Raw genomic sequence first — 106,475 nt, 5'->3', positions numbered from 1 at the left:
GCCGGTCCCCGCCAGACCGCGCTCGATCGCCTGTCCAATGACGACGCCAATCCCAATTCGGTGTTCACGCGCACTTTCGCCAAGGAGCTGCTCAAGCCCGGCGAGAACCTCGTGCAGGTGGCGCAGCGCACCCGCCGCGCCGTCAGTGAGATGGCCGATACCGTGAAACACCGGCAGGTGCCCGTGTATTTCGACCAGATGGTCGACGATGTTTTCCTCAGCGGCATGGCGAAGGATGCCGCCGCGCGGCCGGACGATCCGCCGCCGCAGAAGCTTGCGGCGTTGCCGCCGGTGTCGGTGCCGAAGATGCCGAAGGAGGAGGCCACCAATGCGCCGATCGCGAGCTTCTCGCGGCACAATGGCGGCTGGAGCGTGGTGTTCTCGTTCGCCGACCCGACGCTCGGCATTTCCTGGCGCATGGCCGGCAAGGTCGATTTCCGCGAGACCGGATTCATCGACACGCTTGATCCGCGCACGCGCAAGCGGATGCCGAACCCGTCGATCGAGCTGCCGCCGGATGCGCAGGCCGGCACCATCGAGGTCCGCTACGTCGACCAGTCCGGCGACATGCAGGGACCGTTCCCCATCAGGTTCGATCCCGAGGCGGCGCTGATCCGCGACCAGCGCAAGATCCTCGACATGACCGCGACGAGCTGGCTGTCGTTCCGCGAGTTCAACGGGCTGCTGGTCTACTACACGCACCTCGTGTCCTATCGCTGCGCCATCCGCGAGGTGCGCATCGGCATCGACACCGCCGTGCCCAACCAGGTGCTGAAGATGCCGCCGTGCGACATGCGCGACCCCAGCGCGATCACCGACGGCATGCCGCTCTACATGAAGCTGGCCCCAGCTACGCAGTCGGTCTCGGTCGAGCTGACCTATCGCGACGGCAGCGTCTCGGAGATCAAGAGCTTCCGCAGCGCGAACCGGAGCAATAATTGAAGCTTGCTCGCTGACGGTTGCGTCGCGACGAGGTGGCTGATGCGCGGGCTCCGAAGGAGTGAATGCTCCCGCTGAACGAAGCCGCAATTCGGACAACGGTAGCCCATTTGGGTCAATCAAAGAGGCTTGACAACCTCCTATCTTTCCAACCCAGACTGCGATCATCTTCTCCAAGAGGTTCAGAGAGATCTGCATGGGTCGGACCGACGGCTATCGAAGACGTGCCATCCTTGCCCCGCTCGGCCTCGGCGTGCTGATGCTAACAATTCCAGTCACGGCTCTGGCTTGTCCTTGCACATACAAGCTCGAGGGATTCCCCGACATAAGCTCCGATAAACCGATCCCCGCGGCTCACGCCGTGTGCCTGCGCTCGGTCGAGGAGTTCGTCAAAGGGAAGCGCAAGTTCATTGCAAATTCGAATCGCGAAAAGGCGCGAGCCGCCCATGAAAAAAGCCTCCGCATCATTCTCGATACGGACTGGGGGGTGCCGTCGACTGAAACGGCGAACGCACTGATCGAACAAGGCAAGCGGGTGATCAGCGAAACACAGGAAACGCTCGCCACCGAACGGAGGAAACTGGGCGACCCCGGTCATATCCAGGAGATCGTTCGAGATAACATTTCACTGGACGAAAGCACTGTGCTGATGAGGACGAAATTTATCGAGTACGCCCGTTGCGTGCTCAAGAACGATCTTCCGCCGACCGCGAAGTGAGAGAGCCGCCTTAGGAGCAGAGCCGAGGGGAGCGGGCGGGTCATGGAACCGTTCTTCAAAGGGCATGCTAAATCCACCTTGGAGACACCATGCTGCCGCAACGATCCGGCATCCACGCCGGGGCTGTGGCGCTAGGAGACTCCATGGAAGAGTTCGCAATTGCTTTTGTCGCCGTCGCCATCCTTGCGCTTGCGGCGTTTGCCGTGGTCGTGCAGCCATCACTGAGCTTCTGGCAGAGCGACGAGAGCTGATCGCTTCGGCATTCCGCGACTGAGGCCGCAAGACATCCGGCCCAAGGAACAACTCCGCTGCCTCCTGGATTGTCCAGCAAACCAGGGAGTTGATCCATGATCCGCAAGTCCATTCTCATCGCCTTCACATGTGCTGCGCTTTCGACGGCGGCCTTTGCCCAAGGGGGCGGTGGAGGCGGCGGTGCGGGCGCGGGTGGCGGTGCCGGCGCAGGCGCCGCGGCGGGGACGGGCACCGGCGGTGCCGGATCTGCGGCGAGTTCAGGTGCCGGAATGGGCACGTCATCCAGCAGCGCCAATTCGGGGCCGTCGGCGCCTTCAGGAATGGGGACGCATGGCACCACCACCGGAGCCAACGTCAACACCAACAACAGCCTGAACAATCAGAATGCGCAGCCGCCGACCGCGAACGGCAAGACGCCGGCCGCGGCGCAAGCCGAACGGAACACGGGCGTCGGTCACGCGCCCAACGGGCTGCCGATCGGCAGTCCGGGAACCGGGACCAGCAATGAGGATCAGCGATAGTCTGGCTGTCGTCAAAGGCCCGCGCTGCGGGGGCCTTTCTCGCTGCACGTCAGGGAGCGATTGCCGTTCCGACCCGAACCGCCGACACGGCTCTTGCCGCAGGCAAAGCTAGGCCCGCGGCTCGCTCTCCTCCGCATCGCGGCTCCGGCGCGTGCGCAGATAGACGAGCGCGACGTTGATGGCCAGCCAGGCTGCCACGCCTGCAAGCAACCATGCCACGTTGAACGTTCCCTCTGATGCCCTTTTGGGTCGTATGTCCTGATAACAATTGGGGGCGCGGCTTATTCCCCGGGACGGCAGCGACGGCAGGGGAGCGGAGCTGCCGGCCGGCGTCGGACGTCGCGCATCCAGATTCAGGCGTCAATCGACCGGAATCGGCGCTACATTCTCCGCCCTATCTTGATCGAGACTTGCATCGCGGATCCCGGCTGCCATGACATCCGACCAACCATCGAACCGAACCAAACGGGTCCGCTGCTGCATCGTCGGCGGGGGACCAGCCGGCATGATGCTCGGCTATCTCCTGGGGCGGGCCGGCATCGAGGTCGTGGTGCTGGAGAAACACGCGGATTTCTTCCGCGACTTCCGGGGCGATACCGTGCATCCCTCGACGCTTCAAGTGATGGACGAGCTCGGCCTGATCGACGGCTTCCTGAAGCTGCCGCATCAGCGCCTGCAGAAGCTGGACGGCCTGTTCGGCGGTACGCCGGTGCGCATTGCCGATCTTTCCCGGCTCCACACCAAGTACCCCTTCATTGCCTTCATGCCGCAATGGGACTTCCTGAATTTCCTGCGCGAAGCCGGCGGGCGCTTTGCCTCGCTGGAAATGATGATGAATACCGAGGCGGTCGATCTGATCCGCCGCGGCGAGACCATCGCCGGCGTGCGGGCGACGACGCCCGACGGCATCGTCGACATCGAAGCCGATCTGACCATCGCCTGCGACGGCCGGCATTCGACGGTGCGCGAGCGCGCGGGCCTCGCGGTCGAGGAGATCGGCGCGCCGATGGACGTGCTGTGGTTTCGCGCCGGCCGCAAGGCCGACGAGACCGAGAACGTGTTCGCGCGCGTCGAGCCGGGCAAGATGATGATCACCTTCGACCGCGGCGATTACTGGCAATGCGCCTATGTCATCGCCAAGGGACAGTACGAGGCGGTGAAGGCGAGGGGACTGCAGGCTCTGCTCGACGACGTCGTCCGCATGGCGCCGATCCTCAAGGCCGGCATCGCCGACGTGAAGAGCTTCGACGACGTCAAGCTGCTGACGGTTGCGATCAATCGTCTGACGCGCTGGACGCGGCCGGGCCTGCTGTGCATCGGCGACGCCGCGCATGCGATGTCGCCGGTCGGCGGTGTCGGCGTCAATCTCGCCGTGCAGGACGCGGTCGCGACCGCCAATCTGCTGGCAGACAAGTTGCAGCAAGGCTGCCCGTCCGAGGACGAACTCGATGCCGTGCGCCGTCGCCGCGAGTTCCCGGTGAAAATGACGCAGTGGATGCAAAGGGTCGTGCAGAACAACATCATCAGCGGCGCTCTGTACGGCGGCGATCAGCCACTGAAGGTGCCGCTGATCGTACGGCTCATCACCGCGTTGCCGTGGCTCCAGGGCATTCCTGCGCGGCTGATTGGGCTCGGCGTGCGACCCGAGCACGTGCAGTCGAAAGTAGCTGCGAGATCGTAACGTCGCAATTTGGTAGGGATAACGCCGCGTTAAATCGCGCGTCCGGCGTTGCGCGTCGGCAACAGCGCCGACGCATCTGCACGTCGGTGCCGGCCGATGCGCCGCGTTAACTCTGTTGATTCCAATTTTAGTAACGTGCGTCTGTGACCGTGCGCCCATCAAAGGACACGGGGTGTACCATGCGTAACAAATTCATTGCCGCCTTCGCCTGCACGACCGCTCTGGTTTCGACGGGCGTGGCCTCCGCTGCCGATCTCGGCGCGCGTTACACGAAGGCGCCCGCTTATGTGGAGCCGCTGTTCAACTGGACCGGCTTCTATGTCGGTGGCCACATCGGCGGCGCATGGACCAACGAGCAGTTCATCAACAACGGGAATACGTCGACCTTCGGCGATCTCGGGCCGGGGCAGGGCTATCGTCAGCGCGGATCGGGCATCATGGGCGGTGCGCAGATCGGCTACAACTGGCAGGCCAACAACTACGTGTTCGGCATGGAGGGCACCATCTCCGGCCTCGACAACAAGGGCTCGTTCACGAACACCGCGTTCGGTGCCGGCGACGACGTGTTCTCCTGGCGCGCCAACGTGCTTGCGACCGTGGTCGGCCGCGCCGGCTTTGCCGTGCAGAACAACCTCTTCTACGTCAAGGGCGGCTATGCCGGCGTGAACAATCGTCTTTCGGTCAACGACACGGTCGGCCCGGCAACGGGATCGGGCGGACAGACGCACTGGGCCAACGGCTGGACCGTCGGCGCCGGCTGGGAATACGGCGTCACCCGCAACTGGATCGTCGGCCTCGAATACAACTACGCTGCCTTCGGCAGCCAGACCTATCAGCTCGGCGGCACCTCGGGTAACTACACCTTCGATGCCAAGCCGCGCGACATCCAGTGGGCCGTCGTGCGCGCGAGCTACAAGTTCGACGCACCGGTCATCGCCCGTTACTGAGCACGTCGACGACGCAACGCGACCAACGATCAAAAAAGCACTGCCAAACTTCGAGAGCCCCGGCTTCGTCCGGGGCTCTTTTTTGCGTCCGGGAAACGTCAGCCTGATGGACCTTTGCGTGATTCAAATGCCACTTTGTCCCAAATAGCGCACTAGAGCCCGCGAGGAGGGCAGATTGGGCCTCGCAACCCCAGAGGTGCGACGTATCATGCAGGCGGACAATTTCCATTTCTTGCAACTTTTTCTGGAGCAATACCGATGAAAAAGGCTTTGGTTTTCGCAGGAATGATGTCTCTTCTGGTCGGTGCGCCCGGCATCGCGGCGGCAGCCGACATGGCCGTCAAGGCCGCACCCATCGCGCCGCCGGTCGCGGTGTATAACTGGACCGGCTTCTACATCGGCGGGTTTGGCGGATATGGCTGGGGCAATCACGATCGCCTCAACGACGTCGGTTTTGCCAATAGCTATGACTCGCGCGGGCCCATCGCCGGCGGCCTCGCCGGCTATAACTGGCAGATCAGGAATTTCGTGCTCGGTGTCGAAGGCGATCTCGCCTGGGCGGACATCAAGGGCGACGACAATTTCGTGGGCGGCACTCGCGATGAGACCACGCTGCGCTGGGTCGGCACCATCCGCGGCCGCGCCGGCATTGCGTTCAACAAATGGTTGTTCTTTGCGACGGGCGGATGGGCCTATGGCGAGCAGCGTCACGTGAACACGAATCTCGGCGTCGGCGTCGATGCCTTCTCGTCGAACACCAGCGGTTGGACCGCAGGTGCCGGCGTGGAATACGCATTCGCTCCGAACTGGCTCGGCAAGGCCGAGTATCGCTACTACGATTTCGAGCGCTACTCCCGCGGCGGCGCGCCTCTGGCAACGCCCAACGGCAATATTCCCTACAGTGTCGCCAGCCAGTACCAGACTGTCACGGTCGGCATCAGCTACAAGTTCGGCGGCCCGGTGATGGCGAAGTACTGATCGCCTGCAAGAACAGCAAAAGCCCCGGCTGCGATGCCGGGGCTTTTTTACGTGCGCGTGCGCCTCAGGCCATCACCGAGAAACCGCCGTCGACGGGAATCGCGGTGCCCGTGACGAAGTTCGAGGCGGGCGATGCGAGGAATACCGCGATGCCGGCGAAGTCGTCGATGTCGCCCCAGCGTCCCGCAGGGGTGCGCGCCAGCACGCGCTCGTGCAGGCCGGAGACCTGCTTGCGCGCACCGCGGGTGAGGTCGGTGTCGATCCAGCCCGGCAGGATCGCGTTGACCTGGATGTTGTCGGGCGCCCAGGCGTTGGCGCAGGCGCGCGTATACTGCACGATGCCGCCCTTGCTCGCCGCGTAAGCGGTCGCGAAGCTCGCACCGAAGATCGACATCATCGAGCCGATGTTGATCACCTTGCCGTTGCCGGACGCCTTCAGCGCGGGATAGGCGAGCTTCGAGCACAGAAAGGCGCTGGTGAGATTGGTCTGGATCACCGTGTTCCACTCGTCGAGCTCGAGCTCGTGGGGCGGCTTGCGGATGCTCATGCCGGCATTGTTGATGAGGATGTCGATGCGGCCGAGATCCCTGACCACGCGGTCCACCATCGCGGCGATCGCCGCCTTGTCGGTGACGTCGGTGGTGATGGAGATCGCCTTCACGCCGCGCGCTTTGAGATCTTCGACGGCTGCCTTGGACTTCGCCTCGTTGCGTCCGACCACGGCGATGTCGGCGCCTGCGTCGGCGAGCCCGTGCGCCAGGCCGAGCCCGATGCCGCCATTGCCTCCTGTGACGATCGCGACCTTGCCGCGGAGATCGAACCGGTTGGATGTCATGTTTCTTCTTTCTGGTTTCTTCTATTGATTGCTTTGCCAGATCAGAACCAGCCCGAAGCCGGCCATGGCTGCGCCATAACCTGCCCATTGCAGCTGGTTGACCATGAAGCTCGACCGCGGCCAGGCGATGGTGCCCGTGCCCTGTCCGATCCAGAGCAGCCCGACGGCGAGGGCAAACAGGCCTGCCACAAGCAGAAATCTGCGCATGCGTTCCTCCCTGTCGGTCCGCTTCCGTCACGGTGCGGCGATGAAGGATCACCGCCGCCGCGAAAGCTTGGGCCCACACTAAAGCGTTTTCGAGCGATGTGGATACCGGTTCGCGTCAAGAAAGCGCGTCAAAACAAGAATCGAGGGGGAGCGATCAGGGATGCCGTTGGGCGATCGCAAAGGCAGCCTCGTCGAGGCAAGCGGCGCGTGACATTCACCGCCTTGCATCGACTGGCCCATAACGAAAAAGCCCCGGCGATGCCGGGGCTTTGACGTTTGATCGTGAGATCAGATCAGTACTTCGCGACGACCGGACCGGTCCAGTTGAAGCGGTAGACCAGCGAGGTCGAGATCGTCTGGTTCCAGCTGTTGGCGCGGATGTCGCGACCGACCAGCGCGTTGGTGCCGTCGACCAGCTCGTTCTGGGTCTTGGTGTTGTAGAAGGCCGAACGATACTCGGTCTTCATGAACCAGCCGGGCGAGGTGAGGCCGAAGATGTTCAGGCTGTTCTCGACGCCGCCACCGATGAACCAACCATTGCGGTTGTAGCTGTTCAGGTGGATGCCAGCCGGAGTGCCCACAACGTTCGTGAAGTTGGTCTGGCCGAAGTGAGCGCCGGTGTAGCCGCCGTTGACGTAGGAGAGAACGTTCGGGGCGACCAGCCAGCCGAGGCGCACGCCGGCGGCCCAGGAGGTTTCGAGCTTCTGGTTGCCGGTGAGGCCGCCGATCGGATCCTGAATGGTGGCGCGGATGCTGCCGAACTGACCGTCGGCGAACACGCCGGCGACCCAGGTGTTGTTGAACTGCCAGTCGTAGCCGGCGCCGACCGTGCCGAACCAACAGGAGCCACCCTGGCGCTGGTCGATGGTCAGCGCGGTATTGGTTCCCGTGGTCTGGACATGCTGGTCAGCGTTCGAGAGGCCACCGCCGCCACCGCCGAAGACGTAGAAACCGGTCCAGTTCGCGACGGGCGCCGCCATCGGGGCCTTCACGTAAGGACGGGCAGCGAGATCAGCCGCCGAGGCCGAACCGGTCATCGCGGCAACCGCGGTCAGAGCGAGCAAAACCTTTTTCATGTCAAAATCCCCAACCTTGGTCTGTCGTAACAGGCGCGAGCGCACTGAAGTTCGTGTCATCTGATGTCCCGGACTATAGACGTTTCCGTCCGAAATGCTGTTGCAGGGCAGGCACAGTCGCCGGAAAACGCGGCGCCGGGCGGATTTGGGGCGGTTTCCGGAAGAAGCAAAATTATCGTATAGATTCAATATATTAGGTGGAATTTCGACCCTGCGATTTTGGGTAACTTCTCGTTAGCAAATCCGGCTTTGTCCGAAACGGAGGCAGCGCTGCCTCCGCCTTGGCGCCCTGAGTCGTTGGCCGACTCGGCCCCCACGCGCCTGAGTCGGGACGGAAGGAGTCACCCGGCTGAACCCCCGCAGACGTAAAAAGGCCCCGGCGAACCACCGGGGCCTTGGCGTGACGCGTCAGAACGCTGTCTCAGACGTCCAGCAATTCCTCGCTGGCGAACTCGGCCTTGTCCGAGATGAAAGCAAAGCGCGCCTCCGCCTTCGTGCCCATCAGCCGTTCCACGGAATCGGCCGTGGTGTCGCGATCGTCGGGGAGCAGCACGACCTTGAGCAGCGTGCGCTTGGCTGGATCCATCGTGGTTTCCTTGAGCTGCGCCGGCATCATCTCGCCGAGGCCTTTGAAGCGGTTCACCTCGACCTTGGCGTTGGCATTGAACGCGCTTCGGATCAGCTCGTCCTTGTGCTTGTCGTCGCGCGCGTAGACCGACTTGGTGCCGTGGGTCAGCTTGTAGAGCGGAGGCACGGCGAGGAAGAGGTGGCCCTCGTCGATCAACCGCGGCATCTGCCGATAGAAGAAGGTGATCAGCAGCGAAGCGATGTGGGCGCCGTCGACGTCGGCGTCGGTCATGATGATGATGCGCTGATAGCGCAGATCCTCTTCACGATAGTGCAGCAGCTGGCCGCAGCCGATCGCCTGCACGAGGTCGGAGAGCTGGGCGTTGGCCGTCAGCTTGTCCTTGCCGGCGGAGGCGACGTTGAGAATCTTGCCGCGTAGCGGCAGCACCGCCTGCGTCTTGCGGTCGCGCGCCTGCTTGGCGCTGCCGCCTGCCGAGTCGCCCTCGACGATAAACAGCTCGGAGCCTTCGGTGCCGGCATCGGTGCAGTCGGCGAGCTTGCCGGGCAGGCGCAGCTTCTTGCCGGCAGTCTTGCGCGCCGTCTCTTTCTCCTGCCGCCGCCGCAGACGCTCCTCGGCGCGGTCGATCACGAAGTCGAGCAGCCGGTTGGCCATGTTCGGATTGCCCGACAGCCAATGGTCGAACGGATCCTTCATCGCCTGCTCGACGATGCGCTGCGCTTCGGCGGTGGCGAGGCGGTCCTTGGTCTGGCCCTGGAATTCGGGCTCGCGCACGAACACCGAGAGCATCACGGCTGCACCCACCATCACGTCTTCCGAGGTGATGGACGAGGCGCGCTTGCCCTGGCCGACGCGCTCGGCGTGATCCTTCAGGCCGCGGAGCAGCGCGCTGCGCAGGCCGGATTCGTGCGTGCCGCCATCGGGCGTCGGCACCGTGTTGGTGTAGGAGGACAGGAAGCCGTCGGCATCCGCGGTCCAGGCCACCGCCCATTCGCAGGCGCCATGCGCGCCGTTGCGGCCCGACTTGCCGGAGAAGATATCGGGATGCACCAGCGTGTCGGCGTGGATCGCCGCCGCCAGATAATCCTTGAGGCCGCCGGGGAAGTGGAAGGTCGCTTCCGCCGGGACATCCTCGACGCCCTTGAGCAGCTCGGGCGCGCAGTTCCAGCGGATCTCGACGCCGCCGAACAGATACGCCTTCGAGCGTGTCATCTTGAACAGGCGCTGCGGCTTGAACGCCGCCTTGGCGCCGAAGATGTCGGTGTCAGGCTTGAAGCGCACGCGCGTGCCGCGGCGGTTGTTGACCTTGCCGAGGTCCTCGAGCTTGCCCTTGGGATGGCCGCGCTCGAACGTCATGCGATGCAGCTTCTGGCCGCGCGCGACTTCGACTTCGAGACGTGAGGAGAGGGCATTCACCACGGAGATGCCGACGCCGTGCAGACCGCCCGAGGTCTCGTACACCTTGCTGTCGAACTTGCCGCCCGAGTGGAGCGTGCACATGATGACTTCGAGCGCCGACTTCTTCGGGAATTTCGGGTGCGGATCGATCGGAATGCCGCGTCCGTTGTCGGTGACGGTCAGGAACCCGTCCGTGCTCAGCTCGACACCGATGAAGGTCGCATGTCCCGCCAGCGCCTCGTCCATCGAGTTGTCGATGACTTCGGCGAACAGGTGATGCAGCGCCTTCTCGTCGGTGCCGCCGATATACATGCCCGGCCGGCGCCGTACCGGTTCCAGGCCCTCGAGGACCTCGATGTCGGCCGCGGTGTAATCGGCTTCTCCGCCACTGCCGCGCGGTGCTGCCTTGGCGGCGCGGGGCTTCGGCTCGTCGCCACCGAAAAAGTCGTCTTTTGCTTTGGGTTTCAACTGCTTGGACATATATCTTGATGCGTTTTGAGGGCCGCAGGAGCGGCGAATCGATTAGGCCGACTATGCCACTTCTGACCAGGAAAGGTTATCGCAGGGCGGTCCGGGCGGTGTGGTTGGGAGCCAATCCCGGCGATTTTACGCCGCAGGCCCAGTCATTCCCGGCAATTTGACGTCCTCGCCCGGCAGGTGCCGGGTTTTGTGACTTGATGTCACACAAGCCCTTGGCTTACCAGTCTTTTTCATCGAGCAGCACCTTGAGACGGGGCGGGAAGGCTATTTTTGATGGAGCAGTTTGCGCACGCCCTGGCCGATTTCGTGCGCGCTCACCAGGCCTGGGCCGCTCCGATCGTGTTCCTGCTCGCCTTCGGGGAGTCGCTCGCCTTCATCTCGCTGCTGGTCCCCGCCTGGGGCGCGCTGGTCGCGATCGGTGCGCTGATCGGGGTGAGCGGCATCAGCTTCTTTCCGGTCTGGATTGCCGGCGGCCTCGGCGCGGCGCTGGGGGACTGGGTCTCCTATTGGTTCGGCTATCGCTACAAGGAGAAGGTCGCCGAGATGTGGCCGCTCTCGCGCTATCCGGGACTCCTGCCCAGAGGCGAGGCTTTCGTTCGGAGCTGGGGCATCCCCAGCATCTTCATCGGCCGCTTCTTCGGTCCCTTGCGGGCCTCGGTGCCGCTCGCGGCCGGCATCTTCGAGATGCCCTATTGGAGCTTCCAGGCTGCCAATTTCATCTCGGCGCTGGTCTGGTCTGCCGTGCTCCTGCTGTTCGGAGACGTGCTCGCCAAGATCATGGAATGGATCTGGCGGGTGATCTGACGCTGCAAACCTTGACGAAAAACAGATCTGGCCTTATAGCCGCGCGCCATGATCAACGCCGCGACCATCCTGTTCGCCCGTCGCCGCCGCCGCTCTTTAGCGGTTTGGGCGGTCGATCGCGTTTGAGATCATCGTCTTTGCCGCTGGATCCGATCCGCGGCATTCTCTCTCCTGTCAGCGCGATCTGATCCGGCGGCCCCCCAAGGAGGCCCAGCAGGAGACCACGATGTACACGCCCCCATTTTTCAAGCAGGACCGCGCCGCGAGCCTGAAATTCGCGGACGAGCGCGGCTTCGGCACCATGTGTGCCTTTGACGGCAAGAAACCGGTCGCCTCGCCGCTGCCGTTCTATCTGACCTACGCGGCTGATGGCACGCCGCAGGCCGCCTTTCACGTCGCCCGTCACAATCCGCTGCTAAAGCTGGCGGGCAGCGATGCGTCCTGGCTGCTCACGGTCAACGGCCCCGATGCCTATGTGTCGCCGGACTGGTACGTCTCGCCGGATCAGGTTCCGACCTGGCTCTACCAGTCGGTGCATCTGAGCGGGCCGGTGCGGCTGTTGTCGGACGAGGAGCTGGCGGTGCAGATCGACACGCTTAGCGACAAGTTCGAGGGCTGGCTGCTGCCGAAGAAGCCGTGGACCTCGGGCAAGATGACCGCCGGCCGGCTCGAAGCCATGAAGAAGGGGATCGTGGGGCTGGTCATGACGGTTGAAGAGATCGAAGGCAGCTTCAAGCTCAACCAGCACAAATTCGACGCCGACTATATTGCGATCGCCAACGCGCTCGGTGCGCAGCCCGCGGCCGATGCCAAAGCGATTGCGCAGCTGATGCAGGACGTGAGGCCGGAAGCCTTCGCGGCCGAAACCAACAAGCTCGAAAGGAGCGTTCCATGAGCCTCGCTGACACCACCAAAGCCCCGACCACCAGCGCGGCCAGGAAGCCCGCCACCGTCTTCGTCGACGGCGGCTCCGGCACCACCGGGCTCGGCATCAACGAGCGGCTGAAGCTCCAGAACGACGTCGTCGTGAAGACGATTGCCGACGACAAGCGCAAGGATCCCGCCGCCAAGAAGGCGCTGATGGAGGAGGTGGATCTCGTCATCCTCTGCCTGCCCGACGATGCCGCCAAGGAGACGGTCGCGATGGTCGACAGCATGGGGGCATCGGGCCCGAAGGTGCTGGACGCTTCGACCGCGTACCGGGTCGCGCCCGACTGGGCTTACGGCTTTCCCGAGTTGACGGCTGACCAGGCCGGCAAGATCAAGGCCGCCAAGAAGGTTTCCAATCCCGGCTGCTATCCGACCGGCGCGATCGCGTTGCTGCGGCCGATCGTCGACGCCGGCCTGCTGCCATCAGATTATCCCGTCACCGTCAACGCGGTGAGCGGCTATTCCGGCGGCGGCAAGTCGATGATCGCAAGCTTTGAAGACGGCAGCGCGCCGTCCTTCGAGCTCTACGGCCTCGGCTTCGAGCACAAGCATCTGCCCGAGATGCAGCTCTATTCGAACCTGACGCGGCGGCCGATCTTCATTCCCTCTGTCGGCAACTACCGGCAGGGAATGCTGGTCTCGGTGCCCCTCCAGCTCGACACGCTGCCGGGCAAGCCTGGCGGTGCCGACCTTCAGGCCGCGCTGGCCAAGCGCTACGCCGGCTCGAAATACGTCAAGGCGATGCCGCTGCAGAACGAGGCCGCCAAAGCCGGCCGGCTCGAACCGGAGGCGCTCAACGAGACCAACATGCTCGAGCTCTACGTCTTCGCCAGCGACAAGCATCACCAGGCCGTGCTGGTCGCCCGGCTCGACAATCTCGGCAAGGGTGCCTCGGGCGCTGCCGTGCAGAACATGCGGTTGATGCTTGGGCTGGCAGAGACCTGACCGGTCCAGCGTTGAGGGGACGTATGATGACCAAGAAGAAGATCGGCATTCTCGGCGCCTCCGGCTACACCGGCGCCGACGCGGTGCGCCTGTTGGCGCGGCATCCGCATGCCGAGATCACCGCACTCACTGCCAATACCCACGCCGGTAAAGCCATGAGCGAGGTGTTTCCGCATTTCTTCATGCTGGACCTGCCCAAGCTCGTGGAATGGGAGAAGGTCGACTGGAGCACGCTCGATGCGGTGTTCTGCGGACTGCCGCACGGGACCACGCAGGACATCATCGCCGCGGTCCTCAAGGCAAATCCTGATATCAAGGTCCTCGACATGTCCGCCGATTTCAGGCTGCGGGACAAGAACACCTATGCGCAATGGTACGGCCATGAGCACCGGGCGCTCGAATTGCAGGGCGAGGCGGTCTATGGCCTCACCGAATTCTATCGCGAGAAGATCACCTCCGCGCGGCTGGTCGCCTGTCCCGGCTGCTATCCCACGGCGGCGCTGCTCGCGCTGGTCCCGCTTGCGAAGGCCAGACTGATCGACGTCGACGACATCGTCATCGACGCGAAATCGGGCCTCACCGGCGCCGGACGCGGGCTGAAACAGAACACGTTGTTCAGCGAGGCGGGCGAGGGGCTTTCGCCCTATTCGGTCGGTACCCACCGGCACGCGCCCGAGATCGAGCAGGAGATCGGCCTCGCCGCCGGCTCCGCGGTGACGGTGAACTTTACGCCGCACCTGATCCCGATGGCGCGCGGCGAACTCTGTACGTCCTACGTCAAACTCAATGGCGCGACGACGCCCGACGATTTGCGGGCCGCGCTCGAGAAGGCCTATGTCAACGAACCCTTCGTGCATGTTGCCAAGAAGGGCGTGCTGCCGCAGACGCAGAATGTCCGCGGGTCCAACTATGTGCAGATCGGCGTCGTCGCCGATCGCATCAAGAACCGGGCGATCGTCATTTCCACGCTCGACAATCTGGTGAAGGGCTCGGCCGGGCAGGCGATCCAGAACATGAACCTGATGTTCGGGCTGCCGGAGACGGCGGGGTTGGAGCAGATCGCGCTGTTCCCGTGAGGTGGGTGCGACAATGGACGAAGAGACGCTGCAATTCTACCGCGGCAACGCCGAGGCCTATGCCAGGCGCGAGATCACCTCGCGGCAGGCGCGGCTGACGGCGTTTCTTGACCGGCTCGCGCCAGGTGCTTCCATTCTCGAACTCGGATGCGGTGCCGGCGGCGATACCGCGGAAATACTTTCGCGCGGCTTTGCGGTTCGCCCGACCGACGGATCGCCTGAGATGGCCGAGGTCGCCTCGCGCCGTCTCGGCCGTCCGGTCGAGACCCTGCTGTTCGAGCAGCTCGACGCGACCGAGGCCTATGACGCCGTCTGGGCCAATGCGTGCCTGCTGCATGTGCCGAGACCCGAACTCGCCGGGGTTTTGGCGCGGATCTGGCGCGCGCTGAAGCCTGCCGGGCACTTCTACGCCAGCTACAAGGCCGGCGACGTCGATGGCCGCGACACGCTGAACCGCTATTACAATTATCCCTCGCCGGACTGGCTGCGGGCGACCTACTCCGAGGCGGGCCGCTGGAGCGGGGTGACGATCGATGCCGGCGAGGTCAAGGGCTTCGACGACAAGCAAGCATCGATGCTGTTCGTCGTCGCGCAGAAGAGCGGGTGAGCGCGGCGCGCGCTCACAGCACCTTGAAGATCGCCAGCGCCAGCACGGCCTGCGCTGCGAAGCCGACGCTGAAGGCGAGGGTTCGGAACACCGGGATGCCGAGCGCATAGACGATCAGATGCGCGACGCGCGACCAGAAATAGACGGCGCAGGCGAGCACGGTCCATTTCGTCGAATAGTCGATCGCATTCAGGATCAGCACCAGCGGCGCGAAGATGACGAGGTTCTCGACCGCGTTGTCGTGCGCGAACATCAGGCGGTTGGCCCATTCCGCCTGCGGCTTGTCGCCGCGCGAGGGATTGGCCATGGCGCCGGTCAGCCCGCGAATCTGGCAGCGGTTGATGACGTAGGGGATCCAGAGGATTCCGGTCAGGATCACCGTCAGTGTCAGCCAGAACAATTCGCGCGTCATAGTGCGGTCCCCTCTGTCGTCGCTGTGGTGAGCGGAAGTCTATACGAAAGCACGGACGATTCCGCTATGCGCGAACCCTGACATAGCTGCCGGGTGCATCCTCGATCGGGGGCAGGGCCTCGCTGCCGACGGTGCGCGCCGGGACCTGCTCCGGATCGAGCTCGCCCAGCCATTGCCGCCAGTCCGGCCACCACGAGCCCTTGTGCTCGACCGCGCCCTTCATCCATTGCGCGACGTTGACGTCCTTGATGTTGTCGTTGGTCCAGTACTGGTACTTGTTCGAGGCGGGCGGATTGACGACGCCGGCGATGTGGCCCGAGCCCGACAGCACATATTTCACCGGACCGCCGAAGAACTGCGAGCCGTAGAGCACCGATTCCGCCGGCGCGATGTGGTCCTCGCGGGTGGCGAGGTTGTAGACGGGCACCTTGACCTTGGAGAGGTCGAGCAGCGTGTTGTCGAGCACCATCGTGCCCGTCGACAGCCGGTTCTCCAGATAGCAATTGCGCAGATAATAGGAATGGTTCGACGCGGTCATGCGAGTCGCGTCGGAGTTCCAGTGCAGCAGGTCGAACGCGCTCGGCTGCTGGCCCTTCAGATAGTTGCTGACGACATAGGACCAGATCAGGTCGTTGGAGCGCAGCATGTTGAAGGCCATCGCCATCTTCGAGCCTTCGAGCACGCCGGCCGCCTTCATGTCCTGCTCGAGCGCTGCGATCTGGTCCTCGTCGACGAACACCAGCAGGTCACCCGCGTGGGTGAAGTCGACCTGCGCGGCGAAGAACGTCGCGGACGACACGCGCTGGCGGCGCTTCTCGGCGAGCCAGGCCAGCGTGGTCGCGAGCATGGTGCCGCCGACGCAATAGCCGGCGGTGTGCACCTTCATCTCGCCGGTGACCTTCTCGATCACGTCCATCGCCGTGAGCGGGCCTTCCTTCATGTAGTCTTCCCAGCTCTTGTTGCCGAGCCGCTTGTCGGGATTGACCCATGAGATCACGAACACGGTGATGCCCTGGTCGACGCACCACTTGATGTAGGATTTCTCCGGCTTGAGATCGAGGATGTAGAACTTGTTGATCCAGGGCGGCACGATCAGGAGCGGGGTGCGCAGCACCGTCTCCGTGGTCGGCGAATACTGGATCAGCTGCATCATCTCGTTCTGGTAGATCACCTTGCCCGGCGTCGTCGCCATGTTGACGCCGACGACGAGATTGTCCGGATTGGACTGGCGGATCTTCAGCATGCCCTTGCCGGCTGCGATGTCCTCGGCGAGCATCGTCAGGCCGCGCGCGAGGTTCTCCCCGCTGCTGGCCACGGTCTCGCGCAGCACCTCCGGATTGGTCAGCACGAAATTGGACGGCGACAGCGCGTTGGTGACCTGCTGCACGTAGAACTCGGCCTTGCGGCGGGTGTGCGGATCAAGCTCGGCGTCGCGCACCAAATCCTGCGCCCATTTGGTCGTGAGCAGATAGAGCTGCATCACGAAATCGAAGAACTGGTTGGACTTCCATTCCGGATCGGCAAAGCGCTTGTCGCGGGGCGAGGGCGCGATCGCGGGCGGAACATCCTGGCCGGCCATGCGGCGTGCCGCCGAGCCCCAGAGGTCGAGATAGTCCTTGGCAAGCTTGGTCTGGAGGTCGGAGGAGCGCGACGTGTCCGACAGCCAGTATTCGGCGACCGAGGTGAAGGTCTTGACCACTTCCGCAAGCTCGGCCGGCGGGCGATCCTGCACCTCGCCGCTCTCGCGCGGCTTGAGATAGGCGGCCAACGCCTTGCCTCCGCTCTCCATTGCCCGCGCGACATTCATCGCGAAGGCTTCCGCATCGAACTTGGTCTCGGGCTTGGGCGTGTCGGTCGTGGCCATACTCATGCGCAGAACAGTAACGACTCATTCCGTATTCGTCACCGCGAAGCTCGCATGTTTGGCGTTAAACCCGCTCCAAGATGTGCTGCACTGCGACAAAGCTTCTTGGTTTTGTCACAATCGCGGTGCAACCCTCATGCCGTGGGCCTTGGATGTTTTCTCGCTCGTACCATTTGTGGGCAGCAATGGTTTGAGCTTGGGCAGGTTGTCGGGTTAGTGTGCGACAGCTTGCATTGGGACGAGTAGGGGATTTCCCAAGTGTTGGCGTTTCGGGACCTGCAGAAGTCGCTGCTGATTTGTGGCGCGCTCTTGAGCGTGGCATTTGCGTTGGGCGGCTGTTCCAGTCAGCTCGCGGACATGACGCCCGCGGATGCGCAGGCCCATCCCAGGGAGCCCGGGAGCTATCTGCCGGTGCACGACCTGCCGCCGGATCGCGATCAAGCCGTCATCTCCCCGGAGCAGCGCGCCAAGATCGAGGCCGAGCTTGCCGCCGCGCGCGATCGTCAGGCCGTCGCCGCCAAAGAGGGCAAATGAGGCGGTGCAAGGTAATCGCTGGCGCCCCCGCCTTGCCGTGCTAAAAGACCTGGGTTCAGCCGAGAGTCAGGGCGAACGACTTCAGTCCTCGTTGTCGATGATTGCTCTAAGCATTTGATTTTGAGTAATTTTTGCGTCGAAACTGAGCCCCTTTCCGAACCGCCGTCCTGTCCCGTCGATTCTGTCCTGACCGGTTGCCCCGGAGCCCAGAGAGCCATGGAAGAATTTTACCGCATCCGCCGCCTTCCGCCTTACGTGTTCGAGCAGGTCAATCGGGCCAAGGCGGCCGCGCGGAATGCCGGCGCCGACATCATCGACCTCGGCATGGGCAACCCGGATCTGCCGGCGCCTGCGCATGTGCTGGAGAAGCTGAAGGAGACGCTGGGCAAGCCGCGCACGGACCGCTACTCGGCCTCCCGCGGTATTCCGGGCCTGCGCCGCGCCCAGGCCGCCTATTACGCCCGCCGCTTCGGCGTGAAGCTCAATCCGGACACCCAGGTCGTGGCGACGCTGGGGTCGAAGGAGGGCTTCGCCAACGTGGCGCAGGCGATCACGGCGCCCGGTGACGTCATCCTCTGTCCGAACCCGAGCTATCCGATTCACGCCTTCGGCTTTTTGATGGCGGGCGGCGTGATCCGTTCGGTGCCCTCGGAGCCGACGCCGCAGTTCTTCGAGGCGGTGGAGCGGGCGATCGTGCATTCGATCCCCAAGCCGCTCGCGCTCGTCGTCTGCTATCCCTCGAACCCGACCGCCTATGTCGCGAGCCTCGATTTCTACAAGGACCTCGTCGCGTTCGCGAAGAAGCACGAGATCCTGATCCTGTCCGATCTCGCCTATGCCGAGGTCTATTTCGACGAGAGCAACCCGCCGCCCTCGGTGCTGCAGGTGCCGGGTGCGATCGACGTCACGGTCGAGTTCACCTCGATGTCCAAGACCTATTCGATGGCCGGCTGGCGCATGGGCTTTGCGGTCGGCAATGAGCGCGTGATCGCCGCGCTCGCCCGCGTCAAATCATACCTCGATTACGGCGCCTTCACGCCGGTGCAGGTCGCGGCGACCGCCGCGCTGAACGGCCCGGACGATTGCATCAAGGAGATGCGCGACACCTACCGCAAGCGGCGCGACGCGCTGGTGGAATCGTTCGGCCGGGCGGGGTGGGAAATTCCGCCGCCGGAGGCCTCGATGTTCGCCTGGGTGCCGCTGCCGGAAGCCTTCCGCAGCGTCGGCAGCATGCAGTTCGCCACCCTGATGGTGGAGAAGTCAGGCGTTGCGGTCTCGCCCGGCGTCGGCTTCGGCGAGCATGGTGAAGGATATGTCCGCATCGCCATGGTGGAAAACGAGCAACGGATCAGGCAGGCCGCGCGCGGCGTGCGCCGCTTCCTTGAAAGCGGCATCGAAACGTTGCACAACGTCGTTCCGCTCGCCAATCGGCGTTAAGTTCTCTTCGGCAGGTTTTCTAAGACATCATGGTTGCACCCCTGAAAGTGGGCATAGCGGGGCTCGGCACCGTGGGCGCCGAAGTGATCCGTTTGATCGAAACGCAAGGCCGCGTGCTCGCGGCCCGCAGCGGCCGCGGCATTCGCGTCGTTGCCGTCACTGCGCGCTCGAAGGCCAAGAAGCGCGGCATCGATCTGCGCGGCGTCGAATGGGCCAAGGATCCGATGGCGCTGGCGACGCACCCCGGCATCGACTGCTTCGTCGAGCTGATGGGCGGCGCCGGTGATCCCGCGCTCTCGGCCGTCGAAGCCGCGCTCAACGCGGGTAAGTCGGTGGTCACCGCCAACAAGGCCTTGCTCGCCAAGCACGGCCTCAAGCTCGCCAAGGCGGCCGAAAACCACGGCGGGGCGCTGAATTTCGAGGCAGCCGTCGGCGCCGCGATCCCCGTCATCAAGACGTTGCGCGAGGGCCTTGCCGGCACCGGCATCAACCGCGTCTACGGCATCCTCAACGGCACCTGCAACTACATCCTGACCCGGATGGAGCAGGAGGGGCTGTCCTTTGCCGAATGCCTCAAGGACGCGCAGCGGCTCGGCTATGCCGAGGCCAACCCGTCCTTCGACGTCGACGGTCACGATACCGCGCAAAAGCTCGCGATCCTCGCCAGCCTCGCTTTCGGCACGAAAGTTGCTCAAAGCGCGGTGTATGTCGAAGGCATCTCATCCATCGCGCCGGAGGATCTGCGCGCCGCCGACGATCTCGGTTACCGGCTCAAGCTGCTCGGCGTTGCGGTTCGCACCGCCAAGGGCATCGAGCAGCGCGTGCATCCGACCATGGTGCCGAAATCCTCCTCGATTGCGCAGGTGATGGGTGTCACCAATGCGGTCACGATCGACGGCGAGGGCATTCCGCCGATCACGCTGGTCGGCCCAGGCGCGGGCGGCGCGGCCACCGCTTCCGCCGTGGTCGCCGACATCGCCGATGTCGCGCGCGGCATCCGTGCCAATCCCTTCGGCCGGCCGATTGCGCAACTGCGCGACACCAAGAAGGCGCCGATGGAGCGGCACGAAGGCGGCTACTACATCCGCCTCCTGGCCCGCGATTTCCCCGGCACTGCGGCCGCGATCGCGACCCGGCTGGCCGAGCAGAAGATTTCGATCGAGTCGATCGTGCAGCGCCATCCCAATGGCGGCGTTGCGCCCGCAAACGGCAAGGCGGTCCCCGTGCCCGTCATCCTGATCACCTACGCTACGCACGAAGACGCCGTGCGCCGTGCACTCGCCGCCGTGCAGAAGGACAAGGTGATCAGCGGACGGCCGCAGGTGATCCGGATCGAGAAGAACTGAGCGTGAAAGACACGAAGCGGTTCGAACGAACCGCCGATGTTGCGAGTTGATGCGGGCGGAGATTTCCGTCCAGAACCGTTTCGAAGGAGTTAGCCGATGTCGACCCATATTTCAGTCCCGCCGCAAGCCTTGCTCGAGCGCATCCTGACGCTGGAGATCGTGCGGGTGACGGAGCGGGCCGCGGTGTCGTCGGCGCGTCTGCGCGGCCACGGCAACGAGAAGGCGGCCGACCAGGCCGCCGTCGACGCCATGCGGCGCGAGCTCAACAAGCTGCCGATCCAGGGCACCATCGTGATCGGCGAGGGCGAGCGCGACGAGGCGCCGATGCTTTTCATCGGAGAGAAGGTCGGCGTGAACGCCGGCCCCGAAGTCGACATCGCCGTCGATCCGCTCGAAGGCACCACGCTGTGCGCCAAGAACATGCCGGGCTCGATCGCCACCATGGCGATGGCCGATGGCGGCACCTTGCTGCACGCCCCCGACGTCTACATGCAGAAGCTTGCGATCGGCCCCGGTTACGACAAAGGCGTCGTCGAGCTCGATGCGAGCCCAGCCGAAAACGTCCGCCGCCTCGCCAAGGCCAAGGGTGTCAAGCCCGATGGCATCACGGTTCTCGTGCTCGACCGTCCGCGCCACGCCGACATCATCTCGAGCGTGCGCTCGACCGGCGCCGCCGTGCGCCTGATCACCGACGGCGACGTCGCCGGCGTGATCCATTGCGCCGACCCCGATAACACCGGCGTCGACATGTATCTCGGCACCGGCGGCGCGCCGGAAGGCGTGCTCGCGGCCGTGGCGCTGCGCTGCATCGGCGGCCAGATGCAGTGCCGGCTGATCCTCGATTCCGGCGAGAAGATCGAGCGCGCCGCCAAGATGGGCGTCAACGATCCCAAGATGATCTACGGCATCGAGGACATGGCGCGCGGCGACTGCCTGTTCGCCGCCACCGGCGTCACCACGGGCTCGCTGCTCTCGGGTGTCAAATTCCGCAAGGACGGCGTCATCGAGACCGAGACGGTGGTGATGCGCTCGGTCACCGGCACCGTGCGCTACATCAAGGCCGAGCACCGCGAGCTCGCCAAGTTCCACCTGGACTGAGACTGCGGGCCCGCGCGCGATCGTTCGGCTACTCCGATCGGACGCGCGCCGCAGGCTTGATTTCGCGCTTGTCTGTTATGGGCTGCGGGGCGGCGCGGGCATGAACAGGAACACGTCGCAAAGGGTCAGGGCGAGCTTGACGGCCAGTTGAAGTTCGCCGACTTCAGCGGCCCAAGGTTGGAGAGCGGCCTTCGCGGACGCCATATCTCCATTCGCGAGCGCGCGGCGCGCGTTCGTCTCGGCCTCGGCATAGATGTCGGTTGCGATCATGCGGGACAGGGCCTGCGACACGCCTTCATCGAAACTCTCGAGGCGGACCTCGGATTGATAGTGATCCGGCCTCAGCCTGATCAGGTTCCGAACCTTTGCCGGATCGAAAAGCCCGACTTTGCCCAGCATGACCAGCAACGGATGATCGCGGGCGATGGTGGCGGGAATGATCGGGAAGGTTTTGACTCTCCCGGATCGATCATCAAAAGACGCGAACGAAATGACGGGCCCGATCTTGAAGCGGGAGTTGCGGTAAAACATCTCGACGCGATGATCAATTTCGAAGTCGGCTGCGAACACGGCGCCGCTCTTGGGCCAGTCGTCCAGGCCGTGGGCAATCAGGTTGGACGAAAGCTCGGCGACACGGGAGGTGACGGTGCGTTGATCGAGCCCATCCACCTCGAATTCGATCTCTCGTCCCGTGAACGCAGACAATCCGGTCGTGAAGGCTCCCAGGGTTTTGCCCGCAAGGTAGGGGACGATCTCCATCCACAATGCGAACGGTTGATCTGGATAGGGAGCGAAGGCGTTACGTGATTGGTCCAGCCACATCTCGGGCGAGCGGCTGACCTTCCCTCCCCAGACGACAGCTGCAACATCCGGCAATGCCGCGACTACGGCCCCGACAAACGCAGTCGTGAGCTGCGTATTCTCGGCATAATTCAGCGCCTTCGTTGCCTTATTGCTTTCGGCAGAGCCCATCGGCGCCACGATGAGGTGCGCACGATGCCGGCCAACGGCGTCGAAAGCTTCCGGCCAAAGCCAGGAAGCCCGCTGCCACAATTCCTGATCGTAAGGTATCGGCGCCGGCATCATGAGGATCGTCATGAGATGATCGCCGGCACGGATGAACATCGGATCGTCAGCACCGTTGCTGCGTGCGATCCCGCCGGGGCTCCACTGCAAGTGCGGATGACGAATGCGCAATGTCCGGATCAACGCATCCTCATCCGGGAGGCGGGCATGATCGAGCAGAACGTATGCGACAGCTAAGTCCGTCATGGCAGATGCATGCGCACGCTAGGCGAAAGTTTTGCCCGTCGCGACGAATGAGGTCTGGCGGACGAGCGCTATTGTTGCATGGAAAGGATCATGCTTTAAAGCCCTCGATCTCAGCCGGAGCCAACCGGGCGCAGGACAATCCGCGGAGCGAAACATGACGCCAGCATCCGATCTCTCCGCCGTCAAAGCCCTCGTCTTCGACGTGTTCGGCACCGTCGTGGACTGGCGCACCAGCCTCATCACCGACTTCATGTGGTGGAGCAGGCAGCGCGGCATCAGTGCCGACTGGACCGCTTTGGTCGACGGCTGGCGCGGCATGTACATGGCCTCGATGGACGACGTGCGCAAACATCCCGAGCGCGGCTATGTCATGCTCGACGATCTGCACCGCCGCTCGCTGGAGAAGCTGGTCGCGCAGTTCGCGATCAAAGGTCTCACTGACGCCGATCTCGATTATCTTACCAAGGGCTGGCACCGCCTCAACCCCTGGCCGGACAGCGTCGCCGGCCTGACGCGCCTCAAGACCAAATTCGTGATCTCGCCGCTCTCCAACGGCAATGTCGCGCTGCTCACCAACATGGCGAAGTTTGCAGGCTTGCCGTGGGATCTCATCATGTCGGCCGAGCTGTTCGAGCACTACAAGCCCGACCCCGAGACCTATCTCGGCGCGGCCAAGCTGCTTTGCCTCAAGCCGGAAGAGGTGATGATGGTCGCCGCCCACAACGGCGATCTCGCGGCTGCCCAGAAGAACGGGCTGAAGACCGCGTTCGTGGCGAGGCCGACCGAATACGGCCCGCTTCAGAAGGTCGACTTCGAGGCGACCGGCAAGTGGGACATCGTCGCCAAGGATTTTGGCGGGATCGCCGACAAGCTGGGGTGCTGACCTTCGCTCAGGCCGTACGCTGGGGCTCGCCTGCCTGATCGTCAGGCGCACAGAACGTCGCGATCGCCAGATCGATCCGCCGGTCGAGCACGCGGCGATTGAGCTTGAAGTCGGTGTCGGTCAGCAGCCTGAAATGGTCGTGGCCGAACACCATGCCAAACAGCATCTCGGCGATCAGGCGGAGCGGCACGCCTTCGAAACGAGGCTCCAGGCGAACGGCCTTGAGCAGCTCGATGATGTGATCGGTACCAGACTCCATGATGACCTCGGCGAACATGCGCCCGAGCGCAGGCGAGGCCTGGCGCTCTCCGATGATCAGGCGCTGCAGCGCGATCTCGCCCGGTGATAGCGCGACGTCGGCGGCCTCGCGCAGCATGGCGCGAAGCCGTGTTACCGGTGAACCTTCCAGGGGAGCGTCGGCGAAGTTCGCTTCGGGCAGGCTGCGCAGCAGCATGGCGCGGAAGAGCTCGGTCTTGCTCTCGAACAATTTGTAGAGCGTCTTCTTCGACATGCCGGCGGCACTGGCGATGTCGTCCATTGTGGTCGCGGCAAAGCCTTTGCTGGTGAAGGTGTCCTTTGCCGCCGCCAGCAATTGCGTCATGCGCTCGTCCGAGGCGGGAAGGCCGGCGGCCGGCTTGGTCCGCTCCGACGGTGGAGCAACGCGCCTTGGACTGCTGGATATTCTCGCCATGGAAACATCCGTCTCGAATTTGAGCTGCTTCACGACTGCTTGAACGCCGTTGCGCAGCCAGCCTAGCACTTGACTTCGAGGAAGGAAACTACCAAGTTTCCCAATGGAAACTGAATAGTTTCCAAATGTTTCCGTGCGCGGTTCCGCTTCAGGGATCGCAACCTGCCCATGGATCTCATCATGAATCCCCCGATCGTCCGCGCTGTCCCCCTGATTGCCCTGCTGCTTGCGGCATGCGGCGAGCAGAGCCCGCAAGCGGGACCGCCGCAGATGGTGCCGGAGGTCGGCATCATGACCCTGAAACCGCAGGAAGCGAAGATCTCGACGGTCCTGCCGGGCCGCGTCGTCGCCTATCAGGTTTCCGAGGTGCGGCCGCAGGTCACGGGCATTCTGCTCAAGCGCGATTTCGTCGAAGGCGCCGAAGTGAGGGAAGGTGATCTGCTCTACGAGATCGATCCGGTGCAGTACAAGGCGGGTCTGGCGAGCGCGGAGGCCGCGGTGCAGAGGTCGGAGGCAACACTCGTCAGCGTCAAGCTGAAGGCCGCGCGCAAGACCCAGCTCCTGCAAACCAACGCGGCCAGCCAGCAGGATGTCGACGACGCCGTTGCCGCCTACAAGCAGGGCGAGGCCGACCTGAAGGCCGCGGAGGCCAACCGCGACACCGCTGCGATATCGCTCGACCGGACCAAGGTCACCGCGTCGATCTCCGGGCGCATCGGCAAGTCGACCATCACGCCCGGCGCGCTGGTCACCGCGAGCCAGGCGACGGCGATGACGACGATCCAGCAGCTCGACCCCGTCTATGTCGATCTCGACCAGTCGACCTCGGAGATGGAGCGCCTGCGCAACCAGATCGCCAGTGGTCAGCTCAAGCGTCCGGCCGAAGGCGTGCAGGTCGAGCTCCTGATGGAGAGCGGCAAGACCTACGGCCACAAGGGCAAGTACGGCTTCACTGATGCCAGCGTCAACGAGAGCACCGGCTCGGTGTCCTCGCGCGCGGTCTTCGCCAATCCCGAGCGGGCGCTGCTGCCGGGCATGTATGTACGGGCCCGCGTCGTCGCCGGTGTCGATCCCGATGCGATCCTGGTGCCGCAGCGCGCCGTCTCGCGCAATCCGCTGGGACAGGCGGTGGCGATGTTCGTCGACAAGGACGGCAAGATCGAGCAGCGTACGCTGGAGCTCGGGGAGGATGTCGGCAGCAATTGGCTGGTTCGCGCCGGCGCCAAGGCCGGCGATCGCCTGGTTCTGGAGGGAACGCAGAAGGCGCGTCCTGGCGCGCCCGTCAAGACCGTCGAGGTCGCGGTCGATGCTGCAACCGGCCTCACCGTGAACCCGACACGGCAGGCCGATGCGCGGCCCGCGTCCACCACCACTGAACAATAAGTGCCATGTCCCACTTCTTCATCAAGCGGCCGATCTTTGCCTGGGTCATCGCCATCCTGATCATGCTGGGCGGCGTGCTCGCGATCATGCGGCTGCCGATCGCGCAATATCCGCAGATCGCCCCGACCGTGGTCACGATCACCGCGACCTATCCCGGCGCCAACGCCGAGACGGCCGAGAACTCGGTGACCAAGGTCATCGAGCAGAACATGACCGGGCTCGACTATCTCCAGTACATGTCGTCGTCGAGCACATCGACCGGCCAGGTGCAGATCTCGCTGACCTTCACCAACGAGGCCGACGCCGATATCGCCCAGGTGCAGGTGCAGAACAAGCTGCAGCTCGCGACCCCCTTGCTGCCGCAGGTCGTGCAGCAGCAGGGCATCAAGGTCGTGAAGTCCTCGGCGAGCTTCCTGATGGTGCTCGGCTTCGTCTCCGAGGACGGCAGGCTCGCCGCGAGCGACATCGCCGATTACGTGGCGTCGTCGGTCAACGACCCCATCAGCCGCGTCGCCGGCGTCGGCCAGGTGACGCTGTTCGGCGCCGAATACGCCATGCGGATCTGGCTCGATCCCGACAAGCTGGCGAAATACAATCTGATGCCCGGTGACGTGACCGCGGCGATCCAGACCCAGAATACCCAGGTCACGGCCGGTCAGCTCGGCGGCCTGCCGGCGGTCGGCGGCCAGCAGCTCAATGCCACCATCACCTCGCAGAGCCGCCTGCAGACGGTCGAGCAGTTCAAGGACATCATCCTGCGCACGGCGTCGTCGGGACAGGTGGTCCGCATCGGCGACGTCGCGCGCGTCGAGATCGGCTCGAAATCGTATGATTCCGCGGCGCGCTACAACGGCAAGCCCGCGGCGGGCATGGGCATCAGCCTTGCGACGGGCGCCAATGCGGTCGCGACCTCGGAAGCGGTGAAGGCGCGCGTGGCCCAGCTCAGTGCCACCATGCCGGAAGGGCTTCGCGTGGTGTACCCCTACGACACCACGCCCTTCGTCAAGCTGTCGATCGAGAAGGTGATCCACACCCTGTTCGAGGCGATCGCGCTCGTCTTCGTCGTGATGTTCGTGTTCCTGCAGAGCTGGCGCGCGACGCTGATTCCGACCATCGCGGTGCCTGTGGTGCTGCTCGGGACCTTCGGCGTGCTGTCGCTCGCGGGCTATTCCATCAACACGCTGACGATGTTCGCGATGGTGCTGGCGATCGGCCTGCTGGTCGACGACGCCATCGTCGTGGTCGAGAACGTCGAGCGCGTGATGGCCGAGGAAGACCTCGGCCCGCGCGAGGCGACCGAGAAGTCCATGCGCGAGATCACGGGCGCGCTGGTCGGAATCGGCGTCGTGCTCTCGGCCGTGTTCATTCCGATGGCCTTCTTCAACGGCTCGGTCGGCATCATCTATCGCCAGTTCGCGCTCACCATCGTCACGGCGATGCTGCTGTCCGTGCTGGTGGCGCTGGTGCTGACGCCGGCGCTGTGCGTGACGATCCTGAAGCCGGCGAAGCACCATGGCAGCCAGCGCGGCGTGTTCGGCCTGTTCAACCGCGGCTTCGACCGCATGGCGGACGGCTACCAGCGAAGCGCGGGCGGGGTGATCAAGCGCAGCGCCGGGATGTTGCTGGCCTTCGCGGCGATCGTCGCCGGCATGGTCTTCCTGTTCCAGCGGCTGCCCAGCTCGTTCCTGCCCGAGGAGGACCAGGGCACGATCATGACTTTGATCCAGCTTCCGGTCGGCGCGACCTCGACGCGCACGCTCGACGTCATCAAGCAGGTCGAGCACCAATATCTCGACAACGAGAAGGATGCGGTCGAAGGCGTGTTCGCGGTCAGCGGCTTCAGCTTCGCGGGGCAGGGGCAGAATGTCGGCCTTGCCTTCGTCAGCCTGAAGCCGTTCGACGAGCGCAAGAGTCCTGCGGCCTCCGCACAGGCTGTCGCCGGCCGCGCCATGGGTGCGTTCACAAAGATCCGCGACGCCATGGTGTTCGCCGTGCTGCCGCCCTCCATTCCAGGTTTTGGCAACGCCGGCGGCTTCGACCTCTACCTCCAGGACACCGGCGGCAACGGCCACGAGGCGCTGATCGAGGCCCGCAACCAGCTGCTCGGCCAGCTCGCGGCCGACAAGCGCGTCGCGCAGGCGCGGCCGAACGGCCAGGACGACACGCCGCAATTCAATCTCGACGTGGACCAGGCCAAGGCCACCGCGCTCGGGGTCAATCTCAGCGACCTCAACACCACGCTGTCGGCGGCGTGGGGCGGTGCCTATGTCAACGACTTCATCGATCGCGGCCGCGTCAAGCAGGTCTATGTGCAGAGCGATGCGCCGTTCCGCATGGATACCAGCGACATCGGCCGCTGGTATGTCCGCAACGCTTCGGGCTCGATGGTGCCGTTCTCGGCGGTTGCCACCGACCGCTGGAGTTTTGGCTCGCCGCGGCTGGAGCGCTACAACGGCGTGGCCGCGGTCGAGCTGCAGGGCCAGGCCGCGCCCGGCACCAGCTCGGGTGTCGCCATGCAGGCGGTGGAGCAGCAGATGGCCAGGCTTCCCAAGGGCTACGGCCACGAATGGACCGGCCTGTCGTTCCAGGAACGGCTGACCGGCAGCCAGACGCTGTACCTCTATTCGATCTCGCTGCTGATCGTCTTCCTCAGCCTCGCCGCGTTGTACGAGAGCTGGTCGGTGCCGTTCGCGGTGATGCTGACGGTGCCGATCGGCGTGCTCGGCGCGCTGCTCGCGGCGACCTTGTTCAGCCAGGCCAACGACGTCTATTTCCAGGTCGGTTTGCTCACGACGATCGGTCTCGCCTCGAAGAACGCGATCCTGATCGTTGAATTCGCGCTGGACCAGATCGCCTCCGGCCGCAGCCTCGTCGAGGCGACGCTGCATGCGGCGCGCCAGCGCCTGCGCCCGATCCTGATGACTTCGCTCGCCTTCATCCTCGGCGTGCTGCCGCTCGCGGTTGCGACGGGGGCTGGCTCGGCCAGCCAGAACGCGGTCGGCATCGGGGTTGCCGGCGGCATGATCGCGGCCACCGTGCTCGGCATCTTCTTCGTGCCCGCATTGTTCGTGCTGGTGAGGCGGATGTTTCCGGGCAGGCAGAGGGATGCAGCCGTGAGCAATTCGACTTCCGCCGCCGAGCCGGCGGAATAGGCCAGCTTGGTTTGACATCCCCAAGGCGAACGTCTTTCATATCGAAAAGATCGATATGAGGGGCGCCCCGTGGATACCGAGCTTGCGCGGACATTTCTGACGGTGGTGGCGACCGGCAATTTCATCTCGGCCGCCGAGCAGCTTCACGTCAGCCAGTCCACGGTCAGCACGCGGATCCACTCCCTCGAAGAGCTGCTCGGTTGCACCCTGTTCGTTCGCAACAAGGCGGGCGCGGCACTGACGGCGGCGGGGCGCCAGTTTCAACGGCACGCCGCGACGCTGGTGCGCACCGTCGAGCAGGCCCGGCACGACGTCGGTCTGCCCAAGGGTTTTAGCGGTGGGCTGGTGGTCGGCGGGCGCATCGGCCTCTGGGAGGAATTCTTGCTGCAGTGGGTCCCCCGCATGCAGGAGGCCAATCCGCAGATCTCGATCCGCGCCGAGAGCGCGCTCGAGCCGGAGTTGATGCAGGGGCTGGTCGAGGGACGCATCGACATCGGCGTGATGTACACGCCGCAAAGCCGACCGGGCCTCAAGGTCGAGCTGCTGTTCGAGGAGCAGCTCGTGCTGGTCTCGACCAATCCGAAGAGCGGGCCGGAGCCGCAGGACGGCTACGTCTATGTCGACTGGGGCCCGGAGTTCTACGCCCGCCACGGCGCCGTCTTCCCGAATTTCGCCGGCCCCGCGCTGACGGCGAATATCGGCTGGCTCGGGCTGCAACATGTCCTGGCGAACGGCGGTGCCGGCTATTTCGCGCAGCGGATCGTCGAGCCGCTGCTGAAAGCGCGCCGGCTGCATCTCGTCGGCGGCGCGCCGAAATTCTCCATGCCGGCCTATGTCGTCTACTCGGCCGATCAGCCCGAGGAGCACATCGAGAGCGCGATCGCGATCATGCGTGACCTCGCCGCCGAACAGGCCCGCCGCGTTCCGGAAGCGCCGGCACGCGGCGTGCGCAGGCGTCGCTGAAGGCCGGTTTATGCCCCGCAGGGATTGTTGCTCGCCGCGGTTGCGGCCGCGATGTCGCTGGCGCGATGCACCGGCGTGATCGTCGCCATCGTCACTGACAGCCGATAGGCGATCCAGCGGAGCAGCAGTTGGGAGAATGACTCGTCGCTCTGTGATGTCGTGGTCATGGTCGCTCCTGGTGTGCGTGAGGTGTCTGCCGGACACGGCCGTTTGCGACCAGCCGGCGCTACCACGCTGCTTACGCTACGCAGGAGAATGATTTTGACAAACGAATAATATCAACGGTTACTATCGACTTTATGGATATTAGGAAGAGCAGAAATATCGGTGCGCCGTGCGGAGATGATCCGGGCGCCATGCGCCGCCCGGACCATGCGCGAAAGACCTATAGCGTCATCTGCATCGGCTGGGGATAGTAGTGGAAGCCGTCGCCGGCCTTGGCGACGTGGCCGTAGCCCGGCCAGGCGAAGTGATACGACATCACGGGGATCTTGTTCGCCGCGAGCATCGTGAGCAATTTCACCCGCGACTCCGCCGCCTGCTTGGGATCGGTGTCGTAGGAGAACTCCATGCGCGGCCGCTCCAGCAGCAGCACCGAATGGTGCGAGAGGTCGCCGAGGAAGGCGAAGGACTTGCCGGCCGACGACACCATGAAAATCGTGTGGCCGACGGTGTGACCGGGCGCCGAGATCGCCTGCACGCCGGGCAGGAATTCCTCACCGTCCTTGAAGAACTTGATGCGGTCACGGACCGGCAGCAGGTTCTTGCGGGCGTGAACGACGAAGTCCTTGGCGGGGCTGCCGAGCTTGCCTTCGTCGGTCCAGAAATCGAAATCGGTCTGGGAGATGTAGATCTGCGCATTCGGGAACAGCGGCTTGTCGTTGGCATCCACGATGCCGCCGATGTGGTCGATATGGGCATGCGAGCAGACCACGGCGTCGATGTCCTCCGGCTTGATGCCGGCCTCCATCATGCTCTTCTGCTGCCGTCCGGTGCTGGCGCCGAACATCTTCGATGTGCCCATGCCGGTGTCGAACAGGATCAGCTTGTCGCCGGTGTTCACGATCGGCGAATTCTGCTCGAGCACGACGTTGTCCGGCGACAGGAAATTGTCCGCCAGCATCTTCTTCACCTCTTCCTTGGGAACGCCGGTGAAGGTCCCGGAGGGATCGCCGAGCGGCAGCGGCCCGTCGGACACGACGGTCACCTCGGCATCGCCGAGCACGAAGCGGTGCCAATACGGCGTCTGGGTGCCGAGCTTGGGTGCCCGTGCCAATGCGCTGCTGCCGAGCATCGCGCTGGCACCAAGGCCTGCTCCAAGGCTAACTCCAAGGCTTGCGCCAAGTGCGAGTAGGGATCGACGTGAGACATCGATTGTCATGCGTTTCCTCCGCTTTTGTCTTTTATCTTGCGCGATTGTTCGCGCGTTGGGGCCGGCCTGAACGGCCATGCGGCCGCAAGTCGGCAGAGAAGTATGCTGCGCCGGTCGCGACAAGCTAGCAAGTGGAATTAGTGCGCAGATTCACGCGGAGCGAGAACCTCTTGCGGAGCGGGAAGGCCACGTGTGGATGCGCTCCGCCCGAGGCAGGACGACACGAATTGCGTCTTACGCAATTCTCAGCGCGAGGTCGTTTGCTTCCGTCTCGGCAAAGCCCGCCTGCAACACCTCTTCGCGCTTGTGGCGCAGATGCGCGCGCAGAATGTGGGAGAGCCCGGCGCCGTCGCGCCTCTGGAGCGCATTGAGGATGGCTTCGTGCTCCTTCACGGCGAGCGCCCAGCGCTGCGGTGTCATCGGCGTGACATAACGCGCGCGGCGGATGCGCGCCGTCACGGATGTGTAAAGCCCTGTGAGCGCGGGGTTTCCGGCCGCGTTGACGATGGCTTCGTGGATGGCGCGGTTGCCGCGATAGTACTGGATCAGATCGCCCTCGCGATAATGCTGCACCATGGCCGCATGCGCCGCGGCGATCGCGGCGATCTCGGCGTCGGTGATGCGCTCGCAGGCGAGCTCGCCGGCGAGGGCCTCGAGACCCTGGCAGACCTCGAACAGGTCGCGCATGTCCTTGTCGGTCAGCTTCGCTGCGCGCGAGCCGCGATGCGGCAGCAGCTGCACGAGGCCTTCGGCGGCCAGCACCTTGAGGGCCTCGCGCAACGGCGTGCGCGAGATCTTGAGCCGCTCGCACAGCTCGCGCTCGGGAATCCGGGCGCCCGGCGGGATCTCGCCGTCGAGCAGGATGGTGCGGATACGTCCGACGACCTCCTCATGCAGCATGGGACCGGCACTCCAATTTGAATGCAAAACGTGGACATTGGTTTGAAATCTGGAAGTTCCAGCTTGCTAATCTCAAATTTTGCATTCAAAAATGTAAAAAACAAGAGGGCATGAGGAAATGGACCTGGCGGCGGAGGCGGACGACCTCGTTTTTGAATGCAATGACGGTATCGGGCGCGTCACCTTCAACCGCCCGCAGGCGCGTAACGCCTTCACCTTCGCCATGTACGAGCGGCTCGCCGCGATCTGCGAGGAAGCCAACCGCGACCATGCGATCAAGGTGCTGGTGCTGCGGGGGGCCGGCGACAAGGCCTTCGCCGCGGGCACCGACATCAATCAGTTCCGCGAATTCGGCACGCCCCAGGACGCGATCGACTACGAGAACCGCATCGATCGGGTCCTGACCACGCTCGAACAATGCCGGGTGCCGACGATCGCTGCGATCAACGGTTTCTGCACCGGCGGCGGGGCGGGAATTGCCGCAGCCTGCGACCTGCGCATCGGCACCAGAAGCGCGAAGATCGGTTTTCCCATCGCCCGAACGCTCGGCAATTGCCTGTCGATGTCCAATGTCAGCCGTCTCATCGCGCTCATTGGTGCCGCGCGCGTCAAGGACCTGATTTTTACAGCGCGTCTCGTTGACGCCGCGGAGGCCGCCAGCGTCGGATTGCTCGGGGAAGTTGTCGAGGATCTCGCCGCGCTGGACCAGCGGGCTGACGAGGTCGCCCGGCTCCTCGCCAGTCACGCGCCGCTGACGCTGAATGCGACCAAGCAGGCGGTCGCCCGCCTGCAGAAGCGGCTGACGAGGGACGAGGGCGAAGACCTCATCCTGATGTGCTACACGAGCCAGGACTTTCGCGAAGGGCTCGATGCTTTCCTCAACAAGCGCGCGCCGAAATGGCGCGGCCAATAGGACGCCCCCGATGCAAAGCTCGCAAATCAGCTCTCGCCGTTCGGGACCGCTCGCCGGCCTCAAGGTCGTCGACCTCACCCATGTCATGGCCGGGCCGACCTGCACCCTGATGCTCGCCGACATGGGGGCCGACGTCATCAAGATCGAGAAATCGCCGAACGGCGACGACACCCGTCATTCGGTACCCCCCAAGATCGGCGATGAGGCGGCGTCCTTCCTGATGATGAACCGCAACAAGCGCGGCATCGTGCTGGACCTCAAGACCGCGGGCGGCAAGCAGGTGCTGCGGCGCCTGATCGCGGACGCGGACGTGCTGGTCGAGAACTTCGCGCCGGGTGCGATGGAGCGCCTGGGCTTCGGTTACGAGGAGCTGCACAAGCAGTTCCCGAGTTTGATCTATTGCTCGCTATCGGGCTTCGGCCGCACCGGCCCCTACAAGCATCGCCGCGGCTTCGACCTCGTCGCGCAGGCAATGAGCGGCATCATGAGCTTCACCGGCGAACGCCCGGACGGCCCGCCCGTGAAATGCGGCCCGCCGCTGTCGGACATCACCGCCGGCCTGCTCGCGAGCATGGGCATTCTCGCGGCCTACACGCACCGCCTCAAGACCGGGGAAGGGCAGTGGGTCGAGACCTCGCTCTACGAGGCTGCGCTGGTGCAGACCTATTGGCAGTCGACCATCGCGCTTGCCGCGGGCACCGCGCCGCGCGCGATGGGCTCGGCCCATCCGCTCAACGCGCCGTACCAGGCCTTCGAGGCCTCGGACGGCTGGCTCGTGGTCGGCGGCGCCAACAAGAAACACTGGCTCTTGATGCTCGAGGCGCTCGGGGCGAGCGAGCTCGCCACTGACCCGCGCTTCGTCAACGGCTCCGACCGCATGGCGAACCTGAAGGAGCTGGAAGCCGTCCTGAGCGAGCGCTTCCGCACCAAGTCGCGGGCGCATTGGCTGGCGGCGCTGGACGAGAAGGGTGTGCCCTGCGGTCCCGTGCACGACATGCTGGAGGCCCTGAGCGATCCTCAGACGCTGGCGCGCGAGATGGTCGTCGAGGTCGAGCACTCCACGCTCGGTCCGGTGAAGACGATCGGGCTGCCCGTCAAGTTTTCGGAGACCCCAGGCAAAGTGGCGTCGGGGGCGCCGGTCTACGGTCAGCACACCAGGGAGGTGCTGGCGGAGTACGGGTTCGATCAGACGCAGATCGAAGCACTCGAAAAGGAAGGTGCAATCGTTTCGGCTCTGGAAAGACGCGAGGAACGCGTCGCCTGAGCGGACGTCGATACGACAAGAACAACGACAAAATACAGAAATCAGCTGGAGGAAATCATGGGTCGGACGTCGATATTCTCACTCTCCGCAGCCGTAACCGTGCTCGCCGGCACCATGCCGGCGCTCGCCGCCTGGCAACCGCAAAAGCCGATCGAGTTCGTGGCGACGGCAGGGCCGGGCGGTGGCACCGACAATCTCGCGCGCGCGGTGCAGAACATCATCACCAAGCACAAGCTGACGGAGCAGCCGATCGTCGTCGTCAACAAGGGCGGCGGCAGCGGCGCGGAAGGCTACGTCTACGGCAAGGCGTCCGCCGGTGATCCCTACAAGGTGATCTTCGGCACCTCGAACGCCTGGCAGCAGCCGCTGGTCTCCAAGGTCGCCTTCAACTACACCGATCTCACGCCCGTAGCGGCGATGGCCCAGGACGAGTTCCTGCTCTGGGTCAAGCAGGATGCGCCCTACAAGAATGCGGGCGACTATCTGAAGGCGGCCGCATCGGGCGAATTCAAGATGGGCGGCGCGCAGTCCAAGGACACCGACGAGGTCCTGACCCGCATGATCGAGAAGGTCGGCAAGGTCAAGCTGACCTACATCCCCTTCAAGAGCGGCGCCGAGACCGCCGTGCAGCTCGCCGGCGGGCATCTCGACTCCCACGTCAACAATCCCAGCGAAAGCCTCGGCCAATGGCGCGGCGGCACGCAGCGCCCGCTCTGCGTGTTCAGTCCCAAGCGGTTGCCGCAAGGGGCCAAGGTCACGGCGAGCGAAGGTTGGGGCGACGTCCCGACCTGCGTCGAGCAGGGCCTCGACATCAAGCAATATGAGCAGCCGCGTACGGTGTGGCTGCCCGGCAAGGTCACCCCGGACCAGGCCGCGTTCTATGTCGACCTCATGAAGAAGGTGCAGGCAACGCCCGAGTGGAAGGACTACATCGAGAAGACCTCGCAGGTGGACACCTTCCTGACCGGCGCCGAGTTCGACAAGTTCATCAAGGAGGACCTCGAACACGTCAAGCAGGTCGCCGGCGAGCAGGGCTGGCTGGTCAAGTGAGGCGGGTTGTTGCAACAGCTTTGATGGGAGCATGGTGTACCCGCTCACTCAACTGTCGTCCCTGCGTTCGCAGGGACGACACCGAGTGACCGGGAAGGATGCGTGGCCACAGCCGGCAATTGTCCGATGTCCGACGCCAAAGCGGAACCCCCGATGATCTCACGCCGCACGCTTGAACTTGCGACCGCAATCCTCACCGGCGGCTTTGGTGTCGCCGTGGTGGTCCAGAGCCTCGACAACGGCATCGGCTGGTCGAGTGCGGGCGTCGACGCCGGGACGTTTCCGTTCCTGACTGGCATCATCATCGTAGTCGGAAGCCTGTACAATCTCGTGCGCGGCGTGCTGCCGGTTGCGACACTGGCAAACGTCCCCATCGCGATCACGCCGATCGAGCTGCGCCGGCTCGCCGGTCTGTTCGTTCCCGCCGCAATCTTCGTCGCCGCGATCCCACTCGCCGGGATGTACGTCGCCTCGGCGCTCTACGTCTTTGCGGTGCTGGCGATTCCGCGGCACCAATCCGTGCCGCGCGCGCTGACCATGGCGGGGGCAACGGCATTTGCGCTGTATGTCGTGTTCGAGCGCGCGTTCCAGGTCAGCCTGCCGCATGGCGCGCTCGCTGCGGCCCTTGGCTTTTGACGGAGAGGCCGATGGACAACCTCGCAGAGCTCCTGCACGGCTTCACCATCGCTGTCACCGTGCCGCATCTCGCCCTGATGGTCGTCGGCGTGCTGCTCGGCATTCTCGTCGGCGTGCTGCCGGGGCTGGGCGCCCCAAACGGGGTGTCGCTGCTGCTGCCGCTGACCTTCGGCATGCAGCCGGTGTCGGCGATCATCCTGCTCTCCAGCATGTATTGGGGCGCGCTGTTCGGCGGTTCCGTCACCTCCATCCTGTTCAACATCCCCGGCGAGCCCTCGTCCGTCGCAACCACCTTCGACGGCTATCCCATGGCGCGAGACGGCCGGCCGACCACGGCGCTGGCCACTGCCTTCGGCTCGGCGGCGATCGGCGCGCTGGTCGGCGTCATCCTGATCACCTTCCTTGCGTCCTGGGTGGCAGAGGTCGCGCTCGCCTTTGGGCCGGCGGAGTATTTCGCGGTTTATTTCCTGGCCTTCGCCAGCTTCGTCGGCATGGGCGGCGCGGCCCCGATCAAGACCGTCGTGGCGCTCGCGATCGGCTTCGCCATTGCCGCGATCGGCATCGACACGGTCTCCGGCAGCGTTCGTCTCACCATGGGCGTCGACGAGCTCGTCAAGGGCGTCAGCTTCGTCGTCGCCGTGATGGGCCTGTTCGGCATCGGCGAACTATTGGTCGCCGTCGAGGAAGAATTTCATGCCCGCGCGGTCTCCTCCAAGATCGATTGGGCCGAGGTCTTCCGCGCCGTCGGCCGCCTGCCGCGGCATGGCGTGGCGCTGCTGCGGAGCGCTGCCATCGGCTGCTGGATGGGGATCACGCCGGGCGGGCCGACCGCGGCCTCCTTCATGAGCTACGGCATCGCGCGTCGCTTCTCGCGCCGCGGCCGCTATTTCGGCACCGGCGAGGTCGAAGGCATCATCTCGCCGGAGACCGCCGATCATGCCGCCGGCACCAGCGCGCTGCTGCCGATGCTCTCGCTCGGGATTCCCGGCTCGGCGACCGCAGCCGTCATGATGGGCGGGTTGATGATTTGGGGCCTCAATCCCGGGCCGATGCTGTTCGTGGACCAGAAGGATTTCGTCTGGGGCCTGATTGCCTCGATGTATGTCGGCAACATCGTCGCCGTCGCCCTGGTGCTGCTGACCGTCCCGGTCTTTGCCGCGTTGATGCGGATTCCCTTCGTGGTGATCGCGCCGCTGATCGTGATCATCTGCGTCGTCGGCGCCTATTCCGTCTCGAACTCCTATCTCGACGTGGTCATGATGCTCGGCTTCGGCGTCGTCGGCTATCTCTTCAAGAAGCTGTTCTATCCGCTGGCGCCGCTCGTGCTCGCCATCGTCATCGGCGACAAGGCCGAGGACGCGTTCCGGCAGTCGATGCTGATGTCCAGGGGATCCCTCGGCATCTTCTTCGCCAACAAGCTGGTGACCTGCCTGATCGTGGCCGGCATCGCGCTCTTGCTGCTGCCGCTCGTGTTGCAGCTCGCGCGCCTCTGGCGCAAGCCCGCATCCGCCGCGGCCGAGACGACGGCCCAGGAGAAGGTGATCATATGACCGCAAAGCCGCTCATTGCGTTGGCGATGGGAGATCCCGCCGGCATCAGCCCGGAGCTGACGGCGAAGCTCGTGGTGCAGGATGATATCCGTGCGAGCTGCCGGCTCGTCGTCATCGGCGACCGCCGCGTCTTCGACGAAGGCGCGCGTATTGCCGGCGTCAAGCCGGAGCTGACCACGATGGAGCAGGGGGCCGACCATCGCGCGGCACAGGGCGATACGTTGTTTGTCGATCTCCGCCACCTCGATCCCGGAGAGGTCGAGCCGAAGACCGCCACCCTTGCCGGCGGGAAGTTTGCCCTGGCCAATTACAGGCACGCGCTCGAGCTTGGCCGCGACGGACGGGCCGATGCGGTGTGCTTCACCCCCTTCAACAAGCAGGCCATGCGGCTCGCCCGCGCCGAGTACGACGACGAGATCGCATTCTCCGCGGAGGTGGTCGGCCTCAAGACTCCGGCGAGCGAATTCAATGTGCTGGACCGGCTCTGGAATGCACGCGTCACTTCGCACATCCCGCTCAGGGATGTGGCCGAACGACTGTCCGGCGAACGCATCCGGCGTGCACTTGAGCTGACCGATGTCTGCATGCGCAAGGCCGGCTTCGCGCGGCCGCGTATTGCCGTTGCCGGTCTCAATCCGCATGCCGGCGACGGCGGCAATTTCGGCCGCGAGGAGATCGACGTCATCGCGCCGGTGGTCGCGGCCGGTCAGCGAAAAGGCATCGCCGCGGAGGGACCGTTCCCCGCCGATACCGTATTTCTGCGCGCAAAGAGCGGCGCCTTCGATGCGGTGCTGACGATGTATCACGACCAGGGGCAGATCGCGATGAAGCTGATGGGCTTCGATCGCGGCGTGACGTTGCTCGGCGGCTTCCCGTTCCCGATCTGCACGCCCGCGCACGGCACCGCCTACGACATCGCAGGCCAAGGCATCGCCTCGATCGGCGCAAGCCGGGCCGCGGTATTGCTGGCGGCAGAGATGGCCGCGGCCGGAAAGCGACTTCGGTGAACGCTACTTCGCGATCGGCGTCGTCAGCTCCTTGTCCGTCGTGTCCACCACGAAGACGGCAAGCAGCTTTGCAGGCTCGGTATCGCTGGCATTGGCACTGACGGCGTGGCGGTCACCGGGCCTTTCAGAGAAGTTCTCTCCCTTGTGAAAGACTTTTGCCGGACCGTCATTGACCTGACTGCGGATCGCACCTTCCAGGACCGTGGCATAGATGAAGGCGGACGGCGCGTGAATGTGGGCCGGGGAGGAGCCCCCTGGAGCGTATTCGACCAGCACGCCCTTCATGCTCTTGCCGGGGACGTTGGGCAGCACCTGGTCGAACACGACCGTGACCTTTGCTGATGGAGCTGCTGGCTCGGCTGCGTGGGCCGTCAGCAATGAGGCGGCATAAACCGCCGTAGCAATCACTGATCTGTGCATGGGAATTCCTTCACTGCGGTGGTTCGTGATGGCCGGTCTCAAAGGCTCGCGAGCCATGTCGCGAGCGGCGTTGGTCCGAGGCGCGCCTCGCCGAGCGGGTTCAACGATTTGTCGTCAATGAGACCGCCGTAGTACGCCGCCTTCGGGTCTCCGACCACGGGCCGGGCGTCGCCGGATGCCTTCAGGCGGCGTGCGATGAATTCATTGAAGGGAGCCTTCTCGGGACCTGCGATGTCGATCGTGCCGTTGAGTGGCTTGGCCGTTGCGACCTCAGCGAGGCGTGCGGCGACGTCGTCGGCGGCGATCGGTTGAAACATTGCCGAGGGAACGACGATCTTGCCGGCAGTCGCGCCCATTTCGGCGATGGCGCCGAGGAATTCGAAGAACTGGGTGGCGCGCACGATCGAGTAGGGGACCGAGGCGGCCTTGATGATTGTCTCCTGGGCGAGCTTGGCACGGAAATAGGCGTTGTCGGGTGACCGTTCGGTTCCGACAATCGACAGGGCCACGTGATGCCTAACGGCCGCCGCAGCTTCCGCTGCGACGAGATTTTTGCTCGAACGCTCGAAGAATTCGAGCACGGCGGCGGGCTCCCAGGACGGCGCGTTGGCGACATCGACGACAACATCCGCGCCCGCCAATGCCGCAGCGAGGCCTTCTCCGGTCACGGCATTCACGCCTGATTTCGGCGAGGCGGCTACGGCCTCGTGGCCTTGCTGCCTGAGCTTCGCCACGAGCTTGGATCCGATCAGTCCGGTTCCGCCGATCACGACGATCTTCATGAAAAATCTCCTCGGCATGGGGCGAACGTGAGCTTGGTGACAATCAAGCGGTCACTCACGATCCGTCGATGAGCGTGATGCGAACCGCAATCTACCCGAGCAATGCGGCGAGCTCTTGCCTGAAATCGGCCTGCCTTGTCGGAAAATGCTCTAACGCGCGCGTTGGGACGCGAGGCGATCGGTAAGGGATCATTCCCCTCTCATGAGGGCGCGCGACGTCCCAGGCGCTCGGTAAAGCGGATCAGGTTGATTGCGTCGCTCGCTGTCATGAATGAAAGGCGTACCCTGCCACGGGTGAACAGCCACGCATGCTGCACAACGCCACGAGCGCAGATGGCCAGTGTTTTGCCCGACGTGTCAAAAGCGCCGTGGCGAGGCGTTACGGCGATCGCAAAACGCCAATGAAAACAATTCCCGGTCTACTGTGCATGGGGTTGTTTTCACGATTTTCAGATCAGCCGGCTGCCTCAGGTCCCGCAGACGATCACGCCGTACCAGCCAAGCCCGCGATAGGTCTCGTAACCCGGCGTCGCGTGGAAGGCGACCAGCGCGCCCGTGCGGTCGTGATGGAAGCCCGAGCGCTGGCCGTTCAGCGAGATCGAGATGCGCTCGCTGAGGATGCCCTGGCCGTCGGACGCCGCGATGACGCGCAAATTCGAATCCACCAGCAGCACGCGGGCCTTGTCGCTGTCGCCGACGCGCACGCCCTGGACGATGGCGCGGGCCTGCGGCTCCCAGTCGAAATGAATGGCGAGTACGCCGATCGGCGCACCGCTCGCCTGGCCACCGGCGCGGACGCTGGCGCAGTAGGTCGCGACCTGCGCGTTGCCGAGCAAGGGCTGGTTCTCGACGTCACCGGCGACATAGTCGTCGCCGGAGCGCAAGGTGCGCGCCTCGCGAAACCATTTGGTGTGGGCGACGTTCTGGCCGACCACACGAAATCGATCCGCGCGGCCGTTGGCGATGACGTTGCCGTCGAGGTCGCAGAGCCAGAGGTCGAGATAGACCGTGTAGGCCCCGAGGATCACGCCGAGGCGCTGCGACGCATAGGTCACCGCGGCCGGCGCCGGCGAGGCCGCGCAATCGACCACAGCGGAATCGGTCGCCCACCAGCGCACGTCGCAGGTGCGCTCATAGAGGTTGCGGTCGATCAGCTCGACCGCGTTGAGGGACAGGTCGACCATGCGCTCGCCGCGCGAGCGCTGGCTCATGCGCTCGATCGAGGAGACCAGATCGCCGGTCCGCTTCGTCAGCTGGGTCTCGAGCTCGCGCGCGATGGTCTCGACCTGCTGGCCGACGCCGCGCACCTCTTGGGCCACCACCGCAAAGCCCGCGCCTTGCGCGCCGGCGCGCGAGCTCTCGATCAGCGCGTTCAGCGCCAGCATTTTCATCTGGTTGGTGATCTGCTGGATCGACTTGGTCTTGTCGACCGCGATCTGGTTGACCTCCGCGGTCAGGCGATTGATCAGCGCGGAGATGTCGGAATCGTCGTCGGCGGGTTCGGCGGCAATCGGCTTGGCTTTCAGACCCAGCGCAGCAGACATCGGGGATTTCCCTTGGCAATGAGGTCTGATCTGCAACGAACCCGGAACTACAAATTACAGATCGAATACGATTCTTTTTCGAGGATTCCACCTAACGCCTGCTTAATTTGCTGTTTTGTGGAGTGCCCAAATGATAGTCACTCCGCGCAGCAAAGCGGCAATCCACCGCTTTGTGCGGCGCGGACATTGCAAATCTCGGGGGATTCCGGGCCAATCGCTGGGCCGACCGGGAGATGTCGCTTCCGCTGCGGAGTTCCTCAAGCCGATCGCGATTCATGACGCCGCCAGCCACAGCACTCCCCATCGAAGCGCCCCAGGCGTTCCTGGGCGTGGCGCGCTCGCTCACCGACAAGCTCTGGCGCGACCGGCTGGACGGGCGCGGGGCGGCCAAGGCGCTCGCCATCGTGCAGCGCTACCAGTTACCGGAACTGCTGGCGCGGGTGCTGGCCGGCCGAGGGGTCGAGATCGACGCTGTCGCGGACTTCCTTGATCCGACCATCCGCAAACTGATGCCCGATCCGTTCACCGTGACGGAGATGGAGGCCGCCGCGAAGCGGATCGCGGATGCCGCGGTGAAGGGCGAGAAGGTTGCGATCTTCGGCGATTACGATGTGGACGGCGCGACCTCGGCGGCGCTCCTTGCCTGGCACCTGCGTCATTGCGGACTCGATCCGCTGATCCACATTCCCGACCGCATCTTCGAAGGCTACGGCCCCAACGTGGACGCCGTGCGCGGGCTCGCCGCCAAGGGCGCCACGTTGCTGATCACCGTCGACTGCGGCACCACCAGCATCGAGCCCCTTGCAGAGGCGAAGCGCCTCGGCATGTCCGTGGTCGTGATCGACCATCACCAGGCCGGCACGGAGCTGCCGGAGGTCGACGCGCTGGTCAATCCGAACCGGCTCGACGATCTCTCCGGCCTCGGCCATCTCGCCGCCGTCGGCCTCGTGCTGGTGACGCTGGTGGCGGTTAACCGCGAGCTGCGCCAGCGCGGCTTTTGGAATGCGGAGATGCCCGAGCCTGATCTCCTCGGCATGCTGCATCACGTCGCGCTCGGCACGGTCGCGGACGTTGCCCCGCTGATCGGCCTCAACCGCGCCTTCGTCGCCAAGGGCCTGATCGCGATGCGGCGGCGCGATCATGTCGGCCATACCGCCTTGATGGACGTGGCGCGGCTCAACGGGCCGCCGGAGGCCTGGCATCTCGGCTTCATGCTGGGGCCGCGCATCAATGCTGGCGGTCGCATCGGCCGCGCCGATCTCGGCGTCCGACTCTTGCTGGAGGGTGATAGCGTCGAGGCTGCGCGGATTGCCGCCGAGCTTGACCGCCTCAACAGCGAGCGCCGCGTCATCGAGCAGGCCGCCGAAGCCCAGGCCGAAGCCGAGGCGCTCGCCTCGATCGGGCTGGAGGACAAGCTCGGCGTCATCGTCACGGCTTCGGAGGGGTGGCATCCCGGCGTGGTCGGCCTTGTCGCCTCCCGCCTGAAGGAAAAGTTCTCGCGGCCGGCTTTCGCCATAGCCCTGGAGCCGGGCGGCATCGGCACCGGCTCGGGTCGCTCGATCGCCGGCGTCGATCTCGGCAAGGCGGTGCGGCAGGCGGTTGCCGACGGCATCCTGCTCAAGGGCGGCGGGCACGCCATGGCCGCGGGCGTGACGCTGCGCAAGGAGAAGCTTGCCGAATTCCGCGCCTATCTCGAGAACGCGCTGGCGCAGGACGTCGCCGAGGCGCGCCACGTCAACGAGCTCTATATCGACGGCGCGGTCTCCGCGCGCGCGGTAACGACCGAACTTGCGGCGACGCTCAATCGCGCAGGTCCCTTCGGCAGCGGTAATCCGGAGCCGGTGCTGGCGCTGCCGGCGCACCAGCTCGTGTTCGCCGACGAGGTCGGGCAGGCGCATCTGCGTCTGCGTTTCAAGTCTGGTGACGGCGCGATCGTCAACGGCATCGCATTCCGCTCGATCGGCCAGAAGCTCGGCAACGCGCTGCTTGCCAATCGCGGCCAGCAACTGCATGTCGCAGGCTCGCTCTCGGTCGATCGCTACCAGGGCGTCGAGCGCGTGCAATTCCGCGTCATCGACGTCGCGCTACCGGACCAGGGGCCATCCGTGATCAGATAACGCAAGATCCCTCGCGACAAACGCGGTAGGCGTTTGCGCCGAGATCATGCGTCGACAATTGATCGCGGAAACAACAAAAAAGGGAGTGAACATGGCAGGGCAGGTTGAGGGCAAGGTCGCGCTGGTCACAGGCGGCGCGTCGGGTATCGGTGAGGCCATCGTCGAGCTGTTCGCCCGCGAAGGCGCGACCGTCATTGCGACCGATATCGACGAACTGCGCGGCCCGGAACTCGCCAAGCGCGTGACAAGCGCCGGCGGCAAGGTGATCTTCCGGGAACAGGACGTCACCTCCGAGGAGCGCTGGATCGAGATGGCCGCCGAGATCGGCAAACGCTACGGCCGGCTCGACATTCTCGTCGCCAATGCCGGCATCGGCATTGCCGTGCCCTCGATCGTCGACATGACGCTCGCCGACTGGCGCAAGCAGAACGCGATCAATCTCGATGGCGTCTTTCTGTCGGTGAAGCATTGCCTGCCTCTGATGCGCAAGACCGGCGGCGGCTCGATCGTCATGATGTCTTCTCTGGCGGGTCTGCGCGGCGCGCCCGGCCTGTCGGCCTATTCGCTGACCAAGGGCGGCGTGAGGCTGTTCGCCAAATCGATCGCGATGGAGTGCGCGGCGGCCGGCGACGGCATTCGCGTTAATTCGGTTCATCCCGGGATCATCGACACGCCGATCTGGGGCAAGATCCCGACGGGCGCGACCGGCGCCGGCCAGAACGCGCCGATCGATCCGGAGGAGCGGGCCAAGGTCGCAACCCCGCTCGGCCGTGCCGGGCAGGCCGCGGAGATCGCCTCCGGCGTGCTGTATCTGGCCTCCGATGCCTCGCGCTATGTCACCGGCAGCGAGCTCGTCATCGACGGCGGCATGAATGCCGGCGGCGTGCCACGGCGGGCCTGAGCCGCGCAGGGCAGGGTGGCAGGCGCAGGGGCTGACGCGCAGGCGTCGGCCCTGTAGAAGGCGGGGAAGCTTTCCGACCGACAGAGGTGTCCTTCGCCATGGCGCACAGCCTTCACGCTTCCTCACCCGCTTCAGCGCCATTCCGCTCGAACCGCCCGGACCTTGCTAGCGATGCGATCCGCACCGCGAGGGAGGATCTCGCCGCCTGCTTCCGCATGGCGGCGCGCAACGGCTTCGAGGAAGGCATCTGCAACCATTTCTCGGCCGTCGTGCCCGACCATGACGACCTCTTCCTCGTCAATCCCTACGGCTACGCTTTTCGCGAGCTGACGGCGTCCAAGCTCTTGATCTGCGACTTTCACGGCAACGTGCTCGACGGCGAGGGCGTGCCCGAGGCGACCGCGTTCTACATCCATGCCGAGATGCACAGGTTGCTGCCGCGCGCGAAAGTCGCGTTCCATACCCACATGCCTTATGCCACGGCGCTGTCGATGACCGAAGGCGATCCTCTGATCTGGGCGGGCCAGACCGCGCTGAAGTTCTATGGCCGCACGGCGGTCGACCGCGACTATAACGGCCTCGCGCTGGACAACCGCGAAGGCGCGCGCATCGCATCTGCCGTCGGCGATGCCGACATCGTCTTCATGAAGCACCACGGCGTGATGGTGCTGGCACCGACCATCGCGGAAGCCTGGGACGATCTGTATTACCTCGAGCGCGCCGCCGAGGTGCAGGTGCTGGCGATGTCGACTGGCCGTAAGGTCTTGCCGGTCGATCCCGCGATTGCAGCCGAAACCTACAGGCAGATGCGCGAGGGCGATTCCGAATCCGCGCGGCTGCATCTCGCAGCGATCCGTCGGCAGCTGGATGCCGAGGAGCCGCAGTACCGGCACTGAGGCCGCCTACGACCCCTGCCGCAACTTCGCCAGCACCTTCAGCCCGCCATAACCGTCCGCCGGTGCGATGCCCGCGCGCTGCTGGAAATCCTTGACTGCCTTCATGGTGTCGTTGCCGACGCGGCCATCGGTACCGCCGGTATCGAAACCGGCCTTGGTCAGGCGTGTCTGCATCTCCTGCACCTCGGCCAGCGTCAGCGCGCGCTCGGAGCCGGGGAAGGGCTGGATGAACGGCGGCGCGCCGAGGCAGCGGTCGCCGAGGTGGCAGATCGCCAGGGCATAGTTCATGGAAGGATTGTAGCTCTTCACCGAATAGAAGTTCGGTCCCAGCAGAAAAGTCGGTCCGCCCGCGACCGGCGTCCACATCTGCGCGGATGCATTCAGTTGCGGGAAGGGCTGGCCGTCGGCGCGGGTGACGCCGGCCGCCTGCCAGGCCGCATAGGTGCGGCTGCCGCTCATGTTGCCGGCTGCGCGCACCTCGTAGCCCCAGTGCTCACCGCGATGCCATTTGCCGCGATTGACGAGATATTTGGCCGTCGATCCCAGCGCGTCGTCGGGCTTGCCGAATGGCGACACCTTGCCGTCGCCGTCATAGTCGATGCCGACATTGAGCCAAACCTCCGGCATCCATTGCGAATGGCCCATGGCGCCGGCCCATGATCCCTGCATCTGCTCCGGCGTGCTCCAGCCCTTGTCGACGATGCGCAGCGCGTTGATCAGCTCGGTCTCCCAATAGGCCTTGCGGCGCGGCTCGTTCCAGGCGAGTGCGGCGAGCGAGGGAAACACCGGCGTCATGTGGTTCTGCTGCACCAAGGGATCGCCATAGGCGGACTCGACGCCCCACAAGGCCAGCAGCGTGCCGCGCTCGACGCCGAAGTCGCGCTCGATGCGCGCGAGCAGCGCCTCGTTGTTCTTCAGTGCGATCCTGCCGTTGATGATGCGCCAATCGGAGACGCGGCGGTTGATGTATTGCCAGACCTGCTCGTGGAATTCGGGCTGGCTGCGCATCTGCTTGAACACGCTCATATCCGGCTCGACCCGCGCCATCGCGCGCTGCCAGGTCGCAGGCGAAATGCCCTTCGCCATCGCACGCGCGCGAAAGGCCTCGCGCCATTCGTCGAAGCCTGGAGGCGCGGCGAGGGCGCACGCCGGTGACGCGATCAGGGCGGCGGCGCCGAGCGCGGATTTCAGCAGAGTGCGGCGGGTGTGGGGGAGCGAGGAATCAGCGTGTTTCATGGCGCCATTCTAGCGGGAAACAGCGGCCATGTGAGCCGGTTCCTGAAACGGTCGGAACAGTCATTTTCCCCGGAACAAAAGGTCGCAGTCCTGCATTCCCTTCGCAGGACAATGAGGAGGATCCGATGAGGAAATATCTGTTTGCCGCTGCCATGGTCACCGCTGTCGCAGCTCCCGCGTTTGCCGATGAAGTCGGCGTTCACGTCGGCCCGGTCGGCGCCGGCGTGACGGTCGGCCAGTCTCCGGATTATCGCGTTCGCGAGCGTGACCGCACCACGGTCATCAAGGAGCGCGAGCCGTCCAGCCGCACCACCGTGATCAAGAAGGAAGATGAGTTCGGCAATCGCAGCAAGACCGTGATTCATCACGACAACGACTGACGCAGCAAGGCCCCGGCGGCAGCGCCGGGGCCGTTTCTCTTGAGCGAGAATTCGGGGTGGAATGAAGATACGTGCGCATGCGGAAAGCCACGTTGTCGAGCTCGATGACGGATCGCAATGGCAGATCTTTCCCGGCGATCTCGCGACCACGCTGAGCTGGAAGCCCGAGACCGATTTGCACCTCGAGCCAAGCGGCGACCGGGTGAGTTCGCATGTGCTGGTGAATGGTGCGGACCAAAGCCGCGTGCGGGTGATCGCGGCGGGCGAGGCGTGGCCGGACGGCGAGGTTAAGAAAGTGCTGGGCGGCGACTGATCCTCGCCTGGAGCATGATCCGGAAAAGTGCGAGGCGGCTTTCCGGAAAGATCATGCGCAAACGACGTCTAGTCTTCCTGCAGCTCCGTTGCGACGCTGGCGAGCCAGCGGCGGATGCTGGCCTCGGCCTTGGCGTCGAGGCCGCCGGCCAGCCGCTTTTCCAGCGCGATCACGCGTTCCCTGCACGCTGTCAGCAGCGTCGTCCCCCGTTTGGTCAGCGTCCATTGCTGGATGCGGCCGTGGACGGGATGAGGGGTCATCACGATCGCGCCGTCGCGTTCGAGATTGCGGATGATGACGCCGACCGTCTGGGGGGTGAGGAAGGTGAGGCGGGCTACGTCGGCGCCCGATAGCCCCGGATAGGCATTCAGCATCGTCAGCACGGCAAATTGCGGCGAGGTCACGCCGAGATCCGCCAGCGTTCGCTCCATCGTCAGGCGAACCGCGGCATGGGCCTGACGCAGCAGATAACCGAGATAGCCGTCTTCGCCGCGCTTGCCTTCGCCCGGGGCGGGCACGCGCACGGCATCAGGTCCGGCGGTCTTGCCGGGGGATTTCGATCTCGTGATGGCGGACGACTTGCGCAACATGTAAGTGCTCTTATAAGATGTAAGCAGTCTTATAATAACACGAGGTGAACGGCAATGTCACACGCCCGCAGCGAATACGAGGATTTCAAGCGGATCGCGCCCGATGCGTATGATGTGGTGCTGGCGCTGGGCCAGCTGGCGGCCAAGGCCGGCCTCGACAAGCAGTTGCTCGAGCTCGTCAAGCTGCGCGCCTCGCAGATCAATGGCTGCGCCTTCTGCGTGCAGCATCACATTCTCCTCTCTGAACGCATCGGCGTGCCCGTGGACAAGCTCAATCTGGTCGCGGTCTGGCGCGAGGCGCCGATCTTTTCGCCGCGCGAGCGGGCCGCGCTGGCCTGGGCCGAGGCACTCACTTTCCTGCCCGACGGCGTCAGTGACGAGGTCTACGCGCAGGCTGCCCGCGAATTTTCCGAGACCGAGCTGACGTACCTGACCTCGGCGGTGGCCTCGATCAACGTCTGGAACCGGTTTGGTGCCGCATTTCGCTGGACGCCGGCGACCCGGCCGGTGGCCGCGAATGCCGCGGCATCCTGATCAGCACGAGGGGAGGTTGTCATGACAGCAATCAGCTTGGCCAATCCGCAACGCCCGGTGCCGTCGCGCGCAATGGCATTGGCCGCTGTTGCGGGCCTTGCCTGCGCGCTCGCGATCGGCAAGGCGCTGCCCGTGACCATGGACACGGTGTCGAGTGCGCTGGCCCCGCTCTGTGCCACGGCTGCGGAGAGCTCGCCTCTCGACAAGGTCGAGCCGATCGGCTCCTACGCCTTGCCGAACGTTCCGGGCAAGCGCGTCACGATCGTTCGCGTATTCTACGGACCGGGCGGATTCTCGCGCCCGCACCGTCATGCGGGATCCGTTACCGCCACCATCACCAAGGGCGAGATCCGCTCCCAGCTCGGCGGCGGCCCGGTCGAGACGTTCGGCGTCGGCCAATCCTTCTTCGAGCCACCGGGCTCGACGCATCTGGTGTCGGCGAATGCGAGCATGACGGAGCCGGCGGAATTGATTGCAGTGTTCGTTGCGGACGAGGGCGCGCAGCTGACGACGCTTTTGGAATGATCGATAGTCCGGATGGAGCGAAGCCGGTCGGCTTCGCTCGTTTCAGGCCGAACGCGATCGCCTGAGCCGTTTCCAGGCCGGCGCGAGACCGTACTCGACGGCCGGAATTGCAAGTGCGCCGATGATCAGTCCGAACACGCCTGAGATGGCGGCCTCGACCAACCATTCGACGATACCAGCAATGGAGGGAAGTGCGTGTGCCGCAGCCTCGGTCGTGGCGTGGACCATGCGGCCAACCACCGGCGGGCCGTATTTTTCGACGCCGTGCAGGATGATGCCGCCGCCGACCCAGATCATCGCGGCCGTGCCGATGGTGCTCAGCACGGTCAGGAAGGGGGGCATGCAGCGAACGAGCGCGCGTCCAGTTGCGCGGATCGCGGCGCCAATGGCTGAGGCGCTGTCATGGCGCGCAAGGGCCAGCCCGACATCGTCCGCCTTCACGATCAGGGCCACCACGCCGTAGACCCCGACCGTGATGCCGAACCCGACCAGGGCCAGCACCAGCGCCTGCGTCCAGATGCTGCCCGACGGGAGCGCTGCGAGCGTGATCGCCATGATCTCGGCCGACAGGATGAAATCCGTCTTGATGGCGCTCGCGACCTTCTCGTCCTCGACCGACCGTGCATCCGCCGCAATCGGTTGGAGCTGAGCTTCGTGGGGGTGCGCATGATGTGGCATCACGGCTTCGAGCACCTTCTCGGCGCCCTCGTAGCAGAGAAAGGCTCCGCCCAGCATCAGCAGCGGCGTAACCGCGGCGGGAAGGAAATAGCCGAGCAGCAGGGCAATCGGCAGCAGGATCAGCAATTTGTTGCGGAGCGATCCGACCGCAATCTTGCCGACGATGGGTAGCTCGCGTTTCGCGGCAAAACCGATGACGTAGTTCGGCGTGACGGCCGCGTCGTCGATGACCACGCCTGCGGCCTTTGTGCCTGCCTTGGCAGCCTGGCCCGCGACATCGTCGAGCGAGGCTGCCGCCACCTTTGCAATCGCCGCGATATCATCGAGGAGACCGATCAGTCCGACACTCATCAACCCGGTCCCTTCTTCGTTCGAGCTGGCGGTGTCCGCGACTGCACGCGCTTGCACCGCTCTTCAGTGGAGCGAGCAAGCGGTCAATTCTCCTCGCCGCTCGCCCCCTCGCGCAGGTCCGGCTTGATGACGTCGTCCGGCAGCGCATGGGCGACCGGCTGGGTCGTGACTGCGATCTCCGGGCCGACCTCGCGGCCGCGGGCGCGGATCAGCCGTTCATAGGCGGAGACCAGGGTCACGTAGGGGCTGACCCAGATCCAGCCGTCGCGGGTGAACACCTGCACGTCGAAATGCAGATGCATCGACGTTCCCGCGGGATGGTCGAGATAGTTGGAGATCACGCCGATCTTCTCGCCTTCGGTGACGATGCGGCCGTTGAGCACGCCATCGGCGTTCATCGCCTGCGGGTTCATGTGCATGTAGCGAAAACGGATGTGCTCGGTGCGGCTGTTGACGTGAAGCGTCGCGGCCTGGTCCTTGGCGCCGCGGATCACGATCGCGTCGCGCACGGCGACGACGGCACGCTGCTTGGGATCGCAGGGCTCGCGGCCTTCGCCGGGGGGCGGGCAGTCCGCGGCGCGGATGTCTTCGCCCTGATGGCCGTAGCCTCCGCCACATTGCCAGACCTCGAAACTGCGCGACTCGCAGAAATTGTCGCGCCAGGGATAGGCGGTCGGACCCTCGCTCTTGTCGCGCTTGCCGTAGGATTGCGAGCGCACGAAGGCCGGGGCCTTTTCGAGCGGAAAACGGATCTGGGCGTAGGCCATCACGTCGGGATGGCCGCCCTGCTTGCGGTAGCCGGTGTTCGGGATGATGTCGCCGCTCGGCCGGTAGCTGAAGTCGGCTGAACGCTCCGCCGGACGATCGAGGATGTTGGAGGCGATGTCCGCCAATGGCCGCGTGCGCTGGCCGCCGGCGACGCGGAGGGCCTTCAGGAAGCGCTCGGCAACCGGATAGGCTTCCTTGCAGGCGAGCCGCCGCGGCTTGGCGACGCTGTCGAGGCACTGGATCGAGACCACATAGGCAACGCCAAAGCGCGTGAAGGCGTAGCGGACATAGCCCTCGCGGATGAACTTTCGCAGGTCCGGATAGAGCGCCGCGAGCTGCTTGACCTGCTCGCCCTTGCCGCCTGAGGGGTCGGCGACGTCGTAAACGAGCGCAGAGCCCGTGATCTGCACTTCGACCGGCCTTGCGAACACCCGGGCCGGCATGCCGTCGCCGGCGCCGGGCTCGAACGAGAAGGTTGCGCTGTAGCCGGCAGGGCCGGCATCGAACATGTCGACGGGATTGAAATCCGCCTGGTAGCGCGACAGCGCGAGCATCGCCGGCGCACCGCTGCGCTGCGTATCGAGGTAGGCGGCGGCGTCGAACGGCAACAGCACCGGCACCGAGCTGCGGGTGATGCCCGTGAAGAAACGCGAGGAGACGGCGTTGAGCTGCACCAGCGCGGGCGTCGCGCGCGGATCGTAGCGCGGCACCGACCGGCGAGGGACGAAGGTGAAATCCTCCGCGACCCGGGGGCGGCTGCCGATCTCGGTGCGGAGTTGGTCGAGCGCTGCGCGCCAGTCGACGCGCAGGGCCGTGAGCGAGGGACTACGGAATTCATCCGCAGCGAGCGGAGAGGTCAGGAGGAGCGAAAGCGACGCCAGAACTTGCGAGACGAAGCGGAAACCCTTCCCAACCACTGTCTCGCCCCCCGGCGCCACCTGTTGCGGCCGCTCTGTTCCCCGTCAGTCCTTGGCGCGCTCGGAGTAGGAGCCGTCTTCGGTCATCACCACGATGCGGGTGCCGACCGAGATGTGCGGCGGCACGGCGGTGCGGATGCCGTTGGAGAGCACCGCGGGCTTGTAGGAGGAGGAGGCGGTCTGGCCCTTGGTCACCGGCTCGGTCTCGACCACTTCCAGCGTCACGCGCTGGGGCAGCGCGAGCGAGACCACGTTGACGTCGTGGACCGACAGCTTGACGATCATCTCCGGCTGAAGATAGGCGGCGGCGTCGCCGACCACGTCCTTGGAAACCTGGACCTGGTCATAGGTCTCCGGGTTCATGAAGTGGAAGCCGTCGCCATCTTCATACAGGAAGGTGTAGTTGCGCTCTTCGATCGTGGCCTTTTCGACCTGGTCGGTGGTCTTGTAGCGTTCGGAGATCTTTACCCCGTCCGAGATTCGGCGCATTTCGATCTGACTGACCGGGGTGCCCTTGCCGGGATGGATGTTCTCGGCGCTGACGACGACATAGAGCTTGCCGTCTTGCTCGATCACGTTGCCCTTGCGAATAGAACTGGCGATGACTCTCAAAGCTATATTTCCTGCTTGCTTGGCCCGGCACCGGCCAGGACGTGGTCAAATCGATGGGGGACTTGGGGCCTCAAATCGGACCTCGGCGCCCGTTTCGGGCCGCAACATACTGATTTTGCCGTTGGATGCCAGCATTTTGCTGAGCTGCGGGGGTGCGGGTTAATGGCTGGGGACAAGCCCATCTCACCGTTCTGGTCGCCCGACCGGCACCTCGACCGGCGGCCTTTCCTGAGGGCGCGGGGGGCCATTACCGGAGCAATACGGGGCTTTTTCGCCGAGCAGGGCTTCGTTGAGGTCGAAACCTCCGTCCTGCAGGTCTCCCCGGGCAATGAAACCCATCTGCACGCCCCCCGGACCGAGCTGATGCGGCCGGACGGCAGCCGCATCAGCCGCTATTTGCGGACCTCGCCGGAATTTGCCTGCAAGAAGCTGATGGCGGCGGGGGAAACGCGCATTTTCGAGCTCGCCCGGGTGTTCCGTGACCGCGAGCGCGGCGACCTGCATCTGCCCGAATTCACCATGCTTGAATGGTACCGGGCCGGCGCGCCTTATGACGCCATCATGGCCGACACCGTGGTGGTCATCGCCCGTGCGGCGCAGGCGACCGGCATCGGGACCTTCTCCTTCCGCGGCCGGACCGCCGATCCCTTCGCCGAGCCCGAGCTGCTGACGGTCGCGGGCGCCTTCGAACGGTTCGCCGGCATCGACCTGCTGTCGACAATCTCAGGCAGCGAGGGTAATCGTGCCGCGCTTGCCGAGGCCGCTGGCGGCAAGGTCCGTGTCGCCGAGGATGACACCTGGTCGGACATCTTCAGCAAGATCCTGGTCGAGCATGTCGAGCCGCAGCTGGGGCAGGGGCGTTTGACCATCCTGTTCGAATACCCATCTCCAGAGGCGGCGCTGGCACGGGTCAAGATCGGTGATACGAGGGTTGCCGAGCGCTTCGAGGTCTATGCGTGCGGCGTTGAGCTTGCCAACGGCTTTGGGGAACTGACCGATGCCGAGGAGCAGCGAAAACGCTTCACGGAATCGATGACGGAGAAGCAGCGCCGCTACGGCGAAGCCTATCCGCTCGACGAGGACTTTCTGGCCGCTGTGGCCGCCATGCCGGAGGCGAGCGGCGTCGCGCTCGGCTTCGACCGGCTGGTGATGCTGGCGAGCGGCGCAGCGCGAATTGATCAGGTGGTGTGGACCCCGCCTGCAGGTGAGAAATGACGAAGACCAGTGTTGCACGGACATTGCGCGAGCCGGCCGAGCTCGTGGCCGAAGGTCTGGCGCCGGCGGCTGCGCTGCCCGCGCTCGAACGCGTCGCCGCGCGCTATGCGGTGGCCATCACGCCGACGCTGGTCGAACTGATCGATCCGTCCGATCCGGACGATCCCATCGCCCGGCAGTTCGTTCCGACTGGCGCGGAGCTGGAGATGCAGCCGGGCGAGAACGCCGATCCAATCGGCGATCACCCGCACTCGCCCGTATCCGGCATCGTCCACCGCTATCCCGATCGCGTCTTGTTCAAGCTCGTTCACGTCTGCGCGGTCTATTGCCGCTTCTGCTTCCGCCGCGAGATGGTGGGGCCGGGCAAGGAGAACGCGCTGTCGGAGGACGCCTATCGTGCGGCGATCGATTACATCCGGTCGCATCGCGAGATCTGGGAGGTGATCCTGACCGGCGGTGATCCGTTGATGCTGTCGCCGCGGCGGATGGGCGAGATCATGGCCGAGCTCGCTTCCATCGATCACGTCAAGATCATTCGCCTTCACACCCGCGTGCCAGTGGCCGATCCCGCGCGGATCAGCGACGAGATGGTCGCAGCCCTCAAGGTCGAGGGCGCCACCACCTGGGTCGCCGTGCATGCCAACCATGCGCGCGAACTGACCGGGCCGGCGCGCGCCGCCTGCGCGCGACTCGTCGATGCCGGCATTCCGCTGGTGAGCCAGTCCGTGCTGTTGCGCGGCGTCAATGACAACATCGCCGCGCTGTCGGATTTGATGCGAGCTTTCGTCGAATGCCGCATCAAGCCCTATTATCTGCATCACGGCGATCTCGCGCCGGGTACCGCGCATCTGCGGACGACGCTGGCGGAGGGGCAGGAGTTGATGCGGCAGTTGCGCGGGCGGGTGTCAGGGCTGTGTCAGCCGGACTATGTCATCGATATTCCCGGCGGCGCCGGCAAGTCGCCGGTGGGGCCGAGCTATGTCTCGGCGGAGCAAAATACCGCAGCCGATGCACGTGAAGCGGACCCGAAAACGAGCTATCGTATCGTCGACTATTGCGGCGACGTTCATCTCTATCCGCCTGGGACATGAGCGGTGAGAAGCGCCGGTTTGAGAATGGAGGATCGGACATGAAGAAGATCATGCTGGCAGCATCGCTCGTGATCTTGCTCGGCGGCACGGCGATCGCGCAGACCGGCGCCAAGGGATCGACGTCGACCGGCGCGAGCTCCGGATCCGTACCGCAGGCGCCCGTGGGCCATCGCCAGCCGCGCGTCTCGGACGTGCCGAGCGAGAAGAATATTACCGATCCGAACGATCCGCTCAGCAAGGAAAACCAGGCGCTCGACAAGAAGATCAAGAGCATCTGCCGCGGCTGCTGAACCATGACGATTACGGGCAGGGCGCCACGACTCGCCCCGCCCGCATTTGCTCACCCTTAAGCGGACCGCTCGTGCAGACCCGCGCGCCGCGTGTTGCGGCGGACCTCGACGGCGTCGGCGAGCTGCTCCAGCACGGTCGCCGTGCTCGCCCAGTCGATGCAGCCGTCGGTGATGCTCTGGCCGTAGGTGAGCGGCTTGCCCGGGACGACGTCCTGGCGGCCGGCGACGAGATTGCTCTCGATCATCACGCCCATGATGCGGTTCTCGCCGCCGGAGATCTGGCCGGCGATGTCGGCCATGACCAGCGGCTGGTTCTCCGGCTTCTTGCTCGAATTGGCGTGGCTCGCATCGACCATCACCAGCGGCGCGACGCCGGACTTGGCCAGCTCGTTGCAGGCGGCCGCGACGCTTGCCGCGTCGTAGTTCGGCTTAGCTCCGCCGCGCAGGATGATGTGGCAGTCCTCGTTGCCGGCGGTCGAGGCGATCGCCGAGCGGCCGAGTTTCGTCACGGCCATGAAGTGATGCGGGTGCGAGGCCGACTTCACCGCGTCCGCGGCGATCCGCACATTGCCGTCGGTGCCGTTCTTGAAGCCGACCGGGCACGACAGGCCGGAGGCCAGCTCGCGATGGATCTGGCTTTCGGTCGTGCGCGCGCCGATCGCGGCCCAGGACACGAGGTCGGCGATGTATTGCGGGGTCGTCATGTCCAGGAACTCGGTGCCGGCGGGCAGGCCGAGATTGTTCACCGCCGACAGCACGTTACGCGCCAGCCGCAGACCCTTGTTGATGTCGAAGCTGCCGTCGAGGCCGGGATCGTTGATCAGGCCCTTCCAGCCCACCGTGGTGCGCGGCTTTTCGAAATAGACCCGCATCACGATCTCGAGCTGGTCGGCGAGATCCTCGCGCAAGCGTGCGAGGCGCTCGGCATAGTCGATCGCGGCCTTGGGGTCGTGCACCGAGCAGGGCCCGACGACGACCAGAAGACGGTCGTCCTGGTTGCTCAGGATGGCATGGATGGCGTTGCGTGCGGCCATCACAACGCGCGTGGCGGTGAGCGTGCGCGGGACCTCCCGCATCACCTCTTCCGGGGTGCTCAGTTCTTTCAGTTCACGGATGCGAAGATCGTCGGTCGTGCTCAGCACGGCGGGCTCCTGTCGTTTTGAGAACCTGCCGGCCAATAAAAAAGCCGCCAGGTCTGGCGGCTTGTTCGGACGTTTGCTTCAATATTCAGATTGAGCGCGATCCTCCTGCCGCCAGCGAGCTGTCGTAGCTAAAGTACCAAAAATAGCTGGTGGCGACGGTGATCATGCCAAGCCATATAGCGCGCCATTGGCGGCTTGTCACCCCCCATCGGCGCGGCAGGCAACGAGGCGCCTCAGGTGTTGCTGTTGCGCGCCGCCAGCGCCATGCCGATCAGGCTGGCGCCGCCGAACAGCAGGTTGATACCGACGAGGATGCCGATCGCCCATTCCGCCGAACTCGGCAGCCCCGTGATCACCATGAACGAGATCGCGATGTCGACGAGGCCCGAGATCAGCAGCCACGACCAGCGGCTGCTCAATTCGCGGCGGTGCTCCAGTGCGTACATGATGGTGGCGACGCCCTCGGCGAGGAAGTAGGCGCCAAGCACGATGGTCAGCGTCAGCACCGCCTGCATCGGTCGGGCCAGCAGCAGCAGGCCGGCGAGCACGGCGAGCGCAGCCGAAATCAGCGACCACCAGAAGCCCGGCGTGCTGCGCGCCCAATAGGTCACGATCAGCCCGCCGATGCCGCTGACCAGGAACATCCAGCCGAGGAAAATCGCGATCGCAAGGCTCGCGAGCGGCGGCAGGATCAGCGCTGCGACGCCGAGAACGACGAGCAGAATCCCTTCGAACAGGAAGGCCTTCCAGTGCGTCTTGACCGTCCGGCTCATGACGGATTGCAGCCGTGAAAGATCATCGGGCGGGGTCATAGGCAGGCTCCAGGTCGAAAGGTCCACGCTCAATCTACTATGCGCGCGGCGCGCTCGCCATCCCGCGAGAGCTCACCCGCTGCCGGGCGCCGAGGAGAAACCTTCCGCGCTGGTGCGGATGCGGTTACGGCCGAGAATGTAGATCGCGGTCGTGACAACCAGAAGCGCGAGGCCGAGCAGGATCGAGACGAAGCCGATCGGGATCAGGGCCAGCGTCAGGTTGCGCTCGGGATTGATCAACCAGTGATGGATCGAGGTCAGCACGAAGGCGAGGCCGAGAAAGCCGACTCCGCCGCCGGCCAGCAACAGCGCCCACATCCGGCGGAGCTGGCTGAGCCGCTCCCGCGCAACATCGGTCCGGGGCGCATGGTGGCGGGCGACGCGCCTGACCAGGCGCATCGCGAATGCGATCGAGCTGAAGCCGATCAGCAGGCTCGCAGCCCCCAGCCACATCCGCAGCGTCGGATCGAGATCGGGCATTCTTTGCAGGGTCAGCAGCGGAAAGTCGAAGGCCGAATGCAGCGCAAGGGGGCCGGCGAGCATCAGGAGGCGGCTGGAGAGGCGGGCCCAATCGCGATGGTGGCGGTTCGCGCCAAGCGCCGTGCCGGCGCGCGCGATCGTGAGATAGGCGCCGGCGATGATGCCGAGCGCGCCGTGGAACGGCACAGTCAGCACGCTGCGCAAGGCGGCCAGCGAGCGCCACATCTCGGCGTGCTGAACCAGATAGGCGAGGTTCTCATAAGCGGCGAAGCCGAGGCCGACCGCGGCGCCATAGACCACGGTGTCCATCGGGTTGGCAAAGGTCCGCCGCTTGGTCGAGGAGATCAGGACAATGGCGATCACCTTGACGGCTTCCTCGGGCAGCGCGACGCCGAAGACCGAATGCATGGCCAGCGCCGCCCAGGGGTTGTCGGGCGCGGCGACCATCTTGGCGAAGGGGGCGCGGGCGAGGCCCAGCAGCGAGATGCTGGCGGCGCCCAGCAGGAAGGCGGTCCAGACCTGGGCGGGCGGGCCGGGGCGCTCTTCAGCGGCGATGACAAGCCATAGCATCAGCAGCGCCGGGGCGATGGCGGCAGTTCCGATGACGGTGGGCAACGCTTCAATCAGGTACATCGGCGCCGAAAATAGGTTCCCTTGGTCCGCTTATCTACATTCACCGATGCGACCATGTGTCATGTGGTTGCTGTCGGCTCGCTTAACGCGCGCGACAGTTTCCATTCATCTGCCGTCGCCCGCGAAGGCGTAGAATACAAGCGCAATCAATTGCATGACAGAACTCGTTCGTCATCCACGGCAACGATCGTGCGACATCCGTTTGGGCGCGATTGGCAAGTCAGATCAAGGAAGTGCAGAGGTTTCTTCGATCTGCCGCGCAGGTGTCTCCTTGAGGCCGCCGACGCCGGACAGGGCGGCTAACGGCGGTTCGTTGGGCGTCCACGAGGCGGCGAGGCGATCCGGCGCATCCGCGCCTGCTCCAGCTCCCAGAACGCGCGTACGAGGCACGTGCCAAGGCAGAACACGATGAGGAGCAGCAGGAAGGCCTGGTCGACGGCGGGGATGTGCATCATGGGATTGATAAAGCAACGCCCATGCCATGCGTTCCCGAAAAACGCCGCCGCTTTCCGTCGTCAGTGCGCGGTGAACGGCGGCGGTCCGCCGGGGGCGACGTCGAAGGCGCCGAGATGGAATTCTTCGCCAAGGGATGGATCCGGCTCGCCCGGTTGCGCCAGCAGCGTGAAGGCGGCCTCGGGGTAGAGCCTCCAGATCTCGAGATCGCCGGCGGTGATGGTGAGCCAGCCGAACGTGTACATGTAGCGCCCGGGCTCGGAGACCCGGCCGACCCTGTCCCAGGTGATCTTGTTGACTGCCATCCGGTCCCCCGATCGCAAGTCCGCCAATGACGTCCGGCGTGAGGCGCGGACGTGCAAAAGCTGATCCCGCAATGGGGCCGCGATAGGGCGGCGATGCGGAGGCAAGACGGCCGGGAGGCGGCCGCTGCCTGCCGGCTTAGCGCGCCGTCGTGGCCGCCTCCGCTTCGGCCGCCAGCTCCAGCTGACGGTGCGAGGCGTGGAAGACGTCGTGGACGAGTCCGATCTTTTCCATGCCCAGGATGATCAGGCCGTTGAGATCGATCTCCCACCAGGCGTGGGAGAGATAGGCATCCCGCGGGAAGCGGTGATGGTTGTTGTGCAGCCCCTCGCCGAAGGTGAGGATCGTGGTCACGAACTCATTGGTCGAGGCATCGTCGACCTCGAAGCGGCGATAGCCATAGGCGTGACAGACCGAGCCAGTGAGCTGGCTGGTGAGGATCAGCAGATAGGCGCGCAGCAGCCCGGAGAACAGCACGCAGCCGATCATGGTGTGGACGCCGCCGAAGGTGTAGCCGATCACGCCGGGAATGAAGATTGCCGACATCCCGTACCAGACCCAGCGCGTGCGCACGAAGAACATCGCGATCGGGTCGGCGAGGATGTCCTTGGCGTAGTATTCGTTGTCGGTGGTGGCCTGGTCGAACACCCAGCTGCCCTGGGCGTGCAGGAAACCCTTGAGCGCGCTGACATAGCGATTGCCGAAGCCGTCGAATTGAGGGCTGTGGGGATCGCCGACGTCGTCGGCATAGAGATGGTGACGGCGGTGGTTGGCGACCCATTTGGCGATCGAGCCTTGCACCGCCATCTGGGCGATGGCGCAGAAGAAGACCCGCATGATCGGCCCGGTGCGGAAGCTGCGATGGACGAACAGGCGGTGCATGCCGGCGCCGATGCCGAACGTCGTCAACGCGAACATCCAGGCGAAGGTGAACAGCTCGACCTTGCCGACGCCCTGTGTGACGGCCCAGATGATGCCCGCGACGGCGCCGACATAGAGGATGCCGAGCAGGAGATAGCTCTCGCGCAGCTTGGCCTGCACCAACGGTCCTTCGGTGACGACTCCGGGGGGAAGCTGCGGCCTGGCCGCGATCGACGCGTTCTGCGTGGTCTCTGCCGGGGCGAACTCGGCGTCAGCGATGGACATTCCAGGACTTCCGATACTCGGGGCCCGCAATGATTGCGGACGTACTGGACCACACCCTAGCGCGCGAAGGACCCCACCTCCAGCGTTTAGTTAAGAAACGGTTAAGGATGACCCGCCGACTCAGGCCGACTGCTGCAGCGGCGAGCGCACAATGAGGCGGACGAGGTCGTCCCGAGACTGCTTTTCGGCAAATTTGACGGCAAAACCGTTGTCGAACTTGCGGATGACGCGCCCGACACAGGCGCCGACGGCAAGCGCGGTTCCCACCGGCGGGTCGTACTCGCAGGATATGGCGACGCCGGCCGTGGAGACGTCGATGATGAAGCAGGGGTGGATGCTGCCGTCAGCGAGCGTCAGGAAGGTGTGCGAGACCTGGGGAACGAAACGGGCGTCGCGCCGCAGTTCCTGGATGCTGTCATCCTTCTGCTTCTTCTCGAGCCAGGTGAGCTTTTCCGACATCCAGGCGCGCCGCGCCCGCGTCATGTCGAGCTCCATCAGGAAGCCCGATTTCAGCGTCGCGCTGATGGTGCACTGGAATTCGCCGAAGTCCTGGAAGTAGGAGGTCAGGCGCTCGCCGACCTTGCCCACAACAGGGACGTCCACGATCATGCGGAAGGGCGAGACGCGTTTGGTGCGACAGGCAAAGCTGCGCAGCTTGCCCTCACAATCGTACCAGCGCGGCAGCGAATAGCTGCCGTTCACGGTGACGTCCACTGCACGCTGCCTGAGGAACTCTGCGACGGACATAAGGTGCCAATGATGTTCGGGATCGCTTCCGTATTTCCACGGTAGCGGTCAAATTCTAAGTAAATGATACCAGCGCTCAAAAGCGGGGGTAAATTTCTGGTAAATGCGAGCGTCGGCCACGCCGCGAAAAGCGCGGCATTTGGACCCTTTTTGCTGGCGGGCCGCTCACAACCTCGTCATCGAAGGGCGATGAGGTGACCGCGCAGTGCGACGTCTAGCGAAGCTCGGACAGCACCAGCAATGCGAGCGCGCCAACGGCTATGGCGAACTGGATCGTCGTCCATGTCAGGCCGTTCGGGTTGATCTGCGTTCCCAACAGCGGCAATGCGCGTCGCATCGCGAGCGACGAGAAGGCTTCGACAACGGCGAGCAGAAGTCCTGTCCCGGCGAGAGAAGACAATGACTCCGTTGGGGGCATCCATGGCGCGAGCCAGATGGGGACGGCGCCCTTCAACGAACCGAGCAACGCAAACCATCCGAACCAGAACGGGAAGCGCTTGACGATGTCGGAGCCGATCGTTTCGGACTCGAGCCGGATACCGATCATTGCGAGGACGCGTTCAATGCGCTCGCCGTCGGTCAGAAAGACAAACGCGCCGAGATAGAGAGGAACGCGCGACTGGAAGAGCAGGGCGATGACGCCGAACAGCATGACGTGGCCGATGGCATCGCCGAGGATGTCCTTCAGGCTCTTGCCTGTCGTCACAGCCGCGGTTGGCGCAAGATCCGCCCGATGCTGAGGACCTGACCTGGCGCGCGCCATGTGCTCCAGCATTTTGGCGCGGCGATCCGATGAAGGCTGACGAGGATGGCCGAGCCACGGCGGAAGGCTCGGCGCCATTGCGGGCGCGGCGGACGAACCTTCAATTTCGGGGTGACGATGCGCCATGGGCCTGAACCGCTTCCAACAGACCTTGGTCGGCGGCGACCAGCGACAAGGTTCACAGGGAGCGACGAAATTCCAGCCGGGCTGCCGTGGCTAGTCATGGCTGCCGTTTTGCGTGCGCGCTGGCGCTCCCTAGCGGAATCGAACCGCTCTCTCCACCGTGAAAGGGTGGCGTCCTAACCGATAGACGAAGGGAGCAAACGCAGGGCCCTGCCGTTATTCCGGCACGGCCACTGGCCGGCCGAACAGGGCCCGGCGGCTTGCAGCGGGCGAACGTATAGTGGCCTTTCTGGCTCCCGGCAAGCCGTTCGGGACGGTCTTTTGGGTCCGGTGGACAGTGTTGCCCCCCGGGAGAACTGGGGGCGATTTCAACGGTTTCTTAGGGTTCCCTGAGTAGCGCTGGACTGGGAGATTTCCAATGCCACCGCCGAAAAAGCGCGCAGCCCGCAAGCTGCTGTCGCAGCACGCCTGGATCACGCTCGACGGCGGCTTCGCCGCGCGGCATTGCCTGGTCCAGGATATTTCGGATTCGGGCGCCAAGATCACGCTGGACGAGGACGCCAGCCAGCTTCCGGGCCTGATCCGGCTTGCCTTCGCACGCGATGCGCGCACCGGGCGGAGCTGCCAGGTGGTATGGCGCCGCGGCAAATCGGCCGGCATCAAGTTCATCTGATCGCTGGTGACGGCAGGCCCAATGGCGCGCGATGTCCGGTCGGGCTAGAACGCCGCCATGCGTCTGCCGCTTCTCATCCTGATCTCGATGCTGACCACATCCGCCGTCGCGGCGGAGGCCCTGCGCCTGCCGCCTGCGGAACGGCCGAAGGCGGGCACGACCGTTCCATTGAAGGGCGCGGCCCCCAAGGCACGCGCGGGCTCATGCGCCTCCTACGGTCCGCGCTTCGTCATGGTCGAGGGCACCGGCACCTGCGTCAAGGTCGGCGGCTCGATCAGCGTCGACACCACCATGAGGCGCTGATGCCGGCGGATCTGCTGCGCCTCGATCTCATTGTTCCCGTGCTGATGTACTGCGCGCTGCTGTGGTGGGTCGGCCGTGGCCTCAGCTGGACGGCGCGGCTGGCGACCGCAGCGGTGACGCTGGTGCTGATCGCCTGCGTCCTGCTGGTCGAGCGCGGTTGGCGCTAGGCCGACAGCAAAAAACGCGAAAACAACCCCATGCACAGTAGCCGTCAAGCGCCGAGGTGACGCAACCGGCTTGCGCCGAAACACGGATTCACCGCGCTCTCAGCACAGCTTGAGCGGCGCCGCCCCCTCACGACATCGGCGGTGCGACATGTTGTGCAAAGCCGGGCCGTTTACCGAGCTCGGCGAGCCAGCGGGTCAGATGCGGCTGTGCCGGGCGGGAGATGCCCTCGACGCCGAGCCAGCGCCGGGCATAGGAGCCGAGCGCGATGTCGGCGAGCGTGAACGCATCGCCCTCCATGAAGCGGCGCGAGGAGAGCAGGCGGTCGGCGATGGCCCAGACCTCGGCGGCGGCATCGGCATCGCGCTGCACCTGGATCATGTCGCGCTCGGCGGGCGCCGTGCGCACGATGCCCCAGAACACCGGGCGGTCGACCGGCTGCACCGTCGACAGCGTCCAGTCGAGCCAGCGGTCGACCGAGGCGCGCTGCTTCGGTGCCTCCGGATAGATCGGCGTGCCGCGTCCATGCGCGAGGCAGAGATAGCGCATGATCGAATTGGATTCCCACAGCACGAAGTCGTCCTCGACCAGGGTCGGGATCCGCGCATTGGGGTTCATCGCCAGATACTCGGCCTCGCGCGTCCTGCCGTAGCTCATGCCGGCGTCGATGCGTTCGTAAGCGAGGCCAAGCTCGGTCAGGCACCACAGCACCTTCTGCACGTTGACCGAATTGGCGCGGCCCCAGATCGTCAGCTTGGTGTCAGGCATGAAGTGTCTCCCGCGGCCTTGGCGTTTGTCGCGGGTGATAGCGGAATTCGCACGTCGGAGCGATGTGCGATTGTCGCGCGCCCCTCATGCAAAAAGCTCCGCCCGGGGCGGAGCTTTCGCTGCAAGATCAAACCTGACGTCAGTGGCCGAAGAACAGCCACAACAGAATGATCACCGGGATCGGCACGCCCAGCAGCCACAACAGAATTCCGCGTCCCATGATTTCCTCCTCCAATCGCATTGTCGGAGAGTGAACGCGGGCGGGGAGGGCTTGTTCCAGCGTTTCGAGCCTACCAGTGGCCGGTGTTGGGCATCGAGGCCCACGGCTCCTGCGGCGGCTTCGGATCGCCCTTCTGCAACAGTTCGATCGAATGCAGGTCCGGCGAGCGCACGAACGCCATGTTGCCGTCGCGCGGCGGGCGGTTGATGGTGACGCCGGCCTTTTGCAGCTTCTCGCAGGTGGCGTAGATGTCGTCGACCTCATAGGCGAGATGGCCGAAGAAGCGATCCTCGCCGTACTTCTCCTCGTCCCAATTCCAGGTGAGCTCGACCAGCGGCGCGCCGCGCGTCGGCGGCTGCTTCTTCAGCGCCTCGAGATCGTCCGCCGAGCACAGGAACACCAGCGTGAAGCGCCCCTTGTCGTTCTCGATCCGCCGCACCTCCTTCAAGCCGAAAGCATCAACATAGAATTTCAGCGCGACGTCGAGATTGCGCACGCGCAGCATGGTGTGGAGGTAACGCATTTTTCTTATCTCCTTGAGAGCGTTTCGGGATTGTTTGCCCGTTTCCGCATGACGAGCACTGAATAGCAGAAAATCACGGCAAAGGGCAGGGATTGCGGGCGGTTTGCGGGCGACTAAAAGAACCGATGTGCCCTTTGCGTTCTCAACCGTTCGCGAGCCTTATCGCGCCCTGCAAATCGAATCTCTCCCCATCGAAGAACTTGCGACGTTGAGAGATAAGGTCACTCAGACGCTCGCTGACAACGTCGTCGTGCGCCAGAAAGAGCATTTGGCTGAGTCGGAAAGAGTAGGAGCGCGGGTCGAGCGGCGGTCGATGCCTATGCCAAACAGCTCACGGGCAACAGTGACGCGCTGTGGGCGGGGACACGCGATACCAAGCATTGGTGGGATGAATGATCGCATTTGCAGTCGGCATGGCCGCCGTAATGGCATAGGTGCTTCGCGGACTCGCAACAGAAATCTTCGGTTTTCCCGCTTATCCACAAGGATACATTTCATCCACAGGCTAAGGCCTTAGAGTTTCACGTGAAACTATCTCCCAGGAAATTCTTGACGTGGATTAGATGTGCATAGCCGCAATTTACACTAGCGAAGCAGATACGATTCGTGGATATGCCCTAGGTGTCACTTCACCCAGGAGCGTTTTATGTCTTCGGAAAAGAAAGTGGTTGTTACGCGTGATTACCGCGTCACGGTGATCGTCGAGGAAATCGTCGCTCCGAAAGTGAGCGATGCGCCTAAGTCCCAAGAGTTTTGGAAAAGCGAAGTCGAAGAATTCCTCGATGAAGCCGATTATTCTGTTGCGCCGGTCTGAGCCGCAGCCTGACGATCAACGTTAGCTCGTAGGATGGGTAGAGCACTTGCGAAACCCATCATGTTCCGTCGCGCAATAAGGTCCTCGATGGGTTTCGCTCCCGCTCAACCCATCCTACGCACTCATTTCAATTTATGAGTTACGGCGAGTGCTGTCCTGTAATTGGGCGGATTTCGGTGACAGTGCATTCAACTCAAACGAGTCGGTTGGGTTTTGTGCACTGTCACCGAAATCTGAGAACTCATAAATTTCAAGATCGTCCTTCTAGGTCATCCTCAAGGGATTGAAGACATGAAAGCCCGCGGCGGCGACTATCATTGCCAACATTAGAGCTCCTTCCAAGACGGACGCTCGGAATCTACGTGGCCGCGGGATATGAGGATTGCCGCTAATGTCCAACCCGGCCAACCGAGACTGAGCCATTCGATAGCCGAACCACCCTCGAAGGTTCTCTGCGACCATCAACAGTGCAATTAACGTGATAAAGGCAACAAGCGCGTCCGCGAGAGTAGCGAATTGCTGAAGTCGCGCGGACGACGGCCCGTTAGGCATGATGCTTAGGTAGGATGAGCCGCCGACTACCAGTGTAATCAACTGAATGTAGAGCTTGAATGCTTCCATTATCCGAGCATTGTGCTCTTTTACTTGTGACGAAACGAATTTGTATTCTTCATCAACGCTGACACGAGACTTCGACGACCGCGGACCGGCTAAGCTGTCAGGTTTGAAGCGCATGAAAGACCCCCTTTGGTTGATTTTCCGTCGTTCTACGTAGCAAGAGCAGTCGCAGTCACTATGCTAGACTATCAGCTAGGAATTACTGCCACAGTGCATTCAATTTATGCTGCCTGCCAAGCATTGACCGAAGCAGAGGTGAAGCACCTCGCGCTATAATTGGCGGAGCTTATGCGGCTCAACAGCCTCAATCTTCAGGAAGCTCATCGGGCCATTTCTGGGCGCCGTGCAGGACGCGCAATATCCGGATCGAGCTTTCCGTTATGGTGTAGGCCGCGACATACGGCGTGCCAACAACGACAAGCTCGCGTGTGCCGGCGACACGGCCGGGACGCCCACTCTCGGGAAACTCGACAAGTCGACGCGCCGCCGCGGCGATCCGCTCATCGACCATGATCGCCGCTCAAGGATTTTCAGCCTCGATGTGGGTGAAGATGCCATCGCGGTCCGATAGTGCGAAGGCGGACCAGAAGAGCTTCACGACTTTGGTTGGTCCGCCCTGCGCCGAGCCGCCGCGCGACGCTTTGCGAAATGCGCTTCAGCCTGTTCGTCCGAGACATCGGGGCGGGTATCGTTCAACGCCTCCAGGACCTTCGCGCGAAACCAGTCGTCATGAGCTTTGCTGTTCGTGAGGAGTTCGAGCGGAAGCGCGCCCTCATTGGCGGTTCTGGTCAGCAGGATGCGGACCGCGTCCGATACCGTGAGCCCCATCTCCTCAAGGACGGCGGAGGCGCGATCACGGACGTCAGCGTCGATGCGGGTCTGGACAAGGGCATTTGCGGCCATGTTCGCCTCCGGTGCGATATGGTATTGTAATTCAATTGAATGACGGGCGCAAGCGTCGGCGCTGAGCGTTGCGGTGCCTGTCGCAGTGGCGGCTCGCGGTGGTGATCGAGACGCCGCGATGACCGCCTCATGAACCCTGCCAGCTGCGGCGCCGACCAAGCGCCATGGCCGCATTCGTTGCAGAACTCCTGTTTGATCTCGTCAGGGCCCTCCTGGGGAGCTGGCTGAGACAGGCTGCGGTGGCCATCTGTGCGTGGCTGGATACCAAGATTCACAGCCGCACGGCACGCATTCTCGTCGGTCTCATGCTCGGGGCCGCTGCCTTCTTCCTCATTCCTGCTATCGCCGGCCTGCTGGGTCTTTGATGCCGTCCGTGAGCACGAACATCGTTATCGCATTGGCCGTCGGGGCGCTCATCTCGACGGTGCTCCTTGTCTTGGAGCCGCTGACCGACTTCGCGTTGCTCTCGCTGGAGTGGCCGGGCATCAGCGCCGCGTATTTCTTCTGGGGAGCGGTCGGAGGATCCAGCTTCCTCGGCATCGCCATTTGCTGGGTTGTGAACGCACTGACCTATGGTCTGGGCGCTTTCGCCATTCTCAGCGCTTTGAAAGTGCTGAGGGAAGGATGACGAGCCGGCTCCGATGTGAGGAGCGCGAAGGCGGATCAGACCAGCTTCACGCCGCCTTCTCTTCACCCTTCGCGACGATCTCGACCTCGAAATAGCCCATGTCGCGGAGCTCGGCGGCCTTCTTCTCCGCCGCTTCCCTGGTCTCACGCTTCAAGACGATCTGCCCGGCACCGTCGCGGGCGCAAACGAAATAAGGCATTTCCGATTCCCAATTTCGTTTGCATACACACGACGCCGGGCTCCCGCAATTGGGTGGGTCAGTCCTTCAACCCGGCTTTTTGCCGCATCTTGTCGATCAGCTCGGAGGCCTCGGCCTTGGTCAGTTCGTCCTCGGGCGGGCTTTCGTGCGCCTGCTCAGTGAGGGTCTTGAGGTAGGATTCCTGGGCTCCGGTCATCGGATCGTCTCCGGAAACCCAATCCTTGGGATTCTTCTGGGTGTTGTCGGCCATCGCGCATCTCCTTTTCGTCTCCGTAAAATGTCGGACTCGACTTATCGTTCCGTTTTTGTTCTCATGGGCCGCAGTCAAAATTCGCGAGGCAGAACAATGCCGGACCTGGACTATCTCAGGCGGGAGATCGAACGGATGCGCATCCAGATGGGCCGGCAGAGGAAGGAGATCCTTCAGCTGCAGCGCGCCGGCATCGGCACGGCTTCGGCCGAAGCGCTGCTGTCGCGGATGGAAGCGAAGGTCGAAAGTCTTTGCGCTGAGCGCGACGCGCTGAAGGCGGCGCAGCCGCGTGCGGCCAAGGGCCGGGTGCTCGGCGGGAGGACGTGGTGAGCAGGCGGTGGTTCGACGACGAGCGAGAGCTGTCGCCCTTCCTCGCTGCGCTCGAGGACGTGCGCCGCAGGGCGACGCGGGAAGGGTGGTGCTATGCCCACGTCCAGGCCATCATCGTGGCGATCGACCAATATGCTGAGGCCGCCACCGGCAACCGCGAGTATTTTTTGAACAAGCCGGTCTCGATTGGTGACAGTCGGAAGGCGGAGGAGCTTCCTTAAGGGAGCGCGGCGCGGAGAAGCCCGAACGGTGGATGCCTCGGGACTGCTAAAGCGCAGGACTGTAGAAGAGGTGCCTTGCCCAGGCGGCGGCGCATTTTGGGACGATCCTCATTCGTCGGGAGTCGGTCGATTCAGGCTTGCAATGCCGAGTGCAGGGCTCGCCAGATACGAAATTGGAGGGCGTGGGCAAAACGACGAGAACGTGATAAATTCAGCCAATGGCAAAGCAAAAACGACAGACTGGAAAGACTGACCAGGGCGGCTTCGTAATTGGTCGCGCCAGCTTTGCGAAGATCAGCGCGGTCGAAGGCATTCGGCTGAAGCCGGCGATGACGAAAAGGGCCGCCGAAGCCGCCGCCAAGGGCCTCTCCGCGGAAGAGTATCGCCGCACAATCTTGCGTAGCTACCGCAAGAGCTAAGCGCAATCGCATGTACGATGCGGTTGACGATCCCTATACCTACGAAAATTCCACTGTTCTCGTTAACAAGCTCGACCTGAGGGACCAGGGGCAGCTTGATGATTTCGAAGCCGAAATTTCGAGCGCTCGATCGACCGAGCCGTTGCCCGAAGGAGGGTTGGATTTCGCTCACTACTGCGCGGTTCATCATCATCTTTTCCAGGACGTCTACGAATGGGCAGGGACACCGCGAACGGTCCGCATCTCCAAGCAAGGTAGCCCATTTTGCTTCCCTGAACATATCGGTGCCCAGGCGACCAAGCTTTTTGAAGAATTGAGGCCCAACCAGTTCTTCGGAGATCTGCCCGCAACCGAGTTCGCAGCGAAAGGTGCGCATTTCCTTTCTGAACTGAACGTCATCCACGCATTCCGTGAAGGAAACGGGCGGTCTCAACTGTCGTCCTTTGCGATGTTGGCTGAGCATGCCGGCCATCCGCTCGATCTGGAAAGGCTCGACCCTGATGCCATGCTGAATGCCATGATTGCGAGTTTCGACGGGGATGAAACCGATTTGGCCCTGATCATAGCTGACCTCGTCACAGCCTAACGCGGGGCGACGGCAGGGATCTAGACTGCCGTGATAGACGAGGCCTGGTTGAGCAGGCGGCGTGTTTGCTTCAGCCAAACCGTGACGCCGGTCACGGCGCTGGCACGCCGATATCGGCACGCTCCCGACGAAAGGAGTGTGTCATGCGCTACGCCGCGATCGCCTTGCTTGTTCTCGCCAGCCTTGAGGCTGTGCGCGGCGGATATCTCAGCGCGCCGCTCTTCGTTCTCCTGGCAGTGGGCGGTTGCGTCGGCGCGATCGTGCTGAGGAAGTCCTGATGGATCTTTCCGTCACGGTGGTCTTCGACATCGTGGTTCGAAGCGGTAACCGGTCCCGTCATCTGCGAGGAACGCGGTTGAACCCCAACTCCGCCGGCACGACCAATTCTCATGCTTCAAGCCCTGCTCGGCGCGATCGTGGACATTCTGCTGTCGGCCGCATGGAGCGCCGTGGTCAGGCTCTTCGGCCTGGAGAACGCCGTCGAGATCGCGACGGCCGTCTTGGGCGTTGGCTGCATCGTGATCGGCTCTGCGGTGTTGCTGCTGGGGCACGGATGAGGGAAGCGCGATGAAGACGATCACACTGCTTGCAGTGGCGGCCATGCTGCTGCTCGAGGTCTTCGGCCCGACGTCGAGCGTCGGCGGCTCGATGAGCTTCATGCTGGTCTTCGTCGTCGTGACGCTGGCGGTTGCGATTGACGAGGCCTGGGCGAACCGACGCGGGGCGCTCGGATGGATCGTCAACCTGTTCGTATCAATCCTTGGCGGCCTGACGGCGATCGCCGTGATCGGAATGGCCATGGAGACGATCCTCCCGCATCTCCATCTCGGAGGCTCGCTCGCCTCGTCGCAAGATCCGCTGAAATACGTCCTCGTTGTCGTGATCGCGATCCTGATGGTGGCGGGTTGCTGGATCCCGCTTCAAATCGTCAACCGGCTGCGCGGCTAGTCGGCGATCAAAGGCTCGCGTGAGGGACATGCGGCGCCGGCACAACGCAACCGCGCCGCTCCCTTGGAAGCGGCGCGGCCCAAATGAGAAGCGGCCAACAACGCGGCTTACTTCATATTGCTGTGGGTCTTCGTGCCGCCCTGATCGCTGCCCGGGCCGGAGCCACCCTGGCCGGACGCGTCGGGCTTCATCATACCGCCCTTGCTCATCCCGCCCTTGTTCATGCCGTCATTGCTCATGCCGGTCGTGCCCTGGTTCATCGAGCCCTTGTCCGTGCTGCTCATGCCGGGCTTCTGCATGTTGTTGGACTGCGGCGCAGGACCGGTCTGGCTCTGCGCAAAAGCCGAGCCGCACATGAGACCGAGCGCGGCAGTAGCGATCATGATCTTCTTCATTGCAAACTCCTGTTGGTTGCAGGGGCCAACAGGAGCGCGGAGATGATGTTCCTAAACGAGGGCGTTCAGGAGGACGAACTTTTTCGAAGGTTTATCCGGTTGACGGGAACTTGCCGCCCGCGACTATGCCGCAATCCGTTGCTCGACCGGAGCCGTCAGGATCTTGAGCGCCTGTGCATGTTGCAGATCGGGGACCGCGACCGCCGTATGGCTGTAGATCGCGTGCGTCCTTGACTTTGCAATCGTGTCGAGGATCTGGCCGCCCTTGATGACATGGAGGCCCATGCCTTCGTCGGTGGGGAAGATCGCCAGCACCACATCATAGGCGGCGATCACGGCTCTGAGCGCTTCGGCCTTGTCTTCAGCGAGCTCGACGAAAACGCGAACATCGGCTGCGAGTTCACGCAGCTCGTCAAAATCCAGCACTGTGGGGGTACTCCAACGCAACGAGACTGATTGGAGCTTGGCGGCGTTGGGTTACTGAAGTGTCAACAAGGCCTGCCGAGCCACAAGTTTCACGACGAGGTGACCTCACGCTCTAGCGTTTCGCGTCCGCCTTGCGAAGCCGGGCCTCCGCGGCCTCGTCCACGAGGTTCAAAGCGAGGCCGTCATAGCTCAGCTTGAGCCCGCGTCCGACGATCCACATCCATCCCTCGCGCTCCCGGATGGCTTGCGCGTTGAACTGGTCGGAGATCGATTTCACGGCACTTTCTTGCGACCCCGGATTGGTCACCGTCGCATTGACGCGCCAGATCGGGCGCTTGGCGTCCGCCTCGTCGCGGTCAACCGTGACCTTGGCGCCGTTGATGTCACATTCGAGGGTGTCCGAGTCGCGGCTCTGGCGGCAGAGATAATGGCGTTGATTGATGAGCTTGCTGGTCTCGTCAAATGTCATCCCCGGCGCAAAGCCGAAGATGTCGGACTTCTTCACGAGGGCGAGGGAGGCAGGCTTCAGGAAGCTCGGCTGGATCGCGACGAGGGCCGCGACAGCAACGACGATCAAGCCTGCAATGACGATAGCGACCTTCATGAGCCCCCCGCGCGAAACCTCGAGAGCATTACAGGCCGCCGGGGCGTTCTGCCATGGCCCAAAAGCGAAAACCCCGCCTGGGGGAAGCGGGGCTCTCTGGTGGGGTGAAGCTTAGGGACTTCATGAGTAAGACGCGTCAGCGGCGAAATGGTTCAAACAAAAATTGCGTGTCCCTGCGGCATCTTGCACAGGAAGTCGGGAACCCCGGGAGAACCCCTGCTTGCGTTTTGAGCCTCGATAGGCTCTAAGCCCGGTCACTTCATGACCTCTGGCATGAATCAGAAGCGCGCCTCCGCGGTCCGGCCGCGTCACGGCAGAGTTGTTCGCGCGCACCCCTTCAAAGGAATTCAGACATGGCGAAGATGACGAAGACCCAATTGATTGATGCAATTGCCGAGGGCACGCAGCTTTCGAAGAACGACGTGAAGTCGGTGATCGAATACATGGCCACCGTCGGCTACAAGGAGCTCAACGAGTCCGGTGAGTTCGTCATTCCCGGCTTCGTGAAGATGTCGGTCGTCAACAAGCCGGCGACCGAGGCCCGCATGGGCGTCAATCCCTTCACCAAGGAGCCGATGCAGTTTGCGGCCAAGCCCGCGAGCAAGTCGGTGAAGGCCTCGCCGCTGAAGGTTGCCAAGGACGCCGTTTGAGCGTTGGCGATACCGTTGCGGCGGGTCGATGCCGCAACGGAGGACTGAAGACGAGGCGTGCTCGGCGATTGCGATGCCTGATATCACCATGACGATCGGGACGAACAACAGAGCCCGCTGCGCGCCATTCAGCCAGACCCGTCTCCAAAAGAAAAACCCCGCGCTCTCGCACGGGGCTCTTCTGGCTGACGGCGTTGGGATTTCAGCGCCTGGCCGTCAGCCATCTCAAACAAGACATCTGGCTCTAACTTAAAGTTGAAAATCCAAAAGGCAACAGCGCCGCGATGACGGAATATGTTCGCTCACCGCGGCGCTGCCATGTGACTGGGCGCTGAAATCCCCAGCTTGCATGGGTCCGCGCCGCGCCAAAAAGGTTCATCGCGACATATTCGGAGGACATCGCGCACGGGGCTGGACTTTCTGTTCTTATTTTGTTCTAATGAGTTGCTCTGGTGATCCTTTTCTGATGATCCCCTTGGAGGCTACTCATGACCGTCGAGAAACAGCGCGAAGTGATCAGGCTCTGGAACGAGCTCAGGAAGCTCCAGGGCCCGGCTGCAGAAGAGCTTCGGATTCAGATCTTGGAGTGCTTCTCGAAGGAGGACAAAGCGAGGCGGGCGGTCTGATCTGCGCCGCGAATGCCGACGACATCCCCGGCAAGCGCGGTCACCTTCTGGCGCCGCCTGAGCGGCGAGCGCGGGGCACAACATGATCCATCCGAGGCCCACTCAGCCGAGTGTCGCTGGTCCGCCGTGGCCATTTGCGAGCGATCGCTGAAGTACGAACGTGCAGGAACGAACACGTGTCGTCAGCGTTCGGCCTGCATGACATGCCCGCGCTGCGCCCAGCCGATGACGGCGACCTCCGCCAACAGCTTTCGATGCGAACCCTGCCGCGAGATCGTCATCGTGTTTGCGGTCGTGTCGAAATTCCTGTCGCCGAAGATCGTGCCGACGACCGCTGAAGACGTTGCGTCGCGCGTCTTCATGGATCGTTAGCAATCGCCCGGCGCCGATCTTTTCGACTCCGATTCGTTCTTCGAGAACGAAATGGAGTCGGATGCAGAACAAGTCGCGCCTGTCGCCGATGAAGTCGCGCCGTGTATCGGAACGAGCCAGCGTGAGGCTTCGCACAGTCTCGTCCACGCCTCCTCGTTAAGGAGGAGGCGAGGAGAGCGACATGGATGCGTGCTGGTTTCTCGCCGAGATCGCGAAAGTGTTCTGGTACGATCGGCATCCGCGCTTGCGCAAAGGCAAGCCGTCGGTGCCGCAAGTGCCGGCACCCGCGTCGACATCTCCGGATGCCAAATCTTCTGATGCCGGGTCTTCTGATGCAGGGTCTTCTGATGCAACGTGATCGGATCGCTGCGCGCTCGGCATGTTTTGTTAAGAACTGCTCCGCACCGATTTTCTGACGTCCGATTCGTTCTTCGAGAACGAAATGGTGTCGAAGCTGGAACAAAGCCGGTTGGCGGAGCCGCGGGTCGCCGTAGCCCTCGACGGCGCGCGATATGAAGGCGGATCGCCGCGATCGGAGGCGCCGCAAGACGCCTAACGATTGTTTGCGCGGAAGCCGATAACCCTATTCGGTTAGGTTAAAAGTCCAATCGCGTTGCACTTGGCACGGCTTGCGGTAGGTGTCTGGCAAAGACAAGCAAGAAACGACTTTGCCAAGAAGCCATTTTGTCATGACACCTTTTTCAGAGCCGTCCTTTTACCAAGGCGACAGGCACACTTATCGCCGCGTGGCCATCGTCGGCACGCTGTTCTGTCTCGCTTTCGTGGTGATCAGCTTTTCGCTGCGACCGCAGCTCGAAGACACACGCATTGCGGTCAAGGCCGATCGGCTGGTGAGGACGGCAGGCCAGGCGCCGCACGCCAATTAGCGCGCTGCTCGCCGCTTAGCGCTCGCCGCAGATCTGATCGTCAGCCGGCGTCTGCGGGCTCGCAGTTCCGCGCGAGGCGAGTGCCACGAAACCGGCATAGCCGGACAGGTTCAGCAAGACTTCGAGCCACACGGGCATGTCGGCCTCTTCCGATCTGCGTGAAGAGGATTTCAATGTCCGCGCGCAATCCTTGTTCCTTGCTCCCGCAAGGAAACTCAAACCGGCGAGGAGGGGTCGAGCCGTCGCCCGAGGGTCGCAACGGATTCGCTCGACGGCTGCTCTCTCAGGAACTCGGCGATGGCCCGCGCCAGCTCGCGGTCGCTCATCGGCGTCGGCGGCGGGTGCAGGGTGCCGACCCCGAAACTGCGGACGATCTCGTCGTAATGCTGATCGTCGGATCTGGGAACCATCCTGCGGATACGGGTCAGCAAAGCGGATAAGGGCAAGTCTTCGTCCTCCTCGATCTCCCGCCCCGCTGGCAGCCGTCGGTTTCTGCTGCCAGGCGTTCCCGCTGAATTGAAAACCCCGCCAGCATCGCGGAGATGCTGACGGGGTCTTCATGCTGTTGCCTCAACCCGGATGGCGGAGGCTCCCGCACTTGGAAGGTCAATCTGCGTCCGACGATTTCGTTCCGCCGGCAGCGAATTTTTTTCTAGGGGCCGGTTCCGCATCAGGCGCGCAACTATCGCAGCCGCTCGCCGTTGTCTCAGTGAGACGCGAAGGAGGAGAGCATGAAGAAGACACTGGCAGTTCTGGCCACCGTCGCAGCCGTCGGCGTGACCGCGGTTGCGGCCCCTGCGCCTGCCGAGGCGCGCGGACGCGGCATCGGCCCGGGACTCGCATTCGGCCTTGCCGCCGGCGCAATCACCGCCGGCGCGGTCGCAGCATCGCACCCTTACGGCTACGGCTATGGCCCCGGCTACGGCTATTATGGCGGCCCCGGCTATTACTACGGGCCTGGCCCCTACGCCTATTACGGCGGCGGGCCGTACTACCGGCACCACCACCACTGGCGTCATTGGTAACGGCCAGCAAGCGAAAAGCCCGGAGCGATGCTCCGGGCTTTTTTCATGCACGTTGATCAGAGATGTCTTACGGCCAAAGCGAGGGCCGTTCGACCTTGCGGGCGTTCTCGAGCGTCGAGACGAAATACTCTTCGCGCTCGCGCTTGAATTTTTCCTGCGTGGCACGGAAGGCGGCGACACGGGCGGCGATCTCGTCGCGCTCACGGGCTTTGCGTTCTTCGTCTTCTGTCATAGCCATCCCCTCGGGTTTACTTAACTGCCCTCAAGTCCTGCCGCCGCATCATCTTGAGTCGCATTCACACATCCATTGGGGCTCCTGAATGGGGCGTCAATGGGGAGGAGGCATTGCAGGATTGTGATATGCGAAGGTCGGAAAAAATTGCCGAGCGCAAAGCGTTAGCGCTTGATAACAGCGTCAACAATCTTGCCGCTTGCGTATGTTGCTGTCAGGCAAGACGAGTCGGGAGATCGCAAATTGATTGCATCGGATCTGCAGAGCGGCGTCGAACGGCTCGGTGAGATGATCGCCGAGGCCAAGGTCATCGTGCCGTTCACCGGCGCCGGCATCTCGACCGAATGCGGTATTCCCGACTTCCGCTCGCCGGGCGGAATTTGGACGCGCTACCGTCCGATCGAGTTCGGCGAGTTCGTCGCGCACCAGGAGGCGCGGGATGAATCCTGGCGCCGCCGCTTTGCGATGGAGGAGGTGTTTGCCGCGGCAAAGCCCGGTCGCGGCCATCGCGCGCTGGCCTCCCTCTATCGCGCCGGCAAGGTTCCCGCCGTCATCACCCAGAACATCGACAATCTGCACCAGGCCTCCGGCTTCGCCGGCGAGCACGTGATTGAACTTCACGGCAACACCACTTATGCGCGCTGCATCGGCTGTGGGCAGGCCTATCCACTCGATTGGGTGAAGCGTCGCTTCGACGAAGAGGGCGCCGCGCCCAACTGCACGGCCTGCGACGAGCCGGTGAAGACCGCCACGATCTCCTTTGGACAAATGATGCCCGACGACGAAATGCAGCGTGCGACCGCGCTGTCGCGGGCCTGTGACCTCTTCATTGCGATCGGTTCCTCGCTCGTGGTCTGGCCGGCGGCGGGCTTTCCGATGATGGCGAAGGACGCGGGCGCACGTCTGGTGATCATCAATCGCGAGCCGACCGAACAGGACGACATCGCCGATCTCGTCATCCATCACGACATCGGCGAAACGCTCGGCCCCTTTGTCGGCAATTGAGGCATCAATTTGATTCGCGGCTGTGCAAGCTGTTCATAGGTTCCGGCGAATCTCTTTTTTGTCTATGCCTCGCAACCGGGAGTGTTATCTTTTGAGTCGAAAGATTCGCGTCGCGTCCAGTTGAGAAGGTTCTCGAAAGACGCGTGATTCGAGGCCGCTGCTGAGGCGGGTCGCATGACAGTGTGGGGTCCGGGGTTATGGGGTCGTCGGACGGATTTGAGTCCAAAAAGCTCGGGGTTCCCGGGCAGGGAGTACCGTCCGGGCGGATCACGCCGGGCGAACACGGCGGTGCCGGTCGCGACAGCGGCCTCAGTCCCTTCAGCGGGCTCGGTGAGGCCAGCGCCAATCTCGTCGAAGTCCACGGCGTCATCAAATGGTTCGACGCCTCCAAAGGCTACGGCTTCATCGTGCCCGACAACGGCTGGCCGGACGTGCTCCTGCACGTTACCGTGCTTAGGCGCGACGGCTTCCAGACCGCGTACGAAGGTGCCCGCATCGTCGTGGAGTGCATCCAGCGCGCCAAGGGATACCAGGCGTTCCGCGTGGTCTCGATGGACGAGTCGACCGCGATCCATCCGGCACAGATGCTGCCGCCGCGCACCCATGTCACGGTCACCCCGACCAGCGGGCTGGAACGCGCCCAGGTCAAATGGTTCAACCGGCTGCGTGGCTTCGGCTTCCTGACCTGTGGCGAGGGGACGCCAGACATCTTCGTGCATATGGAGACGCTGCGCCGCTTCGGCATGACCGAGCTCAGGCCCGGCCAGTATGTCCTGGTCCGCTTCGGGCCCGGGTCCAAGGGCATGATGGCGGCCGAGATCCATCCCGAGACCGGATCGCCGGGATTGCAGTCGCACTAGGTGCGATGAGACGCGCGTCCCGACCAAGCTCGAACTTCAAAATCCCGCAATCGTGAGCAGAGGCGCGCCCGCAGGCCGGCGCGCCTCTGGCTTTTCCGGCAATCGCCGCGTAAGGACTGGTTCCCGTCCCACGCCTCGAGTGTTCCCCCATGAATCCTGATCGAAAGGCCGTCTGGTCCGCTCTGAAGGGCTGGCTTGCCGCCGTCCTCGTCATCGCAGGTTGTGCCGTCGCCGGCACGCCGGCCCGCGCCGCCAGCTTCCAGCCGCTGGAGATCGTCACCAGGAACGGCGTGCAGGTGTTCTCGGTGGAGATGGCGACGACCGAGGAGGAGAAGCAGACGGGCCTGATGTACCGCAAGGAGCTCGCGGACGGCAAAGGCATGCTGTTCGATTTCAATCCCGAGCAGGAGGTGTCGATGTGGATGAAGAACACCTATGTCTCGCTCGACATGATCTTCATCCGCGCCGACGGTCGCATCCTGCGCATCGCCGAGAACACCGAGCCGATGTCGACCAAGATCATCTCGTCCCGGGGGCCCGCCCGGGCCGTGCTGGAGGTGGTGGCCGGAACGGCGCAGAAATACGGCATCCGCGCCGGCGACCGCGTCGGCCACCCGCTGTTCGGCGGCAAATAGGGGCGCCCGAGGGTTGCTTTGCCAGCCTTGCTGGCGCCTTTGGAAGCGTGTATCGACGGGGCTCGCCGGACATTCGGGGTATAGCGCAGCCTGGTAGCGCGGCAGTTTTGGGTACTGCAGGTCGTTGGTTCGAATCCAGCTGCCCCGACCAGTCCCGGCATTGAATCCCTTTCATTTTCCTCCTGATTTCGACCCGCCCGGCATTCCGGGCGAGGGCGCTGATCCTGCGCCTGCTTGGCACGCCCGGCGCGTTGAAGGAGAGGGCGCACAACCGGCGCTGCGCCCGGTATTTCCTTCAGGCGAGGTCTTCATGTCGATCAGTGCGATTGCTTCAGCCAGCGCGACCGTGACGGCGTCCCCGTCGGCCGCCACGACGTCGACATCCTCGACGTCGGCCGCTTCGTCGACGTCGGCAGCGTCGGCGACATCGGAGACGTCGTCCTCGCAATCGGCGGGCGGCAGCGCGGGATCGGGCGGCGGCAGTTCGGCCAAGACCATCGTCAGCGAGGTCTCCATTACCGTCGGCGGCGTCACCACCACGACGATTACCTATTCGGATGGCACCACGGAGGTGCAGACCTCGGCGAGTGCGCAAGGCAGTCAGGGCGGTCAGGCGGGACAGACCTACAACGCGCAAGGCGCGCTTCAAGCCAATGGACAGGCAGCGTCCAGCGCCGGAGTCTGAGCGAATCTGGTCCGAATGACCTGGGCGTCATCGAACCTTTGGCTGTCGCCATAGACATATGTGTGTTGGGGATTTCAGCGCCCAATATCTAAACGGACGCCGCCAAGCGATGATATTCCGCTTGCGCGGCGTTGCGCTTTTCCGGTGTCGAAAGATCCGGCCGATCAGCCCGATGCGTGCCAGCCCGGCGGAAACGGGACGAACGGCCAGACCAAATGGTTGTCGTTCGCGGCGTTCGGCAGCTCTTGCGCCGGCGTTCTTTTGACCGGCGCAGGCGGCGTCGATCGCAGCGCCAGGCGCAGACGTGCACATTCCAAATTCATTGTGGTCGCCCTGACGAGTCTTCTCGAAAATTCAATCGCAAAATTGGACGTCAGCTAATCAATAATCCCGCACCCAAGCCGGCGCGGGCACTCTCAAATCATGTGTGCACTCTAGATTGATCGGCGCCGGCTTTCAACCGCTCCGCGGACGTTAGCCACGGGAAGTAAGGTTGACCGGTTAGGTTAAGGACGAGCGGTCGTTGCGGCGGCTCTGGCGATCGGTATCAGATTGATCCCGGCTCCCGACGGGGCCAGCTATCTGTGCTCACACTGGAACACAATTCATCGCGGCATTCGCACTGGTTGGGTTCTGCGCAAGTGAGTTCTGCGTCAGTGAGTTCTACGCCATGTCCTTCGATCGCAATCTCCGAACCGCCGGTCCGCAATCGACCTGGAGCGAGGTCTGGCACCTCTGGACCGTGATCGTGCCGCGCCGCTCGATCAACGGTCAGCTCGTGTACGGCAAGGTCTGGCGCCGCCACGACGGCCGCGACTGGATCTACAAGAAGTTCACCGAGTTCGACGGCGAGGAAGCGGCCTGACGCGCGACGAGCCGGGAACGCCCATCATCGCGCCTGGGGGCATTTGCGGACGCCGCGGCCTATCCCGGTGCCTGCACGCGCGGCAGCGGCAGCCTGAAGTGACGCTTTGCATAGGCGATGATTTCGGCGTCGGAAGGATGATCGGCCGCCTCCACCGCGGCAATCCGCTTGGCGACGTCGGGGGCGTGCGCACGAAGGTGGCTCGCCAGCTCCGTCTTCGCGCTTGCCGGACCGATGATGAGGATCTCACCGGCATCGGCAAGGGCTTTACTCACCTCAGTGTAGAATGCCTTGTCGGGGGCGGCATGGCCGCTGCCGATCGCGTTGGCCTTGTGATGAAGGTGACGCGTTGCCAGTTGCGGATGCAACGTGACTTCGTCGGAGCCGCTCAGGCCCAGATGGAAGATCCTGGCCTGGGAATGGTCGATCCATACCACGGCGTGAAAATGAGAGGGCATGTGCTTCTAGCCTTGTCCGAGGGGAGGCCGCCGGCATCTGTGAGGCGGCGCGTGTCGCGACGACATTAGGCCGGCCGGCGCCACGCCTGGTTGACTCAAGTCAATCGATCATCGCCCAGGCCCCGAGGCAATCGCCGGGCGCGCTCGGATCGCCGGTCTTTTTCGGCTCAGGCTGCCTTCGCCGCGCTTGCCGCAGGCTTGGGCGGCGGGGGCTTCAGCGGCTTGTCCTGCTTCTTCGACCACGAGATGTAATAGGCCACCGTCGTCATGATCGCGATGCCGGCGATGCTGACGAAGATCTGCGCGAACAGCGACCCCGAGCTCATCGACAGCTCGAAATGGCCGACAAAGGACAGGAACACGCCGACGCAGAACACGGCAAGCGACTGCTGGCCGCAGACGATCAGGGGATCGAACACCTTCCATTCGAGCCCCGGCCACTCCTTCGGCACGAAGCGGATCACCAGGATCACGATCACGACGAAGTGGATGAAGCGGTAGGGCGCGAGGTTGGTCTTGTCGTTCGGGTTGAAGGCCGCGAACAGCCACTCCGGGAACATGCCGCCGAAGGTGGGGAAGCGGCCGGCCATGGTCATGACCAGCGCGAACAGGAGGTAGCCGAGGCAGAGATAGAGCGTGATCGGCGCGTTGATCAGCGTCATCGAGCGGCGCGCGCCGCCCATCGCGCACCAGGCGCCGAACACGAACAGCACCTGCCAGCAATACGGGTTGAAGTACCACTGGCCGGCCGGATAGGCGTTCAAATTCCAGCCGAAGTGGCGCGCGACCAGCCACAGCACGATCGACAGCACCATCGTGACGTCGGGCTTGCGCAGCATGAACCACAGCACCGGCGGAAACAGGCCCATCAACACGATGTAGAGCGGCAGCACGTCGAGATTGAGCGGCTTGAAGCGCAGGAACAGGCCCTGGCGCAGCGTCTCGGTGGCGTTGTCGACGAGGCCGGCGACGTTGAACTCGTTGATCATCTCGCTGTCGCCGAAGCGCAGCGCCAGATAGCTGATCGAGGCGATGTAGATCACGAACAGGATGATGTGGGCGACGTAGAGCTGCCAGACCCGCTTGGTCAGCCGGGTGGCGCCGACGATGAAGCCGCGGTCCAGCATCATGCGCGCATAGACGAACGAGGCAGTGTAGCCGGAGATGAAGACGAACAAATCGGCGGCGTCGGAAAAGCCGTAGTTGCGCGTCGTGATCCAGTTCACGACGTTGTCGGGGATGTGGTCGAGGAAGATCGCCCAGTTCGCGACGCCGCGAAACAGGTCGAGCCGGAGGTCACGGCCCTTTTCGGGGAGCGTGGCGTTGATGTTCAGGAAGGCCATGCGAGGAGAGCTCTCGAAAGGGGCGGGCAGGCTGAAGTCGGGGATGCAGTGCCGCCGGGCGGGATCCCGGCGCGGAAGGCGGGTACGCAATTGTCACGGTGCAGCATAATGACTATACCGTCGCAGAGGCTACGGGTCCGGAATCACCAATCAGTCCCAACCGGTGTCTCTATACTATCCCCGAGGTTTGCACCAACTGCCACCCTGACGCATCGAAATCGAACGAAAAGTCGAAAAACGAGGCCCGGACCATCCCATGACCGCACGCATTTTCAAGCCCGCCAAGAACGCGATGCAATCCGGCCGGTCCAAGACGAAGGAATGGCAGCTGGACTACGAGCCGGAGCAGCCGCGCTCGGTCGAGCCGCTGATGGGCTGGACCTCGTCGGGGGACATGAAGCAGCAGATCACGCTGCGCTTCCACAGCAAGGAAGAGGCGGTCGCCTATTGCGAGCGCAAGGGCATCGCCTACCAGGTCATCGAGCCCCAGGATTCGATCCGCCGCCCGGTGGCCTATGCCGACAATTTCTCGTTCCGCCGCGGCGAACCCTGGACGCATTGAGGCCGAACCGAACGTCCCTGGCCGATCGCGCTGCCGGGCGAAGACACGTATCCGTCGTGGACTGGAAGGCAGCCCGAAGCCAATCTTCCCCTTTTCCAGGCGGATAAGGCGCGGCTGCTGGTGTCGCCAGGTACGTGTGCGATCCAAGTGGCATCCCTGCCGCCAGGCTAGCCCAGGTCGCCCAAGCGGCCCGACGCTTTGCTAGACCCTCGGACAACCGGAAGTTATTCTCGCCGGGATATTGAAATCTCGGACGGCTATATGAGACCTCTTTTTCTGATTTTGCTTTTGGCATCGTCTCCCGCGCTCGCCGGCGTATCTCAGCCCAATCCGCCCACTCCTGGAGAGATCGCTGCGAACACCGCGCGCTTCAATCGGTGCCTGAGGTACGCGACGAAGACCTATACCGTCACCATCAAGGTGGTCACCGACGACAAAGGCATGATCGTCGGCGAGCCGGAAGTGGTCGCCCCGGTCGACAACGACGAGTTTCGAGAAGACGTGCGCGGGGCGATGAACCGGATTCGGGCGTGCGAGCCCTATCAATATTATCCGGCGGAGAAGTTTGCCTACGGGAACAAGATACAGCCCTTCATCTTTCACCCCGTGCCGAAACTGAATGAAGAGATGAAGGCTGCCATCGACAAGCACTTTGACGATTGCGTGCCTGCTCGCGAAAAGGGCCCCGACATCACCGTGCGGTTCGAATTCAGCATCAGTGGTTCATACGCACGTCCGCCGATGCTCGAGGACAGGAGGGACACGGTGGAGTATCTCCGATCGGCTGCCGAAGTCATGGAAGCGGTGCTCAAATGTCCGCCGCTCAACCTGCGAGGCGACGAGCACAACAATTGGCGAATGATCTTGCGTCGCTTCGAGAGCGTGGAGGGCGACAAGGATGCGATAACTCCCAAGCCTGCGCGCGTTCGGAGGCCTAGCCCTCGGTGAACTCGCCCCCCAATCGGTCGAGCGGTTGCTGACAGCCCTTAACAGCCCTTGGCAGCCATTCCGCTCCATGCTTCGCTGCCGCGCAGGACAGGACCATGGCGAGGTGGGGGATGGCCGGGCGTGACCAGCTCGACAGCGTCGATCTGAAGATTCTCTCCGAACTGCAGCAGGACGGACGGGTTCGCAACAACGAGCTGGCGCTGCGCGTCGGCGTGTCCGCGCCGAACTGCCTGCGGCGGCTGAAATCGCTGTTCAGCCGCGGCGTGATCCGGGCGGTGCGCGCCGTCATCGACGAGCGGTGGCTGGGCTATGAAGTCGTCTCGTTCGTCTCGATCCAGCTCGGCAGCCAGGCCCAACCGGTGCTGGAGGCGTTCGAGAGCTCGATATCAGCGATCCCGCGCATCCAGCAATGCTGGCGGATTTCCGGCGACACCGACTATCTCCTGAAATGCGTGGCGCCGAGCGTGGAGAGCATGCGCCAGCAGCTTCTGCACTTCGCGGCAATGCCCGACGTGAAGAACGTGCGAAGCTTCCCGGTGCTCGGAGTTGCCAAGGATGTGCCGCTGCCGTTGCAGGACGCCGCGACAGCGTCTGTCGGTTAGCAGGTCACGCCGCCCGCGGCCTGCATTTGAATCAATTGCGACCGAGTTGGAGGCGATCCTCGACCTGCACGCCGCGGAAGCATGTCTTGTCGGCATTATAATGCTGATTAAATCACCTAACTGAGAAATGTGATTATCACATCCCTGCAATGCGCTGAACCGTGATTGATGGTTCCAGTGGTTGGCTTACATGCGGGGTTATGAGCCTCAACGCGCAACGCGCATCGCGCGTCGGGAGCTCAATGTGGGACTCCTTAACTAGGATAAGACAACATGACCTCGGTTTCGAAGACGTTCGCAGTTTCCGCCGCAACGCTGTTTGCGTCTGCGTTTCTGGTGCTGACGGCACCGACTGCGAAAGCGGAAGATTTTTGCATCACCAACGGCGCGCAGGCCGCTCACGGCTGCGGCTATCCGACGATGGACGCCTGCCGCGCCGCTGCCGGCGGTATCGGCGGCACGTGCGCGCAGAGTGGTGGGAAGAGCGCGAGCGATTCTCTCGCCTATCAGCCGAAGCATTCGCAGTCGCGCGGCAAGCTCCGCTCGGGCGGCCAGACCAACTCGAATTGATCAGGGTTAAGTCTGGTGGTTTCGACCTTTACGGCCTTCGGGAGTGATCCCGGAGGCCGTAAACGTTCTGGGGGGCACGACGCTTCACGGCGCTCGCTTCCATGCCGTCCTAACGGTACCGCCCGCGAAACTCGCGCGGGCTTGCGCCGGTCCAGGTGCGGAAGGCGCGGGAAAAACTCTTCTCGTTGCGGAAGCCGGCGATCTCGGCGATCCGCTTGATCGGCGTGCGGCCGCGCATCAGCTCCTGCTTGGCCAATTCGAATTTTGCCTCTTCCTTGAGGTCGCGCAACGAGGTCGATTCCTCGCGCAGGCGCCGATGCATGGTGCGCGTTGAAAGCGCGAGCTCGCTTGCGACATCTTCGGCGCCGAGACTTCGCCCGCGCGCATTGCGCAGCACGCGGCGGACCCGCTCGACCAGCAACCGGTCGCGCCGATAGGGAAGCACCGTCAGCCTGAGCGCGCCCTTGAGCATGTTGTCGAGATCGACGGGACTGCGCGTGAGCGGCAGCGAGAGATAGTGCTTGTCGAAGACGATGGCCGCGTGAGCCGCATCGAAGCGGATGGTGCGTGAGAAGATGGTCGGATAGACCGAGACGTGGCCGGGCTCGGAAAACGGAAATTCGGCGGCGCGGAGCGCGATCCTGGAATCCACCGCCCAGCAGGAGAAGCCGAGCACGTAGCGGAGCAGGGTGACCAGGCAGAATTCGCGGAACGCGCCGAGGTCGCGCAGCTCGCGAATGGTCACCGTCGCGGTCTCCTCGCCGACCTCGAGATCGAGCCGCACGTCCTCGGTGAGCAGGCGGTGGTGCCGGCACCAGCGCTTGAGCGCGACCTCCAGCGTCGGCGCGGTGATCGAGGCGCGGCACAGCATGCCGTAGGTGCCGAAGGGCAGGCGCCGCGAGAACCAGCCGAGCGCCTCGTCGTCGAGCTCGCGCATGGCGTGGCCCGCCAGCGCCTCGAACTGGGCGGCCGTGACCCGTCCGTCCGGAGAATTGACAAGGTCTGGCGCTATCTGGCCCCGCTGCAAGGCTTCAGCCGGGTCCAGTCCGTATCGCGCATAGGCGGCGACCACACCGCGGACGAACGCGGCAGGGGTGACGGCGCGGCGCGGGATCGCGGTTGCGACTTGAAAAGGCATTGCGAACCCCAGGGAATTCCTTCCGGAAAATCCTCGCCAAGTTTGGCGGAAAATGCAACCTTTTCGACCGCAAGAGGGCTCCGGGCCCGCTAGGTTCGGACCCCAAAATAGGGAGGAATCGCCTTGAACATCCCGAGCATCGACTTCGATCTGGGCGAAGACATCGGCATGCTGCGCGACACGCTCCGCGCCTTCGTAGAGGCGGAAATCACGCCGCGCGCCGCCGAGATCGAGAAGGCCAATCTGTTCCCGACCGACCTCTGGAAGCGCTTTGGCGATCTCGGCCTGCTCGGCATGACCGCGCCGGAGCAATATGGCGGCTCCAGCATGGGCTATCTCGCCCATATCGTCGCGATGGAAGAAATTTCGCGCGGCTCGGCCGCGGTCGGCCTGTCCTACGGCGCCCATTCCAATCTCTGCGTCAACCAGATCCGCCGCAACGGCAACGACGCGCAGCGCCAGCGCTATCTGCCCAAACTGATCTCCGGCGAATATGTCGGTGCCCTCGCGATGTCCGAGCCGGGCGCCGGCTCCGACGTGGTCTCGATGAAGCTGCGCGCCGACAAGCGCGGCGACCGCTACGTGCTCAACGGCTCGAAGATGTGGATCACCAATGGCGGCGATGCCGACGTGCTGGTGGTCTACGCCAAGACCGATCCCGAGGCCGGCCCGCGCGGCATGACCGCCTTCCTGGTCGAGAAGGGGTTCAAGGGCTTCACCCATGGCCAGCATCTCGACAAGCTCGGCATGCGCGGCTCCAACACCTATCCCTTGTTCTTCGACGAGTGCGAGGTGCCCGAGGAGAACGTGATGGGCAAGGTGGGCGAGGGCGTCAAGGTGCTGATGTCCGGCCTCGACTATGAGCGCGCGGTGCTCTCGGGAGGCCCTCTCGGGATCATGGCGGCCTGCATGGACGCGGTCGTGCCCTACATGCACGAGCGCAAGCAGTTCGGCCAGCCGATCGGCGACTTCCAGCTGATGCAGGGCAAGCTCGCCGACATGTATGCAACCTGGCAGGCCACGCGCGCTTATGTCTATGCCGTGGGCAAGGCCTGCGACCGCGCCGACCACGCGCGGACCCTTCGCAAGGATGCCGCGGCCGCGATCCTCTATTCCGCGGAGAAAGCGACGTGGATGGCCGGCGAGGCGATCCAGGCGCTCGGCGGCGTCGGCTACACCAGCGAATTCCCGGTCGGGCGGCTCTGGCGCGACGCCAAGCTGTACGAGATCGGCGCGGGGACGTCCGAAGTCCGCCGCATGCTGATCGGCCGCGAGCTGATGGCCGAGACGGCTTAAACGTTCATCTCATTGGAAACATCATGCCGCTTCATTCCAGCATCGATCCGTCGTCATCAGATTTCGCGCGCAATTCCGAGGCCATGCGCAGTCTCGTGGCCGACTTGCGTGAAAAACTCAGCCAGGTCGCCGGCGGCGGCGGCGAGGCCTCGCGCAACCGCCATACCTCGCGCGGCAAGATGCTGGCGCGAGAACGCGTCGACCTCCTGGTCGATCCCGGCACCTCGTTCCTGGAGCTGTCGCCGCTCGCGGCCTACGGCCTCTATGGCGGCGACGTGCATTCGGCGAGCGTCGTCACGGGCGTGGGACGCATCTCGGGGCGGGAGTGCGTGATCGTCGCCAACGATGCCACCATCAAGGGCGGCACCTATTACCCGATGACCGTGAAGAAGCATCTGCGGGCGCAAGACATCGCGCGGCAGAACAATCTGCCCTGCGTCTACATGGTGGATTCCGGCGGCGCGTTCCTGCCGCTGCAGGACGAGATCTTCCCGGACGAGCGCCACTTCGGCCGCATCTTCTTCAACCAGGCGCAGATGTCGTCGCAGGGCATTCCGCAGATCGCGATCGTGATGGGCTCCTGCACCGCCGGCGGCGCCTATGTCCCGGCGATGTCGGACGAGAGCATCATCGTGCGCAACCAGGGCACGATCTTCCTCGGCGGCCCGCCGCTGGTGAAGGCCGCGACCGGCGAGGTCGTGAGTGCGGAAGAGCTCGGCGGCGCCGACGTGCATTCGCGGCAATCGGGTGTGACCGATCATTACGCCCAGAACGATGCCCATGCGATCGGGATTGCCCGCCGCATCGTCGGCACGTTGAAGCCGTCCACGCGGCCGAACCTCAACATGCACACGCCCCGCGATCCGCTGTTCGCGGCGGAGGAGATCTACGGCGTGGTGCCGGTCGATGGCCGCAAGCCGTTCGACGTGCGCGACATCATCGCCCGCGTGGTCGACGGCTCCGAGTTCGACGAGTTCAAGAAGCTCTACGGCACGACCCTTGTTTGCGGCTTCGCCCATATCTGGGGCTATCCGGTCGGCATCATCGCCAACAACGGCATCCTGTTCAGCGAAAGCTCGCTGAAGGGCGCGCATTTCATCGAGCTATGCTGCCAGCGCGGCATTCCGCTGGTGTTCCTGCAGAACATCACCGGCTTCATGGTCGGCAAGAAATACGAGGCCGGCGGCATCGCGCGCGACGGCGCCAAGCTGGTGACGGCGGTCGCGACCGCGTCGGTGCCGAAGTTCACCGTCGTGATCGGCGGCTCCTACGGCGCCGGCAATTACGGCATGTGCGGCCGCGCCTACTCGCCGCGCTTCCTCTGGATGTGGCCGAACGCGCGCATCTCCGTCATGGGCGGCGAGCAGGCCTCGATGGTGCTGAGCCAGGTCCGGCGCGACAATATCGAAGCCAAGGGCGACAGCTGGTCCAAGGACGAGGAAGACAAGTTCCGCGAGCCCATCCGCGCTCAATATGAGAGCCAGGGGCATCCTTATTATGCGACCGCGCGCCTCTGGGACGACGGCGTGATCGACCCCGCCGACACGCGCCTCGTGCTCGGCCTTGGCCTCTCGGCGGCATCGAATGCGCCGATCGAACCGACGAAATTCGGCCTGTTCAGGATGTGATGCGATGGACCGCTCAAAGCTCTACCACCGTTTTCGCACGCTCCTGATCGCCAACCGCGGCGAGATCGCCTGCCGCGTCATCCGCACCGCGCGCGCCATGGGGCTGCGCACCGTCGCGGTCTATTCCGAGGCCGACCGCGATGCGATGCATGTCGCGCTCGCGGACGAAGCCGTGCTGCTCGGGCCGGCTCGCGCCCGCGACAGCTATCTCAATGTCGAGCGGCTGATCGAAGCCGCGAAGAAGACCGGCGCCGAAGCCGTCCATCCCGGCTACGGCTTCCTGTCGGAGAATGCCGAGTTCGCGCAGGCCTGTTACGATGCGGGCCTCGTCTTCGTCGGCCCGACCGCCGACATGATGAATGCAATGGGCTCGAAATCGGGCTCGAAGGCGCTGATGGAAAAGGCAGGGGTGCCGCTGGTGCCCGGCTATCACGGCGAGGCCCAGGACGACGCAACGCTGGCCAAGGCGGCCGAGAAAGTCGGCTTCCCGATCCTGGTGAAGGCCTCCGCCGGCGGCGGCGGCCGCGGCATGCGCATCGTGCGATCGTCCGACGAGCTTGCGCCCGCGATCGTCAGCGCCAAGCGCGAGGCCAAGGCCGCGTTCGGCGACGACCGCATGCTGATCGAGAAATATGTCGACAATCCCCGGCATATCGAGGTGCAGATCATCGGCGACAGCCACGGCAATCTGCTCTCGCTGTTCGAGCGCGAATGCACGCTGCAGCGCCGGCACCAGAAGGTCATCGAGGAGGCGCCGTCGCCGACGCTGAACGCCGCCCAGCGCGAGACCGTCTGCGCCGCCGCGCGCAAGGCGGCCGGTGCGGTCAACTATGTCGGCGCGGGCACCATCGAGTTCGTCTCCGACGGCAAGGACGTGTTCTTCATCGAGATGAACACACGCCTGCAGGTCGAGCACCCCGTGACTGAGCTGATCACCGGGATCGACCTCGTCGAATGGCAGCTGCGCGTCGCCTTCGGCGAGGCGTTGCCGATGAAGCAGGACGAGATCAAGCTCAACGGCCACGCCGTCGAGGCGCGCGTCTACGCGGAGAACCCGACCAAGAACTTCATGCCGTCGGTCGGCAGGATCTCGACCTGGCGCCTGCCGGCGGAGACCGGAGGCTTGCGCATCGACGCCGGCTATCGCGAAGGCGATAGCGTCTCGCCGTATTACGACGCCATGCTCGCCAAGATGATTGCGTGGGCGCCGACGCGGGACGTCGCGATCGAGCGGCTGAACCGGGGGCTGGAGGAGTCCGACGTCCGCGGCATCGTCACCAATATTCCGTTCCTGTCGGCGCTGATGACGCATCCGAAGGTGCGGACCAACGCGATCGACACCGGCTTCATCGAGCGCGAGCTGGCGGTGCTGACACAGGCAGGGGCGGCGCCGGGCGAGCTGGAGCTTTGCGCCGCGGTTGCTGCCATCGTCAACGAGGAACGGCAAGGTGAAGCGAGCTCGCCCTGGCAGACCTTCGGCTGGCAGCCGGTCGGCCGCCGCCAGCGCAGCTTTGCTTTCCGCGTCGGCCATGGGCCGGAGCAGAAAGTCACGCTGAACTACGGCAGCGGGCCGTCCACGCTGGTGATCGGCGAGCGCGAGCTGGCGTTCACGATCGCGGCGAAGCCCGGGGGCTTCGACCTGACGCTGGACGGCGTCAAATCGTCCGTGGCGGCCGTGATCGACGGCCATGAGCTGTACTTGCGCACGCGCAACGGCCGGTTCGACCTGCATTGGGTCGATCCGTTCGGCGGCGAGACCGAGGAGCAGACCGGCGCCGACAAGATCGCGGCACCCTTGCCGGGCACGGTCGTCGCCGTGCTGGCCGAGGAGGGCGCCAGGCTGGAGAAGGGCGCACCGATCCTCACGCTCGAAGTCATGAAGATGGAGCAGACGCTGCGGGCGCCCTATGCCGGCGTTCTGAAGTCCGTCAAGTGCAAGGTCGGCGACATCGTGCAGGAAGGCGTCGAGCTCGCCGTGGTCGAGCCTTCAGGGGAGTGACATGAGCGAGCCCGTCCGCATCATCGAAATGGGGCCGCGCGACGGCCTCCAGAACGAGAAGACGCCCGTCAGCGTCGAGGCTCGCATCGCCTTCATCGAGGCGCTGGTCGCGGCCGGACTCGACACGGTCGAGGTCGGCGCCTTCGTCTCGCCCAAGGCGATCCCGCAGATGGCAAGCTCCGATGCCGTGCTGCGCGGCGTCGCTCACGTGAAGAACGCCGAATTCCACGTGCTGGTGCCGAACGAGAAGGGGTACGACGCGGCTCGCGCCGCTGGCGCCAAGGTCGTCTCCGTGTTCGCGGCGGCTTCCGAGGGCTTCTCGCGCGCCAACATCAATTGCACGGTCGCGGAGTCCATCGAGCGGTTCAAGCCGGTCTTGGCGCGCGCCAGGGACGACGGCATTCCGGTGCGCGGCTATATCTCCTGCGTGCTGGGCTGCCCGTTCGACGGCGAGATCAAGCCGAAGGCGGTCGCCGATCTCGCGGGCACGCTGTTCGAGCTCGGATGCTACGAGATCTCGCTCGGCGACACCATCGGCGTCGGCACGCCAACCAAGGCCAAGGAGATGCTGCGCGCGGTTGCCGCCAACATCCCGCCGGCAAAGCTCGCGATGCACTTCCACGACACTTACGGCCAGGCGCTCGCCAATCTCTATGCCGGGATGGAGGAGGGCGTGCGCGTCATCGATGCCGCCGCGGGCGGCCTCGGCGGCTGCCCCTATGCCCCGGGCGCGACCGGCAACGTCGCGACCGAGGACGTCGTCTACATGCTCGAAGGCATGGGTGAGAAGACGGGCGTCGACATGGAAAAGCTGCTGGCAGCGACCAACGCGATCAGCGGCGTGCTGAGCAAGCCGCCGGTCAGTCGCGTGGCCTCCGCGCTGAACGCGAAGAGGAAGCGGGCGGCTGCGTAAGCTCCGCAGGGTGGATCGGCCAAAGCCGTAACTGACCACTGTCGATCCCCTCGGAAACCGAAGGGGCGGCGGAAGCAATAATCGTGCGGTGGGGGTGATGCATAGCGCCGTGCACAAGGCTCAATATGGGAGAGGCGTACTCTGCCAGAACCAGAGCAGAAACGCGCACTCGGACGTCAGGGTCAAGGCCGAGAGGTAGACCACAGTCGAGTCTCTCAGCCACTTCCTGCGGTTCCTGAGATAGCTGACGTAGACAAACAAGACCGGGCCCATGAGCAACCAGATCGGCCAAGTGTAAAAGAGGCCCAGCGCCAAGCCTGCGAAAATCGCGGACAGCCGGAAATCCACGCTCGCGATGAGGGCGGCGAACAGCAGTGCCGTGACCACGACATAGCCCAGTGTCCCGAACATCACGGATATCGGCCAGACCGTAATCACCTGGGGCCGCCAGCCGCGGCGTTTGACGTGACCTGCAAACGCCACGCCCACCAGTGAGCCGAGGACGAACGGCCCGAACAAGGCGAGCGCGAGAATGAGGCAGAAGCCGATGACCTGACCGATCTGCGCCACCAGTTCCCCCCGCTACCTGCTCCCGTCCGGTCCCATCACGAGATCAGGCAGTCCGGTCGAGATCCCCGGCACGAGGCACAGCAGCAGCACCGCGAGCATCATCAGCAGCACGAACGGAAGCGTGCCCCAGATCACCTCGCGCAAGGGAATATCGGGCGCGACGTTGCGAATGACGAAGATGTTGAGGCCGACCGGTGGGTGGATCAGCCCCATCTCCATCACGATGGTCATGACCACGCCGAACCAGATGATGTCGAAATTCGCAGCGCGGAGCGGCGGCAGGATGATCGGCGCCGTCATCAGGATGATCGAGACCGGCGGCAGGAAGAAGCCGAGCACGACGACCATGACCAGGATCGCGAACAGCAGCTCCCAGCGCGGCAGGTGCATCGCGACGATGGATTCGGCGACCGACTGCGAGATGTGCAGATAGCTCATCACGTAGGAATAGAGCAGCGACATGCCGATGATCATCATCAGCATGGTCGATTCCCGGATCGTCGACTTCATGATCGGCGCGAGGTCGCTCGGCCGCCACACGCTGTAGATCGCCGCGATCAGCGCCAGCGCGAGGAGGCCGCCGAGACCGGCGGTCTCAGACGGCGTGGCATAGCCGCCATAGAGCGCGATCATGACGCCGGTCAGCAGCAGCACGAAGGGGATCACGCGGGGCAGCACGCTGAAGCGTTCGGCCAGCGTGTACTCGTCGCGGGCGAGGATCGCGGCCTCGGGGCCGCCTTTCTTGTAGATCGCTTCAGCTGCTGCATATTCGCGGCGGAAGCGGAAGACGGCGTAGAAGCCGAACAACGAGACGAGCAGGAGACCCGGCCCGATGCCGGCGAGGAACAGCCGGCCGAGCGACTTTTCGGCGGCGACCGCGAACAGGATCATGGTGATCGACGGCGGCAACAGGATGCCGAGCGTGCCGCCGGCGGCGATGATGCCGGCCGCGAAGCCGCCGGAATAACCGCGCTTGCGCATCTCGGGAATGCCGGCCGAGCCGATCGCCGAGCAGGTGGCGGGCGAGGAGCCCGCCATGGCCGCGAACAGTGCGCAGGCGAACACGTTGGCAACGCCGAGGCCGCCGGGCACGCGGTGCAGCCAGGCATGGAGTGCCGAATAGAGATCCTGGCCGGCGCGCGACTTGCCGATCGCCGCGCCCTTCAGGATGAAGAGCGGGATCGACAGCAGTGTGATCGAGGCCATTTCCTCGTAGACGTTCTGCGTCACCGTATCGAGGGACGCCGCGGGCATGTAGATGGCCATGAACACGACCGCGACCGCGCCCAGCGCGAACGCGATCGGCATGCCCGAAAACATCACGAGCAGCGTCGCAACGCCGTAGGCAACGCCGATACCGAACACGCTCATGAACGCCTGGCTCCGGTGAGGGGCAGCGCGAGCTGCACGAGGATCTGGACGCAGAGCAGGCTCATGCCGAGTGCCATCAGCGAATAGGGGATGGCGAGCGGTGGCGACCACATCGAGTTCGAGACCTGGCCGTCGACATAGGCCTCATGGGCCAGCGTCCAGGACTTCCAGGTGAAGAAAGCGCAGAACAGGAACGTCGCGGCATCGACCAGCCAGAGCCGGATCTTGTTGGCGAGCGGCGAGAGCAGGCCGACAAAGGCCTCGATGCCGATATGGCCGCGGTTCTGCTGCACATAGGCCGCGGTCATGAAGGTGGCGCCGACGAGAAGGAACACGGCGGCCTCGTCCTGCCAGTAATTGGCGGCCTTGAACAGGGCGCGGCTGAGCACGCTGTAGCTCAGGATGGCGCAGGCCGCGACCAGCGCGATTGCGGCGAACACGACAATGATGCTGTTGAGGACGGCAAGACCGCGATCGATCGCCGCCGCAGGGCCAGTGCCCGCGGCAGCGGTAGCGTGGTCGTCACGATCCGGAAGCGGACCGTGGCTCATGCAGCGACGTCGGTCGCAAGCTTGAGCAGGTTCGCGGAGGTCGCGGTCTTGGCGCCGTAATCCTTCCACGCGGTGTCGCGCGCGATGTCGCGCCACTTGCCGACGGTGGCGGCATCAAGCGCCGAGACCTTGGCGCCGGCCTTCTCGTAGACCTTGGCGACCTCGACGTCGTCGTCCTGCGCGCCCTTGCGGCCGAAGGCCTCGAGCTCGGTGCCGACTGCGAGCAGGATGTCCTGGTGGTTCTTCGGCAGCTTGTCGAAAATCGCCTTCGACATCATCAGCGGCTCGAGCATGAACCAGTAGGAAGCGCCGGCCCCTGACGTCAGCGACTTCGCGACCTCCTCGAGGCGGAACGAGATCAGGCTGGTCGAGGAGGTGATGCCGGCATCGCAGGCACCGGTCTGCATCGCCGCGTAGATTTCGTTCGACGGCACCGACAGCACCGAGGCGCCGGCGGTCTGCAGCACCATGTCCATCTCGCGCGAGCCGCCGCGCACCTTGAGGCCCTTGGCGTCCTCAGGCGCCACGATCGCCTTGGAGCGGCTGGCGACGCCGCCGGCCTGCCAGACCCAGGTGAGCAGGATGATGCCCTTGTCGGCGAGGAAGTCGGTCAGCGCCTTGCCGACCGGCTCCTTCTTCCAGCGCAGGCCCTGGTCGTAGGTGGTCACGAGGCCGGGCATCAGGCCGATATTGGTCTCCGGCAATTCGCCGCCGGCATAGGGCATCGGATAGAGCGAGATGTCGAGCGCGCCCTTGCGCATCGCGGAGAACTGCGCGTTGGTCTTGATCAGCGAGGAGTTCGGATAGATCTCGGCCGCAATGTCGCCGTTGCTGCGCTTGGCGACCTCGGCGGCGAACATGCGGCAGAGCCGGTCGCGGAAATCGCCCTTGTCGATGGTGCCGCCCGGGAATTGATGCGAGATCTTCAGTGTGGTGGCGGCCTGTGCGGTGCCGGTGCCGAAGCGGAGGATGGCGGGTGCGGCGACGGCGGTCGCAATCAGATGGCGGCGCGTGAGCATGATGTGATCCCCTTGGACGGTTCTTCGAACGGTTCTTGTTTGGCGTGATTGGCGGGTCGTGTGACCGGTGCGTAGGCCCATCCTAGCCCGTCTTTCACCCGATATTCTCTCATCTGATAGTTCGAGATCGATTGCCGCGGCAAGTGCCGGACGTGCTGCGCTGCACACACGTCCGATGGCCACTGCGGGCCCCGGGGCTCCTTCGAACGGCGGATCGCAACGCGCTCGCTAAAATTTGTCGGCGGCGGCGTAACAAGCCGGTCCGTCCATCCGTCGAGTCTGGATAGCGGCGTCCGTCGCTGACAAACACATCTCGAAGGGAAGTTGATCCATGACCATTCGCACCCGCATCGTGCTCGGCCTGTCGGCTGCCGCTCTCTCGCTTGGCCTTGCGCTGTCGCCGGCCGCTTTTGCCCAGGACAAGATGGGCAAGGATGACGGCATGATGAAAAAGGACACGATGTCCAAGGACGGCATGATGAAGAAGGACACCATGTCCAAGGACGACGGCATGAAGAAGGACCACATGTCGAAGGACGGCATGAAGAAAGACGACGGGATGATGAAGAAGAACTGATCTTCGCCCGTTCGCGATCGAGGCGTTTGGCAAGAGCCGAACGCGCGCGCGAATGTTTTGGGGCGGTCGCCCGGACCGCCCCAACAAACATCTCGGTTCAATTCGAATTGAACGTGACCCGCAAAGGTCACGCGTCAATCTATTTGCGCTTGGCCTTGCGGGCCGCGTAGCGCGCGTCGCGCTTGGCCTTCTGCTCGGCTTCGAGAGCCGCGGCCTTTTCGGCAGCATCCTGGGCTTCGCGGGCGATCCGCGCGGCTTCGGCGACCTTGGCTTCTTCCTCGATACGCTTCTGCTCGGCCTTTTCAGCCTCACGCGCGGCCTTGGTCTCGGCGCGCTTGGCCGCGAGAGCCTCGCGCTCGGCGCGCTTCGCCGCCACCGCGGGATCATCGGGACCCGGCTGCGACTTGAACTTGTTCAAAAGATTTTTGCGGGCGTCCTGTGCCGCCTTTTGCCGGTCTGCGAAGCCGGGTTCCCTGAATCCACTCATCGACGAGCCTTGTCTTCCTCGCTTTCGATCCTACATCACTGCCAGTTGGTACGTCGGCTGGGCATAGCAGGCGCCGCGCGACGCAGAAGCGTGTACATCGCTGCGCGTCGCGAAGCCACCCATAATCGCAGCCGATCAGGTCAACGAAAATCGCCACCCCCGACGATCTCTCGTAGCCCGGAAAAACTGCCGAATTGTGATGTCCCTCATAAGGGACCACGAGGGCGACGCCTAGCGTCCGCCCGACACGGAGCACGGGCATGACGATCTCAAGATTGAGCCTCAAGGCGCTCGCAACGGCCGTCGCCGTGGTGGCCGTGGCCGGTGCCATGCTGCTCCTCGCGCGTCCGCAGCCCATCGACAGTGCCGTCCTGGGGGCCGACTGGGAGTGCACCCAGACCGCGTTCGTGCTCACAACCTGCGCACCGCGGGCCCAGGGGGCGATCCCGGCGGTCGAAACCTCGCGCAAGGACGCGCTCCGGGCGACCCGAGGCTGAGTCCGCGAAATTGGACCGAAGCGGCCGGCCGGGATGTGACGGGACGTCGCAGAGGTGATAAGCCGGCCTGCCCGAGCGATCAGGTAACCATGTCCACGTCCCAGCCCGAACCGGGCGAGAAGCCGAAATCCAGGCCGAAGCCGCCGTCAGGCGACAATCGCCGCGGCGCGGTTGCCGGCCTGATCATCGCGATCGTGATCCTTGGTGTCGGCTGGTGGCTGGCCCGGGACCTCACCGCGGCCAGCAAGATGCAGGATTGCCTGATGTCCGGGCGCAGCAACTGCAACGTGATCGAGCCCGCCCGCTAGAAGCCGCTCGAGCATGGCTGCTCGGGCCGAAAAATTGCCGCGATCTTAATCATTTGTAACGGGACTTCGCTGATCAAAGCAGGTCAGCTATGTCAGCCGGCATCAAGCCCAGCGCGCGACGAATCGTCGATCGCGCCAGGCACCACGGCAATCGCGAGAGCGATCGAAAGAGTAGGGGGTCAAGCACGCATGAGTGCGTCCAACCGCATGAAGATCATCATTCCCTTGGTTTCGGCCATGTCGCTGCTCGCGTTGTCGGCGCAGGCCCAGGACGCGAGGCCCCCGAGGGATGCCGGCCAGCCTCCTGCCGGCCCCGCCGCCGGGGCGCCGCCTCCAAACAATCAGAACATGCGCAAGGGCCCGCCGCCGCAGCAGGCCGCCCGACCCGCGCCGCAGCCCGGTGTTCAGCCCCACGCGGCTCCCGGTGCGCGTGCTGCCGGCGGCCCGCCGCCGGGACGGTATGTCGCCCACGGTCCCGCTCCAACGCGCGACTGGGGCGGACACGCCTATCGCGGCAATCGCGCCTGGGATGGCGGCCGCTGGCGCCACGAGGTGCACAACGGCCGCTCCGGCTGGTGGTGGGACGTTGGCGGCGTCTGGTATTATTATCCGCAACGAATGGCGGGCCCGCCCGCTTACATCTCTGAAGAGTACTACTACGACGTGCCGGTGGCCTATGCTCCGCCGCCGCCTCCCGTCGCCTATGCGCCGCCACCTCCGCCTCCGCCGCCGGCCGATCCCGGCGCGAGCGCGCTCGGCGGCGCCATTGTCGGCGGCGTGCTTGGAGGCCTGATCTCGGGCAATGCAACCGGGGCTGCTGCCGGCGCAGTGCTCGGCGGCGCGACCGGAGCCATCGCAGGCGCCACTGCCGCATCCCAGCCCGGTTACTACTGGGCGCAGGGCAATTGCTACTATCGGTACCCGGACGGGCAGTACGTGGCGGCCGATCCGCGGGCGTGCCGCTAGGAAGCTGATCGTATCCTGATGTGAAAGAGGCGGGAGAAAGGCCCGCCTCTTTTGTTTGTCCCGATGGATGTGTCGGCGCCGCGTTCGGCGTCGCACAACAACTGCCGCAAAATAGCGCTTGGCTGGCGGTGCCACTTCACGCGATTCTCAAAAGAAAAAGTTGGGACGGGAATTGATTCGCGGGGACGTGGGACATGCTGGAAGCCATCCAGATCAGCTTGGCGCTTTGGGCTATGATTGTTTGCGGGGGGATCAAGCTGGGGCAGGTGATGCACTGCCTGCTTTAGCTCGCGATCCCGGCGGCAAGCCTTGCTCGGGAAAACGCCTTGCTCGGGAAAGCGCCTTGCTGGTGAAGAAGCCAGTCGCCTTGCGTCAAGCCACGAGCCAGTTGAAGAACGCCATCGCGCCCCAGACCAGGCCGGCAATCCAGGCCAGCATCACGATGCCGATGGTCCCGAGATAGGCAATTCCCAGCAGGTCGATTCTCAGGCCAATCCTTGGCCGTCGTGTCGAGACGTTTGCTGAGGCTGCTGCTTGTTGTGCCATGACGGAAACCACCATCGATGCCATCGCGCTCCCTGACGCGTCGAGACATGGTTTAACCGAGATACCAGGCCAAGACTGTGACGCCATTCACAGATGGGCTGAATGCGGCCAGCCTCACGGGCTCGTCATCGTCGCACGCATGTGGTGAGCGGTGGCGCCGCGGGGGCGGGCCTCACCCCGCAATCATACGGACGAAATTGCCATTCCCTTGTCCATATGGCGAGCTAGGGTCCGCCGCATGTGTCCCAAGTACGATCCACAGCGTGAGGCCGAGGCCGCAATGAAGCGGGCCGCAGCATCGGAAGGCGCCGACCGGCAACGCCTGATCCAGCTGGCTTTGGCCTGGCACGAACTCGCCCGCGACCGCCGCGGCGAGCGGGCGGACTGAGGGCATTCTCGAGGGATATTTGGGACGATGCGTCGCGGTCGGCCGGCTAGCCGATCTGCATGAGAAAGCCCCGTGCTCGGGGGGACAAGCACGGGGCCCTTCAAAGCCGATCGGGGCTGGCAGATCGGCACCACTCGATTTCAGGGCACCAACGTGCCGGCCGTGATCCCGTTCCACGTCGTCTGCGCATTTTGTCGGGCCGTGGTTTGACTCGCCTGTAACGGCCTGCTTCGCTCGCGTTCAAACAGGAACATCCGTTCCTTGTGGACGTTGGCCGGCTATGACCGACCCCGAGTTACGCGCACAGTCTTTCGAGATTGCCTGGAAATATCTCGATCGATCCGGCCTTCTCACAGGAGAGCACCGGGACTCCGCCCGCTTCATCCTGAACAGAATCGACCGCATGATGCTGCGAGGAGAGCGGCGCAGATTGTTGCTGTCGAATGCCGCGATCGACGCCTATCGCGTGCGGCCGGTGCTCGTGACGCTGAACATGTGAACGAAGCGACTGGGTGAAACGCGACGTTAAGACATGCGCCGCGCTGATTTGTCCGGTTACGATTCGTGCTTTGGGAACGAAGCGGAGTCGGACCGTGAACAAACAAAAGGCCGCCGCAGAGGCTCAGTGTTTCAGGCGGCTTCCGTCTTGGGAACGGCGTCGGCATTCAGCGAAAGCTTGACGACATCACCTTCGACCGCACCGACATATTTCGTGTCGATGTAGTGATGATGGTCCTTGTGACCTTCCGGGCTGTCCATCCGCGTCAGCTTGATGCGGTTGCCCTCGACGCGGTCGACGGTGCCGACATGGGCGCCGTCCTTGCCGATGATTTTCATGTGCTCTTTGATGTCAGCCATGTCGTCCTCCTTGCAAAATCCCAACTGCGGACATCAAGGTTCGTTGCACAGGCGCGGATTGGACCCTCGGCACTTTCCGCACGTTGAACGTCTGATCGGATCTGCCAATCGGATCTGCCAAGACGCGCATGGAGACCATTCAAGCCTATCTGGAACGGAAGCACGGGGAACTCGGGCTGTTGAACGACTGCCTGAGACATCGGCTCGATTTGGCGTGTCCGCAATCGGTCGATGAGGTCGTCAGGTCAAAATTCCAGATCACTGCGGCACTGAGAGCCCAGCACGAGCTGCACGAATGGAGGGCGACGGAGACGGCCTGGTCGCATATGAGCGAACCCGCCAGCGGACCTTTCGAGTTCAGTTACGACTACCAGCGAGCCGATCTGACGGTACGCGGTCCGTCCTTCTATGAGTTCGACTGCGGCTCGACGGGCACGGCAGTCTATACGAGCTCAGGCATGGCGGCGATCTCCGCCGTGCTGCTGGCTTCCGCGCAGATCGTCGAGAAGGCCGATATCCTGGTGCTGCCGGGCTCCTACGGCGAAACGCTCGAGCTGATCCGGGGCTTTGTTCCTCAATTGCGGCTCGTGACGTTGAGGCTGCCGCTGGGCGACGCTCTTGCTCCGGCAAATTCGCCGCGCATTCTTCTGTTGGATTCCTGCTCGCGCGCCGGCGCATTCGAGGCGGTGCTCCGAAGTGACGTCTCCGGTCTCGATCTCCTGGTTTTCGATACGACATGCTTCGCCGGGCGTTCGGGCCGCATCCGGCGTGTTCTGAGGTGGGCCCGGCGATACCGGATCCCGCTGGTCCTGGTGCGAAGCCACAACAAGCTCGATTCGCTCGGGGCTGAATATGGCCGGCTCGGCTCGGCCGTTTTCGTGCATGACAATGCACATGAGGCCCGGGCGGGATGCCCTTGGACCCGTCTTTCGGTTGAAACCCGCAACGCGGTGCGGCTGCTCGGCGGCGCGGCGTTGCCGGCGCACTTTCCGCCCTTCGTCGGCAGCGCGGCCTATTGGGCCCTTACGCAACGGCGCGTTGCGGCGATCTTGCGCAACGGCCGAAGCATGGCGCGCTATTTTGCTGCGAAGCTCCCGGCGCTCTCGGCCGAACTCCATTTCGCCCACGGTCTCTACGTCACCCTTCGGGGCAGACGTCCTCTGGACGAGGCGAGTGCGCGGCAGGCCGCCGAGGATATGAGCAACGAATTGCGCGCAGGCGGCTTCCCGATCCGCCACGCCGGCAGCTTCGGTTTCGACTTCGCCGCGACCGAGTGGTTTCACGACGCGACCACGGACCAGTACAGCGTCCGGGTGGCGGTCTCGGATTTGCCGATGGAGGTGTGGGACGACCTCACCACGGCGATCGCGCACTGGTGGCGGGTCCATCAGTCGGTGGGTGGTGAAGGATGAATGTCGTCGCTTGTGCGGAAGAGGGCGCCTCGATCAGTCGATCGCCAGGCAATGTTCCACCACAGGCTTCTCGCGGGCTTCGTCGCTGGCGTGGCTGGGACGCACCCATTCCTGAACGGCGAAGGCAAGGTGATGCTGGCCCATTGCAGCGCCAACGATCGATGCCTGAGCCACCTTGATGGGCCTCGTGACCACACCGGTTGTCACCACGCCTGCGTCGATGGCCAAATAAGTCATCGCACCGATCGCCACCACGGAGGCGATCGCCATTCTCGTCAATTCGGATTGCTGCATCAAAAAACCCGTCGGGCGCAATTCGCCCGGCGCATACATAGGGCTGATCGGCGCCGATCAAAGGCCGGCATATGGTTACCCACGCGTTCGTGAAGGCGGTTGATCGGCGAATGAGACTGGCGATCCCGGCAGGATTCGAACCTGCAACCCTCAGAGTAGAAATCTGATGCTCTATCCAGTTGAGCTACGGGACCATCTTGAGCCGGCCCGGCCGTGGGGGCGGCAGTCCGTCTACCATGCCAATATGAAAAATATCGTGTTTCGCCAAGTCTGAACCGAACCGTTTTCCTCAGAGCCGCGACAAAGCGAGACGGTGGCATGTCAGGGTGCCGGGTCGAGCGGCAGCGCAACGGACGATGGATCACATCGCCGGGAGCGCTGAAGAGCTTCCGGGATGTGGCCGCCGGTCGACGGGTCGGGTATTGCTGCGCCATCAGGACGGCGTGTGCGGCGGTATCTTGATCGGTCTCCTCTGGGCTTGCCTTTCCATGGCGAATGCGACGATTTCCACCTTTGGTTCCATCGCCTTGAGTCCGTCACCTTTCCGCGCATTTCATGCTGCCTGCGGGCGGCTGTCCGCGATTTCCGGGAGTCCATCATGATCGGTCTTGTTCGCGCCGTCACAATCTGCGCCGCGCTGGCGCTCGGCCTCTGCGCGGCGCAAGCTGCCGACAAGGCGTTCAAGCGCGACGATCTCGCCGATTCCGCGATCAAGCTGGAAGCCCAGATCAAGAGCGAGGCCGGGCCGGTCGCCAAGACCAATGCGACGCTGAAGACGGACGCCGACGCCGCCTTCCGCCGTAACGATTTCCGCACCGGCCTGTCGGTGCTCGGCCAGATCGCGGCGACCACCCCGGAGGATACCGGCAACTGGCTGCGGCTCGCCAAGGTCATCTTCCAGATCTCGCCGAAGAGCTCGAGCGAGCAAACCTTCCTGCTGGAGCGCGCCTCGACCGCGGCCTACATCGCCTACCAGCGTGCCGGCAATCCGGGCGAGGAGGCCGACGCGCTTGCCGTGCTCGGCAAGGCACTGGCCGAACGCAAGCTGTGGCGGCCGGCGCTGGATGCGCTGCGGCTGTCGCTCGACATGCGCGAGGTCGCCGACGTCCGCGGCCAATATGAGAGGATGCGCGACGAGCACGGCTTCCGGCTGCTCGACTACACCGTGGACTCGGATTCGGCGAGCCCGCGGGCCTGCTTCCAGTTCTCGGAGGAATTGGCAAAACGCACCGACTTCGCGCCGTTCCTGGCGCTGGCGGGCCAGGACAAGCCGGCGCTCTCGGCCGAGGGCAAGCAACTCTGCGTCGACGGGCTGAAGCACGGCGAGCGCTACAATATCAATCTGCGCGCCGGCCTGCCGTCCACGGTGAAGGAAGGCCTGCCGAAATCGGCCGAGTTCAACGTCTATGTGCGCGACCGCAAGCCGTTCGTGCGCTTCACCAGCCGCGCCTATGTGCTGCCCCGGACCGGCCAGCGCGGCATTCCCGTGGTCAGCGTCAACACGCCTGCGGTCAACATCAACGTCTTCCGCATCGGCGACCGCAACCTGATCAACACGGTGGTCGACAGCGACTTCCAGAAGACCCTGTCCAAGTACCAGCTCAGCGATCTCGGAGATGAGCGCGGTGTCAAGGTCTGGTCCGGCGAGCTTGCGACCGCGATGACCCTGAACCAGGACGTCACCACGGCGTTCCCGGTCGATCAGGCACTCGGCGAGCTCCAGCCGGGCGTCTACGTGATGACGGCTGCCGCCAAGGGGCCGGGCTCGGACGACGAGTACCAGCTCGCCACGCAATGGTTCATCGTCTCCGATCTCGGCGTCGCCGCCTACTCCGGCAATGACGGCATCCACGTGTTCGTCAATTCGCTGGCCTCGACCGATCCGGTCGGCAAGGCCGAGGTGCGGCTGGTTGCCCGCAACAACGAGATCCTGGCCACGCGCAAGACCGACGAGTCAGGCCATGTGCTGTTCGAGGCCGGTCTTGCGCGCGGTGAGGGCGGTCTATCGCCGGCCATGCTGACGGTCACCGGTGAGAAGGCCGATTATGCCTTTCTCAGCCTGAAGACCTCCGCCTTCGACTTGTCCGATCGCGGCGTCTCCGGCCGTGCGGTTCCTGCGGGCGCCGACGCCTTCGTCTATGCCGAGCGCGGCGTCTATCGCTCCAGCGAAACCGTCTATCTCACCGCGCTCTTGCGCGACGGGCAGGGCAATGCCGTGACCGGCGGGCCGATGACCCTGGTGATCGAGCGTCCCGACGGCGTCGAATTCCGCCGTGCCGTGCTGTCCGACCAGGGCGCCGGCGGCCGCACGCTGGCCGTGCCGCTCAATTCGGCCGTGCCGACTGGCACGTGGCGGGTGCGTGCCTTCACCGATCCGAAGGGCTCGTCGGTTGGAGAGACCACCTTCATGGTCGAGGATTACGTCCCCGACAGGATCGAATTCGACTTGTCCGCCAAGGACAAGCTGATCAAAGCTAACACTCCTGTGGAGCTTAAGGCGGACGGCCATTTCCTCTATGGCGCGCCGGCCTCGGGTCTTGCACTCGAAGGCGACATGCTGATCGCGCCCGCGACGGAGCGTCCCGGCTTTGCCGGTTACCAGTTCGGCGTCGCCGACGAGGAGACCAATTCGAACGAGCGCACGCCGCTGGAGAACCTGCCCGAGGCCGACGCCAACGGCGTTGCGACCTTCCCGGTGACGCTGGACAAGCAGCCGACCTCGACCCGTCCGCAGGAGGCGCAGATCTTCGTGCGCATGGTCGAGACCGGGGGGCGCGCCGTCGAACGCAAGATCGTGCTGCCGGTCGCGCCCAGCGTCGCGCAGATCGGCATCAAGCCGCTGTTCGGCGACAAGAACGTCGCCGAGGGCGACAAGGCCGAGTTCGACGTCGTGTTCGTTTCGCCCGAGGGCGAGAAGCTGCGCCGCGACGGCCTGCGCTACGAGCTCCTGAAGATGGAGTCGCGCTACCAATGGTATCGCCAGAACAATTACTGGGAGTACGAGCCGGTCAAGTCGACCTCGCGCGTCGCCGACGGTGACGTGACGATTGCCGCCGACAAGCCGGCGCGGATTTCGCTGAGCCCCCAACCCGGCCGCTACCGTCTCGATGTGAAGTCGAACGACGCCGATGGCCCCGTGAGCTCGGTTCAGTTCGACGTCGGCTGGTATTCCGACGGCAGCGCCGACACGCCGGACCTGCTGGAGACCTCGATCGACAAGCCGCAATATTCCTCCGGCGACACCATGACGGTGTCGGTTAATGTCCGCAGTGCCGGCAAGCTCACCATCAACGTGCTCGGCGACCGGCTGCTGACGACGCAGACCATCGACGTCAAGGAAGGCACCGCGCAGGTGAAGCTCCCGGTCGGCAAGGACTGGGGCACCGGTGCCTATGTGGTAGCGACGCTGCGCCGGCCGCTCGATGCCGCGGCCCAGCGCATGCCGGGCCGCGCGATCGGCCTGAAATGGTTCGGCATCGACAAGCAGATCCGCACCCTGCAGGTGAAGCTGTCGCCGCCGGCGCTGGTGCGGCCGAACTCGACGCTGAAGATCCCGGTCAAGCTCGACGGGCTCAATCCGGGCGAGGACGCCAAGATCGTGATCGCCGCGGTCGACGTCGGCATTCTCAACCTCACCAATTACAAGCCGCCGGCGCCGGATGATTATTATCTCGGCCAGCGCCGCCTGAGCGCGGAGATCCGCGATCTCTACGGGCAGCTGATCGACGGCATGTCCGGCACGCGCGGCCAGATCAAGTCCGGCGGCGACGCCGGGGCCGCCGAGCTGCAGGGCTCGCCGCCCACGCAAAAGCCGCTCGCGCTCTATTCCGGCATCGTGACCGTTGGTGCCGACGGCACCGCCGAGGTGAGCTTCGACATGCCCGAGTTCGCCGGCACCGCGCGCGTCATGGCCGTGGCGTGGACCGCGACCAAGCTTGGCCGGGCCAACACCGATGTCGTGATCCGCGACCCCGTGGTGCTGACCACGACCCTGCCGCGCTTCCTGCTCAATGGCGACCACGGCACCGTCAACCTCGAGATCGACAATGTCGAGGGCCAGGCCGGCGACTACGTCATCAACGTCAAGACGGGCGGGCCGGTGAAGATGACCGGCAACCCGGCGACCACGGTCAAGCTCGCCGCCAAGCAGCGCAACTCGTTCTCGCTCGCGGTCGACGCGACTGCGGCGGGGCAGGCGACGCTCGACGTCGACATCAAGGGGCCTAACGGCCTGACGCTGGCGCGGCATTACGCGTTCGACGTCAAGGCGGCAACGCAGGTGCTGGCGCGGCGCTCGATCCGGACGCTGGCGAAGGGCGAGAGTCTGACGCTGACCTCGGACATGTTCTCCGACCTCGTGCCGGGCACCGGCAGCGTTTCGGTGTCGGCGAGCCTGTCGACCGCACTCGACGCAGCGACCATCCTCAAGGCGCTCGACCGCTATCCCTATGGCTGCTCGGAGCAGATCACGAGCCGGGCCATGCCGCTGCTCTACGTCAACGAGCTCGCGGCCGGCGCGCATCTGGCTATGGACACCGAGGTCGACCAGCGCATCCGCGACGCCATCGAGCGGCTGTTGGCCCGTCAGGGCTCCAACGGCTCGTTCGGCCTGTGGTCGGCCGGCGGCGACGATGCCTGGCTCGATGCGTATGTGACTGATTTCCTCACCCGCGCCCGCGAAAAGGGCTTCGTGGTGCCGGACGTGCTGTTCAAGAACGCGCTCGACCGGGTCAGAAACTCGGTCGTCAACGGCAACGAGCCGGAGAAGGACGGCGGGCGTGATCTCGCCTACGGCCTCTACGTGCTCGCCCGCAACGGAGCAGCACCGATCGGCGACCTCCGCTATCTCGCCGACACCAAGCTCTCCAACCTCGCAACCCCGATCGCGAAGTCGCAGCTCGCGGCAGCGCTCGCTCTGGTCGGCGACCGCAACCGCGCCGAGCGGGTCTATGGTGCCGCGCTCGACAGCCTCGCGCCGAAGCCGGTGCTGGAGTTCGGCCGCACCGACTACGGCTCGCAGCTGCGCGATGCCGCGGCTCTGGTCTCGCTCGCCAGCGAAGGCAACGCGCCGAAGGCAACGCTGACGCAAGCGGTGAGCCGGGTCGAGACCGCGCGTGGGCTCACCCCCTACACCTCCACGCAGGAGAACGCGTGGCTGGTGCTGGCGGCGCGGGCGCTGGCCAAGGAAAACCTCTCCTTGGAAGTGGACGGTCAGCCGGTGAAGACCGCGCTCTATCGCAGCTACAAGGCCGCGACGCTGGAGGGCAAGCCGCTGAAGATCACCAACACCGGTGACGCGCCGGTGCAGGCGGTGGTCTCGGTGTCGGGCTCGCCGGTGACGCCGGAGCCGGCAGCATCGAACGGCTTCAAGATCGAGCGCAGCTACTTCACGCTCGACGGCAAGCCCGCCGACATCAGCAAGGTTAAGCAGAACCAGCGCTTCGCGGTGGTGCTGAAGATCACCGAGGCCAAGCCGGAGTACGGCCACATCATGGTGTCCGACTATCTGCCGGCCGGCCTCGAGATCGACAACCCGAAGCTGGTTTCCTCCGGCGACAGCGGCACGCTGGACTGGATCGAGGACGGCGAGGAGCCTGAGAACACCGAGTTCCGCGACGACCGCTTCACCGCGGCCGTGGACCGGGCCTCGGATTCCAAGGCGGTGTTCACCGTCGCCTATGTCGTGCGGGTGGTGTCGCCCGGCAAATACGTGCTGCCGCAGGCCTACGTCGAGGACATGTACAATCCCTCGCGCTATGGCCGGACGGGCACCGGGACGGTCGAGGTGCGGGCGGCGAAGTGAGTGGTGGGATGAGCGAGGCGGAGCCGCATCCACAGTCGTCATGCCCGGGCTTGACCCGGGCATCCAC

At 64.3% G+C, this 106,475-nt stretch carries 124 protein-coding genes, 3 tRNA genes and 1 pseudogene (1 of these 128 running past the window's edge); 76 read left to right on the top strand and 52 right to left on the bottom strand.

Going from position 1 to position 106,475, the window contains the following annotated elements; all coding sequences use genetic code 11:
* The 6 genes from Q0743_RS21620 to Q0743_RS21595 form a co-directional block, all read left to right on the top strand.
* Positions 1 to 942 carry the 3' portion of a caspase family protein gene (locus Q0743_RS21620; RefSeq protein ID WP_298243509.1) on the top strand. 573 nt of this gene lie to the left of the window's left edge, so only the last 942 of its 1,515 coding nucleotides appear in the window; its start codon lies off the left edge, out of view; it ends in the stop codon at positions 940 to 942.
* Between the two features lie 193 nt (positions 943 to 1,135).
* The gene (locus Q0743_RS21615) at positions 1,136 to 1,657 is read left to right on the top strand and encodes a hypothetical protein (protein ID WP_298243508.1); all 522 of its coding nucleotides are present in this window, start codon (positions 1,136 to 1,138) and stop codon (positions 1,655 to 1,657) included.
* Positions 1,658 to 2,004: 347 nt separating this feature from the next.
* Entirely contained in the window at positions 2,005 to 2,430 is a 426-nt protein-coding gene (locus tag Q0743_RS21610) for a hypothetical protein (RefSeq protein ID WP_298243507.1), read from the top strand.
* Between the two features lie 433 nt (positions 2,431 to 2,863).
* A complete protein-coding gene (locus tag Q0743_RS21605; RefSeq protein WP_298243506.1) occupies positions 2,864 to 4,111 on the top strand; it encodes an FAD-dependent oxidoreductase in 1,248 nt (415 codons plus the stop codon).
* Positions 4,112 to 4,290: 179 nt separating this feature from the next.
* Positions 4,291 to 5,058, top strand: a complete 768-nt coding sequence (locus Q0743_RS21600) for an outer membrane beta-barrel protein (RefSeq protein WP_298243505.1) — start codon at positions 4,291 to 4,293, stop codon at positions 5,056 to 5,058.
* Between the two features lie 285 nt (positions 5,059 to 5,343).
* Entirely contained in the window at positions 5,344 to 6,036 is a 693-nt protein-coding gene (locus Q0743_RS21595; protein WP_298243504.1) for an outer membrane protein, read from the top strand.
* Positions 6,037 to 6,100: 64 nt separating this feature from the next.
* On the opposite strand, the gene Q0743_RS21590 is transcribed toward Q0743_RS21595, so the two are convergent.
* The 4 genes from Q0743_RS21590 to parE all read right to left on the bottom strand — a co-directional run bounded on the left by Q0743_RS21590 (position 6,101) and on the right by parE (position 10,618).
* Positions 6,101 to 6,871 carry an SDR family NAD(P)-dependent oxidoreductase gene (locus Q0743_RS21590; protein ID WP_298243503.1) on the bottom strand — a complete coding sequence of 257 codons (771 nt, stop codon included), beginning with the start codon at positions 6,869 to 6,871 and terminating at the stop codon, positions 6,101 to 6,103.
* A gap of 21 nt (positions 6,872 to 6,892) precedes the next feature.
* Positions 6,893 to 7,078 carry a hypothetical protein gene (locus Q0743_RS21585; protein WP_063194318.1) on the bottom strand — a complete coding sequence of 62 codons (186 nt, stop codon included), beginning with the start codon at positions 7,076 to 7,078 and terminating at the stop codon, positions 6,893 to 6,895.
* Positions 7,079 to 7,371: 293 nt separating this feature from the next.
* Positions 7,372 to 8,154, bottom strand: a complete 783-nt coding sequence (locus Q0743_RS21580) for an outer membrane protein (RefSeq protein ID WP_298243502.1) — start codon at positions 8,152 to 8,154, stop codon at positions 7,372 to 7,374.
* Positions 8,155 to 8,575: 421 nt separating this feature from the next.
* The gene (parE, locus tag Q0743_RS21575) at positions 8,576 to 10,618 is read right to left on the bottom strand and encodes a DNA topoisomerase IV subunit B (RefSeq protein ID WP_298243501.1); all 2,043 of its coding nucleotides are present in this window, start codon (positions 10,616 to 10,618) and stop codon (positions 8,576 to 8,578) included.
* A 273-nt stretch (positions 10,619 to 10,891) separates the two neighbouring features.
* On the opposite strand from parE, the gene Q0743_RS21570 reads away from it, so the two are divergent.
* The 6 genes from Q0743_RS21570 to Q0743_RS21545 are packed head-to-tail and all read left to right on the top strand — an operon-like array spanning position 10,892 to position 14,980.
* A complete protein-coding gene (locus Q0743_RS21570) occupies positions 10,892 to 11,422 on the top strand; it encodes a DedA family protein (RefSeq protein ID WP_298243500.1) in 531 nt (176 codons plus the stop codon).
* Positions 11,401 to 11,610, top strand: a complete 210-nt coding sequence (locus tag Q0743_RS21565; RefSeq protein WP_298243521.1) for a hypothetical protein — start codon at positions 11,401 to 11,403, stop codon at positions 11,608 to 11,610. Before Q0743_RS21570 ends, Q0743_RS21565 begins: the two co-directional genes overlap by 22 nt.
* A 38-nt stretch (positions 11,611 to 11,648) precedes the next feature.
* Entirely contained in the window at positions 11,649 to 12,317 is a 669-nt protein-coding gene (locus tag Q0743_RS21560; RefSeq protein ID WP_298243499.1) for an FMN-binding negative transcriptional regulator, read from the top strand.
* Positions 12,314 to 13,297, top strand: a complete 984-nt coding sequence (gene argC, locus Q0743_RS21555; RefSeq protein ID WP_298243498.1) for an N-acetyl-gamma-glutamyl-phosphate reductase — start codon at positions 12,314 to 12,316, stop codon at positions 13,295 to 13,297. Before Q0743_RS21560 ends, argC (Q0743_RS21555) begins: the two co-directional genes overlap by 4 nt.
* A 26-nt stretch (positions 13,298 to 13,323) precedes the next feature.
* Positions 13,324 to 14,373, top strand: a complete 1,050-nt coding sequence (gene argC / locus Q0743_RS21550) for an N-acetyl-gamma-glutamyl-phosphate reductase (RefSeq protein WP_298243497.1) — start codon at positions 13,324 to 13,326, stop codon at positions 14,371 to 14,373.
* Positions 14,374 to 14,386: 13 nt separating this feature from the next.
* Positions 14,387 to 14,980: a bifunctional 2-polyprenyl-6-hydroxyphenol methylase/3-demethylubiquinol 3-O-methyltransferase UbiG gene (locus Q0743_RS21545; RefSeq protein ID WP_298243496.1), complete on the top strand. Its 594-nt coding sequence runs from the start codon at positions 14,387 to 14,389 to the stop codon at positions 14,978 to 14,980.
* Between the two features lie 13 nt (positions 14,981 to 14,993).
* Here Q0743_RS21545 and Q0743_RS21540 read toward each other — a convergent pair whose 3' ends face one another.
* A complete protein-coding gene (locus Q0743_RS21540) occupies positions 14,994 to 15,392 on the bottom strand; it encodes an MAPEG family protein (RefSeq protein WP_298243495.1) in 399 nt (132 codons plus the stop codon).
* Positions 15,393 to 15,456: 64 nt separating this feature from the next.
* Positions 15,457 to 17,262, bottom strand: coding sequence for a class I poly(R)-hydroxyalkanoic acid synthase (locus tag Q0743_RS21535; RefSeq protein ID WP_298243494.1), 1,806 nt, complete (start codon positions 17,260 to 17,262; stop codon positions 15,457 to 15,459).
* Between the two features lie 252 nt (positions 17,263 to 17,514).
* Here Q0743_RS21535 and Q0743_RS21530 point away from each other — a divergent pair, with 252 nt between their 5' ends.
* From Q0743_RS21530 to glpX, 4 genes are all read left to right on the top strand, one after another.
* Positions 17,515 to 17,790, top strand: coding sequence for a hypothetical protein (locus Q0743_RS21530; protein ID WP_298243493.1), 276 nt, complete (start codon positions 17,515 to 17,517; stop codon positions 17,788 to 17,790).
* A gap of 216 nt (positions 17,791 to 18,006) precedes the next feature.
* The gene (locus Q0743_RS21525; protein WP_298243492.1) at positions 18,007 to 19,227 is read left to right on the top strand and encodes an LL-diaminopimelate aminotransferase; all 1,221 of its coding nucleotides are present in this window, start codon (positions 18,007 to 18,009) and stop codon (positions 19,225 to 19,227) included.
* Between the two features lie 29 nt (positions 19,228 to 19,256).
* Positions 19,257 to 20,573, top strand: a complete 1,317-nt coding sequence (locus tag Q0743_RS21520; protein WP_298243491.1) for a homoserine dehydrogenase — start codon at positions 19,257 to 19,259, stop codon at positions 20,571 to 20,573.
* Between the two features lie 96 nt (positions 20,574 to 20,669).
* Complete coding sequence (glpX, locus tag Q0743_RS21515) at positions 20,670 to 21,671, top strand: class II fructose-bisphosphatase (protein ID WP_298243490.1); 1,002 nt, start codon at positions 20,670 to 20,672, stop codon at positions 21,669 to 21,671.
* A 75-nt stretch (positions 21,672 to 21,746) separates the two neighbouring features.
* Here glpX and Q0743_RS21510 read toward each other — a convergent pair whose 3' ends face one another.
* Positions 21,747 to 22,943 (bottom strand): hypothetical protein, encoded by a 1,197-nt coding sequence (locus tag Q0743_RS21510; protein WP_298243489.1) that lies wholly within the window; start codon positions 22,941 to 22,943, stop codon positions 21,747 to 21,749.
* Positions 22,944 to 23,097: 154 nt separating this feature from the next.
* On the opposite strand from Q0743_RS21510, the gene Q0743_RS21505 reads away from it, so the two are divergent.
* Positions 23,098 to 23,826, top strand: coding sequence for a haloacid dehalogenase type II (locus Q0743_RS21505; protein WP_298243488.1), 729 nt, complete (start codon positions 23,098 to 23,100; stop codon positions 23,824 to 23,826).
* 7 nt (positions 23,827 to 23,833) lie between these two features.
* Here Q0743_RS21505 and Q0743_RS21500 read toward each other — a convergent pair whose 3' ends face one another.
* Positions 23,834 to 24,772 carry a TetR/AcrR family transcriptional regulator gene (locus Q0743_RS21500; protein WP_298243487.1) on the bottom strand — a complete coding sequence of 313 codons (939 nt, stop codon included), beginning with the start codon at positions 24,770 to 24,772 and terminating at the stop codon, positions 23,834 to 23,836.
* Here Q0743_RS21500 and Q0743_RS21495 point away from each other — a divergent pair.
* The 3 genes from Q0743_RS21495 (at position 24,686) to Q0743_RS21485 (ending at position 30,015) form a co-directional block, all read left to right on the top strand.
* Positions 24,686 to 25,900: an efflux RND transporter periplasmic adaptor subunit gene (locus Q0743_RS21495; RefSeq protein WP_367184929.1), complete on the top strand. Its 1,215-nt coding sequence runs from the start codon at positions 24,686 to 24,688 to the stop codon at positions 25,898 to 25,900. The two genes, Q0743_RS21500 and Q0743_RS21495, sit on opposite strands and share 87 nt — an antisense overlap.
* A 5-nt stretch (positions 25,901 to 25,905) precedes the next feature.
* A complete protein-coding gene (locus tag Q0743_RS21490) occupies positions 25,906 to 29,052 on the top strand; it encodes an efflux RND transporter permease subunit (RefSeq protein WP_298243485.1) in 3,147 nt (1,048 codons plus the stop codon).
* A gap of 69 nt (positions 29,053 to 29,121) precedes the next feature.
* Positions 29,122 to 30,015: a LysR family transcriptional regulator gene (locus tag Q0743_RS21485; RefSeq protein ID WP_298243484.1), complete on the top strand. Its 894-nt coding sequence runs from the start codon at positions 29,122 to 29,124 to the stop codon at positions 30,013 to 30,015.
* 8 nt (positions 30,016 to 30,023) lie between these two features.
* Here Q0743_RS21485 and Q0743_RS21480 read toward each other — a convergent pair whose 3' ends face one another.
* The 3 genes from Q0743_RS21480 to Q0743_RS21470 form a co-directional block, all read right to left on the bottom strand.
* On the bottom strand, positions 30,024 to 30,182 hold the full coding sequence (locus Q0743_RS21480; protein WP_298243483.1) for a hypothetical protein: 159 nt from the start codon (positions 30,180 to 30,182) through the stop codon (positions 30,024 to 30,026).
* A 218-nt stretch (positions 30,183 to 30,400) separates the two neighbouring features.
* A complete protein-coding gene (locus Q0743_RS21475; RefSeq protein ID WP_298243482.1) occupies positions 30,401 to 31,396 on the bottom strand; it encodes an MBL fold metallo-hydrolase in 996 nt (331 codons plus the stop codon).
* Between the two features lie 225 nt (positions 31,397 to 31,621).
* Positions 31,622 to 32,287 (bottom strand): GntR family transcriptional regulator, encoded by a 666-nt coding sequence (locus tag Q0743_RS21470; RefSeq protein WP_298243481.1) that lies wholly within the window; start codon positions 32,285 to 32,287, stop codon positions 31,622 to 31,624.
* Positions 32,288 to 32,405: 118 nt separating this feature from the next.
* On the opposite strand from Q0743_RS21470, the gene Q0743_RS21465 reads away from it, so the two are divergent.
* The 6 genes from Q0743_RS21465 to Q0743_RS21440 all read left to right on the top strand — a co-directional run bounded on the left by Q0743_RS21465 (position 32,406) and on the right by Q0743_RS21440 (position 38,707).
* Entirely contained in the window at positions 32,406 to 33,200 is a 795-nt protein-coding gene (locus Q0743_RS21465) for an enoyl-CoA hydratase/isomerase family protein (protein ID WP_298243480.1), read from the top strand.
* 10 nt (positions 33,201 to 33,210) lie between these two features.
* Positions 33,211 to 34,464, top strand: a complete 1,254-nt coding sequence (locus Q0743_RS21460) for a CoA transferase (protein ID WP_298243479.1) — start codon at positions 33,211 to 33,213, stop codon at positions 34,462 to 34,464.
* A gap of 57 nt (positions 34,465 to 34,521) precedes the next feature.
* The gene (locus Q0743_RS21455) at positions 34,522 to 35,514 is read left to right on the top strand and encodes a tripartite tricarboxylate transporter substrate binding protein (RefSeq protein ID WP_298243478.1); all 993 of its coding nucleotides are present in this window, start codon (positions 34,522 to 34,524) and stop codon (positions 35,512 to 35,514) included.
* A gap of 153 nt (positions 35,515 to 35,667) precedes the next feature.
* Positions 35,668 to 36,150, top strand: a complete 483-nt coding sequence (locus Q0743_RS21450; RefSeq protein WP_298243477.1) for a tripartite tricarboxylate transporter TctB family protein — start codon at positions 35,668 to 35,670, stop codon at positions 36,148 to 36,150.
* Between the two features lie 11 nt (positions 36,151 to 36,161).
* Complete coding sequence (locus tag Q0743_RS21445; protein ID WP_298243476.1) at positions 36,162 to 37,700, top strand: tripartite tricarboxylate transporter permease; 1,539 nt, start codon at positions 36,162 to 36,164, stop codon at positions 37,698 to 37,700.
* Positions 37,697 to 38,707, top strand: coding sequence for a 4-hydroxythreonine-4-phosphate dehydrogenase PdxA (locus Q0743_RS21440; RefSeq protein WP_298243475.1), 1,011 nt, complete (start codon positions 37,697 to 37,699; stop codon positions 38,705 to 38,707). The genes Q0743_RS21445 and Q0743_RS21440 overlap by 4 nt, the downstream gene beginning before the upstream one ends.
* A gap of 3 nt (positions 38,708 to 38,710) precedes the next feature.
* On the opposite strand, the gene Q0743_RS21435 is transcribed toward Q0743_RS21440, so the two are convergent.
* From Q0743_RS21435 to Q0743_RS21425, 3 genes are all read right to left on the bottom strand, one after another.
* Positions 38,711 to 39,127 carry a cupin domain-containing protein gene (locus Q0743_RS21435; protein ID WP_298243474.1) on the bottom strand — a complete coding sequence of 139 codons (417 nt, stop codon included), beginning with the start codon at positions 39,125 to 39,127 and terminating at the stop codon, positions 38,711 to 38,713.
* Between the two features lie 38 nt (positions 39,128 to 39,165).
* Complete coding sequence (locus tag Q0743_RS21430; protein WP_298243473.1) at positions 39,166 to 39,909, bottom strand: SDR family oxidoreductase; 744 nt, start codon at positions 39,907 to 39,909, stop codon at positions 39,166 to 39,168.
* A 467-nt stretch (positions 39,910 to 40,376) separates the two neighbouring features.
* Positions 40,377 to 41,453 carry a methyl-accepting chemotaxis protein gene (locus Q0743_RS21425; protein ID WP_298243472.1) on the bottom strand — a complete coding sequence of 359 codons (1,077 nt, stop codon included), beginning with the start codon at positions 41,451 to 41,453 and terminating at the stop codon, positions 40,377 to 40,379.
* Positions 41,454 to 41,728: 275 nt separating this feature from the next.
* Here Q0743_RS21425 and recJ point away from each other — a divergent pair, with 275 nt between their 5' ends.
* The 3 genes from recJ (at position 41,729) to Q0743_RS21410 (ending at position 45,367) form a co-directional block, all read left to right on the top strand.
* The gene (recJ, locus tag Q0743_RS21420) at positions 41,729 to 43,570 is read left to right on the top strand and encodes a single-stranded-DNA-specific exonuclease RecJ (RefSeq protein ID WP_298243471.1); all 1,842 of its coding nucleotides are present in this window, start codon (positions 41,729 to 41,731) and stop codon (positions 43,568 to 43,570) included.
* Positions 43,571 to 43,661: 91 nt separating this feature from the next.
* Positions 43,662 to 44,471: an SDR family NAD(P)-dependent oxidoreductase gene (locus tag Q0743_RS21415; protein ID WP_298243470.1), complete on the top strand. Its 810-nt coding sequence runs from the start codon at positions 43,662 to 43,664 to the stop codon at positions 44,469 to 44,471.
* Positions 44,472 to 44,569: 98 nt separating this feature from the next.
* Positions 44,570 to 45,367: an aldolase gene (locus Q0743_RS21410; RefSeq protein WP_298243469.1), complete on the top strand. Its 798-nt coding sequence runs from the start codon at positions 44,570 to 44,572 to the stop codon at positions 45,365 to 45,367.
* Between the two features lie 6 nt (positions 45,368 to 45,373).
* Here the strand turns inward: Q0743_RS21410 and Q0743_RS21405 are convergent, their stop codons facing one another.
* Complete coding sequence (locus Q0743_RS21405; protein WP_298243468.1) at positions 45,374 to 46,603, bottom strand: lytic murein transglycosylase; 1,230 nt, start codon at positions 46,601 to 46,603, stop codon at positions 45,374 to 45,376.
* Between the two features lie 125 nt (positions 46,604 to 46,728).
* Here Q0743_RS21405 and Q0743_RS21400 point away from each other — a divergent pair, with 125 nt between their 5' ends.
* Positions 46,729 to 46,983, top strand: coding sequence for a hypothetical protein (locus Q0743_RS21400; protein ID WP_298243467.1), 255 nt, complete (start codon positions 46,729 to 46,731; stop codon positions 46,981 to 46,983).
* A 61-nt stretch (positions 46,984 to 47,044) separates the two neighbouring features.
* Positions 47,045 to 47,296, top strand: a complete 252-nt coding sequence (locus Q0743_RS21395) for a hypothetical protein (protein ID WP_298243466.1) — start codon at positions 47,045 to 47,047, stop codon at positions 47,294 to 47,296.
* A gap of 68 nt (positions 47,297 to 47,364) precedes the next feature.
* On the opposite strand, the gene Q0743_RS21390 is transcribed toward Q0743_RS21395, so the two are convergent.
* Positions 47,365 to 47,886, bottom strand: coding sequence for a MarR family winged helix-turn-helix transcriptional regulator (locus Q0743_RS21390; RefSeq protein WP_298243465.1), 522 nt, complete (start codon positions 47,884 to 47,886; stop codon positions 47,365 to 47,367).
* A gap of 54 nt (positions 47,887 to 47,940) precedes the next feature.
* Between Q0743_RS21390 and Q0743_RS21385 the strand changes: the two genes are divergently transcribed.
* Together Q0743_RS21385 and Q0743_RS21380 are read left to right on the top strand one after the other, a co-directional pair.
* A complete protein-coding gene (locus tag Q0743_RS21385) occupies positions 47,941 to 48,420 on the top strand; it encodes a carboxymuconolactone decarboxylase family protein (protein WP_298243464.1) in 480 nt (159 codons plus the stop codon).
* Between the two features lie 21 nt (positions 48,421 to 48,441).
* Positions 48,442 to 48,945 carry a cupin domain-containing protein gene (locus tag Q0743_RS21380; RefSeq protein WP_298243463.1) on the top strand — a complete coding sequence of 168 codons (504 nt, stop codon included), beginning with the start codon at positions 48,442 to 48,444 and terminating at the stop codon, positions 48,943 to 48,945.
* Between the two features lie 42 nt (positions 48,946 to 48,987).
* On the opposite strand, the gene Q0743_RS21375 is transcribed toward Q0743_RS21380, so the two are convergent.
* The 3 genes from Q0743_RS21375 to efp all read right to left on the bottom strand — a co-directional run bounded on the left by Q0743_RS21375 (position 48,988) and on the right by efp (position 52,271).
* On the bottom strand, positions 48,988 to 49,974 hold the full coding sequence (locus Q0743_RS21375) for a DUF808 domain-containing protein (protein ID WP_298243462.1): 987 nt from the start codon (positions 49,972 to 49,974) through the stop codon (positions 48,988 to 48,990).
* Positions 49,975 to 50,057: 83 nt separating this feature from the next.
* Positions 50,058 to 51,680 (bottom strand): M23 family peptidase, encoded by a 1,623-nt coding sequence (locus tag Q0743_RS21370; protein ID WP_298243461.1) that lies wholly within the window; start codon positions 51,678 to 51,680, stop codon positions 50,058 to 50,060.
* 24 nt (positions 51,681 to 51,704) lie between these two features.
* On the bottom strand, positions 51,705 to 52,271 hold the full coding sequence (efp, locus tag Q0743_RS21365) for an elongation factor P (RefSeq protein ID WP_097662692.1): 567 nt from the start codon (positions 52,269 to 52,271) through the stop codon (positions 51,705 to 51,707).
* Positions 52,272 to 52,433: 162 nt separating this feature from the next.
* On the opposite strand from efp, the gene epmA reads away from it, so the two are divergent.
* Genes epmA through Q0743_RS21350 form a run of 3 tightly spaced genes read left to right on the top strand, consistent with a single transcriptional unit; the run spans position 52,434 to position 54,867 of the window.
* Positions 52,434 to 53,486, top strand: coding sequence for an EF-P lysine aminoacylase EpmA (gene epmA, locus Q0743_RS21360; RefSeq protein WP_298243460.1), 1,053 nt, complete (start codon positions 52,434 to 52,436; stop codon positions 53,484 to 53,486).
* Positions 53,483 to 54,577: a lysine-2,3-aminomutase-like protein gene (locus Q0743_RS21355; protein ID WP_298243459.1), complete on the top strand. Its 1,095-nt coding sequence runs from the start codon at positions 53,483 to 53,485 to the stop codon at positions 54,575 to 54,577. The genes epmA and Q0743_RS21355 overlap by 4 nt, the downstream gene beginning before the upstream one ends.
* A gap of 38 nt (positions 54,578 to 54,615) precedes the next feature.
* Positions 54,616 to 54,867 carry a hypothetical protein gene (locus tag Q0743_RS21350; protein WP_298243458.1) on the top strand — a complete coding sequence of 84 codons (252 nt, stop codon included), beginning with the start codon at positions 54,616 to 54,618 and terminating at the stop codon, positions 54,865 to 54,867.
* Between the two features lie 56 nt (positions 54,868 to 54,923).
* On the opposite strand, the gene Q0743_RS21345 is transcribed toward Q0743_RS21350, so the two are convergent.
* The 8 genes from Q0743_RS21345 to Q0743_RS21310 form a co-directional block, all read right to left on the bottom strand.
* Positions 54,924 to 56,009, bottom strand: coding sequence for a 3-deoxy-7-phosphoheptulonate synthase (locus Q0743_RS21345; protein WP_298243457.1), 1,086 nt, complete (start codon positions 56,007 to 56,009; stop codon positions 54,924 to 54,926).
* Positions 56,010 to 56,242: 233 nt separating this feature from the next.
* On the bottom strand, positions 56,243 to 56,821 hold the full coding sequence (locus Q0743_RS21340) for an HdeD family acid-resistance protein (protein WP_298243456.1): 579 nt from the start codon (positions 56,819 to 56,821) through the stop codon (positions 56,243 to 56,245).
* 72 nt (positions 56,822 to 56,893) lie between these two features.
* The gene (locus Q0743_RS21335; RefSeq protein WP_298243455.1) at positions 56,894 to 57,934 is read right to left on the bottom strand and encodes a PrsW family glutamic-type intramembrane protease; all 1,041 of its coding nucleotides are present in this window, start codon (positions 57,932 to 57,934) and stop codon (positions 56,894 to 56,896) included.
* Positions 57,935 to 58,449: 515 nt separating this feature from the next.
* Complete coding sequence (locus Q0743_RS21330; protein WP_298243454.1) at positions 58,450 to 58,692, bottom strand: hypothetical protein; 243 nt, start codon at positions 58,690 to 58,692, stop codon at positions 58,450 to 58,452.
* A 136-nt stretch (positions 58,693 to 58,828) separates the two neighbouring features.
* Positions 58,829 to 59,836 (bottom strand): acyl-CoA desaturase, encoded by a 1,008-nt coding sequence (locus Q0743_RS21325; protein ID WP_298243453.1) that lies wholly within the window; start codon positions 59,834 to 59,836, stop codon positions 58,829 to 58,831.
* A gap of 120 nt (positions 59,837 to 59,956) precedes the next feature.
* Positions 59,957 to 60,583: a PilZ domain-containing protein gene (locus tag Q0743_RS21320; protein WP_298243452.1), complete on the bottom strand. Its 627-nt coding sequence runs from the start codon at positions 60,581 to 60,583 to the stop codon at positions 59,957 to 59,959.
* Between the two features lie 214 nt (positions 60,584 to 60,797).
* Entirely contained in the window at positions 60,798 to 61,472 is a 675-nt protein-coding gene (locus tag Q0743_RS21315; protein ID WP_298243451.1) for a hypothetical protein, read from the bottom strand.
* A gap of 120 nt (positions 61,473 to 61,592) precedes the next feature.
* Positions 61,593 to 61,667 (bottom strand) — tRNA-Glu (locus tag Q0743_RS21310).
* A 220-nt stretch (positions 61,668 to 61,887) separates the two neighbouring features.
* Here Q0743_RS21310 and Q0743_RS21305 point away from each other — a divergent pair.
* The 3 genes from Q0743_RS21305 to Q0743_RS21295 are packed head-to-tail and all read left to right on the top strand — an operon-like array spanning position 61,888 to position 62,612.
* Positions 61,888 to 62,142 carry a PilZ domain-containing protein gene (locus tag Q0743_RS21305; protein ID WP_298243450.1) on the top strand — a complete coding sequence of 85 codons (255 nt, stop codon included), beginning with the start codon at positions 61,888 to 61,890 and terminating at the stop codon, positions 62,140 to 62,142.
* Positions 62,143 to 62,199: 57 nt separating this feature from the next.
* Positions 62,200 to 62,445 carry a hypothetical protein gene (locus Q0743_RS21300; RefSeq protein WP_298243449.1) on the top strand — a complete coding sequence of 82 codons (246 nt, stop codon included), beginning with the start codon at positions 62,200 to 62,202 and terminating at the stop codon, positions 62,443 to 62,445.
* Complete coding sequence (locus Q0743_RS21295) at positions 62,445 to 62,612, top strand: hypothetical protein (RefSeq protein WP_298243448.1); 168 nt, start codon at positions 62,445 to 62,447, stop codon at positions 62,610 to 62,612. Before Q0743_RS21300 ends, Q0743_RS21295 begins: the two co-directional genes overlap by 1 nt.
* 127 nt (positions 62,613 to 62,739) lie before the next feature.
* Here the strand turns inward: Q0743_RS21295 and Q0743_RS21290 are convergent, their stop codons facing one another.
* Positions 62,740 to 63,378 carry a glutathione S-transferase gene (locus Q0743_RS21290; protein WP_298243447.1) on the bottom strand — a complete coding sequence of 213 codons (639 nt, stop codon included), beginning with the start codon at positions 63,376 to 63,378 and terminating at the stop codon, positions 62,740 to 62,742.
* A 290-nt stretch (positions 63,379 to 63,668) separates the two neighbouring features.
* Positions 63,669 to 64,121, bottom strand: coding sequence for a VOC family protein (locus Q0743_RS21285; protein ID WP_298243446.1), 453 nt, complete (start codon positions 64,119 to 64,121; stop codon positions 63,669 to 63,671).
* Between the two features lie 646 nt (positions 64,122 to 64,767).
* Between Q0743_RS21285 and Q0743_RS21280 the strand changes: the two genes are divergently transcribed.
* Complete coding sequence (locus tag Q0743_RS21280; protein ID WP_298243445.1) at positions 64,768 to 64,935, top strand: hypothetical protein; 168 nt, start codon at positions 64,768 to 64,770, stop codon at positions 64,933 to 64,935.
* A gap of 922 nt (positions 64,936 to 65,857) precedes the next feature.
* On the opposite strand, the pseudogene Q0743_RS21275 reads toward Q0743_RS21280, so the two are convergent.
* Both Q0743_RS21275 and Q0743_RS21270 read right to left on the bottom strand, forming a co-directional pair.
* Positions 65,858 to 66,151 (bottom strand): annotated as a pseudogene (locus tag Q0743_RS21275) (type II toxin-antitoxin system RelE/ParE family toxin).
* Entirely contained in the window at positions 66,148 to 66,456 is a 309-nt protein-coding gene (locus Q0743_RS21270) for a type II toxin-antitoxin system RelB/DinJ family antitoxin (RefSeq protein ID WP_298243444.1), read from the bottom strand. Before Q0743_RS21270 ends, Q0743_RS21275 begins: the two are co-directional and overlap by 4 nt.
* A 164-nt stretch (positions 66,457 to 66,620) precedes the next feature.
* Between Q0743_RS21270 and Q0743_RS21265 the strand changes: the two genes are divergently transcribed.
* Both Q0743_RS21265 and Q0743_RS21260 read left to right on the top strand, forming a co-directional pair.
* Positions 66,621 to 66,821 carry a hypothetical protein gene (locus Q0743_RS21265; RefSeq protein ID WP_298243443.1) on the top strand — a complete coding sequence of 67 codons (201 nt, stop codon included), beginning with the start codon at positions 66,621 to 66,623 and terminating at the stop codon, positions 66,819 to 66,821.
* Positions 66,821 to 67,084: a hypothetical protein gene (locus Q0743_RS21260; RefSeq protein ID WP_298243442.1), complete on the top strand. Its 264-nt coding sequence runs from the start codon at positions 66,821 to 66,823 to the stop codon at positions 67,082 to 67,084. Before Q0743_RS21265 ends, Q0743_RS21260 begins: the two co-directional genes overlap by 1 nt.
* 46 nt (positions 67,085 to 67,130) lie before the next feature.
* Here the strand turns inward: Q0743_RS21260 and Q0743_RS21255 are convergent, their stop codons facing one another.
* Positions 67,131 to 67,283, bottom strand: a complete 153-nt coding sequence (locus Q0743_RS21255) for a hypothetical protein (RefSeq protein ID WP_298243441.1) — start codon at positions 67,281 to 67,283, stop codon at positions 67,131 to 67,133.
* Between the two features lie 58 nt (positions 67,284 to 67,341).
* Positions 67,342 to 67,533, bottom strand: coding sequence for a DUF3072 domain-containing protein (locus Q0743_RS21250; protein WP_298243440.1), 192 nt, complete (start codon positions 67,531 to 67,533; stop codon positions 67,342 to 67,344).
* Between the two features lie 96 nt (positions 67,534 to 67,629).
* Between Q0743_RS21250 and Q0743_RS21245 the strand changes: the two genes are divergently transcribed.
* From Q0743_RS21245 to Q0743_RS21215, 7 genes are all read left to right on the top strand, one after another.
* Positions 67,630 to 67,863 (top strand): hypothetical protein, encoded by a 234-nt coding sequence (locus Q0743_RS21245; RefSeq protein ID WP_298243439.1) that lies wholly within the window; start codon positions 67,630 to 67,632, stop codon positions 67,861 to 67,863.
* Positions 67,860 to 68,084, top strand: a complete 225-nt coding sequence (locus tag Q0743_RS21240) for a hypothetical protein (protein WP_298243438.1) — start codon at positions 67,860 to 67,862, stop codon at positions 68,082 to 68,084. Before Q0743_RS21245 ends, Q0743_RS21240 begins: the two co-directional genes overlap by 4 nt.
* Before the next feature lie 218 nt (positions 68,085 to 68,302).
* Complete coding sequence (locus Q0743_RS21235; RefSeq protein WP_298243437.1) at positions 68,303 to 68,503, top strand: hypothetical protein; 201 nt, start codon at positions 68,303 to 68,305, stop codon at positions 68,501 to 68,503.
* A 10-nt stretch (positions 68,504 to 68,513) separates the two neighbouring features.
* Positions 68,514 to 69,089 carry a Fic family protein gene (locus Q0743_RS21230; protein ID WP_298243436.1) on the top strand — a complete coding sequence of 192 codons (576 nt, stop codon included), beginning with the start codon at positions 68,514 to 68,516 and terminating at the stop codon, positions 69,087 to 69,089.
* Positions 69,090 to 69,232: 143 nt separating this feature from the next.
* Complete coding sequence (locus Q0743_RS21225; RefSeq protein ID WP_298243435.1) at positions 69,233 to 69,367, top strand: hypothetical protein; 135 nt, start codon at positions 69,233 to 69,235, stop codon at positions 69,365 to 69,367.
* Between the two features lie 111 nt (positions 69,368 to 69,478).
* Positions 69,479 to 69,646 (top strand): hypothetical protein, encoded by a 168-nt coding sequence (locus tag Q0743_RS21220; protein WP_298243434.1) that lies wholly within the window; start codon positions 69,479 to 69,481, stop codon positions 69,644 to 69,646.
* Positions 69,647 to 69,656: 10 nt separating this feature from the next.
* On the top strand, positions 69,657 to 70,037 hold the full coding sequence (locus Q0743_RS21215) for a hypothetical protein (RefSeq protein ID WP_298243433.1): 381 nt from the start codon (positions 69,657 to 69,659) through the stop codon (positions 70,035 to 70,037).
* A gap of 107 nt (positions 70,038 to 70,144) precedes the next feature.
* Here Q0743_RS21215 and Q0743_RS21210 read toward each other — a convergent pair whose 3' ends face one another.
* From Q0743_RS21210 to Q0743_RS21200, 3 genes are all read right to left on the bottom strand, one after another.
* The gene (locus Q0743_RS21210; RefSeq protein ID WP_298243432.1) at positions 70,145 to 70,432 is read right to left on the bottom strand and encodes a hypothetical protein; all 288 of its coding nucleotides are present in this window, start codon (positions 70,430 to 70,432) and stop codon (positions 70,145 to 70,147) included.
* 123 nt (positions 70,433 to 70,555) lie between these two features.
* Positions 70,556 to 70,858, bottom strand: a complete 303-nt coding sequence (locus tag Q0743_RS21205; RefSeq protein WP_298243431.1) for a hypothetical protein — start codon at positions 70,856 to 70,858, stop codon at positions 70,556 to 70,558.
* 112 nt (positions 70,859 to 70,970) lie between these two features.
* Positions 70,971 to 71,462 carry a hypothetical protein gene (locus Q0743_RS21200; RefSeq protein ID WP_298243430.1) on the bottom strand — a complete coding sequence of 164 codons (492 nt, stop codon included), beginning with the start codon at positions 71,460 to 71,462 and terminating at the stop codon, positions 70,971 to 70,973.
* 353 nt (positions 71,463 to 71,815) lie between these two features.
* Between Q0743_RS21200 and Q0743_RS21195 the strand changes: the two genes are divergently transcribed.
* Together Q0743_RS21195 and Q0743_RS21190 are read left to right on the top strand one after the other, a co-directional pair.
* Positions 71,816 to 72,112 (top strand): HU family DNA-binding protein, encoded by a 297-nt coding sequence (locus Q0743_RS21195; protein WP_018323108.1) that lies wholly within the window; start codon positions 71,816 to 71,818, stop codon positions 72,110 to 72,112.
* 488 nt (positions 72,113 to 72,600) lie between these two features.
* Positions 72,601 to 72,738, top strand: coding sequence for a hypothetical protein (locus Q0743_RS21190; RefSeq protein ID WP_298243429.1), 138 nt, complete (start codon positions 72,601 to 72,603; stop codon positions 72,736 to 72,738).
* Positions 72,739 to 72,920: 182 nt separating this feature from the next.
* Here the strand turns inward: Q0743_RS21190 and Q0743_RS21185 are convergent, their stop codons facing one another.
* Positions 72,921 to 73,100: a hypothetical protein gene (locus Q0743_RS21185; RefSeq protein ID WP_298243428.1), complete on the bottom strand. Its 180-nt coding sequence runs from the start codon at positions 73,098 to 73,100 to the stop codon at positions 72,921 to 72,923.
* 191 nt (positions 73,101 to 73,291) lie between these two features.
* Here Q0743_RS21185 and Q0743_RS21180 point away from each other — a divergent pair, with 191 nt between their 5' ends.
* Both Q0743_RS21180 and Q0743_RS21175 read left to right on the top strand, forming a co-directional pair.
* Entirely contained in the window at positions 73,292 to 73,468 is a 177-nt protein-coding gene (locus tag Q0743_RS21180) for a hypothetical protein (protein WP_298243427.1), read from the top strand.
* A gap of 331 nt (positions 73,469 to 73,799) precedes the next feature.
* Positions 73,800 to 73,997, top strand: coding sequence for a hypothetical protein (locus tag Q0743_RS21175; protein WP_298243426.1), 198 nt, complete (start codon positions 73,800 to 73,802; stop codon positions 73,995 to 73,997).
* Between the two features lie 15 nt (positions 73,998 to 74,012).
* Here Q0743_RS21175 and Q0743_RS21170 read toward each other — a convergent pair whose 3' ends face one another.
* Both Q0743_RS21170 and Q0743_RS21165 read right to left on the bottom strand, forming a co-directional pair.
* On the bottom strand, positions 74,013 to 74,135 hold the full coding sequence (locus Q0743_RS21170) for a hypothetical protein (protein WP_298243425.1): 123 nt from the start codon (positions 74,133 to 74,135) through the stop codon (positions 74,013 to 74,015).
* Positions 74,136 to 74,212: 77 nt separating this feature from the next.
* Positions 74,213 to 74,407, bottom strand: a complete 195-nt coding sequence (locus Q0743_RS21165; protein ID WP_298243424.1) for a hypothetical protein — start codon at positions 74,405 to 74,407, stop codon at positions 74,213 to 74,215.
* A 321-nt stretch (positions 74,408 to 74,728) separates the two neighbouring features.
* On the opposite strand from Q0743_RS21165, the gene Q0743_RS21160 reads away from it, so the two are divergent.
* Positions 74,729 to 75,022: a hypothetical protein gene (locus Q0743_RS21160; protein WP_298243423.1), complete on the top strand. Its 294-nt coding sequence runs from the start codon at positions 74,729 to 74,731 to the stop codon at positions 75,020 to 75,022.
* Positions 75,023 to 75,089: 67 nt separating this feature from the next.
* Here Q0743_RS21160 and Q0743_RS21155 read toward each other — a convergent pair whose 3' ends face one another.
* A complete protein-coding gene (locus Q0743_RS21155) occupies positions 75,090 to 75,254 on the bottom strand; it encodes a hypothetical protein (RefSeq protein WP_162832225.1) in 165 nt (54 codons plus the stop codon).
* A gap of 243 nt (positions 75,255 to 75,497) precedes the next feature.
* Between Q0743_RS21155 and Q0743_RS21150 the strand changes: the two genes are divergently transcribed.
* The 6 genes from Q0743_RS21150 (at position 75,498) to Q0743_RS21125 (ending at position 79,304) form a co-directional block, all read left to right on the top strand.
* The gene (locus tag Q0743_RS21150) at positions 75,498 to 76,259 is read left to right on the top strand and encodes an NAD-dependent protein deacetylase (protein ID WP_298243422.1); all 762 of its coding nucleotides are present in this window, start codon (positions 75,498 to 75,500) and stop codon (positions 76,257 to 76,259) included.
* Positions 76,260 to 76,456: 197 nt separating this feature from the next.
* Positions 76,457 to 77,119 (top strand): cold-shock protein, encoded by a 663-nt coding sequence (locus tag Q0743_RS21145; RefSeq protein ID WP_298243421.1) that lies wholly within the window; start codon positions 76,457 to 76,459, stop codon positions 77,117 to 77,119.
* A 149-nt stretch (positions 77,120 to 77,268) separates the two neighbouring features.
* Positions 77,269 to 77,754 (top strand): DUF192 domain-containing protein, encoded by a 486-nt coding sequence (locus Q0743_RS21140; protein WP_298243420.1) that lies wholly within the window; start codon positions 77,269 to 77,271, stop codon positions 77,752 to 77,754.
* A gap of 74 nt (positions 77,755 to 77,828) precedes the next feature.
* Positions 77,829 to 77,905, top strand: a tRNA-Pro gene (locus Q0743_RS21135).
* Positions 77,906 to 78,064: 159 nt separating this feature from the next.
* Positions 78,065 to 78,439, top strand: a complete 375-nt coding sequence (locus Q0743_RS21130; RefSeq protein WP_298243419.1) for a hypothetical protein — start codon at positions 78,065 to 78,067, stop codon at positions 78,437 to 78,439.
* 670 nt (positions 78,440 to 79,109) lie between these two features.
* A complete protein-coding gene (locus tag Q0743_RS21125; RefSeq protein ID WP_298243418.1) occupies positions 79,110 to 79,304 on the top strand; it encodes a hypothetical protein in 195 nt (64 codons plus the stop codon).
* Positions 79,305 to 79,363: 59 nt separating this feature from the next.
* Here the strand turns inward: Q0743_RS21125 and Q0743_RS21120 are convergent, their stop codons facing one another.
* Positions 79,364 to 79,741, bottom strand: coding sequence for a translational machinery protein (locus tag Q0743_RS21120; RefSeq protein WP_298243417.1), 378 nt, complete (start codon positions 79,739 to 79,741; stop codon positions 79,364 to 79,366).
* Between the two features lie 188 nt (positions 79,742 to 79,929).
* On the bottom strand, positions 79,930 to 81,105 hold the full coding sequence (locus Q0743_RS21115) for an OpgC domain-containing protein (RefSeq protein ID WP_298243416.1): 1,176 nt from the start codon (positions 81,103 to 81,105) through the stop codon (positions 79,930 to 79,932).
* A gap of 256 nt (positions 81,106 to 81,361) precedes the next feature.
* Here Q0743_RS21115 and Q0743_RS21110 point away from each other — a divergent pair, with 256 nt between their 5' ends.
* The 4 genes from Q0743_RS21110 (at position 81,362) to Q0743_RS21095 (ending at position 83,787) form a co-directional block, all read left to right on the top strand.
* The gene (locus Q0743_RS21110; RefSeq protein ID WP_014495449.1) at positions 81,362 to 81,667 is read left to right on the top strand and encodes an ETC complex I subunit; all 306 of its coding nucleotides are present in this window, start codon (positions 81,362 to 81,364) and stop codon (positions 81,665 to 81,667) included.
* A 261-nt stretch (positions 81,668 to 81,928) separates the two neighbouring features.
* Positions 81,929 to 82,615, top strand: a complete 687-nt coding sequence (locus Q0743_RS21105; protein WP_298243415.1) for a hypothetical protein — start codon at positions 81,929 to 81,931, stop codon at positions 82,613 to 82,615.
* A 110-nt stretch (positions 82,616 to 82,725) separates the two neighbouring features.
* Positions 82,726 to 83,217, top strand: a complete 492-nt coding sequence (locus Q0743_RS21100) for an Lrp/AsnC family transcriptional regulator (protein ID WP_298243519.1) — start codon at positions 82,726 to 82,728, stop codon at positions 83,215 to 83,217.
* 273 nt (positions 83,218 to 83,490) lie between these two features.
* Positions 83,491 to 83,787 (top strand): DUF3551 domain-containing protein, encoded by a 297-nt coding sequence (locus Q0743_RS21095; protein ID WP_298243414.1) that lies wholly within the window; start codon positions 83,491 to 83,493, stop codon positions 83,785 to 83,787.
* Positions 83,788 to 83,896: 109 nt separating this feature from the next.
* Here Q0743_RS21095 and Q0743_RS21090 read toward each other — a convergent pair whose 3' ends face one another.
* Positions 83,897 to 84,925, bottom strand: a complete 1,029-nt coding sequence (locus tag Q0743_RS21090; RefSeq protein ID WP_298243413.1) for an AraC family transcriptional regulator — start codon at positions 84,923 to 84,925, stop codon at positions 83,897 to 83,899.
* A 123-nt stretch (positions 84,926 to 85,048) separates the two neighbouring features.
* Here Q0743_RS21090 and Q0743_RS21085 point away from each other — a divergent pair, with 123 nt between their 5' ends.
* Genes Q0743_RS21085 through Q0743_RS21070 form a run of 4 tightly spaced genes read left to right on the top strand, consistent with a single transcriptional unit; the run spans position 85,049 to position 90,761 of the window.
* Positions 85,049 to 86,221 (top strand): isovaleryl-CoA dehydrogenase, encoded by a 1,173-nt coding sequence (locus Q0743_RS21085; RefSeq protein WP_367184928.1) that lies wholly within the window; start codon positions 85,049 to 85,051, stop codon positions 86,219 to 86,221.
* Positions 86,222 to 86,244: 23 nt separating this feature from the next.
* Positions 86,245 to 87,849: a carboxyl transferase domain-containing protein gene (locus Q0743_RS21080; protein WP_298243412.1), complete on the top strand. Its 1,605-nt coding sequence runs from the start codon at positions 86,245 to 86,247 to the stop codon at positions 87,847 to 87,849.
* Between the two features lie 4 nt (positions 87,850 to 87,853).
* Positions 87,854 to 89,848, top strand: coding sequence for an acetyl/propionyl/methylcrotonyl-CoA carboxylase subunit alpha (locus Q0743_RS21075; protein ID WP_298243411.1), 1,995 nt, complete (start codon positions 87,854 to 87,856; stop codon positions 89,846 to 89,848).
* Between the two features lies 1 nt (position 89,849).
* Complete coding sequence (locus Q0743_RS21070) at positions 89,850 to 90,761, top strand: hydroxymethylglutaryl-CoA lyase (protein WP_298243410.1); 912 nt, start codon at positions 89,850 to 89,852, stop codon at positions 90,759 to 90,761.
* Between the two features lie 120 nt (positions 90,762 to 90,881).
* Here the strand turns inward: Q0743_RS21070 and Q0743_RS21065 are convergent, their stop codons facing one another.
* The 4 genes from Q0743_RS21065 to dctP are packed head-to-tail and all read right to left on the bottom strand — an operon-like array spanning position 90,882 to position 94,272.
* Positions 90,882 to 91,331 (bottom strand): hypothetical protein, encoded by a 450-nt coding sequence (locus tag Q0743_RS21065; protein WP_298243409.1) that lies wholly within the window; start codon positions 91,329 to 91,331, stop codon positions 90,882 to 90,884.
* Between the two features lie 12 nt (positions 91,332 to 91,343).
* Positions 91,344 to 92,702 (bottom strand): TRAP transporter large permease, encoded by a 1,359-nt coding sequence (locus Q0743_RS21060; protein ID WP_298243408.1) that lies wholly within the window; start codon positions 92,700 to 92,702, stop codon positions 91,344 to 91,346.
* Positions 92,699 to 93,253, bottom strand: a complete 555-nt coding sequence (locus tag Q0743_RS21055; protein WP_298243407.1) for a TRAP transporter small permease — start codon at positions 93,251 to 93,253, stop codon at positions 92,699 to 92,701. Before Q0743_RS21055 ends, Q0743_RS21060 begins: the two co-directional genes overlap by 4 nt.
* Entirely contained in the window at positions 93,250 to 94,272 is a 1,023-nt protein-coding gene (gene dctP / locus Q0743_RS21050; protein ID WP_298243406.1) for a TRAP transporter substrate-binding protein DctP, read from the bottom strand. The genes Q0743_RS21055 and dctP overlap by 4 nt, the downstream gene beginning before the upstream one ends.
* A gap of 331 nt (positions 94,273 to 94,603) precedes the next feature.
* Between dctP and Q0743_RS21045 the strand changes: the two genes are divergently transcribed.
* Complete coding sequence (locus tag Q0743_RS21045) at positions 94,604 to 94,849, top strand: pentapeptide MXKDX repeat protein (protein ID WP_298243405.1); 246 nt, start codon at positions 94,604 to 94,606, stop codon at positions 94,847 to 94,849.
* A 139-nt stretch (positions 94,850 to 94,988) separates the two neighbouring features.
* On the opposite strand, the gene Q0743_RS21040 is transcribed toward Q0743_RS21045, so the two are convergent.
* Complete coding sequence (locus Q0743_RS21040; protein WP_298243404.1) at positions 94,989 to 95,336, bottom strand: DUF6481 family protein; 348 nt, start codon at positions 95,334 to 95,336, stop codon at positions 94,989 to 94,991.
* 260 nt (positions 95,337 to 95,596) lie between these two features.
* On the opposite strand from Q0743_RS21040, the gene Q0743_RS21035 reads away from it, so the two are divergent.
* The 3 genes from Q0743_RS21035 (at position 95,597) to Q0743_RS21025 (ending at position 97,107) form a co-directional block, all read left to right on the top strand.
* Positions 95,597 to 95,833 carry a hypothetical protein gene (locus Q0743_RS21035; protein ID WP_298243403.1) on the top strand — a complete coding sequence of 79 codons (237 nt, stop codon included), beginning with the start codon at positions 95,597 to 95,599 and terminating at the stop codon, positions 95,831 to 95,833.
* A gap of 89 nt (positions 95,834 to 95,922) precedes the next feature.
* Positions 95,923 to 96,141: a hypothetical protein gene (locus tag Q0743_RS21030; protein ID WP_298243402.1), complete on the top strand. Its 219-nt coding sequence runs from the start codon at positions 95,923 to 95,925 to the stop codon at positions 96,139 to 96,141.
* A 189-nt stretch (positions 96,142 to 96,330) separates the two neighbouring features.
* Positions 96,331 to 97,107: a hypothetical protein gene (locus tag Q0743_RS21025; RefSeq protein WP_298243401.1), complete on the top strand. Its 777-nt coding sequence runs from the start codon at positions 96,331 to 96,333 to the stop codon at positions 97,105 to 97,107.
* Positions 97,108 to 97,479: 372 nt separating this feature from the next.
* Here Q0743_RS21025 and Q0743_RS21020 read toward each other — a convergent pair whose 3' ends face one another.
* A complete protein-coding gene (locus tag Q0743_RS21020; RefSeq protein ID WP_298243520.1) occupies positions 97,480 to 97,677 on the bottom strand; it encodes a hypothetical protein in 198 nt (65 codons plus the stop codon).
* Between the two features lie 214 nt (positions 97,678 to 97,891).
* On the opposite strand from Q0743_RS21020, the gene Q0743_RS21015 reads away from it, so the two are divergent.
* Both Q0743_RS21015 and Q0743_RS21010 read left to right on the top strand, forming a co-directional pair.
* Positions 97,892 to 98,041 (top strand): hypothetical protein, encoded by a 150-nt coding sequence (locus Q0743_RS21015; RefSeq protein WP_298243400.1) that lies wholly within the window; start codon positions 97,892 to 97,894, stop codon positions 98,039 to 98,041.
* Positions 98,042 to 98,321: 280 nt separating this feature from the next.
* Positions 98,322 to 98,540: a hypothetical protein gene (locus Q0743_RS21010; RefSeq protein ID WP_298243399.1), complete on the top strand. Its 219-nt coding sequence runs from the start codon at positions 98,322 to 98,324 to the stop codon at positions 98,538 to 98,540.
* 131 nt (positions 98,541 to 98,671) lie between these two features.
* On the opposite strand, the gene Q0743_RS21005 is transcribed toward Q0743_RS21010, so the two are convergent.
* On the bottom strand, positions 98,672 to 98,899 hold the full coding sequence (locus Q0743_RS21005; protein ID WP_298243398.1) for a DUF2171 domain-containing protein: 228 nt from the start codon (positions 98,897 to 98,899) through the stop codon (positions 98,672 to 98,674).
* Positions 98,900 to 99,027: 128 nt separating this feature from the next.
* Here Q0743_RS21005 and Q0743_RS21000 point away from each other — a divergent pair, with 128 nt between their 5' ends.
* A complete protein-coding gene (locus Q0743_RS21000; protein ID WP_298243397.1) occupies positions 99,028 to 100,311 on the top strand; it encodes a hypothetical protein in 1,284 nt (427 codons plus the stop codon).
* Between the two features lie 33 nt (positions 100,312 to 100,344).
* Here the strand turns inward: Q0743_RS21000 and Q0743_RS20995 are convergent, their stop codons facing one another.
* Positions 100,345 to 100,644: a hypothetical protein gene (locus Q0743_RS20995; protein WP_298243396.1), complete on the bottom strand. Its 300-nt coding sequence runs from the start codon at positions 100,642 to 100,644 to the stop codon at positions 100,345 to 100,347.
* Positions 100,645 to 100,722: 78 nt separating this feature from the next.
* Positions 100,723 to 100,799, bottom strand: a tRNA-Arg gene (locus Q0743_RS20990).
* A gap of 404 nt (positions 100,800 to 101,203) precedes the next feature.
* On the opposite strand from Q0743_RS20990, the gene Q0743_RS20985 reads away from it, so the two are divergent.
* Positions 101,204 to 106,408: an alpha-2-macroglobulin gene (locus tag Q0743_RS20985; protein ID WP_298243395.1), complete on the top strand. Its 5,205-nt coding sequence runs from the start codon at positions 101,204 to 101,206 to the stop codon at positions 106,406 to 106,408.
* Positions 106,409 to 106,475 lie beyond the last annotated feature (67 nt).

It is taken from the genome of uncultured Bradyrhizobium sp. (genome assembly GCF_936943645.1).
In the GTDB taxonomy this organism is placed as follows: domain Bacteria; phylum Pseudomonadota; class Alphaproteobacteria; order Rhizobiales; family Xanthobacteraceae; genus Bradyrhizobium.
Note: the sequence above shows the minus strand (reverse complement) of the source record. Positions and strands in the feature narration are given on the sequence as shown.

Bases quoted from the DNA above. Each gene is read 5' to 3' on its own strand.
- argC (WP_298243497.1), top strand. From the start codon at position 13,324: ATGACCAAGAAGAAGATCGGCATTCTCGGCGCCTCCGGCTACACCGGC.
- Q0743_RS21415 (WP_298243470.1), top strand. From the start codon at position 43,662: ATGGCAGGGCAGGTTGAGGGCAAGGTCGCGCTGGTCACAGGCGGCGCG.
- Q0743_RS21095 (WP_298243414.1), top strand. From the start codon at position 83,491: ATGACCTCGGTTTCGAAGACGTTCGCAGTTTCCGCCGCAACGCTGTTT.
- Q0743_RS21425 (WP_298243472.1), bottom strand. From the start codon at position 41,453: ATGTCTGCTGCGCTGGGTCTGAAAGCCAAGCCGATTGCCGCCGAACCC.
- Q0743_RS21105 (WP_298243415.1), top strand. From the start codon at position 81,929: ATGAGACCTCTTTTTCTGATTTTGCTTTTGGCATCGTCTCCCGCGCTC.
- Q0743_RS21450 (WP_298243477.1), top strand. From the start codon at position 35,668: ATGATCTCACGCCGCACGCTTGAACTTGCGACCGCAATCCTCACCGGC.
- Q0743_RS21350 (WP_298243458.1), top strand. From the start codon at position 54,616: ATGAAGAAGATCATGCTGGCAGCATCGCTCGTGATCTTGCTCGGCGGC.
- Q0743_RS21560 (WP_298243499.1), top strand. From the start codon at position 11,649: ATGTACACGCCCCCATTTTTCAAGCAGGACCGCGCCGCGAGCCTGAAA.
- Q0743_RS21320 (WP_298243452.1), bottom strand. From the start codon at position 60,583: ATGTCCGTCGCAGAGTTCCTCAGGCAGCGTGCAGTGGACGTCACCGTG.
- Q0743_RS21520 (WP_298243491.1), top strand. From the start codon at position 19,257: ATGGTTGCACCCCTGAAAGTGGGCATAGCGGGGCTCGGCACCGTGGGC.
- Q0743_RS21115 (WP_298243416.1), bottom strand. From the start codon at position 81,105: ATGGCCTTCCTGAACATCAACGCCACGCTCCCCGAAAAGGGCCGTGAC.
- Q0743_RS21385 (WP_298243464.1), top strand. From the start codon at position 47,941: ATGTCACACGCCCGCAGCGAATACGAGGATTTCAAGCGGATCGCGCCC.
- Q0743_RS21260 (WP_298243442.1), top strand. From the start codon at position 66,821: ATGCCGTCCGTGAGCACGAACATCGTTATCGCATTGGCCGTCGGGGCG.
- Q0743_RS21155 (WP_162832225.1), bottom strand. From the start codon at position 75,254: ATGACAGAAGACGAAGAACGCAAAGCCCGTGAGCGCGACGAGATCGCC.
- Q0743_RS21220 (WP_298243434.1), top strand. From the start codon at position 69,479: ATGCTTCAAGCCCTGCTCGGCGCGATCGTGGACATTCTGCTGTCGGCC.
- Q0743_RS21470 (WP_298243481.1), bottom strand. From the start codon at position 32,287: ATGCTGCATGAGGAGGTCGTCGGACGTATCCGCACCATCCTGCTCGAC.
- Q0743_RS21325 (WP_298243453.1), bottom strand. From the start codon at position 59,836: ATGTCCATCGCTGACGCCGAGTTCGCCCCGGCAGAGACCACGCAGAAC.
- Q0743_RS21000 (WP_298243397.1), top strand. From the start codon at position 99,028: ATGGAGACCATTCAAGCCTATCTGGAACGGAAGCACGGGGAACTCGGG.
- Q0743_RS21475 (WP_298243482.1), bottom strand. From the start codon at position 31,396: ATGACAATCGATGTCTCACGTCGATCCCTACTCGCACTTGGCGCAAGC.
- Q0743_RS21405 (WP_298243468.1), bottom strand. From the start codon at position 46,603: ATGAAACACGCTGATTCCTCGCTCCCCCACACCCGCCGCACTCTGCTG.
- Q0743_RS21600 (WP_298243505.1), top strand. From the start codon at position 4,291: ATGCGTAACAAATTCATTGCCGCCTTCGCCTGCACGACCGCTCTGGTT.
- Q0743_RS21145 (WP_298243421.1), top strand. From the start codon at position 76,457: ATGGGGTCGTCGGACGGATTTGAGTCCAAAAAGCTCGGGGTTCCCGGG.
- Q0743_RS21080 (WP_298243412.1), top strand. From the start codon at position 86,245: ATGCCGCTTCATTCCAGCATCGATCCGTCGTCATCAGATTTCGCGCGC.
- Q0743_RS21200 (WP_298243430.1), bottom strand. From the start codon at position 71,462: ATGAAGGTCGCTATCGTCATTGCAGGCTTGATCGTCGTTGCTGTCGCG.
- Q0743_RS21235 (WP_298243437.1), top strand. From the start codon at position 68,303: ATGGCAAAGCAAAAACGACAGACTGGAAAGACTGACCAGGGCGGCTTC.
- Q0743_RS21380 (WP_298243463.1), top strand. From the start codon at position 48,442: ATGACAGCAATCAGCTTGGCCAATCCGCAACGCCCGGTGCCGTCGCGC.
- Q0743_RS21300 (WP_298243449.1), top strand. From the start codon at position 62,200: ATGCGTCTGCCGCTTCTCATCCTGATCTCGATGCTGACCACATCCGCC.
- Q0743_RS21075 (WP_298243411.1), top strand. From the start codon at position 87,854: ATGGACCGCTCAAAGCTCTACCACCGTTTTCGCACGCTCCTGATCGCC.
- parE (WP_298243501.1), bottom strand. From the start codon at position 10,618: ATGTCCAAGCAGTTGAAACCCAAAGCAAAAGACGACTTTTTCGGTGGC.
- Q0743_RS21460 (WP_298243479.1), top strand. From the start codon at position 33,211: ATGCAAAGCTCGCAAATCAGCTCTCGCCGTTCGGGACCGCTCGCCGGC.
- Q0743_RS21060 (WP_298243408.1), bottom strand. From the start codon at position 92,702: ATGAGCGTGTTCGGTATCGGCGTTGCCTACGGCGTTGCGACGCTGCTC.
- Q0743_RS21210 (WP_298243432.1), bottom strand. From the start codon at position 70,432: ATGAAGAAGATCATGATCGCTACTGCCGCGCTCGGTCTCATGTGCGGC.
- Q0743_RS20995 (WP_298243396.1), bottom strand. From the start codon at position 100,644: ATGTATGCGCCGGGCGAATTGCGCCCGACGGGTTTTTTGATGCAGCAA.
- Q0743_RS21100 (WP_298243519.1), top strand. From the start codon at position 82,726: ATGGCCGGGCGTGACCAGCTCGACAGCGTCGATCTGAAGATTCTCTCC.
- Q0743_RS21605 (WP_298243506.1), top strand. From the start codon at position 2,864: ATGACATCCGACCAACCATCGAACCGAACCAAACGGGTCCGCTGCTGC.
- Q0743_RS21570 (WP_298243500.1), top strand. From the start codon at position 10,892: ATGGAGCAGTTTGCGCACGCCCTGGCCGATTTCGTGCGCGCTCACCAG.
- Q0743_RS21455 (WP_298243478.1), top strand. From the start codon at position 34,522: ATGGGTCGGACGTCGATATTCTCACTCTCCGCAGCCGTAACCGTGCTC.
- Q0743_RS21020 (WP_298243520.1), bottom strand. From the start codon at position 97,677: ATGGCATCGATGGTGGTTTCCGTCATGGCACAACAAGCAGCAGCCTCA.
- Q0743_RS20985 (WP_298243395.1), top strand. From the start codon at position 101,204: ATGATCGGTCTTGTTCGCGCCGTCACAATCTGCGCCGCGCTGGCGCTC.
- Q0743_RS21495 (WP_367184929.1), top strand. From the start codon at position 24,686: ATGGATCTCATCATGAATCCCCCGATCGTCCGCGCTGTCCCCCTGATT.
- Q0743_RS21590 (WP_298243503.1), bottom strand. From the start codon at position 6,871: ATGACATCCAACCGGTTCGATCTCCGCGGCAAGGTCGCGATCGTCACA.
- Q0743_RS21280 (WP_298243445.1), top strand. From the start codon at position 64,768: ATGTCTTCGGAAAAGAAAGTGGTTGTTACGCGTGATTACCGCGTCACG.
- Q0743_RS21005 (WP_298243398.1), bottom strand. From the start codon at position 98,899: ATGGCTGACATCAAAGAGCACATGAAAATCATCGGCAAGGACGGCGCC.
- Q0743_RS21440 (WP_298243475.1), top strand. From the start codon at position 37,697: ATGACCGCAAAGCCGCTCATTGCGTTGGCGATGGGAGATCCCGCCGGC.
- Q0743_RS21195 (WP_018323108.1), top strand. From the start codon at position 71,816: ATGGCGAAGATGACGAAGACCCAATTGATTGATGCAATTGCCGAGGGC.
- Q0743_RS21045 (WP_298243405.1), top strand. From the start codon at position 94,604: ATGACCATTCGCACCCGCATCGTGCTCGGCCTGTCGGCTGCCGCTCTC.
- Q0743_RS21595 (WP_298243504.1), top strand. From the start codon at position 5,344: ATGATGTCTCTTCTGGTCGGTGCGCCCGGCATCGCGGCGGCAGCCGAC.
- Q0743_RS21435 (WP_298243474.1), bottom strand. From the start codon at position 39,127: ATGCACAGATCAGTGATTGCTACGGCGGTTTATGCCGCCTCATTGCTG.
- Q0743_RS21315 (WP_298243451.1), bottom strand. From the start codon at position 61,472: ATGGCGCATCGTCACCCCGAAATTGAAGGTTCGTCCGCCGCGCCCGCA.
- glpX (WP_298243490.1), top strand. From the start codon at position 20,670: ATGTCGACCCATATTTCAGTCCCGCCGCAAGCCTTGCTCGAGCGCATC.
- Q0743_RS21490 (WP_298243485.1), top strand. From the start codon at position 25,906: ATGTCCCACTTCTTCATCAAGCGGCCGATCTTTGCCTGGGTCATCGCC.
- Q0743_RS21610 (WP_298243507.1), top strand. From the start codon at position 2,005: ATGATCCGCAAGTCCATTCTCATCGCCTTCACATGTGCTGCGCTTTCG.
- Q0743_RS21410 (WP_298243469.1), top strand. From the start codon at position 44,570: ATGGCGCACAGCCTTCACGCTTCCTCACCCGCTTCAGCGCCATTCCGC.
- Q0743_RS21030 (WP_298243402.1), top strand. From the start codon at position 95,923: ATGTCCACGTCCCAGCCCGAACCGGGCGAGAAGCCGAAATCCAGGCCG.
- Q0743_RS21355 (WP_298243459.1), top strand. From the start codon at position 53,483: ATGACGAAGACCAGTGTTGCACGGACATTGCGCGAGCCGGCCGAGCTC.
- Q0743_RS21185 (WP_298243428.1), bottom strand. From the start codon at position 73,100: ATGAAGACGCGCGACGCAACGTCTTCAGCGGTCGTCGGCACGATCTTC.
- Q0743_RS21125 (WP_298243418.1), top strand. From the start codon at position 79,110: ATGTCCTTCGATCGCAATCTCCGAACCGCCGGTCCGCAATCGACCTGG.
- Q0743_RS21295 (WP_298243448.1), top strand. From the start codon at position 62,445: ATGCCGGCGGATCTGCTGCGCCTCGATCTCATTGTTCCCGTGCTGATG.
- Q0743_RS21035 (WP_298243403.1), top strand. From the start codon at position 95,597: ATGACGATCTCAAGATTGAGCCTCAAGGCGCTCGCAACGGCCGTCGCC.
- argC (WP_298243498.1), top strand. From the start codon at position 12,314: ATGAGCCTCGCTGACACCACCAAAGCCCCGACCACCAGCGCGGCCAGG.
- Q0743_RS21110 (WP_014495449.1), top strand. From the start codon at position 81,362: ATGACCGCACGCATTTTCAAGCCCGCCAAGAACGCGATGCAATCCGGC.
- Q0743_RS21395 (WP_298243466.1), top strand. From the start codon at position 47,045: ATGAAGATACGTGCGCATGCGGAAAGCCACGTTGTCGAGCTCGATGAC.
- Q0743_RS21545 (WP_298243496.1), top strand. From the start codon at position 14,387: ATGGACGAAGAGACGCTGCAATTCTACCGCGGCAACGCCGAGGCCTAT.
- Q0743_RS21430 (WP_298243473.1), bottom strand. From the start codon at position 39,909: ATGAAGATCGTCGTGATCGGCGGAACCGGACTGATCGGATCCAAGCTC.
- Q0743_RS21535 (WP_298243494.1), bottom strand. From the start codon at position 17,262: ATGAGTATGGCCACGACCGACACGCCCAAGCCCGAGACCAAGTTCGAT.
- Q0743_RS21175 (WP_298243426.1), top strand. From the start codon at position 73,800: ATGACACCTTTTTCAGAGCCGTCCTTTTACCAAGGCGACAGGCACACT.
- Q0743_RS21340 (WP_298243456.1), bottom strand. From the start codon at position 56,821: ATGACCCCGCCCGATGATCTTTCACGGCTGCAATCCGTCATGAGCCGG.
- Q0743_RS21585 (WP_063194318.1), bottom strand. From the start codon at position 7,078: ATGCGCAGATTTCTGCTTGTGGCAGGCCTGTTTGCCCTCGCCGTCGGG.
- Q0743_RS21010 (WP_298243399.1), top strand. From the start codon at position 98,322: ATGACCGACCCCGAGTTACGCGCACAGTCTTTCGAGATTGCCTGGAAA.
- Q0743_RS21160 (WP_298243423.1), top strand. From the start codon at position 74,729: ATGAAGAAGACACTGGCAGTTCTGGCCACCGTCGCAGCCGTCGGCGTG.
- Q0743_RS21305 (WP_298243450.1), top strand. From the start codon at position 61,888: ATGCCACCGCCGAAAAAGCGCGCAGCCCGCAAGCTGCTGTCGCAGCAC.
- Q0743_RS21335 (WP_298243455.1), bottom strand. From the start codon at position 57,934: ATGTACCTGATTGAAGCGTTGCCCACCGTCATCGGAACTGCCGCCATC.
- epmA (WP_298243460.1), top strand. From the start codon at position 52,434: ATGGCTGGGGACAAGCCCATCTCACCGTTCTGGTCGCCCGACCGGCAC.
- Q0743_RS21130 (WP_298243419.1), top strand. From the start codon at position 78,065: ATGTCGATCAGTGCGATTGCTTCAGCCAGCGCGACCGTGACGGCGTCC.
- Q0743_RS21140 (WP_298243420.1), top strand. From the start codon at position 77,269: ATGAATCCTGATCGAAAGGCCGTCTGGTCCGCTCTGAAGGGCTGGCTT.
- Q0743_RS21215 (WP_298243433.1), top strand. From the start codon at position 69,657: ATGAAGACGATCACACTGCTTGCAGTGGCGGCCATGCTGCTGCTCGAG.
- Q0743_RS21525 (WP_298243492.1), top strand. From the start codon at position 18,007: ATGGAAGAATTTTACCGCATCCGCCGCCTTCCGCCTTACGTGTTCGAG.
- Q0743_RS21015 (WP_298243400.1), top strand. From the start codon at position 97,892: ATGTGTCCCAAGTACGATCCACAGCGTGAGGCCGAGGCCGCAATGAAG.
- Q0743_RS21400 (WP_298243467.1), top strand. From the start codon at position 46,729: ATGAGGAAATATCTGTTTGCCGCTGCCATGGTCACCGCTGTCGCAGCT.
- Q0743_RS21290 (WP_298243447.1), bottom strand. From the start codon at position 63,378: ATGCCTGACACCAAGCTGACGATCTGGGGCCGCGCCAATTCGGTCAAC.
- Q0743_RS21025 (WP_298243401.1), top strand. From the start codon at position 96,331: ATGAGTGCGTCCAACCGCATGAAGATCATCATTCCCTTGGTTTCGGCC.
- Q0743_RS21615 (WP_298243508.1), top strand. From the start codon at position 1,136: ATGGGTCGGACCGACGGCTATCGAAGACGTGCCATCCTTGCCCCGCTC.
- Q0743_RS21040 (WP_298243404.1), bottom strand. From the start codon at position 95,336: ATGAGTGGATTCAGGGAACCCGGCTTCGCAGACCGGCAAAAGGCGGCA.
- Q0743_RS21445 (WP_298243476.1), top strand. From the start codon at position 36,162: ATGGACAACCTCGCAGAGCTCCTGCACGGCTTCACCATCGCTGTCACC.
- Q0743_RS21245 (WP_298243439.1), top strand. From the start codon at position 67,630: ATGCCGGACCTGGACTATCTCAGGCGGGAGATCGAACGGATGCGCATC.
- Q0743_RS21250 (WP_298243440.1), bottom strand. From the start codon at position 67,533: ATGGCCGACAACACCCAGAAGAATCCCAAGGATTGGGTTTCCGGAGAC.
- Q0743_RS21170 (WP_298243425.1), bottom strand. From the start codon at position 74,135: ATGCCCGTGTGGCTCGAAGTCTTGCTGAACCTGTCCGGCTATGCCGGT.
- Q0743_RS21480 (WP_298243483.1), bottom strand. From the start codon at position 30,182: ATGACCACGACATCACAGAGCGACGAGTCATTCTCCCAACTGCTGCTC.
- Q0743_RS21265 (WP_298243443.1), top strand. From the start codon at position 66,621: ATGGCCGCATTCGTTGCAGAACTCCTGTTTGATCTCGTCAGGGCCCTC.
- Q0743_RS21190 (WP_298243429.1), top strand. From the start codon at position 72,601: ATGACCGTCGAGAAACAGCGCGAAGTGATCAGGCTCTGGAACGAGCTC.
- Q0743_RS21580 (WP_298243502.1), bottom strand. From the start codon at position 8,154: ATGAAAAAGGTTTTGCTCGCTCTGACCGCGGTTGCCGCGATGACCGGT.
- Q0743_RS21465 (WP_298243480.1), top strand. From the start codon at position 32,406: ATGGACCTGGCGGCGGAGGCGGACGACCTCGTTTTTGAATGCAATGAC.
- Q0743_RS21510 (WP_298243489.1), bottom strand. From the start codon at position 22,943: ATGACGGACTTAGCTGTCGCATACGTTCTGCTCGATCATGCCCGCCTC.
- dctP (WP_298243406.1), bottom strand. From the start codon at position 94,272: ATGCTCACGCGCCGCCATCTGATTGCGACCGCCGTCGCCGCACCCGCC.
- Q0743_RS21230 (WP_298243436.1), top strand. From the start codon at position 68,514: ATGTACGATGCGGTTGACGATCCCTATACCTACGAAAATTCCACTGTT.
- Q0743_RS21090 (WP_298243413.1), bottom strand. From the start codon at position 84,925: ATGCCTTTTCAAGTCGCAACCGCGATCCCGCGCCGCGCCGTCACCCCT.
- Q0743_RS21375 (WP_298243462.1), bottom strand. From the start codon at position 49,974: ATGAGTGTCGGACTGATCGGTCTCCTCGATGATATCGCGGCGATTGCA.
- Q0743_RS21165 (WP_298243424.1), bottom strand. From the start codon at position 74,407: ATGGTTCCCAGATCCGACGATCAGCATTACGACGAGATCGTCCGCAGT.
- Q0743_RS21070 (WP_298243410.1), top strand. From the start codon at position 89,850: ATGAGCGAGCCCGTCCGCATCATCGAAATGGGGCCGCGCGACGGCCTC.
- Q0743_RS21540 (WP_298243495.1), bottom strand. From the start codon at position 15,392: ATGACGCGCGAATTGTTCTGGCTGACACTGACGGTGATCCTGACCGGA.
- Q0743_RS21505 (WP_298243488.1), top strand. From the start codon at position 23,098: ATGACGCCAGCATCCGATCTCTCCGCCGTCAAAGCCCTCGTCTTCGAC.
- Q0743_RS21270 (WP_298243444.1), bottom strand. From the start codon at position 66,456: ATGGCCGCAAATGCCCTTGTCCAGACCCGCATCGACGCTGACGTCCGT.
- Q0743_RS21180 (WP_298243427.1), top strand. From the start codon at position 73,292: ATGGATGCGTGCTGGTTTCTCGCCGAGATCGCGAAAGTGTTCTGGTAC.
- Q0743_RS21255 (WP_298243441.1), bottom strand. From the start codon at position 67,283: ATGCCTTATTTCGTTTGCGCCCGCGACGGTGCCGGGCAGATCGTCTTG.
- Q0743_RS21055 (WP_298243407.1), bottom strand. From the start codon at position 93,253: ATGAGCCACGGTCCGCTTCCGGATCGTGACGACCACGCTACCGCTGCC.
- Q0743_RS21565 (WP_298243521.1), top strand. From the start codon at position 11,401: ATGGATCTGGCGGGTGATCTGACGCTGCAAACCTTGACGAAAAACAGA.
- Q0743_RS21225 (WP_298243435.1), top strand. From the start codon at position 69,233: ATGCGCTACGCCGCGATCGCCTTGCTTGTTCTCGCCAGCCTTGAGGCT.
- recJ (WP_298243471.1), top strand. From the start codon at position 41,729: ATGACGCCGCCAGCCACAGCACTCCCCATCGAAGCGCCCCAGGCGTTC.
- Q0743_RS21285 (WP_298243446.1), bottom strand. From the start codon at position 64,121: ATGCGTTACCTCCACACCATGCTGCGCGTGCGCAATCTCGACGTCGCG.
- Q0743_RS21330 (WP_298243454.1), bottom strand. From the start codon at position 58,692: ATGGCAGTCAACAAGATCACCTGGGACAGGGTCGGCCGGGTCTCCGAG.
- Q0743_RS21390 (WP_298243465.1), bottom strand. From the start codon at position 47,886: ATGTTGCGCAAGTCGTCCGCCATCACGAGATCGAAATCCCCCGGCAAG.